The sequence below is a fragment of the Azospirillum palustre genome (genome assembly GCF_002573965.1).
GTDB classification, from domain to species: domain Bacteria; phylum Pseudomonadota; class Alphaproteobacteria; order Azospirillales; family Azospirillaceae; genus Azospirillum; species Azospirillum palustre.
On record NZ_PDKW01000043.1, the window covers coordinates 1,615,642 to 1,730,984 of the forward strand.

Sequence of the window (115,343 nt, forward strand, 5' to 3'; positions counted from 1 at the left end):
GCCGGTCCGCCGGATGGCTTCGACCGCCCACAGCCCCGACAGGGCGGAGTGGACGGTCAGGGCGCCACACCGGGCGCCATCGAACGGGCGTTTTGCACGGGCGTTTTGAACGACGGACCAACTTCGGACCGCAATCACTGCATGACTGATACCGCTTTGAAGGCCGCGCAGCCCGACACCGGCAAGCTCGCGACGCTGACCCTGGGTGCCCTGGGTGTCGTCTTTGGCGACATCGGCACCAGCCCGCTCTACACGCTGCGCGAATGCTTCGGCGGCGAGCATGGGCTGCCGCTGACCCATGACAACGTGCTGGGCATCATGTCGCTGGTGTTCTGGGCGCTGGTGATGGTCGTCACCGTCAAGTATGTCGGCTTCGTCATGCGGGCCGACAACAAGGGCGAGGGCGGCATCCTCTCCCTGCTGGCACTGGCGTCGAAGACGCGGCCGGACGCCTCGGGCCGGCTGACCGTGCTGACGGCGCTGGGGCTGTTCGGCGCCGCGCTGTTCTACGGCGACGGCATGATCACCCCGGCGATGTCCGTGCTGTCCGCGGTGGAGGGGCTGGGCGTGGCGGAGCCGGCGCTCGAATCGGCGGTGGTGCCGCTGACCGTCACCATCGTGATCGCCCTGTTCGCCATCCAGAGCCACGGCACCTCGCGCGTCGGGGCGCTGTTCGGCCCGATCATGCTGGTCTGGTTCGCCACGCTGGGCGTCCTGGGTTTGCTGGAAGTGATCCAGCAGCCGAGCGTGCTGGTCGCCTTCAACCCTCTCTACGCCATCTCCTTCTTCGCCAACCACGGCATCGCCGGTTTCCTGGTGCTGGGCGCGGTGGTGCTGGCGGTGACCGGCGGCGAGGCGCTCTATGCCGACATGGGCCATTTCGGCCGCCGCCCCATCCAGGTGGCATGGCTGGCCGTGGTGCTGCCGGCGCTGCTGCTGAACTATCTGGGCCAGTGCGCGCTGCTGCTGAACGACCCGACGGCGGTGCGCAGCCCCTTCTACCTGCTGGCGCCGGACTGGGCGCTCTATCCGCTGATCGGCCTGTCGACCGCCGCCGCCGTCATCGCCAGCCAGGCGGTCATTTCCGGCGTCTTCTCGCTGACCCGGCAGGCGGTGCAGCTCGGGCTCTGCCCACGTCTCGACATCCGCCACACCTCCAGCGAGGAGGAGGGGCAGATCTACATCCCCCGCGCCAACTGGGGCCTGCTGGCCGCGGTGCTGGGCCTCGTTCTGGTGTTCCAGTCCTCCAGCCGTCTCGCCGCCGCCTACGGCATCGCGGTGACCGGCGACATGATCATCACCACCACCCTGTTCCTGGTGGTGGCCCGCCGCCGCTGGAACTGGAGCCTGCCGCTCTGCATCGGCGTCGGCGCCGCCTTCCTGACGGTGGAGGTCTCCTTCTTCGCCGCCAATGCGGTGAAGATCCCGCATGGCGGCTGGGTGCCGCTGGTGATCGCCTGCGTCACGCTGGGCCTGATGTCCACCTGGCGCCGCGGCCGCGCGGTGCTGACCAAGCGGCTGGCCGAGGAATCGCTGCCGCTCGACGCCTTCATCCAGCGGCAGGCGAAGAAGGGCGACATCCACCGGGTGAAGGGCACGGCGGTCTTCATGACCTCCAGCTCCAACACCGTGCCGATCGCCCTGCTGCACAACCTGAAGCACAATCAGGTCCTGCACGAGCGCATCGTCTTCGTCACCGTCGTGGTGGACGACGTGCCGCGCGTCCCGGCCAAGGACCGCGTGCTGGTCGAGGGGCTGGCCGACGGCTTCTACCGCATCACGGTGCGCTACGGCTTCTCGCAGGAGCCGAACATCCCGAAGGCCCTGCGCCTGTGCAAGGCCTTCGGCCTGGAGTTCGACGTGATGGCGACCTCCTTCTTCCTGGGCCGCGAGACGCTGATCCCGCAGATGAATTCCCAGATGGCGCTGTGGCGGGAAAGGCTGTTCGTGGTGATGTCGCGCACCTCGGTCAGCGCCACCGACTTCTTCAAACTGCCGCCCAACCGCGTGGTGGAACTCGGCACGCAGGTACAGCTGTAGCCGGTTGAAGGGCGGATCGAAGCACGGACGCATACCACCAAAGAATTACGCCCTTCGCTTTCGAAGAAATCGGTGGTCCGTTTAGAAATCGCTGTGATCCGAGCGAAAGCATCCTCCGTAACGATGTTGTGTCCGCGGGAAGCGGACCTTCAACGACATGAGGGAATGCTATGAAGAAGGTTGCCACCGTGGCGATCGCCACCCTTCTTTTTGCCGGTTGTGCCAATGCGGCCATGGAGAAGATGGTCGGCGGCGCGCCGATGTACCCCAGCAAGACCATCGTGGAGAACGCATCCCAGTCGAAGGACCACACCACGCTCGTCGCCGCCGTGAAGGCCGCCGGGCTGGTCGATACGCTGAGCGGCAAGGGGCCCTTCACCGTCTTCGCCCCGACCAACCAGGCCTTCGCCGCCTTGCCCGCCGGCACCGTCGACACGCTGCTGAAGCCCGAGAACAAGGGCCAGCTGACCAAGGTGCTGACCTATCACGTCATTCCCGGCAAGCTGGACGCCAAGGACATCGTGGCGGACATCAAGAAGGGCAACGGCAAGGCGATGCTGAAGACGGTGGAAGGCATGCCGCTGACCTTCACCCAGTCCGGCGATGCCGTGATGGTCGCCGACGCGTCGGGCAACACCGCCCGTGTCACCATCGCCGACGTCGAGCAGTCCAACGGCGTCGTCCACGTCATCGACAAGGTTCTGCTGCCGAAGTAACCGCCGGACCGGCGGGCGGCACGGAGCCGGGAGTACCGTCCGGCATTCCGCGCCGATTTAAGACGTCGGCTTGTCCGCGGATTGCTTGCCGCCGCGATACTGCTTCAAAAACTTCTTGAACATATCCACTTCCGCGACGCGGGAGCGGATCGTGCCGACGTCGATCAGGCCCATCGCCTGTTCGGGGCGGGTCAGAATGCGGAAGGCATCCTCGTTCGGCCCGCCCTTCATCGACCCTTCGAAATCCTTCTTCAGCAGGTTCAGCCCGTTGCCGTCGCCGGCAAGCGCCAGCGCCACGGCACGGTTCAGCACGAGCTGCGACATGTTGGGGTCGAGCGGCTTGCCCGGCGTGGGCGGCGCCCCGATCACCTTGTTCAGCGCCAGCGCCGCCGCATCCCACTTCTGCCCCTTCCAGGCGATGTCGACGCGCAGCAGGTTGGCGTTGGTGCTGTCGTCCTGGGCCAGAATCTGCATCGCCTCGTCGCCGCGGTTCAGTTCCGCCAGCGCCTTGGCCTGCATCAGCCGCCGCTCCGCCGCCAGATCGGCCGGCAGGCCGGCGACGTTCGACAGCTCCAGCGCCTTCAGCGCGTCTTCCGGCTTGTTGTCGAGCAGCCGGACCGAGGCCAGCCGGGTGCCGACCCGCGCCTTGTCCAGCCCGGACAGGCGGTATTCGACCTGATGCTGCAGCAGGTCGGCGGCGCGGTTCAGCAGGTCGATGGAAATCAGCCGTTCCGCCAGCTGGCGGATGATCTCGTCGCCGGCCTCGCCCACCGGGGTCAGCTCGCGGAACTGGTCGTAGAGCTGCATGGCATCCAGCGTCGGCAGGCGCTGCGCCCCGTCCTTGTAGAGGTCGGCGAAGATGCGCGACATCTCCTTGGTGATCGCCTCGGCCCTCGGCGTGTCGGCGACCAGGGCCGCCGTCTCCTTCATCGTGTTGAAGCCCTTGGCATATTCGCCGCCGGCGATCAGCACCTCGCCCATGCGCGAGCGGATCTGCATCTCCAGGTCGTCGCCGCGCCAGGTGAAGGTCAGGCCGGCCAGCTGCTCCGCCGCCGCGGTCGGCGACATCTTGCCCTCCGACAGCTCCAGATTGGTCAGAGCCAGCCCGGCCTTGGCACGGTAGAAGCGGTCATAGCTGTTGAAGGCGGCGGTCAGCTGCTCGCGCGCCTGATCGATTTCGCCGGTCTGGGCATAGAGCAGGCCGCGCAGATACTGGGTCTGCGGATTCTCCTCCTGATCCGGGCCGCCATGCTCGATGACACGGTCGAACAGCCGCTTGGCGGTGGCGGTATCGCGGGTTTCCAGCGCCGCCTCCGCCGCCCGCAGCCCGAGCTTGCCGAGCATCGGATCGGGATAGCTGTTCAGGATCTGGCCCGACGCCTTGAAGCCGGCCATCGCCTTGGGCCAGTCGCGGCGGTCGGCGGCGATGGCGGCGCGCCACAGATTGGCTTCCGGATTGCCGGCGAGCGAGGGGATCGACAGGTCGGCCTCGCCGCCGTCGAGATCGCCGGTCAGCACGCGGGCGGCGCCGCGCAACGCCCGGAACTCCGGCCATCCCTCCAGGTCGGGCTGGTTCTGTTGCAGCACGTCCAGCAGGCCGAGCGTTTCCTGCCCGAACCCGTTGGCGAAATAGAAGCGGGCGAGATCGAGCTGCGCCTTCGCCCGTTCCGATTCCGGCGCGTTGACGACGGCAAGCTGGAGATCCTGCCGCGCCTCGGTGAAATGGTCGAGGTCGCCGCGCTTCCAGGCCGGCAGGTTGAACAGCCGGCGGCCCTGCATCTGGTTGGGCTGCGCCTTCGGCGGCTCCATGGCGGCGGACGACCCGCCAGCCGGCGGAACGGGCATCGGCGCGGCGGCCAGCTGCGCCGGAACCGGCTGGGGAGCGGAGGCCGCGGGCGGCGGCGGCGACGCCGCGTTGCCGGCATCTGCAGTCGGCGAGATGTGCAGCCCGCCGGCCGTGGTCAGCTCCACCCCTTCCTTGATCGCCCGCACCGTCACATTGTCGGAGATCGGCCGCACCACCACGCCCTGGTAGGAGGGCATGACCTCAAGGTCCGGGTAGCGGTGGGGTTCGGGCACCCCCTGCCCCGGGCTGGGAAGCGGAACGATCTGGATGCGGTCGCCGACATCCGGATCGGCGAACTGCACGACGTTGGCCGCATCGGGGGCCCGCACCAGCAGCCGGGCGCCGAGCAGGAAATCGGGGTCCGGCTCCACCCGCAGATCGCCGGTGCTGCCCATGTTGGCGGGACGGGCAGAGGACAGGATGCGCCATGTGGTGCCCTGCCGCTCCACCGTCGGCCACACCATCGGACCGATCTTGGTGCGGAAGACGCTGCCGCCGGTTGCCGGCACCGGCTCCACCGCGCCCATCAGCTCGGCACCGGGACCGCTGAGCTTGCCGGCGCCGATCGGCATCGGCCGGTCGAAGGCGATGTAGAGCTGTCCCGCCCGCGGATAGACCGCGATGGAGGCCGGCCCGCCGGTGTCGAAGGTCAGCACCGGCCCCTTCGGACCCGCCGCCGGCTGGGCCTTCGCATCGGCAGGGGCGGCCGGAGCCGCCTTGGCCTCGGCCGGCGGAGCGGCGGGACTTGCAGCGGGTGCCGGGTTGGCGGCGGCGGCGTTCGCGGCGACGGCCGACCGGCCGGAGGTGGCCGACGCCACCATGGGCGCGTCCTTGCCGCCTTCCTTGGCCGCGTCCTTCGCCGGTGCGGGCTGGCTGGCCCCCTGGTTGCCTTGCGCGACCGGCGCTCCCTGCGACCCCGAAGCGGACGCAGCGGCGGCCGGAGCGGCGCCGTCGCCCTTGGGTAGGCCGGCGCGCGACCCCGGATTGCCGACGGACAGCACCATCGACTTGCCCGACGCGCTGTCGCTCACCTCGGCGTCCTGCGGCACGGCGAGCGTGACCGCCAGCGAACCGTCGGGCTGGCGGTAGGATTCGACGTTGCGGATGTTGCGCAGCGGCGCCTTGGGCAGGGCCGACAGGTCGGCGGTGCCGCCCTTGTCGAAGGCGACGGTCACCGCGGCGCCGTCGCGGGTCACCTTGTAGCCGACCGGGGCCGGCCAATCGAAGGTCAGCCGGCTCTGGTCGGGCTGGTCGCCCCCCTGCACCCGCAGCCGGCCGGCGGACGGCACCGGCTTCGCGGCGTCCGCCTTGGCAGGCACTGGCGGTGCGGGTGGCGTGCTCTCGGCCTTGGCGGCGGCCTGCTGCGGCGCAGAGCCCGCCGCCGCGGGCGACAGGTCGATGGCGACGGCGTTGCCGTTGCGGAAGCTCTTCAGCGAAACCGGGCGTTTCAGGTCGAAGGAGACCGTCTTGCCATCGGCCTCCACCCGGCCGGCGGCGAGATAGTCGGGCAGCGCCCGCACCAGCCGGTCCAGCGGGGCGTCGATGGGCTCGGTGAAGGCGATGACCAGCCGGTCGCCCTCGACCGCCGCGGTGAAATCGACCTTGCCCGGCCAGTCGAAGACCAGCCGGCCGAAATCCTTGTGAGTGCCGCCGCGCACCGGCACGCTGGCGGCGCCGGCCGGCAGGGGCGAGAGCAGGACCGGCACGGCAAGCAGCGCCACCGCGGCGGCACAGCCGCGCAGCCAGCGCTTCCGTCGATTGCCCGAGCCGTCCGTCACCTCAATCCGCTCCTTCCTCGCGCACCACGATGTCGACCGGCAGGCGACCGCCGCCATTCGGTGCATCGCCGGCAATCCGCGCCCCACCCACCGGCATCATCACCGCCCGCGCCACCAGATCGCGGCGATAGCCGGTCTCGCGCAGCGCGGCGGAGACGGCGACCGCCCGCGTCAGCGCCCGTTCCCAGGCGACCCCGCCGGTCATGTCCTCACGCTCCGCATGGCCGACCAGCTCGATGCGGTTGCCGATGCGGCCGATGACGGCGCCCAGCAGGAACAGCACCCGCCGCCCCTCCTCGGTGAAGGCGGCGCCGGTGGGGTCGAACATCCGCTCTCCCGGCAGGCGGATGACCACCCGGTCATCCTCGCGCCGGACATCGACCACCGCCAGCTCCGCATTCGACCGCAGCTGGCTTCCCAGCAATGCCGCCAGATAATGCAGGTCGATGGCCGCCCTCGCCTCCACCGCCATGGCGTTGAAGGCGGCGCCGGGATCGGCCGGGCGGTCCGACGGGGCGGTGGCGGTCGAGCGCGCGGCGGGGATCGACTCCGACACGCCCTTCGCCAGACGGGTCCAGCGCTCCGCCTCCGGCTCGCTCATCGAATACATCAGCACGAAGAAGGCGAGCATCAAGGAAATCAGGTCGGTAAAGCTGATCAGCCACAGCGTCTTGCGCTGGGCGCCGCCATCGTCCGCCCCCGTCCTGCCGGCGATCCGGGGAACGCGGATCATTTCCGCACCTCGGCCTTCGCCGGTGCCGCAGCCGCCGGGGCGCTATTGGCCGGCGCGGTCTTCGCGGCCGGGCGGGCCGCCCCGTCCTCGTCCCAGCGCAGGGAGAACAGCAGCCGCACCCCGCCCGGCTCGCCGCGTTCGATCCCGACGGTGACGTTGCGGGCCGGCGCCCCATCCTCGACCAGCGCGCGGGCCAGCACGCCGGCACGGGCGACCGGCCCCGGCGGCTGGCTGGGCGTTCCCGTCGGCCCGATGCCGAGCAGCGCGTCCAGCTCCACCCGCTCGCCCTGGCGCGACTGGCGGAGCGCATCGGCGATGCGGTCGATCAGCCCCTGGCGGTCCGGCCGCAGGGTCATGGTGCCGGGAACGAACAGGTCGTCGGCGGGCAGGCGCACCTCCAGCAGCTGGCCGGGGGCGACCACCTCCACCTTGGAGACCGCAACCGCGGTGGCGAACAGGGTGCCGACATCCTCCAGCCGCTGCACGGCGAAGACGGTCCCGGCGCGCGAGGCCACCGGCTCGGACCCCTCGCGCAGGCGCGGGTCGATGACGAAGCTGGGGAAGGTCCGCTCCAGCGAGGCGGCGACCGCCTTGACCTTCTGCACCGTCTGCACCGAATGGGCGTTCAGCACGATGAAGAAGACCAGAAGCAGCAGGAATAGCGACAGCAGGAGCAGGATGCTGCCGTTGTTCGGGTTGGCATGGGCACCGGAACCGCCGGCGCGCCCGGCCCGCAGCAGCAACGGCAACCCGGCGCCTCCCGTCCCCGGGGCGATGCCCTGGGCCGTGTGCCCGCCGCCGGGCCTGCTGATGGGGGGGCCGGGCAGCATGGCGTCAGTCGAAGCTGGCCAGCAGACGGTCGATCTCGTCCTGGTCCATGGCGTTGCCCGGCAGCTGCGGCCCGTGCAGAAGCTGCTGGTCGGCCTCTTCCGCGCTCATCGGTTCGAAATGCACGGCGGCCTCCGCCTCCTCCGCCGCCAGCTTCGCCAGCCGCGGGGCGTGGTTCTGCCGCACCTCGCTGCCGAAGGCGGCGACGATCATGTCCACCTTCGATTCGATGTGCTTCAGCGTGCGCACCACCTTGCTGATGCGCTGGCCGGTAATGTCCTGGAAGTTGCAGGCCTCGTAGATCGCGGTGATCTGGTCGTTCAGCCTGGCCGAGGTGCCGGCATCCGTCTGTCCGGCGATGGCGCCGATGGCGTCGCAGGCGTCGAAGATGGCGAAGGTCGCCTTTTCCGTCGCACCGATCACCGCATCCAGCTCGTCGGTGGCGGTGCGGATGTGTTCGTCGCGGATTTCGGCCGGCTGGAGCGCTGCGATCTCCTGCTTGGCCGTCTCGATGTATTTGGCGAGGTCCACGACCTCCTTGTACAGGCGCAGGTCGGTGGCGGAGATGTCGCCGTCCATGCTGCCCAGGATGTTGCGGACGATGTCCGTCACCTCGTCGCGCGACAGCGGCTGTGCGGCTTCCGCAAAGGCGGCGTCGAGGCGCTGTCTCAGGAGCTTCTGTTCCGTCACGGCGGATTGGGCGGAGAAGGTCATCGGGCGTGTCCAGCGAGAGGGGCAAGGCCTTGGCGGAATGTGCCGGAACCTCCCCGGTTCGCGCCCTCCAGCGAGCGCACCGTCGGTGCCGTCCGCAGCGGAGGTTCGATGCTCCGACCGCTTGAGGCGCCCAACCGTCCAAGGAACTGTCCGAGCCGACAAAGCCTAGGACGCGAGGGTTAAGAGCCCGTAAAGATGCCCCCGCCAAGGGTCCTGACACTGCGCCCGAGTTGCCGGCGCGTCACACTGTGGCCGGCACAACCGCATGGGTGCCTGCCTCGCCAGCGGCGTGGCTCAGAACAGGCTGGCGGCGGCCGGCGCACCGAGAAGCGCGATCAGGACCAGCACGGTCACGGCAACCAGCCGCTCCATCGGCGACCAGCGCTTCCAGTCTTTTCTGAAGCTTTTCAGTTCGTCGGCCATGACAAACCTTCCGGGGTTCGGGAACTACATTGCAACGCAACGAAATTGTATCCGGTCCAGTTGACGCATGGTTAAAATCACCCGGCGATACGACAATGCTCGACCAGTGGCACAGAATTGCCACAGTCATGCCCAGCTGACCTCTGATCCAGGTCAAACATCGGCCAAATTTTCGACATTTCCCATCTCGCGGGCGGCGATGCCCCCGTCTCTGGCGGCGTGCCACTTCCGGCCGCTTCCGAAACCGGGCGGTAATGCCTAGATGATAAGCTCTAGATCAAGCCTCCGATGCCGGGGGCATCCAAGCCTCCGATGCCGGGGGCATCTGGCCTCCGATGCCGGGGGCATCTGGCCTCCGACGCCGGGGGCGCCGACGGGAGATGCGGATGGCGAAGGGAACCGACCTGAAGATCGGGCTTGCGCTGGGCAGCGGTGCGGCGCGCGGCTGGGCGCATATCGGCGTCCTGCGCGCGCTGGAGGAGATCGGGATCAAGCCCGACATCATCTGCGGCACCTCGATCGGCGCCGCGGTGGGGGCCGCCTATCTGACCGACCAGCTCGACGAGCTTCAGGCCTGGGCGCAGAAGATGGGCTGGCTCGGCATGCTGGGCATCATCGACCTCACCTTCCGCCGCGGCGGCCTGGTGGCGGCCGAGAAGGCGTTCGGGCGCTTCGACAACGAGCGCAGCAACATCCTGATCGAAAAGCTGCCGATGCCCTTCGCCACCGTCGCCACCGACCTGTCGACGGGGCGCGAGATGTGGCTGCGCGACGGCCCGCTGATGTCGGCGGTGATGGCCTCGGCCGCCATGCCCGGCCTGTTCCCGGCGGTGCGGCGCGACCATCACCTGCTGGTGGACGGCGCCCTGGTCAATCCGGTGCCGGTCTCGCTCTGCCGCGCGCTGGGGGCCGACATCGTGGTCGCGGTCAACCTGAACAGCGAGCTGTCGCCGCTGGGCCGGCCGACCGGCCGCGGGGCCGGCAACGGCAAGGGGCCTGGCGGCAAGGGAATTGGCGGCAACACGGTCGCGGTCAAGGCGCCGGAGCCGGTGGTGGCGGGCGGCGATGCCGGCTCCCCCGCCCTGTCCCACCTGACCAGCCAGATCTCGACATGGCTCGGCCGCAAGCCCGGCCGGCGCACCCAGTTCCTGGCCGACCAGATCGACGACGCCCATGCCCACAAGCAGATGCCCAACGCGCTGGAGGTGATGGCCGGCTCCATCGACATCATGCAGGACCGCATCACCCGGTCCCGCCTGGCCGGCGAGCCGCCCGACGTGCTGATCGCGCCGCGGCTGGCCCATATCGGCATCCTGGAGTTCGACCGCGCCGCCGAGGCGGTGGAGATCGGCCATGCCGCCGCCTCCATGCTGCGCCCTTCCATCGAACTGGCCCTGCGCCGCGCCTGACCGGTTGCGCTGGAGACCGATCCGGTTTCCCGTATCAATCGTATATCACCGTGCCCCTCCCGTTTGCCCCCATTCGCCGCGAGAGCCAGCGTCCATGAGCCAGCCTGCGCCGTCCGACACCGTCGCCACCCTGCTCGCCAGCGGGACGCCGCACTGGGGCGCCAACGGCACGGTGCTGGACGGCGGCTCCGTCGGCGCAGCCGCCACCGTCACCTATGGCTTCCTGACCAGCTCGCGGCAGGTCTCCGCCACCGACGCCACCGGCTTCGCCGCCATGAACACCGCCCAGCGCGCCGCCGTCCGGCAGGCGCTGGCGGCCTGGAGCGCGGTCGCCAACGTCACCTTCGTGGAGATTTCCGACGCCGCGAGCGCGGCGGTCGCCTTCGGGACCAACCGGCAGCGCGGCCAGTCGGCGGCCTACGCCTATTATCCCTCCACCGGCATCCAAGGCGGACAGGTGTTCCTGGCCAACGACAGCGCCGGGAACACCAACCCGACGTCGGGCAGCTACAGCTACATGACCGTCATCCACGAGATCGGCCATGCGCTGGGGCTGAAGCATCCCGGCAACTACAACGCCGGCACCGACGACGGGACGGAGGGACCCTATCTGCCGGCGGCGACGGACAATTATGCGTTCAGCATCATGTCCTACAACGAGAACGCCGCGCTGCCGTCGGGGAGCTACCTGACCGGCCCCAGCCTCTTCGACATCGCCGCGATCCAGTATCTCTACGGCGCCAACATGGCGACCGGGGCCGGCGACACCGGCTATGCGCTGAACACCGGCAGTTTCACCACCCTGTGGGACCCCACCGGCCACAACAGCCTGAATGGCGCCGCCCAGACGGCCGACCTGTCGCTGGATTTGCGCAGCGGCCAGTTCAGCAGCGCCGGCGGCACGACCTTCCTGGCGCTGGCCTATGGCACCAGGGTGCAGCTGGCGACCGGCGGCAGCGGCAACGACAGCTTCACCGTCAACGATCTGGGCAATGTGCTGGACGGCGGCGCCGGAACCGACACCGTGGTGTTCAGCGGCCGCCGGGCGCAGTACCGCGTCCAGCAGCTGGACGCCGGCCGCTACATCGTCAGCGGCGCCGACGGCAACGACCTGCTGACCAACATCGACTATCTGCGCTTCGCCGACGGCAGCACCGCCCTGGCGTCGATGGTGTCCGGCAGTTTCGACGCGCTGCGCTATGTCGCCTCCAACAGCGACCTGATCGCGGCGCTCGGCACCAACGCCGCGGCGGCGACCCAGCATCTGATCGGTGCCGGCGTCTATGAGGGGCGCAGCCTGACCGGCTTCGATCCCTACAATTATCTGGCCGGCTATGGCGATCTGCTGAACAGCTTCGGCAGCGACGTCGCCGCCGCCACCCGCCATTACATCGAGGCCGGCAACCGCGAGGGCCGCAGTTCCACCCTGTTCGACACGCTGTCCTACGAGGCCAGCAACCCCGACCTGATCGCCGCCTTCGGCGACAACCGCGAAGCGGTGGAACTGCATTACATCGTCAGCGGCCGGCTGGAGGGCCGCTCGCTGACCCGCTTCAACGCAACCGCCTATCTGGCGGCGAACCCGGACGTCCGCACCGCCGTCGGCGGCAACCTGACCGCCGCCAAGCAGCATTACGTCAGCCATGGCTATGCCGAGGGGCGGGCGCTGGCCTGAGCCGACCGGCCACCCCTACTTCGCCGGCCCCTATTTCGCCGGCCAAATCCAGGTCAGCTCGTGCTTGTTGTGGTGGAGGTGGAGCACCCGGCCGCCGGGGATCTCCGCAAAGGCGCGGGCGGTCTCATGGTCGGTTTCCGCCTGGAACTTCAGCGTGCAGACGAAACGCTTGGCAAGCCCGCTGTCCATCCACTCCTTCACCAGCCGCAGCAGGCGGGTCGGGTAGCAGATCACGTCGCAGCACAGCCAATCGACCGGGCCGACCGTCGCCGGCTTCAGGCCGAAGGCGCTCTCCTGGCGGATCTCCACCCGCGGCAGGGCGGCGATGGCGGGGTCGAGCGGCGCCTTGTCGACGCTGACCACCGACGCGCCCAGCTCGTGCAGCACCCAGGTCCAGCCGCCGGGACAGGCGCCGAGGTCGAGACAGCGGTCGCCCGGCCCCGGCTGCTCGCCGAACAGGGTCAGCGCCTCCCACAGCTTCAGATAGGCGCGGTTGGGCGGTGCCGTGCGGTTCTCGACGAAGGTCACCTCGCCGTTGCGGAACGGGCTGGAACAGTGCGCCGCGGCGATGATGGTGGACTCGTCGACCAGCGTCCAGGAGCCCAGCGGCGCCGTCGGCAGGGGCGACGGGAAGACCACCGGCTTGGCCGAGACATGCGGCAGGTTTTCCTGGATCAGGGCGGCGCGGCGGTGATGGCGCTGCGACCACAGCGCCCAATTGCGCTGGATGCCGCGCAGAGCCTTCGCCCCGCCCTTGATCGAGGGGAACTCGATGCGGACCGGGTCGTACCAGATGTTCTGCGCCCAGGCCGCCGGCCGGGCCGGGCCGTCGACGAAGACCAGCCGGCCATCGACCGATGCGACGTCCCCCAGCTCCGCCACCAGATCGTCGAGGAAGCCGTCCGCGGCCAGATAGATGGTCTGGCCAAGCGGGGTCACCACCGCGCCGGGAACGGCTTGCGGGTCGGTGCCGGGGGCATTCGGGGAGGCGGTTTTGGGGGTGCTGTCGTCCATGCCCCAGGGGCTACCGCTGCCGGCCGTCGAATGCAAGCGCAAGGATGCGGCACCCCCCTTTCGGCGTGACGCGAAGGGGGCTGTGACAAAGCGTCTCGAAACTTCTTATATGCGATTGGCTCGCAATTGCTTCATTGACAACGATTCTCACTCTCAGCTATTGCTGGGCCCGGGACACCTCATCCGAAACCGATTTTCGCCGAGGGCTTATGTACGTCTGCATCTGCCACGCGTTGAACGATAAGAAGGTCAAGGCCGCGCTCGACCAGGGCGCCACGACCCCGGCCTCGGTGTTCCGCCATCACAATTGCCAGGTCCAGTGCGGCAAATGCGTTCCGACCATGCGCAGCATGGCCAGCGAACACCGCGCCACCTTCGCACAGCAGACCGCCGCTGCCGCCGCCGTTGCGGCGATGCCGGCCGCCGCCCCCTGCTGCGGCTCCGCCCTGCCTGAGCCGGCCAATGCCGAGGCGGTTCCCGCCTATGCCATCGCGGCCGAGTGAACAGGCGCACACAGGTGTAGGACCGCCGTCCCCACAGCTCTACCACTTCCGACTTTGTGCTGAATAGCAGGTCTACAACCTCGCCTTAAGGCTGCGACAGATTGCGCGCCGACTATGATTTTTGGGCGGATTGACCCGGCGTCGGCATTCCGGCACAAAAGCGTCACCAAAACAAAAGAACGTCGTCAAAATGACGGCGTATAAAAACAGGAACGGGCCGGATGAAACCGGCCCTGGAGGAAACGCAATCCAACCGGGAAGACTTCCTTGGCCACCGGGTTTGCCTTGTCCTTGAAGGGCTAGGCAGCCCGGCGGGATTTGGATTCGGACAGGTATTCCGCAACTGCGAAATCGCACCGCGAAAACCGGGCGGCATCTCCCAAAAGGGCTGTGCCGACTGCGCTTCCGGCGTGTTTTTGCCATGTCGGCGCGGGGGTATCTTTCCATCCGGCCGAGAGGTCAAAAACGCCAGGAAGTCAAAAACGGTTGAGGATCAAAGGAGGACACTTCATGAGCCGCCGCAACCGGCAAGCTTTCGACACGTTGAGCCGTGATCTGGTGCTGCGCGCCACCGACCGCATGGAAACCCTGCGATCGATGGTGGAACGCGCGGACAGCAACCGGCGGGAGACGTGGGAACGCACGCTCGACCGTCTCCGCGGCCTGAACAATCGCGCCATCGCCCGCATCGAGGCCGCCCATATGGCCGACGACGACGCGTGGCCCTTCGCCCGCGCCCAGGCCGATCAGGCAATGATGGACCTGATGCGCGCGCTCGACGATTTCGACGGCCATCTGCGCCTGATCGCCGCCTGACATCGCCGCCTGGCCGGGCAGCGGACCGCCGCCCAAATGAAAAGGCCCTCTCCCACGGGAGAGGGCCTTTTTCATGGAGCAGGATACCCCGACGTCAGGACGCCCCGAAATCGAGGCCCCAGGCCGAGTAGCGTTCCGGATCGTCGACCCAGCCTTCGCGCACCTTCACGAACAGGATCAGGTGGACGCGGCGCTCCAGCATATGGGTCAGTTCGGAGCGCGCGGCGGACCCCAGCGCCTTGATCCGCTGGCCGCCCTTGCCCAGCACGATGGCCTTCTGGCTTTCGCGCTGCACGAAGATGACCTGCGAGATCTTGACCGAGCCGTCCTCGAACTCCTCCCACACCTCGGTCTCGACCGTGGCGGAATAGGGAAGCTCCTGGTGAAGCTGGAGGAACAGCTTCTCGCGGGTGATTTCCGCCGCCAGCAGGCGCATCGGCATGTCGGAGATCTGGTCTTCCGGGAAATGCCACGGCCCGTCCGGCAGACGGTCGGCCAGGAACTGCTTCAGATGGGCGACGCCGTCCTCGGTGAAGGCCGACACCATGAAGATGTCGGAGAAGATGCCCTCCTGCCGGAAGGCGTCGGCGATGCCGAGCAGGACGTCGCGCTTCACCAGATCGATCTTGTTCAGGATCAGGATGGCTTCGCGCCCCTGCTCCTTCAGCCGGGCGACGATGCTGCGGGTGTCCTCGTCGATGGAGCGGCGCGACACGTCGTAGAGCACGCCGATCACGTCGGCATCCTCCGCCCCCTGCCAGGCCGCCGCCACCATGGCGCGGTCCAGCCGGCGCTTCGGCTTGAAGATGCCGGGGGTGTCGACGAAGATCATCTGGGCATCGCCCTGGATGGTGATGCCGAGCACGCGGGTGCGGGTGGTCTGCACCTTCGGGCTGACGATCGACACCTTGCTGCCGATCATCGCGTTCAGCAGCGTCGACTTGCCGGCATTCGGCGCGCCGACCAGCGCGATGAAGCCGCAGCGCGGATTGTCCGGCATCGTCGGCAGAGGCGGCAGGACGGAGATGGGCTGCCCGCGCGGGGCGTCCTCATCGTCCTCGTACTCGTCGTCCTCGTATTCGCCGTCCTCTTCGTCGTCGAAGTCGCCCTCAACGTCCTCTGCGGCATCCTCGCCCTCGGGATCGGCGTCCTCGAGCGGCTCGTCGTCCGGCACGGGCTCCGGAGTCGGCTCCGCAGCTTCGGAACCGGGCTGGATCTTCGTCTTGTCGATGTCGTCGCGACCGTCAGTCATCGACTTGCACTCCCACCTGGCGCAGCAATGCGCTGGCCGCCTTCTTTTCCGCGATGCGCTTGGAGGACCCGGAGCCGGAGACCGGATCCATGCCCTCGACATGCACCGCAACCACGAACAGCGGCTCGTGCGCCGGGCCGCTGCGTTCGATCAGTTCATAGCGGGGCAGCGGCTTGCCGCGGCCCTGCGCCCATTCCTGCAACGTCGTCTTGCTGTCCAGCGGCGGCGGCGTCGCCTTGTCGATCTCGCCGGCCAGCGCCTGCCGGACGAAGCGCGTCACCGGCTCCAGCCCGCCATCGAGATACATGGCGCCCAGCACCGCCTCGCAGGCGTCGCCCAGGATGGTGCGGTTCTCCCGCCCGCCGCTCTGCGCTTCCGCCGGCGACAGGCGCAGATAGGCGCCCAGCCCGATGGCGTCGGCGACGCGGCCCAGCGATTCGCGGCGCACCAGCGCGGCATGCCGCTTGGCCAGCGCACCCTCGCGCTCGTTCGGATAGCGTTCCAGCAGCCATTGCGCGACGACCAGCCCGACGACGCGGTCGCCCAGGAACTCCAGCCGCTCATAGGCGATGCCCGGCCCCTTGTGCCCCTTGCGGCCGGTCCGCTCCAGACCCATCAGGCTGGGGTGGGTGACGGCATCGTGCAGGAGCGACGGGTCGGAAAACTGATACCCCAGCGCCTGCGCAAGGCTGGCGACGTCCGCGGACCGGGCGGCGCCATCGGGCTGGATGTCGGAGCCGGCGCCCAGATCAGCGGGCGCCTTGGTGACGGTGGACACTTACCGGACTCCGTTGAACAGACGGCTGAAGCGCAGATCGACCGGCCAGCGCCAGATTTCGTAGAAGCGCGTGCCTTCGTCGAGCGAGAAGAACAGAAATTCGGCGCGGCCGACCATGTTTTCGATGGGAACGAACCCGACCTGCGACGGCACGCGGCTGTCCAGCGAGTTGTCGCGGTTGTCGCCCATCATGAACAGATGGCCGGGCGGCACCTTGAACACCGGCGTGTTGTCGAGCGGGCCGTTGTCCGACTCCTCGATGATCCGGTGGGTGCGGCCGTTGGGCAGCGTTTCGATGAACTGCGCCGTGCGGATGCTGCGGCCCAGCGAATCCGTGGTCACGTAATCCTCGATCCGCTCCCGCTTCACCGGCTGGCCGTTGATGTGCAGGATGCCGCCGATCATCTGGACGGTGTCGCCCGGCAGGCCGATCACCCGCTTGATGTAGTCGGTCTTGTTGTCACGCGGCAGCTTGAACACCGCCACGTCGCCCCGCTCCGGCTCGGAGCCGAAGATGCGGCCCTCGAACAGCGGCAGGCCGAAGCCGACGGTGTATTTGCTGTAGCCGTAGCTGAACTTCGACACGAACAGGTAATCGCCGATCAGCAGCGTCGGGATCATCGAGCCCGACGGGATGTTGAACGGCTCGAAGGCGAAGGTCCGCACGCCGAAGGCGATCAGCACGGCGAAGATCACCGTCTTCACGGTTTCGGCGAACCCGGATTCCTTGGCTTTGGCGGTGGGCGCCGTTTCTTTCTGAAAGGTCATTCTGGGGTCGCCGTTTCGGTGGGCGTTTCGGGCATTTCGGACTGGATGGGCTCGGCGCTGATGACGACGAACGCTTCCGCCATCGGGTATTCGTCGGTCAGCGTCACATGGATTTTCGCGCGCATGCCCGGCGGCGTAATCGCCTCCAGCCGGGCCAGCGCGCCACCGGTCAACCGCATCGTCGGCTGGCCGGAGGGCAGGTTCACCACCCCCATGTCACGCCAGAACACCCCGTCGCGGAAACCGGTGCCCAGCGCTTTGGAGCAGGCTTCCTTGGCGGCGAAGCGCTTGGCGTAGGTGGAGGCCCGCGCGTTGTTCTTCGCGGCGGAGCCGGCGCGGCGTTCGGACTTGGCCTGCTCGACATCGGTGAAGATGCGGTCAATGAAACGCTGTCCGAAGCGCTCCAGCGACTTCTCGACCCGCCGGATGTCGATCAGGTCGTTGCCGATGCCGAGGATGGTGCCGGACATCGTCATGCCGGCATTCCGGCGGCGCGCGCCGTGTCCATGGCCTTGCGCATGCGCGCGATGGAGTTGGTCAGGCCGACGAAGATCGCTTCGCCGATCAGGAAATGGCCGATGTTCAGTTCGACGATGGTCTGGATCGCCGCCACTGGACCGACGGTGTCGTAGCTGAGGCCGTGGCCGGCATGGCATTCCAGCCCGATCGCCTCGGCATGGGCAGCGGCGCGGACGATGCGCGCCAGTTCCGCCTCGCGCTCCGCCGGGCTGTGGGCATCGCAATAGGCGCCGGTGTGCAGTTCCACCACCGGGGCGCCGAGGCGCTTGGCGGCGTCGAGCTGCGCCAGCTCCGGATCGATGAACAGCGAGACGCGGATGCCGGCGGCACCCAGCTCGCCGACCGGGCGGACCAGATGGTCGTACTGGCCGATCACGTCCAGCCCGCCTTCGGTCGTCACCTCGGTGCGCTTTTCCGGGACGAGGCAGGCGGCGTGCGGCTTGTGGCTGAGCGCGATGCCCAGCATCTCGTCGGTCGCCGCCATCTCGAAGTTCAGCGGACGGTCGATCTCGGCCATCAGCCGTTCGATGTCGCGATCCACGATGTGGCGGCGATCCTCGCGCAGATGGGCGGTGATCCCGTCGGCACCGGCCTCGATGGCGAGCTTCGCCGCGCGCACCGGATCGGGATGCGCCCCGCCGCGTGCGTTGCGGACGGTCGCCACATGGTCGATGTTCACGCCGAGGCGGAGAGGACGGGACATGCAAGGACTCCAAAGCGCCGCCGCCCGCCGGAACGGGCGGGGGCGATTCCGTCTATATAGCGGTGCGTCCGCCATCCGTCACGCCGAACCGACCGACGCAATCGCGGATGACAGGGAATTTACCGTCTCCGCCCCTGCCCGACCGGATGGCGGGACCGGCGATCCCGGCGAATTTTTCTTAGTTCGACCTGTGGATCACGCCGCTCAGATACTCGTTCAGATCGCGGAAATCCTTGACGGTCCAGGCGTGCGGCGGGAGCCGGTAGCCGTTATCCTTCAACGTTCTCGGGATCAGATCCCCGTTTGGCCGCAGGATGACCGACGACACGATGACGCCGGGATAGTCGGCCAGGCGCTTCCGGAAGGCCGCCGTCGTCAGATCGGGGGTCGGAGGGTTGCTTTTGCCCGCCAACGGACCTGAGCCTTTCGCGTCCGCCCCGTGGCACATGGCGCATCGCTCCATGAACAACTTTTCCCCGTTGTCCGCGTAGGCACCGTGAAGCGACGTCATGCATAAGGCCGCAACCGAAACCGGCAGGAGCAGCCTATCGAGCCGCATGTCCTGTTCTCCCATCGCACACCATCATAGCGGGAGCGTCACCGCCCCCGCGCCCGCTCCACCGAATGGATGGCCGGGGTGGCGCGCAGGGCCGCCATGATGTTGGTCAGGTGCTTGGCATCCTTCACGTCGATGTCGATCAGCAGCTCGAAATAATCGGTGCTGCGGTTCGTGATCTTCTGATGGATGACGTTGCCCTGGTTCTTGCCGATCACCGTGAACAGCGTGCCGAGCGAGCCCTGTTCGTTGGCGATGACGACGCTGATGCGGCCGACATGCTCCTCCGGCGAATCCGGGCCGGTCTCCCACGACACGTCGATCCAGCGTTCCGGCGATTCATGGAAGCTTTCCAGCGTTTCGCAGTCGATGGTGTGGATCGTCACGCCCTTGCCGGTGGTGACGATGCCGACGATGCGGTCGCCCGGCAGCGGGTGGCAGCAGCGGGCGTAATGGACCGCCATGCCCGGGATCAGCCCGCGGATCGGCAGCGCCGATTCCTTGCGGGCCTTGGCCTTGGGCTTCGGCGCGCTCTCTTCCAGCTCGCGGACGGCGGGAGCGGCCTGGGCCTTGTGGCCGGGGAAGACGGCGTGGAAGACTTCGCGGACCGAATGCAGGCCGGAGCCGACGCCGGCCATCAGATCGTCCACCGTCGGCTGCTGGAAGATCTTGGTGGCGGCCTCCAGCGCCTTTTCGGTGAATTCGTAGCCTTCCGACTTGAACTGCCGCATCAGCATGCCGCGGCCCAGTTCCATGTACTGGGCGCGCTGCTGGGTGCGCAGGAACTTGCGGATGCGGGCGCGCGCCTTGCCGGTGACGACGAAGCGTTCCCAGCCCGGAACCGGCGTCTGCGCCTTGGAGGTGACGATGTCGACCTGATCGCCGTTCTGCAGCTGGGTGCGCAGCGGCAGCATGCGGCCGTTGATCTTCGCCCCGACGCAATGGTCGCCGACCTGCGAGTGGACGGCATAGGCGAAGTCGACCGGCGTCGCCCCGCGCGGCAGCGCGATCAGGTCGCCCTTCGGCGTGAAGCAGAACACCTGGTCCTGGAACAGCTCCAGCTTGGTGTGCTCCAGGAACTCTTCCGGCTTCTGCGCATGCTCCAGGATGTCCAGCAGCTCGCGCAGCCAGCGGTATTCGCCGCCGTTCGGGCGCGGCTGGTGGTCCTGCTTGTAGGCCCAGTGGGCGGCCACGCCCAGCTCGGCGATCTCGTGCATGTCCTGGGTGCGGATCTGCACCTCGATCCGGTTGCGGCCGGGACCGATCACGCCGGTGTGCAGGCTGCGGTAGCCGTTGGGCTTGGGCGTGGAGATGTAGTCCTTGAATCGCCCCGGCACGACCGGATAATGCGCGTGAACCACGCCGAGCGCCTGATAGCATTCGCCGACCGAGCCGACCGTGATGCGGAAGGCCATGATGTCGGACAGCTGTTCGAAGCTGACATTCTTGCGCTGCAGCTTGCGCCAGATCGAATAGGCGGATTTCTCGCGCCCCGACACCGACACGTCGGGCAGCCCTTCGGAGGCCAGCAGCTCGCGCAGTTCGGTGATGATGGTCTGGACGCGGTTCTCGCCCTCGCTGCGCAGGCGGGCCAGCTGGGCCAGGATGCTGTCGCGCGCGTCGGGGTTCAGTTCCGCGAAGGCAAGATCGTCCAGCTCGTCCTTGATCTTGTGCATGCCGATGCGTTCGGCCAAGGGCGAATAGATCTCGATGGTCTCGCGGGCGATGCGGCGGCGCTTTTCCGGCTTCTTCAGGTGGTACAGCGTGCGCATGTTGTGAAGCCGGTCGGCCAGCTTCACCAGCAGGACACGGATGTCCTCCGACATGGCGATGACCAGCTTGCGGAAATTCTCCGCCTGCTTGGCCTGTTCGCTGTTCAGTTCCAGCCGCGACAGCTTGGTGACGCCGTCGACCAGACGCGCGATTTCCTTGCCGAAGATCCGCTCGATGTCTTCGAGCGTGGCGACGGTGTCCTCGACCGTGTCGTGAAGCAGCGCCGTGGCGATGGTGCCGGCGTCCAGCTTCATCTGGGTGAGGATGCCGGCGACCTCCAGCGGATGGAGGAAATAGGGATCGCCCGACGCGCGCGTCTGCGACCCGTGCGCCTTCATCGAGAAGACGTAGGCGCGGTTGAGCAGATCCTCGTCGGCGGAGGGATCATACGCCTTGACGCGCTCGACAAGCTCGTACTGCCGGATCATGCGGCCCGACCCGGCGCACGCGGCGCCTCAAAAATGTTCGTGACGTTTCCGAGGGCGGTTCCGTTCGAACCGAAGGGGAGCAGGATGCCCCCTACCCTTCTCTGCGGCGAGGGGGCGTTGCGCCCCCTCCGGGTCCTGCGGTCGTTGTCCAGGATCAGAGGTCTCCGTCGGGATCCTCGGTCATGGCGAAACCGGCGCCCGGCTCCGCATCCATGTCGGCTGCGACGTCGTCTTCCTCGGTCAACTCTTCGCCGTCGCTCTCGCTCATGCCGTCTTCGTCGCCCAGCGAGTTGTTGCCGCGGGCGGCCCAGTCATTCTCGCCGGCCATCAGCTCGACGATCTCTTCCTCGGGCTCGTCCGGTTCGACATGCTTCTGGTGGCCCTTGATCAGGGCATTCTTCAGATACTCCAGCGACACCGTCTCGTCCGCGATCTCGCGGAGCGCCACGACCGGATTCTTGTCGTTGTCGCGGTCGATCGACAGCGGGGCGCCGCTCGCGACTTCGCGGGCGCGCTGGGCAGCCATCATGACCAGCTCGAAACGGTTCGGAACCTTCAGGACGCAATCTTCAACGGTAACGCGGGCCATGCCAGACGAACTCCGGATTCATAGGAGGCTCTAGACTATATGGATGTGGCCCGATAGGTGCAAGCGCGAACGACAGCGTTGCTGCATTGCGTCGGGGGAACACCCCGCTTGCAAGCTCAATATCCATCCGGCCCGACGCCCTGGGATAGTCGGCAATCCCTGCCTCTTGTATGTTTGCCCACAATACACTAGATTTCAAAATTGGAACGCGAGCTTTTGCGCATGTTCCAATACATTTTCAACAAGCAGCGATGGAAGGATCCTGGCATTGGACCGCAATTCGACTTTGCCCCGTGATGTCAGCAAGTTGTTTTACAAGGAAGAACGTCTCGCACTTTTTATCGATGGCGCCAACCTCTATGCCGCGGCACGTTCACTTGGCTTCGATATTGATTACAAAAGGTTGCGTGACGGCTTCGCCGGGGAGGGCCGGCTCATGCGCGCCTTCTATTACACCGCCCTTGTCGAAGATCAGGAATACTCCCCGATCCGCCCGCTGGTCGATTGGCTGGACTACAACGGCTACACCATGGTGACCAAGCCGACCAAGGAGTTCACCGACGCGTCGGGCCGGCGCAAGATCAAGGGCAACATGGACATAGAGCTGGCCATCGACGTGATGGAGATGGCCGATCATGTCGACCACATCCTGCTGTTCTCCGGCGACGGCGACTTCCGCCGGCTGGTGGAGGCCGTGCAGCGCAAGGGTGTCCGCATCAGCGTCGTCAGCACCGTCCGCTCGCAGCCGCCGATGGTCGCCGACGAGTTGCGCCGGCAGGCCGACAATTTCATCGAGTTGCAGGAGCTGGCGCCCTTCATCGCCCGTACCCACCATCACCGCGATCAGATGCCCTCCCACCACGACCAGCAGGGCGGCCCGACCATGTACGATCCCGATGACCGGGGCTGACGGCACGGGTCGGAAAGCAATAGCAGACGGCATGAAAAAAGGAGCGCACCCGGCGCTCCTTTTTCGTTTGGGGGCTTCCGTATTCAGGCTTTAAGGACCGGCTGTCCGTTGCCGGTTCCGCGCCATCCGGTCGGCCGTCTTCAGCGCCGCGATCAGGCTGGTCGCGTTGGCCTTGCCGGTGCCCGCAATGTCCAGCGCCGTCCCATGGTCGGGAGAGGTGCGGACGAAGGGCAGGCCCAGCGTGATGTTCACGCCGCTGTCGAAATCCACCGTCTTCACCGGGATCAGCGCCTGGTCGTGGTACATGCACAGTGCCGCGTCATACCCGCGCCGCGCGGCGGCATGGAACATGGTGTCGGGCGGACGCGGCCCGGACACGTCGATGCCGTCGGCGCGCAGCGTCGCGATGGCGGGCTCGATGATGTCGATCTCCTCACGCCCCATCGCCCCGCCCTCCCCCGCATGCGGGTTGAGGCCGGCGACGGCCAGCCGCGGACGCTCGATGCCGAAGTCGCGCGCCAGCGATGCCGCGGTGACCCGGCCGGCATGGACGATGGCCTCGGTGGTCAGCTGGTTCACCGCATCGCGCACCGACACATGGATGGTCACCGGCACCACCCGCAGATCGGCCGCGGCCAGCATCATGATCGGCTCGTCGGCCAGCCCGGCGAGGTGGGCCAGATATTCGGTGTGGCCGGGATGGCGGAAACCGGCGGCGTAGAGCGACGATTTCTGGATCGGGTTGGTGACCACGGCCGCGGCCTGCCCACCCTGCACCAGCGCCACAGCCCGGTCGATGCTGGCGATCACCGCGGCACCGTTGGCCGGATCGGGCCGGCCGGCGACGACCGGGTTGCCGAGCGTGACCGCCAGCACCGGCAGGGCGCGGCCGAACAAGGCCGCCACCTCCTGCGGAGACGCGACGGCCCGCACCGGCACCGGCAGCCCAAGCGAGGCCGCCAGCGCGGCCAGCCTCGCGGGGTCGTCCAGAATGACGAAGGGCCGCAGGCCGGCCTCGTCGCGGGCCAGCCACGCCTTCAAGCCGATCTCCCCGCCGACGCCGGCCGGCTCCCCCATGGTCAGGGCCAGCGGCAGGTCGTTCGGCGGGGCGGCGGTCACAGGCGGGTCTCGATGAAGGCGGTGCGGCGCAGGTCGCGGAGATACCGGCGCGACAGCAGCTCCGCCCGCTCGCTGATCAGCTCGCGCTCGATCTCGTCGCGGCCGGGCAGCTTGGCCTCCTGGATGGGAGTCGGGGCCGGCGGCGGCGGCGGGGCCGGCTGGGCTTCCGGCGGCGGCTGGATCATCGGCATGTCGCGCTTGCACACGATCAGGATCACCGCGGCGGCCGGGCTCATCAGCACCGGGCTGGCCTGGCCGAGCGGGATGCCGAGCGCGAGATTCTGCAGGCCGGGGGCCATGTCCTTGACCCGCATGGTGCCCATGTCGCCCGATTCCGGCATGCCGGTCTCCCTGGCGCGGGCCTGGAAATCGGAGCAGCTCTTGATCGACTTGCGCAGCTTTTCAGCCTGTTCCTTGACCGACTTGGCCTGTTCCTTGGACTCGATCGGGAGAATGATCTGCTTCATGTTGACCGTGGCCTTGGCCACGTCCGGCCGCGGCTGCGGACGGGGTGCGGCCGGCCGGGCGACCGGCATCGGCGTCTCGCCGCCGCTGCTGCCGAACGGCCGCTGGCCGCGCACCAGCATGATGTGGTAGCCGGTCGCCGTGCGGACCGGCGACGACAGCTGGCCGCCGCGCATGCCCGACAGTGCCTTGTCCACCTCCGGCGACAGCTCGCCGCTGCGCACCCAGCCCAGGTCGCCGCCCGACGCGGCACCGGCGGACTGCGAGAACTGGCGGGCGAGCGCTGCGAAATTGCCGCCGCGCTTCACCTCCTCCACCAGACGCTCGGCGTTGCGGCGCACCTCGTCGTCCTGGTCGGGGCTGTCCACCGCCAGGAAGATCTCGGCGACCAGATATTCGGGCTTGCCGATGTTGGCCTTCAGCCGCTCCATCGCGGCATCGACCTCGTCCTCGCCGACCACGACTTCCTGGCGGATGCGGCGCTGCATCACCTTCTGCCAGGCGAGCAGGGCGCGGATCTGGTCCTTCAGGGTGGAATAGGGCACGTTCTGGCGCTTCAGCATCTCCTGGAGCTGCTGGCCGTTCATGCGGTTCTGCTCGGCGATGCGCTTGACGGCATCGTCGATCTCCGACGCCGAGACGGTGACGCCCTGGCGCTTGGCCTCCTGCATCTGCAGGCGCTCGTCGATCAGCAGGCGCATCACCTGCGGCATCAGCCGCTTGGTCGTCTCCGGATTGGCGGCGGCGCCGGCGTTCAGCAGCGCCATGCGGATGCGGGCATTGACGTCCGAAACCGAAACGACCTCGTCATTCACCACCGCAGCGATGCCTTCCGACCCCGGCGCGCGGGCCTGACGCGTGCTCTCGTCCCCCGTCCGCGGCGCGGCGGCGCCGGCGGCAGCCTTGCTGGACTGCGCCACGGCGGGCATGGCCAGAAGCGCACAGGCGGTCGCCACGGCGACGGTGGTCCGGACGGCTCGCAAACTCGACATGCTGCTCAAGCTCCAAAAACGGGTCGCCCGTTATTACGGTGGGGCCGGTGCCCCTTGCAAACGGAATCGGCCCCTGCAATCCAGTGCTAAACCAAGTGGGCGGAATTATGACCGATGGCGATAACCGCCCGCTTTGCGGCGAATGGTCCCACCCCCGTTCCTTCGCGCCGTCCCGTCCCGGCCCCCCTTCCCGGCAGCCGTTCGGTCAGCCGTCTTCCAGATGCAGAAGGGCGGCGATGCCCAGCAGCAGGCTGATGCCGGCGGGACTCCAGGCGGCCATGAGGATGGGAATGGTTTCCGACATGCCGAAGGTGCGGACCACGTCGGTCATCACGAACAGCACGAAGCCGGTCAGCACGCCGCCGGTGACCATCGCCATGGTGCCGCCGCGGCGCGGCAGCCGCAGCGAGAAGGCCGCGGCGAACAGCACCATCGCCAGGAACAGGAAGGGCTGGGCCAGCAGCGACTGGTAATGCAGCCGGTGGCGCACGGCCGGGAAACCGGTGGTCTCCAGCGTGTGGATGAAGCGTGGCAACTCCCAGAAGGAGATGGTCTCCGGCGGGGCGAAGCTCTCCTCGATGGTCGCCATGTCCAGTTCGGTGGGGATGGTGTAGCTGTCCAGCTTCTCCGGATCCTTCTTGGCCCGGTTCAGGATCGCCTCCTGCAACTCCCACTTGCGGTCCTTCAGCACGGCGCTGGGCGCATCGACGCGGCCCAGATAGGTCTGGTCGGCGTCGAACAGGAAGACGATGACGTTCGACAGCTCGAAGGTCACCGGGTTCACCAGCTCCGAATGGATGAAGAACTGCTCGTTCTCGTTGGTCTGGCGCAGCCAGAGGCCGGAGCGCGAGATGTTCAGCGTGCTGGACTGGAGCTTGAGATAGCGGTCCTGCAACTGCTCGTACTTGGCGATGAAGACGGCGCCGACCGGGTTGATCAGCGTCACCTTCACCACGCCGATGGCGGCGGCGGCGAACATCACCGGCATCAGGAACTGCCAGGCCGACACGCCGACCGCGCGGGCGACCACCAGCTCGGCGCTGCGCGTCAGCCGCCAGAAGGTGAACATGCCCGCGAACAGGACGACGAAGGGGAAGATCTGCTGCCCGATCTCCGGCAGCTTCAGCAGCGCCATCTCCACCACCAGCCCGAAGGTGACGTGGGGCTTGGTGCCGGCGCGGCGCAGAAGCTCCACCGTGTCCAGCAGCAGCACGATGGCGAGCAGGATCACCATCAGCAGGCAGAACCACACGACGAACTGCCGCCCGATGTAGCGGGAAAGCGTAGGCGAGGAATACATGCGGTGTCCGGTCTCCGGAGCCCCGCCCGCAGCGCCGCCATGGCGCCTGGGACGGGCTGGCGCGGCCCCGACCGATAAGGATCGGTGCGGGCCCCCGCCGGAACAAGTCCCGCTGTTTACCTCTGTTGCGCCGCGATGACAACCGAAGCCGAGGCCGAAGCCGCAGCAGGGGCCGAGGCCGGGCGCCCGCAAGCCTATCGACGGCATCGTGCGTCTCCCTCCTTTTCCGTCTGGACTTCCTGCACCGGCACTCCAAACTGTTGGAGAGAGGCTGTATGGGAGGGTCGGTCGATGACGGACACCACGGTCGCAATCCGCCAGGCACGCGGGTCGGACGCCGCCGGCATGGCCCGCGTCCATGTGCAAAGCTGGCGCTCCACCTATCCCGGGCTGATCCCGGCGCAGTTCCTGGTCAACCTGTCGGAGCCGGCCGCCGCCCAGCGCTGGGCAGCCATCGCCGAGACGCGCGGCCCCGGCCAGGGCGCCTTCGTCGCGGTGGATGTCACCGGCCGGATCGCCGCTCCCGGCACCATCGTCGGCATCGCCTCCTTCGGCACGCGCCGGGTCAAGGTGGAGGGGCATGCGGGCGAATTCCATGCGCTTTATTTGCTAGACGATGCAAAGGGTTACGGCATCGGGCGGCGGCTGATGGCGGCGATGGCCGACTGTTTCCTGGCCGCCGGCATCCGCTCCGCGGCGGTCTGGTGCCTGCGCGACAACCCCTCGCGCTGGTTCTACGAAAGGTTGGGCGGGATCAAGGTGGCGGAGCGGCCGATCCGCTTCGCCGGCAGCGATCTGGTGGAAATCGCCTATGGCTGGCGCGACCTGACGCCGCTTGCACGCTTGTCGGCGGGGCCGGAGGTGCGGTAGTGAGGGGACTTGAGTCCCCACGCATCAGGATTCGCCGATGTCCAGCGCCGCCTCCCTTTCCGCCGAACGCGTCCTCATTCTCGATTTCGGGTCGCAGGTGACCCAGCTCATCGCCCGCCGTGTGCGCGAGAGCGGTGTCTATTGCGAAATCCACCCCTTCGGCATGAGCGACGAGCGCATCCGCGACTACGATCCGAAGGCGATCATCCTGTCGGGCAGCCCGGCCTCCGTCACCGAGGCGAACGGCCCGCGCGCGCCGCAGGCGGTGTTCGACCTGAAGGTTCCGGTTCTCGGCATCTGCTACGGCCAGCAGACGATGTGCCACCAGCTGGGCGGCACCGTGTCCGGGTCCGACCACCGCGAGTTCGGCCGCGCCTTCATCGAGATCAAGGAGCCCTGCGCCCTGTTCGACGGGCTGTGGGACATCGGGTCGAAGGAACAGGTGTGGATGAGCCACGGCGACCGCGTCACCGCGCTGCCGCCCGGCTTCCGCGCCGTGGCGGTCAGCGACGGCGCCCCCTTCGCCGCCATCGCCGATGACCAGCGCCGCCTGTACGGCGTGCAGTTCCACCCGGAGGTGGTCCACACCCCGCACGGCGCCCAGCTGCTGGCGAACTTCGTCCACCGCGTCGCCGGCATCGAGGGCGACTGGACGATGGCCGCCTTCAAGCAACAGGCCATCGAGAAGATCCGCGCCCAGGTCGGCACCGGCAAGGTGATCTGCGGCCTGTCGGGCGGCGTGGATTCGTCGGTCGCGGCCGTGCTGATCCACGAGGCCATCGGCGACCAGCTGACCTGCATCTTCGTCGACACCGGCCTGATGCGGGCCGGCGAGTCGGAAGAGGTCGTGCGGCTGTTCCGCGACCACTACAACATCCCGCTGGTCCACCGCGAGGCGGCCGACCTGTTCCTGGGCAAGCTGGCCGGCGTCACCGACCCGGAGCAGAAGCGCAAGATCATCGGCGGCCTGTTCATCGAGGTCTTCGACGAGGAGAGCGCAAAGGTCGGCGGTGCGGAATTCCTGGCCCAGGGCACGCTCTACCCCGACGTGATCGAGAGCGTCTCCTTCACCGGCGGCCCGTCGGTCACCATCAAGTCGCACCACAATGTCGGCGGCCTGCCGGAGCGGATGAAGCTCAAGCTGGTCGAGCCGCTGCGCGAACTGTTCAAGGACGAAGTCCGCGCGCTCGGCCGCGAGCTTGGCCTGCCGCCGGCCTTCATCGGCCGCCATCCCTTCCCCGGCCCGGGCCTCGCCATCCGCATCCCCGGCGAGATCACCCCGGAGAAGCTGGAGATCCTGCGCAAGGCCGACACGGTCTATCTGGAGGAAATCCGCAACGCCGGCCTCTACGACGCGATCTGGCAGGCCTTCGCCGTGCTGCTGCCGGTCCGCACCGTCGGCGTGATGGGCGACGGCCGCACCTACGACCATGTGCTGGCACTGCGCGCGGTGACCTCCACCGACGGCATGACCGCCGACTGGTACCCCTTCCCCCACGACTTCCTGGCGCGCGTGTCCAACCGCATCGTCAACGAGGTCCGCGGCGTCAACCGCGTGGTCTACGACATCACGTCGAAGCCGCCGGGGACGATTGAGTGGGAATGAGGCGGGCGGAAACGCTTCGCCGGTGAAAGACAAAGGGGCGGGAAACCGCTCCTTTTCTTTTGCCGGCCCGGATGTCGTTCAGAACAGCGATTCGACCGTCCGCGTCCTGGGGCCGCGCCGCTTGCCGCGGACAGGCTTGGGGGCTGCCGGAAGCAGGCCCTCCCTCTGCGCGCACAGGTCGTGCCAGACACGGCCCGGACGCTCCGGCGTCCAGTACATGGGTTCGCCGAGCAGCACCTCTTCGCCGCAACAGGAGCAGGGAGGATATGGGCTGGATGTGTGTTCGAACCGGTCCATCTCACCGTTATGCCAGTGGCGAGGCGATCCGTAAGTGATGCGGATCAAATCGGACCGCAAGGGGACAAAAAATAGTTCCGTTCAAGCTGGGCAAGAAGACAGCGGCGGCCCCGTCCCCCCACGGCAGGGGAACGGGACCGCGCGGCCTTATCCCGTCAACGCGCGTCGGCCAGTGCGACGCAGGCGCGGTCGCGGCCGGCGAGGCTGCCGCAGCCGTCGGCACGCTGGGAAACGAAGCGCATCACCACGCGCTCGCCCTTGCCGACCGACTGCGGCGGCAACAGCGCCTCGGCGACCTGGGTGGTGAATTGCGGGCTGACGCGGTGCGTCGTCGCGGGGGCCGGGTCGAGGCTGGCGACCTGCACCGGCCTCGCCGGGGCCACCGCGGGCGCGGGGGCCGGGACAGGGGCGGGCGCCGGTTCGGGCAGCGACGCCACCACCACCGGAGCGGGCGCCGGAGCAGGCGCCGGTTCGACGGCCTTCCGCTCGGCCGGGCGCGGCTCCATCCGCCGCGGCTCGACGGCGCTGGATTCGGGAGCGCTGGTTTCCAGAGCGGCGGCGACGACGACCGGCGCCGGCTCCGACCGCTGCGAGGGAGCGGACTGGCCGTTGCGCGGCTTCGGCGCGTCGTCCGGGACCACCGCGACCTCGATGGCCGAGGCGCCGGCCGCCAGCGACGGTTCGCGCGGGCCGGTGCCGCGCAGCACCGGGGTCAGCGCCGCCAGATACATCTTCGTCTCGCGCGGCAGCCGCTGCTTGCCGGCCAGATGCTGCGCGTAGCAGGCCGGGCCGCAATTGTAGGCGGCCAGGAAACCGGGGGCGCCGAACAGGTCGTACATCTCGCGCAGATACGCGGTGCCGGCCATGATGTTCTCGTGCGGGTCGGATGGATCGGACCCCAGCCCATACTTCGCCCGCATCAGCTCATAGGTGCCGGGCATCACCTGCATCAGGCCGATGGCCCCGGCGGAGCTGGTCAGAACCTTGCCGCTGTTGGTCGTCGCCCGGCCATTGCTCTCGCGCATCATCACCGCGCGGATCCATTTCTCCGGCATGTCGTACCGCTGGGAGGCCTCGCGGATGTGCGGGACCCAGCGGGACAGCGGGTCGTTCGGATCCGGGACATAGGCAGCGGATTCGACCGGCGGAGCCGTCTGCACCTGCGGCGCGTCGGAGGCGCAGCCGGCCAGACCGAGGGCAAGGCACAGCAGTGCTCCGGCGGCGTGGATCGTCGCGAGGTTTCGTTTGACCACGAGGGGATTTCCGTGCTGTTGGCGCAGGCGGGACAAAAGATGGATCGCTTTTCAATGTATAGCCCACGCCTGTCAAGCGACATCACGGCCGTTTCTTGAATCCTGTCCCGAAGATGCCTCAAAAATGCCCGATTTATCCCTTGTGAAGAGGTCGGCAATTAGGATTTTCGGCAAATGTCCCTATGCCAATCTTCTCTCTCCCTCCGGACATCACCATGCAGTCACAGGGCGCGACAACGGGAACCTTGACGGAACATCCACGCCACCCCTAATGGAGGGCGCCGGCAGCCCTCTCAACCGACGCCGCTCCGACCGGACGGGCCCGGCCGAACTGGATCGACGATCATGACCGCCCCTCAACGGACCTTCCCGCCGGCTCCGCAGCCGCCGCAGCAGCAGCCGCGACCCTCGCCGCCGCAGGAAGACGCCCCGCCCCGCAAGCCCCGGCGCTTCGGCCGGCTGCTGGCGATCCTGCTGGTTCTTCTCGCGGTGGGCGGCGGCATTGCCCTGTGGCGCGCCCGCAATCCGGCATCGCTCTCCCCCACCCCCGCCGGTACGGCGGCGGGCCCGGCGGCGGAGCGCCCGGTGGAGCTGACCGCGCTGGAGGTCACGGCCGTCGCCCCGCGCGCGCTGACGGAGACGGTCCGGCTCAGCGGCTCGGTCTCGCCGATGGAGCAGTCGGCGGTGAAGGCGGAGGTCGCCGCACGGCTGGCCGAGGTGGCTGTGCGCGAAGGTCAGGCGGTCCGCCGCGGCGACATGCTGGCCCGCTTCGACACGCTGGAGCTGACCGCCCGCCTGAACGAGAAGCAGGCCAATCTGGAGGGCGCCCGTGCCCAGTTGGTGCTGGCCGAAAAGACGCTGACCAAGAACCGCACGCTGAACCGCAGCAACATCGTCTCGGACACCAGCCTGGATCAGGCCGAGAGCAGCTTCGGCTTCCAGCGCGCCCAGGTCGATGCGCTGGCGGCGCAGGTGGAGCTGGCGCGCAAGGCGCTGCGCGACGCGGTGGTGCTCAGCCCCATCGACGGCATGGTCGCCACCCGCGCCGTCAATCCGGGGGAAAATCTGGCGGTGAACGCCGCCATGTTCACCGTGGTCGACCTGTCGCGGGTCGAGGTCGAGGCGACCGTCCCGGCGGAGCAGGTTGCCCGGCTCGCCGTCGGCCAGACCGCCAGCCTGCGGGTGGAGGGCTTCGGCGAACGGGGGTTCGCCGGCAGCGTCGCCCGCATCAACCCGATGGCACGGGCGGGATCGCGCGCCATCCCGGTCTATGTGACCATCGACAACAAGGACGGCGCGTTGCGCGGCGGCATGTTCGCCAGCGGCGAGGTTCTGGTGGCGCAGGCGTCGGGCGCCATCGCCGTGCCGCCGGTCGCCGTCCGCCATGACGACCAGGGCGATTTCGTCCTCGCGATTGCCGACGGCCACACCGTGCGCCGCCCGATCACGCGGGTGGCGCTGTGGGCGCGCGGCGATCTGGTGCAGGTGGAGGGATTGGCGCCGGGCGACCGCGTCGTCACCGGCAACCTGCCCGGCCTGACCGCCGGACGCAGCGTCTCGATAGCCGGCACCTGACCCGGACGGACCAGCCGCCATGCCGATCACCCGCATCAGCGTCGACAACCCGGTCTTCGCCACCATGATGATGGTGGCGCTGATGGTCCTCGGCCTCTTCTCCTACAACCGGCTGGGCGTCGACCTGTTTCCCGACGTCGATTTCCCGGTGGTGGTGGTCAGCACAAGCTATCCCGGCGCCAGCCCGGAGACGGTGGAGACCGACATCACACGGCCCGTCGAGGATGCGATCAACACCATCGCCGGCATCAAGACGCTGACCTCGCGCTCCTACGAGGGGCAGTCGGTGGTGATCGCCGAGTTCGACCTGAAGACCTCGTCGGTCCAGGCGTTGCAGGACGTGCGCGAGAAGGTCTCCGCCATCCGCGCCACCTTCCGCGACGAGGTGAAGGACCCGCAGATCACCCGCTTCAACCCGGACGACCAGCCGATCCTGTCCATCGCCGTCACTTCCGACCTGCGGTCCTTGCGCGACCTCACCACGCTGACCGACCAGATCATCCTGAAGCGCCTGCAGAATGTCCGCGGCGTCGGCAAGGCCACCATCGCCGGCGGGGTGAAGCGGCAGATCCTGATCCGCCTGAAGCCGGAAAAACTGGAAGCCCTCAACGTCGGCGTCGACGAGGTGATCGCCACCGTCTCGAACGAGAACCAGGACGTGCCCGCCGGCACCGTCTCCGGCCAGGGGCGGGAGCGGGTGGTGCAGGTGGAGGGGCGCGTGCGCAACCCGCGCGACCTCTTGGACCTGATCGTCGCGCGGCGCGGCAACAGCCCGGTGCGCCTCGCCCAAGTCGCCGAAGTGCTCGACGGGCAGGAGGAACAGGACTCCGCCGCCTTGCTGAACGGCAACCCGGCGCTGGCGGTCGATGTGGTGAAGGTCCAGGGCGCCAACACGGTGGAGGTCGCCCGCGGCCTGCATGCGGCGATCCGGGATCTGCGGACCAACGGCTCGCTGCCGGCGGACGTGACGCTGGCGGTGGTGCGCGACAGTTCGCGCGGCATCACCAATTCGCTGAGCAACGTGCAGGAAACGCTGGTCGAGGGCGGCATCCTCACCATCCTGATCGTCATGGTGTTCCTGGGATCCTGGCGCAGCACGGTCATCACCGCGCTGACCCTGCCGGTCGCCGTGCTCGGCACCTTCGGCATGCTGGCGGCGATGGGCTTCACGCTGAACATGATGACGCTGATGGCGCTGTCGCTCGCCATCGGCATCCTGATCGACGACGCCATCGTCGTGCGCGAGAACATCATGCGCCACCTCGCCCGCGGCCAGGGCCACCGTCAGGCCGCACTGGACGGCACGGCGGAGATCGGGCTGGCGGTGCTGGCGACCACCCTGACCATCGTCGCGGTGTTCCTGCCGGTCGCCTTCATGGGCGGCATCATCGGCCGCTTCTTCCTGCAATTCGGCATCACCGTCTCGGCGGCGGTGCTGATCTCGCTGTTCGTGTCCTTCACCCTCGACCCCATGCTGTCCAGCATCTGGTACGACCCGGCCGCCCACGGCCGCCATGGCCGCTCGATCTTCGGCCGCTTCGCCGCATGGTTCGGGCGTGGCTTCGACGCGCTCTCGCACGGCTATGGCCGGCTGCTGCGCTGGGGCCTGCGCCGGCGCTGGGTGGTGGTGGTCGTGGCGCTGGCGATCTTCTTCGGCAGCTTCCTGCTGGTGCCGCGCATCGGCGTGGAGTTCGTCCCCGCCGCCGACCTCGGCGAGCAGATCGTCGAGGTGGAATCCCCGGTCGGCTCGTCGCTCGCCACCACCACCGCCAAGACCAGACAGGTGGAGGCGGCGATCCGCGAGTTCCCGGAGATCGCCTACACCTACAGCACCGTCAACACCGGCGTCTCCATCGGCCACAACCGCGGCAGCATCTATCTGCGCTACACCCCCATCGACCAGCGCAAGCGCTCGCCCAACGACTTGGCGCCGCTGCTGCGGCAACGGCTGTCGGCCATCCCCGGCGTCACCATCGGCATCGCCATCCCCGGCGTCGGCGGCGTGCAGAAGCAGATTCAGGTCTCGGTGCAGGGCCGCGACATCGCCGAGCTGGACCGGCTGTCGCAGACCGTCATCGGCGCCATGCGCGCCATCCCCGGCTTCGTCGATGTCGACAGCACGCTGAAGGCGGCCAAGCCGACGCTGGCGGTCCGGCTGGAGCGCGATCTCGCCAGCGACCTCGGCATCGGCACCGCCAAGGTGGCCGACACGCTGCGCCCGCTGTTCGCCGGCGACACGGTGTCGAGCTGGAAGGCGCCGGACGGCGAGAGCTACGACGTGCTGGTCCGCCTGCCCGAAGACGACCGCGCCGGCCGCGCCGACCTCGACCGCATCCATTTCTCCGGCGGGGTCGATGCCAACGGCACGCCGCGGATGATCCCGCTGTCCCAGGTGGCGGAGGTGGTGACGACGCTCGGCGCCTCGCAGATCAACCGGCGCGACCTGCAACGCGAGGTGAATGTCCAGGCCAACGTCCAGGGCCGCGCCGCCGGCGATGCCGGGCGCGACCTCCAGGCGGCGCTGGCGAAGATCGAGCTGCCGCCCGGCTACCGCATCGTCTTCGGCGGCTCGACCAAGGACATCGCCGAGACCAGCGGCTATGCCATGCAGGCGCTGGCACTCGCCGTCATCCTGATCTACCTGATCCTCGCCTCGCAGTTCGGCAGCTTCCTGCAACCGCTCGCCATCATGGCCTCGCTGCCGCTGTCGCTGGTCGGCGTGTTCCTGGGGCTGCTGGCGGCGGGATCGACGCTGAACATCTTCAGCGCCATCGGCTTCATCATGCTGATGGGTCTGGTGACCAAGAACGCCATCCTGCTGGTCGATTTCGCCAACCAGGCGCGCAAGCGCGGCGCCGGCCTGCACGACGCCTTGGTCGAGGCCGGCATCATCCGCCTGCGCCCCATCGTGATGACCACCGCCGCGATGATCTTCGGCATGCTGCCGCTGGCGCTCGGCATCGGCGAGGGGGCGCAGCAGCGCGCCCCGATGGCCCATGCGGTGATCGGCGGCCTCCTGTCCTCCACCATCCTGACGCTGCTGGTGGTGCCGGTGGCGCTGACCTATCTCGACGGGCTGTCGCGCCGGATGAAGCGCTGGTTCGCCCACGCAGACCCCGACGCCCAACAGCATCCGACGGGGCAGCATCCGGCGGAGTGAGCGTCAGGCCAGGGCCGGCGACCGGGCGGAGCTCTCCGTGCCGACGGCCGGCATGTTCTCCTCGACCCAGCGCCCCGCCGCCTCGCGCCCGGCGTCGCGCAGCCAGTTGAGGAAGCTCCAGTCGGTCATCAGCTTCGAATAGAGGCCCAGATCCTGCAAATGCTCGTCGGCGCCGATCAGGTGCAGGCGCGGAGCATCATTGCGGGCGGACAGGCAGCGCATCTCCTGCAACAGGGCGGCGTTGAAGGTGATCTGGTTGAGGCGGGCGGCGATGCCGGCCGGGTCCTCCGGCGTGGTCGAACAGGTGAAGGGATTGATCGTCACCACCAGCAGGTCGGCGCCGGGACAGGCCGTCGCCAGCGGCGACAGCGGCGGATTGGCGAGATAGCCGCCGTCCCAGTAATCCTGACCGTCGATCCGCACCGCGCGGAACAGGCTCGGCAGACAGGCCGAGGCCAGCAGGTGATCGACCTCCAGTTCCGTCTCGTCGAACAGCCGCAGGGCTCCGGTCCGCACATTGGTGGCGCTGACGAACAGCCGCAGCCCGCTCCGCCGGATCAGCTCCGGTTCGACCATCTCGGCCAGCAGGCCGCGCAGCGGGTGGAAGTCCGCCGATTGCGTCCGATAGGGGCTGACCCAGCGCCGTGCCCAATCGACCATATGGGTTCCCGGCGCATGGTCGACGTTCCAGCGGCCGAGCAGCCGGTCGGTCACGCTCGGCCGGATCGGCCCCAGCCGCCCGGCGGCGCTGACCCGCTCCCAGAAAGTCGCCAGCTCCGCCCGCGCGCCCGCGCACCCGCCCCGTGCCCAGCCCTGGGCCAGCATGGCGGCGTTCATCGCCCCGGCGCTGGCCCCGCTGACCCCGACCAGCCGGATGTCCTCCTCCAGCAGCCGGTCGAGCACGCCCCAGGTGAAGGCGCCATGCGCGCCGCCGCCCTGCAAGGCCAGCGCCAGCGTCGGCCTGGGTGGCGGCAGGGCCAGAAGAGGGTCCGGCCCCGACAGTTCCAGCGGTTCCGCGGGGCACGCGCGCGGCGCAGGCGTCGTCTTGCCGCACACACGGTTCCATAGCTTTCGGATCATGGTCATCGCCGGCACGTCTCCAAATGCTTATGCTGCACCGCAACATGAGAAGAGACTTCCGCATCGGCAAGGGGGTATGCCCATGGAGGCAGGCAGGGAACGGCATTGGAAACCCAGCGCCACATGCACTAAGTAGGCGGACACTCCCGACCAATTGCCCTCTCCTGCCCCGGGAGAGGGAGGGGACCCACGAAGTGGGGAGGGTGAGGGGTGGCACAAGGATCAAGAAGCGCATGGTTCCTTGGATCACCCCTCACCCTTCCCACCGCTTCGCGGCGGGCTCCTTCCCTCTCCCGGGGCGGGAGAGGGAGCCTTATGCACCCACGCTATCCCACATGCCGAGTTGCCCCTTGCCCACCCCGCCTTATCAGATCGTCCCGATCACCGATCCCGAAGACCCGCGCATCGAGCCTTACCGCGACGTGCGGGAACGCGACCTCGTCGGCCGTGACGGGCTGTTCATCGCCGAGGGGGCGGTGGTGGTGCGCAGCCTCGTGCAGTCCGCCCGCTACCGGGCCCGCTCGCTGCTGATCGCCGAGAAGCGGCTGGAGGCGCTGGAGCCGATGCTGGCCGGCCTGCCGGCGGATACCCCGGTCTACACCGCCACCCAGCCCGTGCTGGACCGCATCGCCGGCTTCCCCCTGCATCGCGGCATCCTGGCGGTGGGGGAGAAGACCGGTGTCCCCAGCGTGGCCGACCTGCTGGGTGCCTGCGGCCCGGTCGCCCGCGTGGTGATGCTGTTCGGCATCGGCAACCACGACAACATGGGCGGCATCTTCCGCAACGCCGCCGCCTTCGGCGCCGATGCGGCGATCCTCGATCCCGGCTGCTGTGACCCGCTCTACCGCAAGGCGATTCGCGTTTCGGTGGGGGCGACCCTGCTGGTGCCGACGGCGAGGCTCGCGGTGGGCGAGGACCCGCTCGCCCTGCTCGACCGGTTCGGCTTCGAGGCGGTGGCGCTCAGCCCCGCCGGGGCCGAGATGCTGGCCGCCCTGACGCCGCCGCGTCGCGCCGCCCTGCTGTTCGGATCGGAAGGGCCGGGCCTGCCGCCCGCCTTGCTGGCCCGCGCCCGCAGCGTCCGCATCCCGATGGCCGGCGATTTCGATTCCCTCAACGTGGCGACCACCAGCGGCATCGTGCTGCACCACATCGCGTCCGGACAGGTGCCATGACAGACGACGCCATCACAGACGATGCCGGCATGCCGGCCGCCGACCCGCATCTGATCCATGACCTCGCCGTCGCCCATCCGGAGGTGACGACGCTGGGGGCTGCCGGCCTGCTGCGGATGACCGACGCCGAGACGCGCGGGCTGGTGGCGCTCGGCCTGCCGCTGCCGAAGGGCAAGCGCGACCTGCTGGTCCCCGTGGAGCGGCGCGAGGCCATCCTGCTGGAGATCGCCGGCCGCATCGACCGCGCCCACCGCCGCGACGCGCTGCTGGCCCAGGGACGCCGGGCGCTGGCCGGCAGCCAGACCGCGCTTCTCTCCTGCGAGGACCGCACCCGCGTCCGCGCCGTGCGCAGCGACGAGCTGCCCTGGCCCGGCCTGTCCCCGGCGATCCGCCTGCACGTCTCCCGCAGCTTCGACGCGCTGGAGCTGTCGGACCTGTCCGATGCCGAGCTGTCGGCCCGGCTGGACCATGACCCGGCCCTGCGCGCCGCGCTGGACGACGCCCTGTCCCGCATCGCCGCCCGGCTGCGCGATCTGGCGGAGCGGGCCGGCGACGACCCGGATTGGGGCTTCGCCAGCCTCGCCGACCGGCTGGGCAAGGCCGCCCGCAACCGCAGCGACGCCGACGAACTGCTCGACCGCTGGGACCGCGAGTACGACCAGTGGCGGCGCGACCGGGCGGAGGGGCGTGGCCGGCTCTATGTCGACCGCCATTTCGACTTCTCCCGCTTCGAGCGGCTGTTCCCGGTGGCGCGCGGCATGAACCGCCGTCTGGTGCTGGTGATCGGCCCGACCAACTCTGGCAAGACCCACCGCGCCATCATGGCGCTGCGCGAGGCGCGCGACGGGGTTTATCTGGCGCCGCTGCGCCTGCTGGCGCTGGAGGTGATGGAGCGGCTGAACGGCGAGGGCACGCCAACCACGCTGATCACCGGCGAGGAGGAGATCCGCACCCCCGGCGCCCGCCACACTGCCTCCACCATCGAGGTGATGGACCCCGACCGGCCGGTCGAGGTCGCGGTGATCGACGAGATCCAGATGCTGGCCGACCCGGCGCGCGGCTGGGCCTGGACCGCCGCGCTGATGGGCGTTCCCGCCGAGACCGTCTATATCCTCGGCGCGCCGGAGGTCAGGCCGCTGGTGGAACGTGCCGCCGCCCATCTCGGCGAGCCGCTGGAGGTGGTGGAGCTTGAGCGCAAGACCCCGCTGTCGATGCTCGACCGCCGGCTGGAGTGGGCGGAGGTGGAGCGCGGCGACGCGCTGATCGCCTTCTCCCGCCGCGAGGTGCACAGCGTCCGCGACACGCTGCTGGCCCAGGGCCTGTCGGTCGCCGCCATCTATGGCGCGCTGGCCCCGGCGGTGCGGCGGCGCGAGGCGGCGCGCTTCCTGGCCGGCGAGGCCGATGTGGTGGTGGCGACCGACGCCATCGGCATGGGGCTGAACCTGCCCTGCCGCCGCGTGCTGTTCACCGCGCTGGAGAAGTTCGACGGCAGCAGCGTCCGGCCGCTGAGCGCCACCGAGGTGAAGCAGATCGCCGGCCGCGCCGGCCGTTTCGGCCAGTTCGAGGAGGGGCATTTCGGCGTCATCGCCCGCGGCACCCCCGCCGCGCTGAAGCGCCTGCTGGAAGCGCCCGACCGCCGCCTGCGCGCCGACGCCCCCCTGCCCGTCCGCCCGACCCGCGCCATGCTGGCCCGCCTTGCCAGCCACATCGACAGCGACGAGACCCGGCTGCTGGTGGAATGCTTCGGCAGCGCCGCCACCGCCGGCTCCCCCTTCCGGCTGGCCGACCTGTCGGCGCTGCGCCGGGCAGCACCCATGCTGGACGCCCGCCGGCTGACGCTCGCCGCCCGGCTCGACCTGCTGCTCGCCCCAGCCGATCTGGAGGATGCGGAGGATGCCAAGGTCTTCGCCGCTATCCTCGACGCGGTGGAGGCCGGAGAGAGGCTGCCGCTCGGCCGGCTGATCCCGGCGCGGCTCGACGGGCTGGCCGCCGATGTGCTGGAGGCAGCATCGCGCGCCTGCGACCTCTATTTCTGGGCGTCGCGCAAGTTCCCGGACGCCCTGCCCGACCGCGACCGGGTGCGCAGCGCCCGCGACGCCATCGGCCAGCGCCTGTCCGAAGCGCTGGCCTCGCGCGCCCGCCGCCGCGAGCCGCCGCCGGCAGCCGGCTTCCGTGGCGCCCCGCGCAAGCGCTTCGGTCCGCGCCGCCGCTGACGACGGAGGAATGACGACGGGGGATTGGTTCCCGGCGAAATTCGCCCGCATGGCACTGCTGCACTGCGAACGAAGTGACCGCTCTGCTGTTCTCAACTGGACCCGACTTGGCTCGGTCGCCATATCGATAGCGAGCGCCTATCGACACGTTAGAAAACGTCGATTGGACGCTATCGAAAGACCCTGCCACTGTTGCATTGGCGGCCCTGCCTCTGGCCGTCCCGTTCAGGAGCAACCGGCGTGAAGACCGCATCCCCCACCATCGCCGAGACCGTCACCACCCCCGCCCGCACGCCTGCGGTGGGGCGCCGGTTCTGGACCATGCTCGGCCCCGGCTTCGTGGTGGCGGTCGGCTACATGGATCCGGGCAACTGGGCGACGGACATCGCGGCGGGCTCCAGCTTCGGTTTCGCCCTGCTGTCGGCGGTGCTGATCGCCAGTCTGGCCGGCATCTTCCTGCAGGGGCTGATCGTCCGGCTGACGCTGGCGACCGGCACCGATCTGGCCCGGCTGATCCGCCAGCGCTTCCCGCGGCCGGTGGCGATGCTGGTATGGGCGGTGTCGGAACTGGCGATGATCGCCACCGATCTGGCCGAACTGCTGGGCAGCGCCATCGCGCTGAAGCTGCTGTTCGGCATCCCGATCATGGCCGGGGTGGTGATCTCCGCCGTGCTGACCTTCGGCATCCTGGCCCTGCCCGGCGCCCGCGGCCGTGCGCCCGAACTGGTGGTCGGCGCGCTGATGAGCGTGGTCGTCGTCTGCTTCGCCTGGGAGCTGGCAATCGCCCGCCCCGACCCCGGCGCCCTGCTGGCCGGCCTGATGCCCAGCGTCGAGCTGGCCCGCAATCCGGAGATGCTGTACCTGTCGCTGGGCATCATCGGCGCCACCGTCATGCCGCACAATCTGTTCCTGCATTCCGGTCTGGTGCAGGCGAGGCTGGCCGAGGTGAAGACGGCGGAGGAGCGGCGGCAGGCCGCCCGCTGGCTGACCGTCGACCTGTCGACCGCACTGGCGCTGGCCGGCCTGGTCAACGGCGCCATCCTGGCGGTCGCCGCCGTGGCCTTCCAGGGAGCGGCGGCCGGCGCCTCCCCCGGCATCGAGGACGCCCACGCCCTGTTGGGCAGCAGCATCGGCGGCGTCGCCGCCCTGGTCTTCGCCATCGCCCTGCTGGCCGCCGGCCAAAGCTCCACCACCACCGGCACGATGGCCGGGCAGATGGTGACGGAAGGCTTCCTGAACCTGCGGCTGCGTCCGGTCACCCGTGCGCTGATCACCCGCGGCGCCTCGCTGATCCCGGCGCTGGCGGTGCTGGGCAGCGCCGGCGATGGCGCGGTGGACGGGCTGCTGGTGCTGAGCCAGGTGGTGCTGGCCCTGACCCTGCCCTTCATCCTGATCCCGATGCTGTTGCTGCTGCGCAACGACAAGCTGATGGGCGGGCTGGCGATGGCGCCGCTGACGCTGCGGCTGGCGAGCCTGACCGTGCTGGTGCTGACCGGCCTGTCCGGCTGGCTGGCCGGCACCACCGCCATGGTGTGAGCGGAAAGGCACCTCGACCCGGAGCGGGGAATGGTCCATCTTGCGGCCCGTTCCCCGTTTTCTCATCCGGTGCCTTATGGATTCCGCCCTCGAAAAACGTCTCGCCGACCTCGAAAGCCGCCTCGCCCATCACGAGCGCATGGCGGAGGAGATGTCGGACGTCATCTTCGCCCAGGGCCAGACCATCGACCGGCTAACCGCCCAGATGAGGCGCATGCGCGACCGGATGGAGGCGGCGGAATACGCCATCGCCTCCCCGCAGGACGACCGGCCGCCGCCGCATTATTGACGGGTTGGGGGCGCTCCCTCACCCAACCCCCTCGTAGACAACCTCCGTCATCATCCCCGTCGCCATGTGCAGCAGGTTGTGGCAGTGCAGCGGCCAGCGGCCGGGGTTGTCGGCGTCGAAGGCGACGGTGACGCTGGCCATCATCGGCACCAGGACGGTGTCGCGCACCGCCCCCGCCACCGGCCGGCCGTCTATCGCCACCACCTGGAAGTGATGGCCGTGCAGATGCATGGGATGGGCCATCATCGACGCATTCTCGAAGGTCAGCTCCACCCGTTGTCCCTGGCGGACCGTCAGCGGCCGGTGCGCGCCGAAGGTCAGGCCGTCCAGGCTCCAGACATAGGGCGCCATCGAGCCGGTCAGTTGCATCCGCCGCGTCAGGTCGGCCGCACGCTGCGCCAGCGGTGAGACGGCGACCAGCTGCTTTTCCAAAGACAGGTCGAGCGGATCGGTCTGCATCTCCCCGGCCGCCGTGACCTTCTCCACCGCAGCACCGGGGGTGGCGAGGATGATGCCGGTGCGCTGCACCGCCCCCTCGCGCAGGGCCAGGATCGGGAAGGCGCCGCCCTCGGCCGGTAGGGTGAGGCGGATGTCCAGCCGCTGGCCCATGCTCATGGCGAAGCGGCTGCCGGCAACCGGCTGCACCGGGTTGCCGTCGGCGGCGATCACCTGCCCGGTCAGCCGCCCGAGGTCGAGATGGAAGGCGGTCGAGGTGGCGCCGTTGATGATGCGCAGCCGCACCCGCCCGCCCCGCTCCACCCGCACGACCTCGGGGTCGGCGAGTGTGCGGTCGTTGGCGAGGTAGGCGTCGTACTCGACGTCGTTCAGGTCCATCGCCATGCCGCCGGCCATGCCGCTCATGTCATGGCCCGCTTGCCCGTGATCCATCGAGCCGTGGTTCATCGCGCCGTGATTCATGGCGCCATTGCCCATGGAGCCGTGATCCATCTGGCCCTGACCCATCTGGCCATGCCCGCCATGCGCCATTCCGCCGGCCGGCGCGCCCAGGGAGGCCAGCAGCTCCGCCGGGTCGCGGAAGGTGAAGTCGTGCAGCAGGATTGTCACCTCCTGCTCGTCGGCGCGCAGATCCTCGGCGCTCCGGACCACCAGCGGGGCCGCCATCAGCAGCTGTTCCTGCATCCCGTGGTGGGAGTGCATCCAATGGGTGCCGGTGCGCGGCGCGAAGTCGTAACGGACCGACTCGCCGTTGCGGATCGCCGGGCGGTTTTTGTCGATGACACCGTCCTGGACATAGGGCGGCGTCTGGCCGTGCCAGTGGATGACCGCATCCTCGCCCGCCCGGTTGGCGAGATCGACGACGAAGCGCCGGCCGGGATCGAGGGTCAGCCCAGGGGTGCCGTCGGGCTGGCGGATGCCGAACACGCCGGCCGCCTTGCCGTTCACATCGAGCGTGCGGCGGTCGACGGTCAGGCGGACTGCATCTTCCAGCGGAGTGGCGGCAAAGGCGGAACGCGGGAAAGCGGGGAGCAGGGCGGCACAGCCGCCGGCAGCCGCCGCCGACAGCAGGCGGCGGCGCGAAAGCGCGAGAGTCATGACGGACTCCGAAGGAGCGGATGAACAGGGGATGGAGAAAGCGCCGCGGAAACCCGGCGGCGCGCCGGCATCATCCCAGCCGCGGCGGCGGCAGGTCGGGCCGCACCCCCAGCCCCTCGCGCAAAGGCCCGGTCGACCAACCCAAGCGCAGCGCCGACGACCCGGCCGGGGTCGTCAGACCGGCGCCCGGCAAGCCGACGACCAGGGGCGCGCAGGCCATGCCGGCGCAGCAGGGCTGCGTCGCGTGATGCGTTCGGCCCGGCACGGGGCGGCCGTGATCCATTCCGCCCGAGTCGATAGCAAGCGACACGCCATGCGCCGCCACGGCGGCCGGCACGTCATGCGGACAGGAGGCGGCGGCATCCCCCGACCACAGCAGCAGGCCGAGCATCGCGAGAACCAGCGCTCCCGTGACCCCGCTCAGCCTCCGCATCCAGTCGGCGACGCGCATCGGCACCGCACCGCTCCCGCTTGGTGTCAGCCTTTTCAAATAGGCTGTAGGTCGGAGCCGGTCAACCGCCTCCGACCGCCGGACAGGGCCTCTACCGATTCAGTCCTAGGCGTTTTCCCGAGCATGGAACTGCAACACACCGCCCCTATATTGGCCGTCACCCGAAACCAAGAAAACATTCCCGAGATGTCCGCCCCCGCCCGTCCGGCCACCCTCCCGCACACCGCAACCCGCCCGCTGCATTGCACCTGTTGCGGCCGCCCCTTCGTCCGCCCGTCCACGCGGGGGCCGGCACCACTCTATTGCTCGGTGGACTGCCAGAAGCAGATGCGCGTCCGCACGCGGGTGTGGAGCGGGCGCGACGACGCCCCCTTCGGCCTGCGCCGCGCGTCTTAGCTTTTCAGCGAATCTCGAAGGTCGCGCTGTCGCTGCGGCCGTCGGCGTCCAGCACGGTGACCCGCACCACCCCCGGCCCGTCCGGACGCCACACCACGTCGCGCGCAATCGGTGACTGGGCGATGCGGCGCCCGTCGATCAGCCAGGACAGCGGGCGCCGCCCGCCGACGGCGGTCAGGGTCATCGGCTCCCCCTTGCCATCCGGCCCGAGCGCCTCCAGCACCATGTCGCTGACCGGGAAGGTCAGGCGCAGCCGGTCGGTCTGGCGCGGCCCGGCCAGCTCGACCTCCCCCGGCCGCAGATGGCGCAGCAATTCCGGCGGCGCCTCGTTCCTGACTGGGCCGGCGGGACGGCCGCGCTCGGCCGGCAGCCGGTCGAACACCTCGAACAGCAGGGGGGCGGCGGTGTTGCGGCCGTAATGGTCAGGACTGGGCGTGCCGTCCGGCCGCCCGACCCACACGCCGACGGTGTAGCGCCCGGTGACGCCGAAGGCCCAGGCGTCGCGGAAGCCGTAGCTGGTGCCGGTCTTCAGCGCCACCGGTCCGCTGCCGCGCAGTTCCTGCGCCTGCACCACCCCCGGCGGCGGCGGCGAGCCTTCAAGGATGGCGCGGACCTGCTGCGCTGCGGTGGCCGACAGCAGCCGCTGCTCCGCCCCGCCGGGCTCGTCCGATCTGGCGCGCAGCGGCGCCACCAGCCCGTCGCGCGCCAAGCCGCTGTAGAGCGTCGTCATGTCCCACAGGCTGATCGACGCCCCGCCCAGCGCCACCGGCAGCCCCGGCAGCGTCGTGCCGCCCGGCAGCACCAGACGGGCACCGGCCTTGCGCAGGGCTTCGGCGAAGCGCAGCGGCCCGACGCGGTCGAGCACCAGCACCGCCGGCACGTTGAGCGAGCGCTGCAACGCCTCCATCACCGTCAGGTCGCCGGTGAAGCTGCGGTCGAAATTGCGCGGCGCCCAGTCACCGAAGCGGGTGGAGACGTCGGCGATCTGGGTCAGCGGGTGGATGATGCCGTCGTCGAAGCCCAGCCCATAGATGAAGGGCTTCAGCGCCGATCCGGGCGAGCGCACCGCGCGCACCATGTCGATCGGTCCCTGCCGCGTCTCGTCCAGCGCGTTGGGGCTGCCGAGATAGGCCAGCACCGAGCGGTCGCGGTTGTCCACCACCAGCACCGCCAGCCCGGCCTGCGGGTTCAGCGTCTCCGCCGTCCGCCGGCCCAGCGCCTCGACCGCCTGTTGCAGGGTGCAGTCGATGGTGGTGGCGATCTGCGCCCGTCCGGGATTGGCGTTGCGCAGCCGGTCGGCCAGATGCGGAGCCGAGGCCGGCAGGGGCAGGCGGGCCGAGGGCACCGGCAGGGTCTTGGCTTCGGCCACCGCCTTGGGCGGCAGCGTGCCGGATTCGGCCACCCGGTCCAGCACCTTGTCGCGGGCCGCCTGCGCCCGCTCCGGATAGCGGTCGGGGCGCAGGTGGGAAGGCGATTGCGGCAGCGAGACCAGCAGCGCCGCTTCCGCCGCATCCAGCTCGGCCGGCGCCTTGCCCAGCAGCATCAGCGAGGCGGCGCGGATGCCTTCGATGTTGCCGCCATAGGGGGCGAGCGTCAGATACATGCCGAGGATGTCGCGCTTGCCGTAGCGCCATTCCAGCTGGGCCGCCCGCGCCGCCTCGATCAGCTTGGCGGTGAAGGTCCGTGGCCGGGGCTCCAGCAGGCGGGCGACCTGCATGGTGATGGTGGAAGCGCCGGAGACCACCCGCCCCGCCCCCAGATTCTGCCCCGCCGCGCGCAGCACCGCCAGCGGATCGACGCCGGCATGGCTTTCGAAGCGGCGGTCCTCATAGGCCAGCAGCAGCTCGACGAACAGCGGCGAGACATCGTCCACCGTCGCCGGCAGCCGCCACGCGCCGGCCGCATTGGTGAAGACGCGCAGCGGCTGGCCCTTGCGGTCGGTGACCGTCACCGACAGGTCGGCCAGCCGGTCCAGCGGCGGCGGGAACAGCCGGTCGAGCAGCAGCGCCGTCCCGACCAGGGCGGCGACAACCGCCGCCGCAACTCCCGCCCGCCTTACCCAGACGTTACGCACCCAAGCCGGCGCCAATCGTCACTCCGCCGGACGGACGGTGATCCGCCCGGTGGTCTGGCGGGCGAAGAAGCGCGGCTTGTACATGTCCTCAACCGTCGCACCCGGCAGCTCGTAGGTGCCGGGGGTGATGGCGCGGACGACGAAGGCCAGCTTGAAGGTCTGCTGGTCCTCCGTCAGGTCCACCGCAGCGACATAGCGGTCGTCGCGCGCCTCGGTCGTGCGGGTGTAGGTCAGGTCGCCCAACCACGCCATCTCCTCCGGCGTGCCGCCGCCCAGTTTGGCGTTCTCGATCTCCCAGCCGGCGGGCAGCGCATGGGTCACCATGCCCTGGTGGAACAGCTTGGTGTTGGCCTCGCCCTCCAGCACGACGACGAACACGTCGTTCTGCTTGATGGTGTCGAGGTTCAGCACCTCGCCCTTGCGGGTGAAGAAGTTGCGCTTGATGCGCAGCCCCTCGCGCGCCGCCGGCTGCGGCGCCACCGGCACGCCGGACAGCGACACCGCCTGCCACACCGCCGCCTTGCCGGCGTTGGCGACCGGGATGCCGGCCTTCAGCTGGGCCAGCGTCGGGGTCAGATCGACCCGCGCGCCGTCCTTCTTCGCACCGCCCAGCGTCATCTCCGCCTTGGCCGGCGCGCCGCGCAGCAGCGCGTCGGCGGCCAGCACCGACCACGCCTTTTCCTGCGTGTTGGTGCGGTTGGCGGCGGTGGCGGAGGCGGGCAGACGGTCGATCAGCGCCGGGATGCGGGTGCCCGCCATGTTGACCTCGGTCATCAGCGCCACCAGTGCGGCAGAGTCGCGGACGGTGGAGCCGTAATCGACATGCCATTCCTCGCGCGCCAGATGGCCGACCGCGCTGTCGAAGGCGCTGGCCGCCCGCTCCTGGTCGCCCATGCGGGCCAGCGCCGCGCCCAGCTGCCCCTTGGCGAGCGGCGTCGGCAGCTTCTCCAGCGCGGTGTCGTGCAGGTAGCGCGCCGGGCCCGGAAGCGAGACGCCGGCCAGCGCCAGCGTGTGCAGGGCATAGGCGCGCACCGCCAGATCCCCCGGCTCCGACGCGCTGGCGATGGCGCGCTGGCGCAGCCAGTTCAGGGCGTCGGTCAAGGGCTTGTCGGGAACCGCCTCGCCCTTCTGCTTGGCACGGACGAGGAACTCGGCGGCGTAGGCGGTCAGCCAGCCGTCGGCCTCGTCATTGGCCCCCCACAGGCCGAAGGCGCCATCGAAGCGCTGCTTGTCCAGCGTGCGGGAGATCGCCTGCTGGACCCGCGCCTCCAGCCCGTCGTCGGGCTTGCGGTCCTTGCCCAGCGCCAGCTCCACGTCGCGCACCACCAGCAGCGGCAGCGCGCGGCTGACCGTCTGCTCCAGGCAGCCGAACGGGTAGCGGTCGAGCGCCCGCAGGATGCCGGCCACGTCGAAGGGCGGTGCCGTGGTGAAGCTGGCCGACCAGTTGGTGGTTCCCGGCAGATAGGTGGCAAGCTCCGCCCCGTCGAAGCGGACGCTCTCGCCGGGCGCGATCTGGCGGGTGACGAACTGGGTCTCCACCGAACGCGCCGGGCGGACGGTGATGCCATAGTCGTGGTTCAGCGCCAGATTTTCCGGCCCCTTCACCGCGACGGCGACATGGCCGATGCCAGCGGCGACGCCCTTCAGCGGCACCACCAGCGTCTTGCGCTCACCCTTCGCCAGCGGGACGGAGAGGGTGCCACCCTCCACCGCCACCGCGTCCTGGGCGGTGACGGCGACCTCGTAGGTGCCGGCCGCCGCCTCGACATTGTGGAGCGACAGGGTGACTCGGCTGTCGTCGCCGGGGGCGAGGAAGCGCGGCAGGATGGCGTCTGCCACCAGCGGATCGCGCACCGTCACCGGCCCGGCGGCGGAACCGACGCGGCCGCGGCTGTAGACCACCGCCATCAGACGAAGCTCGCCGTTGAAGTCCGGCACGTCGAAGCCGATGCGGGCGGTGCCGTCGGCGCCGACCTTCACCGGCCCATGGAACAGCGAGACCACGGTGAAGGGCACCACCGGCAGCCCGGCGCCGCTCGAATCGCCGCCCTGGCGCATGGCGCCATAGGGGCCGTCGAGCGGGTCGATCAGCCGGCCGTAATCGTCGCGGATGTCCAGCCCCAGCCGGCGCTTGCCGAAATAATGCTTCTCCGGCTGCGGGCTGGTGAAGTCGGTCAGGCGCAGGATGCCTTCGTCCACCGCGGCCAGCGTGACATAGGTGTCCTCGATCTTCCCGCCATCGGCGGCGGCAACCTTCACCCCAACCTCCAGCCGGCTGCGCGGGCGCATCACCTGCGGCGCGTCGAGCGCGACGGTCATGGTGCGCACAGACGGATCGACGCCGACCCAGGCGACGCCCATGGCGCGCACCGGCTGACGCTCGCGGCCCTTGACCGGCGGGCGGTAGGCGGTGGCGGTAACATAGGCGCCCGGACCCCAGGCGGCATCGACCGGGATCTCCACCGTCGCCCCTTCGGCCGGAACCGAAATGGTGCGCACGTCGAAGATGCGGTCGGTCGCCACCGTCACCAGCAGCTCGCCGGCGAAGGGCGGCGCCACGCGGATGCGGGCGGTCTCACCCGGCTTGTAGGACTGCTTGTCGGTGGAGACCTCCAGCTTGTCCGGGATGTCGGCGGTCTCGTCGCCGCTCGCCCAGCCGGAATAGAAGCGGTAGGAGCTGGCAACGCCCGCCGCCTTGTCCGTCACCTCCAGCCGGTAGCGGCCGAAGTCGCGCTTGCCGAGCGCCACCAGCGCCGGCTTGTCGGCGGCGACATCGACGCTGCCCGAGGCCAGCGGGATGTCGCGCACCGTCGCGTTGTAGCTGTAGCGGCCATCGCGGCGGAACCAGACGAAGGACACCCGTTCCTCGACCAGTTCCCATTTGATGCCGGGCTTGGCGACGGCGCTGCCGTCCGGCGCCACGGCGACGAGGTCGAAGGCAGCCTCGCCACCCTCGCCGACACGCCCGTCGGAGAAGCGCGGGCGCAGGCCCAGCGCATGGGTCTTGGGCCGCACCGGCACGCTGACCGACTTGTGGACCGGGCGTCCGCCCGGCTCGGACAGGGTGACGCGGATGTCGGCGCGCAGCGGCTTGCTGGTGTCCGGCACCTCCGGCAGGGTCACGGCGATGTGCGACACGCCCTGCTCGTCGGTGGTCGGGAATTCCAGCGGGTCGAGCCGCTCGGTCGGATTGTCCTGCACGCGGCCGAAGCGATAGTCCTTGAAGGCCGGATAGGGCATCGGGTCGGTCTTCAGCGCCACCTCGGCGGTGCCGTCCAGCCCGGCGGCCGGCGGGCCGTAGAGGAAGCGGCCCTGCGCCGTCACCTCGAAGGGCTGGCCCGGCACCAGGATCGGCGCGCTGGCCGTCACGTCGAGCGCCAGCTTGATCGGCACGAAATCCTCGACCTGGAAGGAGCCGCGGCCGATCGGCTCGCCCTTCGGGTCGCTGTAGACCTGCACCTCCCAGCCGCCGAGCGGCGCGGTGCGGGTCAGGGTCAGCGGCAGGAAGAAGCCGCCGGCCTCCTGGCCTTTCAGCGCGCCGCTGTAATATTCGGTGCCGCTGGGACGCAGGACCTTCACCGTCAGCGGGAAATTGTCGACCGCCTCGGTCTTGTCGTCGCGCAGCAGGATCGACAGGTTCACCGTCTCGCCCTGGCGGTAGACGCCGCGGTCGGCATAGACGAAGGCGTCCATCGGCCCCGGCGCCGGACGCCCGCCGACCCCACGGTCGCTGAGGTCGAAGGCGGCGCCGGTCAGATCCTGCATGGCGAAATCGGTGCCGAGATAGGCCATCGCCATCTCGGGCGCGTTGCCGCCGGTCTTCAACAGGCCGGGGGCGAAGCGGGCGCGGCCGAACTCGTCGGTCTTGACGCGGGCCAGTTCGGTGTTGTTGCGGGCGACCAGGGCGACATCCACCCCCGGCAGCGGCTTGGCCGTGCCGAAGGAGCGGGCGAAGACGGTCACCCCGTCGGCGCCGCGGAAGCTGGTCAGGCCGATGTCGGACAGCAGCACCCACTGGGTCGCCAGCGCATCCCAGCGGTCGGACTCCTCCACGTCGTGCGGGCGGGCGGTGACGACATAGAGGCCGGCCTTGGGATCGTCGCCGACAGCCTGGCGGAACGGGATCGCCGCGGTGGTGTCGCGGTTGCGCTCCCCCTTAACCTCCAGCGAGCCGGACCACACCAGCTCGCCGTTTTCCTGGGCCAGCCGGTCGGCGGAGTAGCTGGTCAGCTCGTTGAAGATGTTGCCTTCATACTTGTTGGACACCAGGGCGCGTTCGGCGATGCGGTAGACCGACACGTCGAGCCGGTCGGTGTTGACGCTGACCACCGGGATGCCGTCGGCGCCCTTGCGCGGCAGGATATAGGCCGAGCCGCGGAAGGCCGCCATCGACGGCCGGTCGGGCACGCGCACGCGCTGGGTCTCGTCGGCCTTCAGGTTCACGCCGTCCTCGCCGGGCAGCCCCTGGCGCAGGGTGACGGTGTAGCCGGAGCCATGGGTGACGCCGCGCAGGCACAGGCTGTTGTCCCGCGTCTCGATGGCGGTCTTGGTCGCCGGCTCCACCCGGACATAGTCGTCGAAGCGCACGCCCTGCCTGCTGCTCAGCCGGTCGCTGAACTGGAAGCAGACGCGCGGGCTGCTGCCCTCCGCATTGACGGTGACGCCGGTCATCACCAGCCCGGCCTTGCGGCGGAGTGCTGTGATGCGCTCCTCCAGCTTCGGCGCCTGGGTGTCGAGGGTCGCGGCCTCCATCTTCGGCGCGATCTCCTGGATCGACCGCAGCGCCTTGACCGCCTCGTCCGGCTTGCCGAAGGCCTCGTCCATCAGGGTGGCGATGCGCCAGAGGATGGCGACCCGCTCCTCGTCCTTCGGGTTGAACTGGCCGGCCATCACGGCGCTTTGCAGCGCGCGGTCCCGGTTGGGCGGGGTGGCTGCCTGCCAGGCGGCGCTCAGCTCCAGCCAGACCGACGGCGAGCCGCCGCCCTGGGTGATCGTCTTCTCATAGGCCTGGATGGCACCGGCGATGTCCTTGCGGTCGCGGGCGGCGCGCGCCTGCTTCAGCAGATCGGCGATCACCTGCGGCTTCGGCTGCGGCGGCGATTTCAGCAGCAGCCCGTTGGCATAGGCGGAAGCGTCGGAAAGGGCGCCGGGCGGCGTATAGTCGGCGCGGACCGGGCCGGCCGTCATCGCCATCACCACCAGAACCCAAAGCAGCGTCAACAGCCGTGCCATCATGTCGCCTTACAACCGGAAGCGGGATCGCCCGGTTATAGCGCCGATAACCTGGGCATGGCGATATGGCGAACCGCCGATGTACCGTTCGGCTGTATGGTTACCACCACGCTTGTCGAGCACGCCACTTCCACCGGCACTTGTCGGCTGGCCGAGGATCGGATAACGGTCGAAGGCTTTCGGGCTGTAGGACGAACGGAAACCGATGCTGGCTCAGTGCCGCAGGCTGCAGGAACGGTGGGGGCTGGCGCTTGCACTCGCGCTCGGCCTCAGCCTGTTCGTTCGCCTTGCCGCACCCTATGCCGGCGCCGCCGACCGCGACGGCTATGTCGCGATCTGCACCGGCAGCGAGCTGGTCTATCTGCCGGCGGACCATGACGGGCTGCCGCTGCCGGATGGCGGGCAGAGCGAGAAGCCCGACCTGCCGCCGCTCCATCTGCCCTGCAGCTGGCTCGGACAGTTCCTCGTCCTGCTGCCGGCGGTGCAGATGCTGGTCCTGCCGGCGCTGCCGCTGCTGCCGGCGGAGATGCCGGAGCCCGGTCAGCCGCACCGCCCGAAGCCGCTCAAGCCCTTCCAGTCGCAAGCCCCGCCATCCGGCCGTCATCCGACGCACTGACCCGCCCGCCTGCCGGGCGAACCCGCATCGCGACGACCGACTGGACCAATCATGACGCAAACTCTGCAAGGCGGAGCCATCGGCTCTGCCCTTTACCGTGCGCTGTGGCGCTGGCACTTCTTCGCCGGGCTGATCTGCGCCCCCATCGTCATCCTGCTCTGCGTGACCGGCGCCCTCTATCTGTTCAAGGACGAGATCAACGACGGGCTGCACCGCGACCTGCGCCGCGTGGCACCGCAGGCGACGGAGCGGCTGGCTCCCTCCGCCCTGGTCGCCAGGGCGCTGGAGGCCCATCCCGGCACGCTCAAGGGGTATGGCGCGCCCGCAGCGCCCGACCGCCCGGCCGAAGTGAAGATCCTCGGTGCCGACGGGATGAAGGACGTCGTCTATGTCGATCCCTACAGCGGCCGCGTGCTGGGCAGCCTGTGGGACGGCGGCTTTGCCGGATCGCCGACCATGTATGTCGTGCGCAAGCTGCACAGCCTGCAATATGCCGGCTGGTTCGCGGAGCGCATCGTCGAGGGGGTGGCCGGCTGGATGGTGCTGATGACCGCGTCGGGCCTCTATCTCTGGTGGCCGCGCGGTCAGCAGAAAGGCGGTGTCGTCACCGTGCGCGGAGGGCCGGGCAAGCGCGTGTTCTGGCGCGACCTGCATGCCGTCACCGGACTCTTCGTCAGTGTCTTCATCGTCTTCCTGGCGATGACCGGGCTGCCCTGGTCGGGCTATTGGGGCAAGCAGTTCTACGCCGCTGCCTATGCGGTCGGCATGGGCATGCCCGACGGTTATTGGGACAAATACCCGGTCTCGACCGTCCCGCTGAAGGACACCATCGACCGTGCCCCCTGGATCGTGGAGAACCAGCCGGTGCCGCTGTCCACGGCGGCGGCCGGGGTTCCCGCCAAGCTGGACGACGTGGTGCGGACGGTCGAGGCGTTGGGCATGGCGCCGGGCTATGCAATCGCCATCCCGGGCAAGCCGGACGGCGTCTTCACCGCCTCCGTCTATCCCGACGACGTCAGCCTGGAACGGGTAGTCCATCTCGACCAGTACAGCGGCACGGTGCTGTTCGACATGCAGCTGAAGGATCTGGGCCTGTTCGGCCGGCTGGCGGAATGGGGGGTCGGCATCCACATGGGCCAGGCCTTCGGGCTGGCGAACCAGCTGGTGCTGCTCGCGGCCCTGGTGGCGATGGTGGGGCTGACGGTGTCCGGCGTCGTGATGTGGTGGAAGCGCCGGCCGGCCGGCAGCCTGGGCGCGCCGCGCCTGCCGGCGGGCCGGACCGTGCCGAAGGGACTGATCCTGATCGCGGTTGCCGGCGGCCTGTTCTTCCCGATGGTGGGTATTTCGATGCTCGCCTTCGCCGCCATCGAATTGGCCGGTTATGGGACCCGCGCCCTGCGGACGGCCTGAGACCTGTTCGTCAGTTGGAAGCCGGCGCCTGCCCGGCTTCCAGCACGCTGCGCACGAACGCCCGTTCGGCGATGCTGCGGTAGCGGTCGCGGTGCCGCAGCAGATGGAAGGGCCGGGCCGGCAGGTCCAGCCCATCCAGCGCGACGATCCGCCCCGCCGCCAGATCCTCGGCGACGATCAGGTCGGACAGCACGCTCGCCCCGACGCCGGCAAGCAGCGCCGCCCGGATCACCCCGCCGCCGGGCAAGGTCATCGCCACATCGAGCGCGTCGGGGGCCAGCCCCACCCCGCGCATCGCCGCCTCGAACAGCGCGCGGGTGCCGGAACCGGGTTCGCGCTGGATCCAGCGCCCGGCGGCCATCTCCTCGCGCCCGACCCGCCCCAGCCCGGCCCAGGGGTGGCCGGCGCCGACCACCAGCCGCAGCCGGTCGCCCTCGATGGGTTCGCTGACCAGCGCCGACTCGGCCACCGCCCCTTCGACGATGCCGAGTTCGGCGCGGCCATCGCGCACCGCCTCGGCCACCTGTTCGGTGTTGCCGATGGACAGATCCACGCGGATGCCGGGATAGGCGGCGGCGAAGCGCAGCAGCCTTGGCGCCAACCAATGGTTGCCGACGGTCTGGCTCGCCGCCAGCCGCAACGCGCCGCGCGACAGGCCGGACAGCTCGGCCAGCATCGTGCCGGCCTCCTCGACCTTCGCCAGGATGGCGCGGGCCTGGGCGTGCAGCAGGTCGCCGGCCGCGGTCAGCTCGACCCGGCGGCCGATGCGGTCGAACAGGCGCAGGCCATGCTCCGCCTCCAGCGCGGCGATGGCGGCGCTGACCGCCGGCTGGGACAGGTGCAGAACCTCCGCCGCACGGGTGAAGTGCAGCATCTCCGCCACCGTGGCGAAGATGCGCAGCTGCTCCAGCGTCACGCGAACAGGCCGGTGAAGGGCAGGAAATCGACCAGATCGCCGGGCCGCACCGCCGTGGCCTCCGCCGGCATGTCGACCAGCCCGTCGGCCTCGACCATCGAGGTCAGCACGCCGGAGCTGTTGCTGGGGAACTTCACGGCGACCGGGCGGCCGTCGGCGCCGCGCTCCAGCCGGGCGCGCAGGAACTCGCGGCGGCCGGGCTTCTTGGTGAAGGTGAAGTCGGCGACCACCAGGCTGCGCGGCGTGGCGATGCCGCTGGCGCCCGACAGGCGCAGGACCAGCGGCCGGCCGACCAGCAGGAAGGTCACCATCGCCGACACCGGATTGCCGGGCAGCCCGAGGAAGGGCGTGTCGCCGACCCGGCCGAGCGCCAGCGGCTTGCCCGGCTTGATCGCCAGCGTCCACAGGTCGATCCCGCCCAGCGCATTGACCGCCGCCTTGACATGATCCTCCTCGCCGACCGACACGCCGCCGCTGGTGACGATCAGGTCGGCGGTGCCGGCGGCCTCGGCCAGTGCCGTGCGGGTGGCGTCCGGCCGGTCGGGCAGGATGCCGAGGTCGCGCACCTCCACCCCCAGCGCATCGAGCTGTGCCGCCAGCGTGTAGCGGTTGGCGTCATAGATGGCATGGTCGGGCTTCGGCGTCCCCGGCTCGCGCAACTCGTCGCCGGTGGAGAACAGCACGACGGTCAGCCGCTTGCGCACCGTCAGGGCGGAGCGGCCGACCGCGGCGGCGAGCCCGACCTCCTGCGCGCGCAGGCGCTGGCCGGGTTGCAGCACCACCGCACCGGCGGTCATGTCCTCGCCCGCCAGCCGGATGTTGGAGCCGCGCTTCAGCGAGGCCGGGACCAGCACGGCGTCGCCGTCGGTCCGGCAATCCTCCTGCATCGCCACGGTGTCGACCCCGGCCGGGACCGGCGCGCCGGTGAAGATGCGCACCGCCTGCCCCGCCGCGACCGTGCCGTCGAATTTCGATCCGGCCGGAACCCGCCCGACGACGTCCAGCCGCCGGAAGCCCTCCCCCGCCTCGGCGGGAAAGGCCCAGCCGTCCATGGCCGAGACGTCGGCCGGCGGCACGTTGACCGGCGCCACCACCTCTTCCGCCAGAACGCGGCCGAGCGCGCGGCGCAGCGGCACCTCCTCCGTCCCGGTCACCGCGCCATAGCCCCGTGCTACGCGGGCGACCGCCTCGTCCAGCGACAGGGGTATGGGGCCGTGTGCGGAGCAATCGTCCATGATCTCGATGTCCTTGAAGAAGAGGCCGGTGTGAATGGGCCGGGATGAGGAGCGCCGGTCGAGTGGCGGTCAGGCCGGCGCCTTTCCTATCGCCAACTGCAACCCCTGCCTTTGATCGGCGTCAAGGCTCTGTTTGGATATTCCTGTATTGCGGCGCCTCAGGCGGTCTCCGCCCGCAGCCAGTCGAGATAGGCCGGGTTGCCGCGCCCGACCGCCAGTTCGACGACGCAGGGCGTGTCATAGCCGTGCAGCTCGCGCACCCGCGCCGTCAGGCGGTCGAACAGCGAGGATCGGGTCTTGGCGATCAGCACCGCTTCGTCGGCCTGCTCCACCGCGCCGTTCCAGCGATAGACGGAGGTCATGCCGTCCAGCACGTTGGCACAGGCGGCCAGCCGCTCCTCCACCAGGCTGCGGCCGATGCGCAGGGCCTCCTCCTTCGAGCCGGCGGTGATGTAGGCGAAGACGAGGCCCTCCCCATCGGGATCGGGGCTGGTTTCCGGGCTGTTCTCCGGCATGGGGAAGGCTCCCTCCTTTTCGATGCACCTGTCCCGCGCTTTCGCGTAGGATGCCCGCACTTTGCCACAGCCCCCGCCGGGGCCGGCGACTTTCCTGTCCGTTCCCGTATCCGCAAGAGCAGCCCGTCCCATGGCAAAGCCCCGCCGTTCCCCGTCCCGCAGCACCCCGTCCGACGTTCAGGGGGCATGGCTGCGCCGCGGTCTGGACCAGCCGGGCGGCAAGCTGCCGCTGTTCGACGAGCGCGGGCAGCGCGTGAAGAAGCCGACGGTGGAGGCCTGCCTGAAGGCGGGATGGGCGGAGCGCTGGTTCGACAATCCGCTGAAGCCGGACTGGCTGGTCTGCCGCCTGACGGAGGCCGGCCGCACCGCGCTGGGCGGGCATGACCACGGCGATGCCGCCCCGGCCGACGAGGCGGAGGCCGATGTGCGGCAGGGTGCGCTGATTTAAGGCGCTGCGTGAGCGGAGCTACTGCGCGGCCTGCGCGATGCCGTTCACGCGCTTGATCCGCAGCTGGCGGTCGACCTCGGCCTGGAGCTGGCGCGGGGTCACCGGCTTGTGCAGGATCGCCACGCCATGGGCCGAGGCGTCGGCCAGCGTGTCGGCGCCGGTCTCCCCGGTCAGGATCAGGGCCGGGACCTCGGCGCCGTAGCGGGCGCGCACCCGGCGGATCACCTCGGTGCCGACCCGCCCCTCGCGCAGCCGGTAATCGGCGATGACGATGTCCGGCACCCGTCCCAGCGACTCCAGCCGGTCCATCGCCCGGTCGGCGCTGTCTGCGGCGACGACGCGGAACCCCCATTCGGTCAGCACCGTCTGCAAGCCGAGCAGCACCACCGCGTCGTCATCGACCACCACGGCAAGGCGCGGGCGGTCGATGGACGGCGGCCGCTCCGGCCCCCCTGCCCGGCCGGCGAGGAAGCGGGCCGGCGCCAGCGGCACCAGGACGCGGAAGGCGGAGCCCTGCCCATGCACCGAACGGACCTCGACCGGATGGTCGAGCAGCTGCGACAGCCGCCGCACGATGGCCAGCCCGAGCCCGAGCCCGCGCAGCCGGTCGCGCTCCGGATTGCCGACCTGATGGAATTCCTCGAAGATGCGGTCGAGATGTTCGGGCGGGATGCCGATGCCGGTGTCCTGCACCTCGATGGCCAGCCGGTCGCCGTCCGGCCCGGCGTCGATGCGGCAGCGGATGCGGATCGCCCCGGCCTCGGTGTAGCGCAGCGCATTGTCGACCAGATTGCGCAGCAGCTGCATCAACAGCCCGCGGTCGCTGCGCAGGACCGCCTCGCAGCTCTCCACCCGCCAGACCAGCCCCTTGGCGGTCGCCTGCTCGCCATAGGCGGCGTCGAGCGCGTCCGTCAGTTCGCCGATGTCGAAGGTGTCGAGAACCGGCGTCACCACCCCCGCCTCCAGGCGCGACACCTCCAGCAGCCCGTCCAGCAGGCCCTTCATGGTGTCGAGCCCCTGGTCGAGCCGGGACAGCAGGTCGCGGCCGCTGTGGTCGCCGACATGCCGGGCAAGGGCTGCGGACAGGAAAAACAAAGCCTGGAGCGGCTGGCGGAGGTCGTGGCTGGCGGCGGCCAGGAACTTCGACTTGGCGAGATTGGCGCGCTCGGCTTCCTCCCGGGCGGCATCGCGCTCCGCTTCCAGCGACTGAAGGCGATGAATGAGACTCATGCTTCGACCACGGCTCTCAACGGAGGATGATGGGGTTCCCGAAGGCGCCCCGTTTCCATTTTCGAACAGAACCGGGGGTAATGTTAAAATGCATTAACCATAATCATGCTGCAGCGCGCAACCCTTCCCAGGCATATGCGTCGCATGGGCAGGGTCCATGAAGAAAAGGTTAATGCTGGTTCATATGCGAAAGCCCCGGCATTTTCCGGGGCTTTCCGCATTCGGGACTCGATTGGCCGCCTCGCGCCAGACGCTGGGGGCAAACCTTTCGATATCCGCTCTTTCCGACAATCGAGACCGCGTCGGACGCCGCCTCAGACGCTGCGGCGGACGGCCATATGGATTTCGCCGCGGGTCAGTCCGATATCGGACAGTTCGGCGTCGGACATGTGGTTCAGCTCACTTTCAGCACGGTAAAGTTCAATCCGTTCGTGGAACCAATGAACGACACGCTGGAAGAGGGTGATTTCCTTTGTTCCGGCCGCAAACAATTCACCGGACGAAGACTGCATCGAAGAGTAGGCCATGTTGATCTCCTGCGCTTGGCGCTGATTACATGGCCCTATTTTGCCTCTCGCATCCGCGAAATCAACGGACAACCCTCTGCGGTACTGCGGCGGCAGACCTGCGCGGATTCGATGGGCTGGAAATGCCTGCGGACCGCACGCTTCGCCACGCCTCGATCAGGCGCTACCTCCGGCGAACCGCGGAACTCTTTTCTCGTAAACTTCCAGCCCGATGGAAGTTTTCAGAATTTAAGGATATTATGTGAAAGTTATTTCTACTTTAAAGGAATATCAAAATGTCGGTTATTCGCAATAAGAAACCTGTGAGTGTATTTATCGCCGGCATGCTTGCCCTTCCCCTCCTGGCAACCTCGGTTGCGGGATCGGCCTGGGCGGCCTCGCCCAAGCCGGCAACGCCCAATCCCCAACCGCCGGCCGCACCCGCCTGCACGTCGTCCGACCCGACGACGGTCTGGACCGACAGCACGAAATCGACCGCGGCCCTCTGCGGCAGCCAGGGGACGGGGGGCGTCGCCTCCTATCTCGGCATTCCCTATGTGGCGAACCAACCGGTGCCGCCGAACCGCTGGATGCCCAGCGCGCCGGCAAACTGGCCGCCCGCGCCCGCCATGCAGGCGGTGAACGTGCAGAACCAATGCATCCAGAAGCTGCCGGCCTGGAACAATCAGCCGCCGGCGACCGGTGAGGACTGCCTGTATCTGAATGTCTGGGCGCCTGCGGCCTCGCTGAACAACCCTGCGGCCAAGCTGCCGGTGATGGTCTTCATCCACGGCGGCGCCTTCGTCCTCGGTTCGGGCGGTTCGCCAATCTATAATGGCTCGGCGCTGGCACAGAACGGCGTCATCGTGGTCACCTTGAACTACCGGCTGGGCGCGCTGGGCTTCATGGCGGCGCAGGTGCCGGCGACCAGCCAGAAGAATGCGCCGACCGTCGACATCAACGGCAATTTCGGCCTCGACGACCAGCGCAACGCCCTGCGCTGGGTGCAGGCCAACATCGCCCGGTTCGGCGGCGACCCGACCCAGGTCACGCTGTTCGGTGAGAGCGCCGGCGCGATGTCCACCGGGCTGCATCTCTTCGCCTCCCCCGCCAGCGCCCCGCTGTTCCAGGCGGCGATCATGGAAAGCAACCCGATCGGGTCGCTGTATCGTCCCCTGGCGGACACCCAGCGCCAGGGCACCAACTTCATCCACTGGCTGTGCACCAAGACGCTCCATCTGCTGAGCTGTCCGGGCAACATGGAGTGGTTGCAGAGCCTGTCATCCGAAACCATCCAGAAGGCGCAGGCCGACTTCCTCAATCTGGGGATCAACAATGGCGGCGGCCCTGCTCCGGCAGGCGGCGCGCTGGCGGACTCGCTGCCCTGGGCGCCAACCATCGACGGCAGCGACGTCATCGCCCAGCCAATCGCCGGCTTCGCCGCCAACATGCCGCAAAAGCCGTTCATGTTCGGCGTCAATGCCAATGAAGGCGCCATCTTCGCCGCAATGATCGCGGCCGGCATCCCCGGCCCGTATCTGCCGGCGGAATACAACAAGATCCTGGCGAAGGCGATTCCCGACACCACCGCGCGGGCGAAGATCGCCGACTATCCGAAAGATTCCAAGCAGAAGCCCTACGTGGCACCGGCCGCCAACCCGCCGACCTATTACGGCCTGGACAAGGTCACCAACGGCACCGCGCAGACGACAAATTTGCTGATCGACGACTTCGCCTTCCACTGTGCCAACCTGTGGACGGCCGGACAGGCTTACAACCAGATCGCCAACGTCAAGGGCAGCGCGGCGATCTACGGCTACCTGTTCGGACAGCAGCCGATCTACGACCTCTACAAGTCGGCGTCGGGTGAACCGGTTCCGGCCTGCGCACCCAGCAACGGCAATGTCTGCCACGCCAACGAGCTGCCCTATGTGTTCAGCACGCTGGGCTTGCTGGTCACCACGCCGCCCCAGGCGGACGTTACCCTGGCGGGCACGATGACCTCCACCTGGGCCAGCTTCGCCAAGAACCCGGCGGCCCCGGCCGGCCTGACCGCCTACACCACAAGCGGCGTGCTCAACGTCTTCGATAGCCGGGCATCGGCAACGACCATGCCGATCTCCGACATGGACAAAGCGAGCCACTGCTCGGCTCTGTGGAACAAGCTGGGCGTTTATCCGGCGGCAGCACAGACGACCGCCAGCAGCAAGCCGTAACCATCAAGCCGTAACCATATAGAGAAGCGTCAAAGAGAAGGGCGCGCGGGAGACAATCCCGCGCGCCCCTGTCCATATCATCCGGCCCCGCGCGGGACCGGCGGCAAACCGCTTACTTCACGCTGACCTTGCGCGACAGGTTGTGGTGTGCCTCGATGTAGCGGACCGTGCCCGACTTGGAGCGCATGATGACCGAGTGGGTGTAGGCACCGCCCGGAACGCGGCGGACACCCTTCAGCATGGCGCCGTCGGTGACGCCGGTGGCGGCGAACATGACGTTGCCGCGCGCCAGCTCGTGCAGGCTGTACTTCTTGTCGAGGTCGGTGACGCCCCACTTGGCGGCGCGGGCCTTCTCGTCGTCGTTCCGGAACAGCAGACGGCCCTGGAACTGCCCACCGATGCAGCGCAGCGCCGCGGCGGCCAGCACGCCTTCCGGCGCACCGCCGGAGCCGACATACATGTCGACGCCGGTGCCGGCCTGGCTGGTGGCGATGACGCCCGACACGTCGCCGTCGTTGATCAGCATGATGCGGGCGCCGGCTTCACGGACGCGGGCGATCAGCTCGGCATGGCGCGGACGGTTCAGGATGCAGACCAGCAGTTCCTGCACCTCGGTGCCCTTGGCGGCGGCCAGCGCCTTCAGGTTGTTGGCCGGGGTCTCGTCCAGATCGACGACATTGTCCGGCAGGCCGGCGCCGACGGCGATCTTGTCCATGTAGACGTCGGGGGCGTTCAGGAAGCCGCCCTCCTCCGCCATGGCGATCACGGCCAGCGAGTTCGGGCCGCCGGTGGCGCAGATGGTGGTGCCTTCCAGCGGGTCGAGCGCGATGTCGACCTTCGGGCCGGAGCCGATGCCGGCGCCGACCTTCTCGCCGATGTAGAGCATCGGGGCCTCGTCGCGCTCACCCTCGCCGATCACGACGGTGCCGTCGATGTAGAGCGTGTTGAGCGCCTGGCGCATGGCATCGACGGCGGCCTGGTCGGCCAGCTTCTCGTCGCCGCGGCCCATCAGCAGCGAGGCCGACAGGGCGGCGGCCTCGGTCACGCGGACGGCCTCCAGCGCGAGGTTGCGGTCCATGTGGGACAGGTCGACATGCGTAGACGGCGTAGACATCGTGTGCTCCCCCCGACTCTTCGGTCGTAAAAGGCTGTGTTTGGTTATGGTGGGAAACGGTCCCGGTCAGAACTGCCGATCAGAACTACCCTGGTCAGAACTGCTCGATCCGGATCATCCGCGGCGGCTCCAGCACGCTGTCGCTGGCCGCGATGGTCGCAAGCGCGCGCTGCATGGCCGCCTCGTCGGTGTCATGGGTGGTCAGGACCACCGGAACGCCTTCGCCCGGCGAGCGGCCGCGTTGCAGGAACTGCTCCATGGAGACGTTCTGGTCGCGCATCGCCGCTGCGATATCCGCTATCACACCGGGACGGTCCACGACCATCAGGCGGACGTAGTACGACCCGCGGCGCGCTTCCATCGGCGAGGGGGTTGCCGCCCCCAGCCGGTCGGCCGGAACGCCGAAGGTGGGCGTAGACCGCCCGCGCGCGATGTCGATCAGATCGGCGACCACCGCCGACGCGGTCGGGCCGGCGCCGGCACCGCGGCCGACGAACAGCACCCGGTCGGCGAAGTCGGCCTGCGCCACCACGGCGTTGAACACACCGTCCACCGACGCGATGGGGGCGGCCACCGGCACCATGCAGGGATGGACGCGCTGCTCGACACCGGCCTCGGTGCGACGGGCGATGCCCAGCAGCTTGATGCGGAAGCCCAACTGGTCGGCATAGTCGAAATCGACCGCCGACACCTGCCGGATGCCCTCGACATAGACCGCGGAGAAATCGACCGGCGTGCCGAAGGCGACCGACGCCAGGATCGCCAGCTTGTGCGCGGCATCGATGCCGTCGATGTCGAAGCTGGGGTCGGCCTCGGCATATCCCAGAGCCTGGGCATCGGCCAGCACGTCGGCGAAGTCGCGGCCGGTGGTCCGCATCTCCGTCAGGATGTAGTTGCAGGTGCCGTTCAGGATGCCGTGGATTTCCGACACGGCATTGCCGGCCAGCCCCTCGCGCAGCCCCTTGATGATCGGGATGCCGCCGGCGACCGCCGCCTCGAAGGCGACGGTCAGGCCACGCGATTCGGCCTTCTGGGCGATCTCGGTGCCGTGGACGGCCAGCAGCGCCTTGTTGGCGGTGACCACATGCTTGCCGGTCTCCAGCGCCGTGGCGACGGTGTCGCGCGCCAGGCCTTCCGACCCGCCGATCAGCTCCACCACCAGATCGGCGCCGGCCTCGGCGGCCATCGCGACGGGATCGTCGAACCACTGGACGCGCGACAGATCGACGCCGCGGTCCTTGCCCTTCGAGCGCGCGCTGACCGCGACCACCTCGATCCGGCGGCCGCAGCGCTGTTCGATCAGCGAGCCTTGCGTTTCCAGCAGCTTCAGGACGCCGGCACCGACCGTACCAAGGCCGGCGACGGCGATTTTCAGGGGGGCTTGCTGGGCGTTCGGCATCAGGCTTTCGCTTTCTCGGATTCCAGAAGGGCGGCGCGGGCCACCGGGTCCTTGCTCGCCGCAACGCCGCCGGCGTTGGAGCGGAAGAACTCCTTGATGTTGCGGGTCGCCTGGCGGATGCGGTGAACATTCTCCACCATCGCCAGACGGACATGGCCGTCGCCGTATTCGCCGAAGCCGATGCCGGGCGCCACCGCGACCTCCGCCTGCTGGAGCAGCAGCTTGGAGAATTCCAGCGAGCCCAGATGGGCGAACTGCGGCGGGATCGGCGCCCAGGCGAACATCGACGCCTTCGGGCTGGGGACCTCCCAGCCGGCGGCGGCCAGACCCTCGATCATCACGTCGCGGCGCTGCTTGTACATGTCGCGCACCTGCTGCACGCAGTCCTGCGGACCGTTCAGCGCGGCGGCGGCGGCGACCTGGATCGGCGTGAAGGCGCCATAGTCGAGGTACGACTTGATGCGGGCCAGCGCCGTGATCAGCGTCTTGTTGCCGGTGGCGAAGCCGATGCGCCAGCCGGCCATCGAATAGGTCTTCGACATCGAGGTGAACTCGACGGCGATCTCGCGCGCTTCCGGGATCTCGAGGATCGACGGCGGCGGGTCGTTGTCGAAGAAGATCTCGGCATAGGCCAGATCGGACAGGATGTAGATGCCGTGCTTGCGGCAGAACTCGACGATCGGGCGGTAGAAGTCCAGCCCGACCACCTCGGCCGTCGGGTTCGACGGGTAGTTCAGCACCAGCGCCAGCGGCTTCGGCACGCTGTGGCGCACGGCGCGCTCCAGCATGATCATGAAGCTGTCGATGTCGGTCGACGCCCCGTTCTCCATGCCCACCGGCAGGTGGCGCACCGAGGCGCCGGCCAGGATGAAGCCGAACGGGTGGATCGGGTACGAGGGATTCGGCACCAGGATGATGTCGCCGGGGCTGGTGATCGCCTGGGCGAGGTTCGCCAGACCTTCCTTCGAGCCGATGGTGACGATGCACTCGGTCTCGGGATCGACGTCGACGTTGAAGCGGCGCTTGTAATAGGCGGCATGGGCCTTGCGCAGGCCGGGGATGCCGCGGGAATTCGAGTAGCGGTGCGTCTTCGGATCGCGCACGGCCTCGACCAGCTTGTCGACGATGTGCTGGGGGGTCGCCTGGTCGGGGTTGCCCATGCCGAGGTCGACGATGTCGGCGCCGTTGGCCCTAGCTCGCGCCTTCATCGCGTTCACTTCGGCGAAGACGTAGGGCGGCAGGCGCTTGATGCGATGGAATTCGGTGTTGGACATGGACGCTCCGGAAGACCGCTCCGGTCACGCCACGAACCCAAGAGACCTGCGGACCGGGACTGACGTTCTACCGCCCTGACGCGACGGAAGCGAGGCAAATTTCGCGCCCCCGCCGTCGGATACGGCGCTTTGGCCGCGACGGCGCCGTGAGCGCCGGTTGATGGAGTGACTTAACAATCTCCCTACCAACGTCGTGGTTAAACCTAACTGTGCTATAACCCATTAGCTTTCATACCTTAGGCTTGGAACTTTCGTCGCCATGCCGCAACGGTCAAGGATGTTGGAGTCGTAAGATGGTTTCGCTTTTGAAGATTGCGGATCGGCTGCTCGGCGACATGCGCTTCACGCGCAAGATGGCGCTGGCCCTGTCGGTCCCGATGGCGGGCGTGGTCGTGCTGTCGTCGCTGCTGGTGTGGGAACAGGTCGAAGGCACCCGCCGGGCGTCCGATCTCGCCTCGGTCACCCGGCTGTCGGTGGGCATGACCAGCCTCGTGCACGAGCTTCAGAAGGAACGCGGTTCCTCCTCCGTCTTTCTCAGCAGCAAGCGCGACGACGATCGCCGGCGCATGGATGGCGTGCGCACCGCGTCGGACACAAAACTGGCGGAACTGACCCGGCAGTTCGCCGACGTCCACTTCCGCGATCCCCAGGTGGCCCAGGCGATGACGGGCGCCCGCGACGCACTGTCGCAGCTGTCCGGTCTGCGGTCCGGCGCCGACGGCCTGTCGCAGTCGTCGCTGGAGGTGGTGAAGAGCTATACCGGCATGATCCGCAAGCTGCTGGACGCCGCCGGGCAGGCCCGCATCCTGTCCGAGGACGCCGACCAGCTGCGCGCCGCCGACGCCATGGTCGTCCTGTCGGAAGCGAAGGAGCGGTTGGGCCAGCAGCGCGCCGTCGGCGGCGCCTCCTTCCGCAAGGACCGCTTCCCCGCCGACGCGCATGAGCGCTTCATCGAGCTGTCCGGCGAGTACAAGTCGCTTATGGCGGGTGTGAAGGCGAAGCTGACCGCGGATGAGGCGGCTTTCTACGACCGGACCTTCTCCGGCCCGGCCATCGCCGAGGTGGAGCGGATGCGGCGCATCGGCATCGCCTCCGCCTATGGTGCGTCCGACAATCAGGGTATCGATGCCGGCAAATGGTTCGACACCATCACCGTCGTCATCGACATGCTGCGCAGCGTCGAGACCCATGTGGCGGACGACCTGATCGCGCTCGCCAACCACGACGCTCAGGAGTCGATGACACGGCTGACCGGAGTGGCGGCCGGCCTCGCCACCCTTCTGGTGGTGATGTCACTCATCGCCTATCTGGTCGCCCGCAACATCACCCGGCCCATCGCCCGCCTGAACGGCGACATGAGGCGCCTGGAGACCGGCGAACGTGACCTGTCCATTCATGGCGCCGAACGCGCCGACGAGCTGGGCGCCATGGCGCGCAGCCTCGACCAGTTCCGTCTCAGCCTCGCCGAGGCCGACCGGCTCGCCGCGGAGCAGCGGCAGCACCAGGAGGACCGGCTGCGCGAGGCCGAGCGGCTGGAACAGCTGGTCGATGCGTTCGACCGCCACATCGAAAAGGTCGCCGAACAGCTGGCGGGGGCGGCCACCGGCCTGCGCGGCAATGCCCAGCAGATGAGCCACATCGCCTCGGAAACCGAGGTCCATGTCCTCTCCGTCGCCCGCGCGTCCGAAGGGGCATCCGACAATGTCCAGGCCGTCGCCGCGGCGGCGGAGCAGTTGACCGCCTCCATCGCCGAGATCGGACGCCAGATGGCGGGCTCGACCGAGATGGCGGAGCGGGCGGTCGGCGACGTCCGGCGCACCGCCGACGTCATCGCCGATCTCAGCGGCGCTGCCCAGCAGGTGGGCGAGATCGTGCGGATGATCACCGACATCGCCAGCCAGACCAACCTTCTCGCCCTCAACGCCACCATCGAGGCCGCCCGCGCGGGCGAGGCCGGCAAGGGCTTCGCGGTGGTGGCGCAGGAGGTGAAGAACCTCGCCAGCCAGACGGCGAAGGCGACCGAGGACATCACCGCCAAGGTGGCCGAAATCCAGGCGGCGACCGGGCACACCGTCAGCGCTATCGACGACATCGGCGGCATCGTCACCCACATCGAGGAAAACATCTCCGCGGTCGCCGCCGCGGTGGAGGAGCAGAACGCCGCCACCGCGGAAATCGGCCGCAACGTGCGCCAGGCCGCCGACGGCACCGATCAGGTGTCGCACAACGCCTCCCTCGTCGGCACCGAGGCCAGCCGGGCCGGCGCCATGGCGAAGGAGGTGCTGTTGATGGCCGACGCGCTGAAGCGCAACGCGGACGGGCTGCGCAGCGACGTCGCCGACTTCATCGGGAAGATCCGGGCGGCGTGAGGGAGACGGGGAGGCGGTGTGGCGGTCGCCGCTTTCCACCCAAGGCTGGGGCATGTATCCTGGCAACGAATCGTTTTCTCTCCTCGAGAGCCCCGCGATGCCCGTTTCGCCCACCTCGCCGGCACGCCCCTCCAAAGTGACGGCGACAATTCCGGCGGAGGAACTGCCGCGAGCGATCACGGCCGCTCTCCCCGCCCGCCCGCCTGCCGGAACCCGCTTCCGGGTGACCATCGAACCGGTCGATGAGAGCGAAGAGGAACGCCGGCAGTCGTTGAAGGACGACGTCGCTGTCGGGCTGGAAGATGCGGATGCAGGGCGGACGACGGACGGCGAAATGCTGTTCGAGCGTCTGATCGCCAAATATGCCAAGGCGGGAGAGCCCGGACAGGGTTGATCGACAACAATGGCACGGCTGGATTTTACCGCCGCCGCGGAAGCCGATCTTGAGAGCATCGGCGACTACATTGCCCAGGACAATCCGCTGGCAGCCATCCGCATGGTCTTGGATATCCGGGATCATTGCAGAAAAATCGCGTCGCTGCCCGCAATCGGACGAAACCGTCCAGAGTTAGGCGTTGGCTTGCGCAGCCTGTCCGTTTCACCCTACCTGATCATATACAGAGCGGGGGAAGCGGACCGAATCATCGTGATCCGCATCGTCCACGGTGCGCGCGACCTGCCGCAGGTGATGAGGGAATAGCCTCCTTCACCCCACCCCGGTCGCCTTCGCGTATTTCCGCTTCGCCACCTCCAGCGATGCCAGAAGCTGCTGGCCGGTCGCCCCGCCGTCGCCGCTGACGCGGCCGGTCATCACCGCCCTGATCGCGTCGACATGGGCCTTGAACAGCAGATGCTCGTTGGCGGTCACCGTGGTCAGGCCGCTGCGGGTCGCCTCATAGAGCGACTTGGCGATGTGGGTGATCAGCGGATAGCCGAAGATGCCGCCCTGCCCGCGCATCTCGTGGGCCGAGCGGTTGACCTGGGCCAGCAGGCCGGCCACCGCGTCGGGCTCGCGCGGCAGGCGCTCGACACGCCGGCCCATCTCGTCCACCTCCGCGCCGATCCAGACGGCATAGTCGCCGGCACGGTTCAGAATCTCTTCCTCCGCGGCGGCCAGGATCTCGGGCGGCAGGGTTGGCACCGGATCGCGCGGGGCGAGGCCGGCCTTGGCGCCCAGCCGGTTGGGCAGGTCGAAATAGATGACGGGGAAGCGGTCGATGCCGCGCGCCTTCGACGCGCTGTGCACCATCAGGATCTCCGACGGCGCGGTCATCCGGCAATCCATCGCCACCGGCTTGTCGGCGCGGCGGCGGTCGGGGCCGAAATAGCCCTTGGCCAGCACGAAGCGGCGCGGCCGGGCGATGGCGAACAGCAGCCGGCTGGCGATGGTCTGGGCGGAAAAGGGCTTGGCGATGAAGTCGGTCGCGCCGAGATCGCGCGCCTGCTCCACATAATGCCGGTCGGCAGCCCCCGACAGCATCAGCACCGGCAGGAACTTGTCCGGGCTCTTCGGGCTGTAGCGGATCCAGCGCAGCAGCATCAGCCCGTTCACCTCGGGCATCACCAGATCGGACAGGATCAGGTCGACCGGGGCGGTGCCCGGCGGCAGGGCCGCGCGGCGCTCCTCCAGCCAGCGGATGGCGTCGGCGCCGCTCGCCACCCCCTCCACCCGGCCGATGCCGATGGTCCGCAGAGTCGCCGTCAGGACCGTGCGGATGAAGCTGCTGTCCTCCACCACCAGGACCGAAAGAAGATCGAGCTTCGGCTGGGTCATCGCCTTCTGCTTCGCCAACCGGGACATATGCCCGCATTCAGTTTCCACTTCTGGCACAACCGGACCCGATTGGCGAGCGGCAAGCGGAACGGAAGACAAACCGCGCGGTGGCGGTTACCCTCCCCCGGCCGAAAAGGCCCAGCAATCAAAGGAGAGGACTCGCCCGATGCCGCAACCCGATCACGTCATGGCCCTGCCCCTGCCGGAAAAGCCGGACCTCGACCCCGACATGCAGGCCCTGTTCGACAAGTGCGTGGAAAAGCTGGGCTTCGTGCCGAACGTGCTCCAGGCCTACAGCCTGCGGCCGAAGAAGCTGCGCAACTTCGCGATGATCTACAACGAGCTGATGCTGGGCGAGAGCGGCCTCAGCAAGCTCGAGCGCGAGATGATCGCGGTGGTCGTCTCCTCCGCCAACCATTGCTATTACTGCCTGGTCGCCCACGGGCAGGCGGTGCGCAAGCTGTCCGGCGATCCGGAACTGGGCGAGATGCTGGTCGCCAACTACCGCGTCGCCCCGCTGGAGCCGCGCCAGCGCGCCATGCTCGACTTCGCCTGGAAGCTGACCAAGGAACCGATGTCGGTGGGCGAGCCCGACCGCGAGGCGCTGCGCGCCGCCGGATTCAGCGCCGAGGACATCTTCGACATTGCCGACACGGTCGGCTTCTACAACATGTCCAACCGCTTGGCGACCGCGGTGGACATGATCCCGAACCGCGAGTACCACAGCCAGGATCGCTGAGGGCCGGATAAGTCCCGGTCTTTCACCGGCATCGCAACCGGCAGCCTTATCGGCAGTCTCCAAGGCCACACAGGGTAGGTATCATGGCGATCGTCCGTTTCTTCGTCCGTCTGTTCGCGCTCATCGGCCTGCTGCTGGTGGTCGGCGCGGTGGCGGTGGTGGTGCTGGCGGTCCGTCACGAACCCACCCTGCCCGCCGCCGTGGTGCTGGAACTCGACCTGACCAAGCCGCTGGCCGAGAGCGACGACGGCAAGTTCGGCAGCCTGTTCGAACACCAGACCACGCTGCGCGAGGTGCTGGACGCGCTCGACGGCGGCCGGCGCGACCCGAAGGTGAAGGGTGTCCTCGCCCGCTTCGGCGACGACAGCATCGGCTTCGCCCAGACCCAGGAGCTGCGGACCGCCATCGAGCGGTTCCGCGCCTCGGGCCGCTTCGCCGTCGCCTTCGCCGAGGAGTATGGCGGGGCCGGGGCCGGCAACCGCTCCTACCTGCTGGCCAGCGCCTTCGACGAGGTGTGGCTGCAACCGCTGGGCACGCTGGGCATCACCGGCCTGTCGGCGGAGCTGCCCTTCGCCCGCGACGCCTTCGACCAGCTGGGCGTGCAGCCGAGCTTCGCCCAGCGCGAGGAATACAAGAGCTTCGCCGAGACCTTCACCAAGTCCGGCATGACCCCGGCCAACCGCGAGATGATGGAGGCGCTGGTCGGCGACCTCGGCAACCAGCTGGTCGACGGCATCGCCAAGAGCCGGCGCCTCGCCCCCGCCGCGGTGCGCGCCGCCATGGACAAGGCGCCACTGCTGAGCAAGGAGGCGCTCGACCAGAAATTCGTCGACCGGCTCGGCTATGCCGACGAGGCGCGGGACGAGGCGCTGAAGCGGGCCGGCGCCGGGGCGGAGACTCTGGATCCGGCCGATTACCTGTCGGTCGCCGGCAGCCCCAACGGCGAGGGGCCGACCATTGCCCTGATCCACGCCGTCGGCACCATCACCGGCGGCGAGAGCGGCAAGCCGACGGTTGGCGGGATGTCCGCCGGGTCGGACACCATCGTCAAGGCCATCGAGGAAGCGGCCGACGATCCGGATGTGCGCGCCATCCTGTTCCGCATCGACAGCGGCGGCGGTGCGGTTTCCGCGTCGGAGGCGATCCGGCGGGCCCTGGTCAAGGCGCGGCAGAGCGGCAAGCCGGTGATCGCCAGCATGGGCGACACCGCCGCGTCGGGCGGCTACTGGATCGCGCTGGCCGCCGACCGCATCGTCGCCTCCCCCGCCACCGTCACCGGCTCCATCGGCGTCGTCGCCGGCAAATTCGCCATCGGCGGCCTGTCCGACAAGCTCGGCATCCATTGGGACCGGGTGCAGGGCGCCAAGAATGCCGGCATGTGGTCGCCGCTGCATCCCTTCGAAGGCGGCGAATCCGAGCGGCTGAACGCCATCATCGAGGACACCTACGCCAACTTCCTGCAACGGGTGGCGGAGGCCCGGCGGATGACGCCGGAACAGGCGCGCGGCATCGCCAAGGGCCGCGTCTGGACCGGCGCCCAGGCCCGCGACCTCGGCCTCGTCGACGATCTCGGCGGCCAGGAACAGGCGCTGACGCTGGCCCGCACCGCCGCCGGCCTGTCCCCCGATGCCCCGGTGAGCCTGATCCCCTACCCGCCGCCGAAGTCGGTGACCGACCAGATCCTCGATCTGGTGTCCCGCAAGGGCGAGCTGGTCGGCGCGCTCGCCGCCGTGGCCGAACTGCGGCCGCTGCTGGCGCAGCTCCGCCCGCTGCTGGCCGCCACCCAGGGCGACGGCGTGCAGGCCCGCATGCCGCCGATGTCGCTCGGGCGGTGAGTCCGACCATTCAGAAAAATCCCCTCTCCCCCCCGGGGAGAGGGTTAGGGTGAGGGGGGTGCGCGGCGGCCCTTACCCGAGAATCCTCCCCGTGCATCCCCCTCACCCCGACCCTCTCCCCGGGGGGGAGAGGGGGACCTCACTGTTCGAAGATCTTCACGTCCGAGACGCCTGACCATGACCGAGACCGCCACCCGCGCCGCAGAGCCCGATCCGGCCCATCCCGTCTTCACCCACCAGGAAATCCTGCGGGTGTTCAGCGGGGTGGCGCTGGCGATGCTGATGGCGGCGATGGACCAGACCATCGTCGCCACCGCGCTGCCGACGATGGCGAGCCAGTTCGGCGGGCTGGAGATGCTGCCCTGGGTGGTCACCGCCTATCTGCTGACCTCCACCACGACGACGCCGATCTACGGCAAGCTGTCCGACCTCTATGGCCGCAAGCGCGTGCTGCAAACGGCGATCCTGCTGTTCCTGGTCGGCTCCGTCCTGTGCGCCGCGGCGCAGAGCATGACCCAGCTGATCCTGTTCCGGGGGTTGCAGGGGCTGGGCGGCGGCGGGCTGATGTCGCTGGCCTTTACCATCATCGGCGATGTCGTCGCCCCGCGCGAACGCGGGCGGTACCAGGGCATGATCGGCGGCGTCTTCGCGCTGGCCAGCGTCGCCGGGCCGCTGCTGGGCGGCATCTTCACCGAGACCATCGGCTGGCACTGGATCTTCCTGATCAACCTGCCGCTGGGCGCCGCGGCACTCGCCATGACCCGCAGTACCCTGTCGCGCCTGCCCGCCGGCCGGGCGAAGCCGCGCATCGATCTGGCCGGGGCGGCGCTGCTGACCGGGTCCGTGACCAGCCTGCTGGTCGTTGCCACCCGCGGCGACGCCATGGGCTGGGGCAGCCCGGCGGCGCTGGCCCTGCTGGCGGCCGGCCTCGTCATGCTGGCGATCTTCCTGTGGCACGAGCGCCGGATCGAGGAGCCGATCCTGCCGCTGCACCTGTTCCGCCGCCCGGTGGTGGCGGTGGCGACGCCGGTGGTGGCCGTGTCGGCGATGGTGCTGTTCGCCGGCATCGTCTATCTGCCGCTGCATCTCCAGCTGGTGCAGGGGACCAGCGCCACGGTGTCGGGCCTGCTGCTCCTGCCGCTGGTGCTGGGCATGACCGTCGGGTCGGTCGGCGGCGGACGGCTGATCGCCAAAACTGGGCGCTACAAGGCCTTCCCGCTCGCCGGGCTGGCCCTGTCCGGCGTCATGTACGCCCTGCTGGGCAGCCTGCCGGCGCTGGCGGCCGACGGGCTGTGGTCGACGCTGATCCTGGTGCCGCTGGGCATGGGGCTGGGTCTGGTGATGCCGGTGATGACGGTCGCCGTGCAGAATGCGGTGGAGCATCGCGACCTGGGGGCCGCCACCGCCGCGGTCGGCTTCTTCCGCTCGCTCGGCGGGTCGGTCGGCGTCGCGGTGTTCGGCGCCGTCTTCAACGCCGTGGTATCCGAACGGCTTGAGGGGGCCGGCCTGTCCGGCCGCGCGGTTCTGGAGCATGGCGCCGCCGCCCTCGCCGGCCTGCCCGCCGCCGCCCGCAGCGGGGTGGTGGCGACGCTGGAGCATGGCTTCGCCACCCTGTTCCTGCTGGCCGCGGCGCTGGCCGTTGTCTCCTTCGCCATGACGCTGTTCCTGAAGGAGCTGCCGCTGCGCTCCGCCAACCCCGGCCGGGCGGAAACCGCACCGGCGGCGGAAGGCTGAGCGCCAGCCGTCAAGAATGATCGCTGGGGAAATGCCTGGGCTGCCCCAGCTTGTCCTCGATGTAGAGCAGGTTGACCAGCACCAGCACGACGACGGCGAGCGGCGTCGCCAGGAACATGCCCATGATGCCGAACAGCACGCCGCCGGCGGCAATCGCGCCGATGGTGACCACCGGCGGCAGATCCACCACCCGCTTCTGCAACAGCGGCGTGATCACGTTTCCTTCGATCTGCTGGATGACCAGATAGAGCCCGGCGACCCACAGCGCGTCCTGCGGCGACTGGGCGAAGCCGATCAGCAGGGCCGGCACCGCCGCCAGGAAGGGGCCGACCAGCGGGATGAACTCCATCAGCCCCGCGACCATGCCCAGCGCCAGCGCCGACGGGATCCCGAGCAGCCAGAGCCCGACCGCGATCATCGTGCCGACCGCCGCCATCGCCACCAGCTGCCCGATCAGCCATTTCCACAGGCTGTCGCCAGCCACGTCCATCACCTCGCAGGCCCGCTTCTGCCCGCGCGGCGGCACCAGCAGAACGACGCCGCGCTGATAGAGCCCCGGCGACGCTGCCAGATAGAGCGCCGCGAACATCACCACCACCGCGTCGCCGACGACATAGACGAGGCCGGAGGCGAAGCTGCTCAGCTGGTTCATCCAGGGCCATTCCTTGCCCTGCTCCATGATGCGGTCGCGCCAGCCGTCGGGCAGCATGCCCATCGCCTTGGTCACCTGCTCCTGCAACTGGCCGAGCTGGGCCGCCATCGAGGTGCCCATCAGCCAGCCGCCGCCGCCGACCAGCAGGACCAGCGTCAGCAGCACGATGGCCAGCGACCAGCCATGGCCGAGCCCGGTCGCCCGCTGTACATAGCCGGTCAGCCGCTGCAACAGGATGGCGAACAGGACGCCGGTGAAGATCAGCAGAAGCGTGCCGGAGATCCGCCACAGGAAGATGCTCAGCGCCGCCACCCCGGCGACGATCAGCACCTTCCAGGTGAAGACGGCCAGTTCGCCGCGCCCGGCCCGTGCCGGCGGCTCGGTCTGAGTCGGCGGCTCGGTCTGGGCCGCCCCGCCGCTGGGGGGTGTCGCTTGATAGGCGGTGGGCCGGCTGGGTGTCGCCATCTCTTCAAACTCCCGCACTCGCGGCCGTCGGAGAGACAGCCTCGCGGGAAGAACGCGCGAGGTCCGCAGACGTTGCGCACCGTCGGCAGGCTAGGCCGTCGGCGGTAGTCCGAAGATCGATATGGAAGCTGCTTCGAACCGCCCCATATCAGCAGTGACGCCAAGGAGTCATTCTCGCTGATGTCACTTGAAGAGCCCGCCTCACGGCGGGCTTTTTTTTGGCCTGCTATCGGCCTCCCTTACCGGCGCGCCTCCGGCGGGAACACCAGGCTGACCTTCAGCCCGGGCTCGCTGTCGCTCAGCTCCAGCTTCGCGCCATGCAGCGTCGCCACCGCATCGACGAGGCTCAGCCCCAGCCCGTTGCCGGGCGAGGCGCGGGCGGTGTCGAGCCGGACAAAGCGTTGCAGAACCTTGTCGCGCATGTCCGGCGGAATGCCGGGACCGCTGTCGGCGACCTCGATGCAGGCGGCGCGGCCGGGAGCCGGACCGTCGAGGACCAGCGTGATGCTGCCGCCGTCCGGCGTGTATTTGATGGCGTTGTCCAGCAGGTTCGACACCACCTGCGCCAGAAGCTGCCCATTGCCGTTGACGACCGGCTTGCCGCGGATGTCGACGGACAGGCGCTGCCCGCGCTCGTCCGCCACCGGTTCGTAGAGGTCGGCGGCGAGTTCCACCACCTCCGCCAGATCGACCGGCACGAAGTCCTGCCGCTTGGCGCCCGATTCCGCCTCCGCAATCGACAGCAGGGCGGTGAAGGTGGCGAGCAGCCGGTCGGCCTCGACGATGGTGTCCTGCAACACGGAACGATAGACCTCCGGGTCCTCCGTCTCGTGCAGAAGGGCCAGTTCGATGCGGGAGCGCAGGCGGGTCAGCGGCGTGCGCAGGTCATGGGCGACGCTGTCGGTCACCTGCTTCATGCCGGTCATCAGCCGTTCGATGCGGTCCAGCATGGCGTTGAGGTTGCCGGCAAGCCGGTCCATCTCGTCGCCGCCGCCGAACCGCGGTACCCGGTCGCTCAGGTCGCCGCTCATGATCTGGCGGGTGGTGCGGTTGATCGCCTCGATCCGCCGCATGGCGCCGCGGCTCATCAGCAGCCCGCCGCCCAGCCCGAGCAGGGCGGTCGCCCCCAGGATCCAGCCGAGCGAGCGGAACATCCGGGTGCGCAGCTGGTCGATCTCGCTCATGTCGCGGCCGACCAGCAGGCGGAACTGCCCCGGCAGGGTGAAGGTCACCGCCTGGGCGGTGGAAGGCCGGTCGGTCACCCCGCCATAGTCGGCGACCTTGAAATGGGTCCAGCCGCTGGCATTGGGCACCGCCGCCGGCCAGCCCGACAGGTTGCCGGCCAGGATCACCCCCGCCGCCGTGGTCAGCAGATAGATGGAGTTGTTGTTGGCGACCGCGCTGCGCGTCCGCACCACATCGACGAGGCCGGGCAGCCCGTAGTTGCGGTAATGGTCCTGAAGCCCGGCGACCTCCAGCGCGATGGTCTCGCCGATCTCCTGCTCCAGGAATCCCGCGGTGGTGCGGTAGACGACGCCCAGGATCAGCCCGACCGAAAGGACGAACATCGCCAGATAGAGCAGCGCCAGCCGGAACGCCGTGGTCCGCACCAGACGCAGCACGGCGGCGACAAAGCCGTGCAGGCCGGCGGCGGCCGCGCCCTCATGCTTCATGCGTCACGCACTTCCATCGAAACCCTTACGCCTCCGCCGCGCGCAGGCTGTAGCCGGCGCCGCGCACGGTGTGGATCAGGGGGGTTGGGAAATCCTTGTCGATCTTCTGGCGCAGACGGGCGATGTGCACGTCGATCACGTTGGTCTGCGGATCGAAATGATAGTCCCACACATTCTCCAGCATCATGGTGCGGGTCACCACGCTGCCGGCATTGCGCATCAGATATTCCAGCAGAGAGAACTCGCGCGGCAGCAGGTCGATGGCCTTGCCGGCGCGCCTGACGCTGCGCGACAGCAGGTCGAGTTCCAGGTCGCCGACCGACAGGCGGGTCTGCGGCTGGGCGGCACCGCGCCGGCGCACCAGCACCTCGATCCGCGCCAGCAGCTCGGAAAAGGCGAAGGGCTTGGTCAGGTAATCGTCGCCGCCGGCCTTCAGCCCCTTCACCCGGTCATCGACGCTGCCCAGCGCCGACAGGAACAGGACGGGCGTGTCGTTGCCCGCCGCCCGCAGCACCTGCACCAGCGACAGGCCGTCGCGGCCGGGCAGCATGCGGTCGACGACCATCACGTCGTAATGCTCGGCCCCGGCCAGGAACAGGCCTTCCTTCCCGTCGTTGGCGACGTCCACCACATGGCCGGCCTCCTTCAGCCCCTTGGCAAGGTAGCTGGCGGCCTGGCGATCATCTTCTATGACGAGAATTTTCATGAGCACGAGTGTAGCCTCCCAAAACAGCCCGGCCAAGCACGAGGGTGTCGTGCCCGGCCGGACTTTCCGTCACTCAAAGAGCGCGTTGCCTCACGCCTTCAGCTTCAGCGCGACGAAGGACTCGTTGCCCTGCCGGTTGATCAGCATCAGCAGCGCCTTCTGCCCCGCCTTCTCGGCCTCGCTCACCTGATGGCGGACGTCGGCCGGGCTCTTCACCAGGGTGTCGCCGACCCGCTCGATCACGTCGCCGGGACGGACCGGCACGTCGACGCTGGAGGACAGGCCGGTCACCACCACGCCCTGGACATCCTCGCCGATGCCCAGCCGCTTGCGCGCCGCCCGGTCCAGCGGGGCGAGCTTCAGCCCCTTCACCGGCGCGACATCCTCATGCTCGGCGGAGCCCTTGCCGGAGTCGGTCTCGGCGGCGGCCATCTGCTGCTGTTCGGACAGGCGGTCGATGCGCACCGGCACCGTCTTCTCGCGGCCCTCGCGCAGGATCTTCAGGTCCACCGTGTCGCCGGCCTTGGTATCCGCGACATGGCGGGTCAGGTCGCGCAGGTTGTTGACCGGCTTGCCGGCATAGGACAGCACCACGTCGCCCTGATGCAGGCCGGCGCGCTGGGCCGGGCTGTCGGCGGTCACCTCGGCCACCAGTGCCCCCTTGGCGCTGGGCAGCCCGACGCTGTCGGCGATGTCCGGCGTCACCTCCTGGATCTTCACGCCGAGCCAGCCGCGCTCGACCTTGCCGCTGTCCTTCAGCTGGGCCACCACCTCCTTGGCCAGGTTGGAGGGGATGGCGAAGCCGATGCCGACCGACCCGCCGTTGGGCGAGTAGATGGCGGTGTTGATGCCGATCACATGCCCGCTGAGGTCGAAGGTCGGGCCGCCCGAGTTGCCGCGGTTGATGGCGGCGTCGAGCTGGAAGTAATCGTCGTAGGGGCCGCTGTGGATGTCGCGGCCGCGGGCCGACACGATGCCCTTGGTGACGGTGCCGCCCAGCCCGAACGGGTTGCCGACCGCCATCACCCAGTCGCCGACGCGGGTCTTGTCGCTGTCCGCCCAGTCGACCGACGGCAGCGGCTTGTCCGACTTGACCTTCAGGAGCGCGAGGTCGGTCTTGGCGTCGCGGCCGATCAGCTTGGCCGGCATGGCGGTGCCGTCCTGCAGGGTGACGGTGATCTCGCTGGCGCCGTCGATGACGTGGTTGTTGGTCACGACATAGCCGGCGGGATCGATGATGAAGCCGGACCCCAGCGCCCCGGTCTTGCCGCGCGGACCCTGGTCCTGATCCTGGTCGCCGTCAGGACCGCCATTCGGGCCGCCATTCCGGTTCATCTGGTCCTGGAACTGGCGGAAGAACTCCTCGAATGGGGTGCCGGGGGGCACGCCGGGGATCGCCGGGCCGCGCTGGGTCCGTGCTTCGGCCTTGGCCTCCTGGGTGGCGGCGATGTTGACCACGGCCGGGCTGACCTTGGCGGCGAGGTCGGCGAAGCTGGCCGGCGTGTCCTGCACCATGGCGACGGCCGGCGGCGCGGCGTTCTGCTGGGCCTGCGAAACCGCCCAGCCGGTCAGCGCCGGAGCCGTCAGCACCGTGGAGCCCAGCAGCAGGGCGGCGACGGTCCGGCGCAGGCGGCCCGCACGCCCGATCTCGCGCTGGGGCTTCGACTGGGAATTGGCAGGAGGAAAGGTGGTCATGACGGCGACACTCCGATCAGGCGGTTCCGACTGTGGGGAAGTGCGTTGGCGGTCCGGCCGCCGCGGCACCTCACCGCTGTTGTCCCCAACATAGGAACCCGCCCTTCACCGCCGCCTTGCGACCGGATGAAAGAAATTTCAGGCTGGCGGGCCGGACCGGCCGGATCGGCCGCGCCGCCTTACTCGCCGATCAGATGCAGCGCGATCTCCCGCCGGTGCGGGCGGGCGCGGTGTTCGAACAGGTAGACGCCCTGCCAGGTGCCGAGCGCCGGCTCCCCCGCCATCACCGGGATCGACAGGCTGACGCCGGTCAGGGCGGAGCGGATGTGGGCGGGCATGTCGTCCGGCCCCTCGGTGGTGTGGGCGTAGAGCGACGGGTCCTCCGCCACCAGACGGCGGAAGAAGCGCAGAAGGTCGGCCTGCACGTCGGGATCGGCATTCTCCTGGATGGTCAGGGAAGCCGAGGTGTGACGGCAGAGCACCGTCAGCAGCCCGGTCTCCATCCCCTGCTCCGCCACCCAGCGCCGGATCTGGGCGGTCACCTCGACCAGCCCGGCGCCGCGGGTGGGAACGGTCAGGGTCGTGACGGCTTGTCGCATGGCGTGCGGTCTCCTTCATGGTTCGCCGGCTTGGTTCCGGGGGCAGGCAATACCAGATGTCTCTACCCCAACGGTGTCGCCCGAATAAGATCGTTGGCGCACTGTTTTTGTCGGAAAGCCAAGGAGGAAGACGGCGCATGGACATCACCGGCACCCACAGCGTTCCCGGACCGCGCGACCGCGTGTTCGCGGCACTCTGCGACCCGGCGGTGCTGATGCGCTGCATCCCCGTGCTGGAAGAGATGGAGCGGCTGTCGGCCACCGACTATGCGGCGCGGGTCCGCACCACGCTTGGGCCGATGAAGGCGCGCTTCTCCGGCCGGCTGCGGTTGGAGCCGGAAGACGGCGCCCACCGCTACCGGCTGGTCGCCCAGGGCAATGGCGGGCTGGCCGGCGCGGTGAAGGGCGAGGCCTTCGTAATGCTGGAGGAGGAGGACGGCCGGACCCGGCTGACCTACAGCCTGTCGGTGGCGCTCGGCGGAGCGGTCGGCCGGCTGGCGGTGAAGCTGGTGCAGGCCAAGACCGACCGCGTGCTCGCCGGCTTCTTCGAGCGCTTCGCGGAGGAGGTCGACGGCCGCCCGGAGTGAGAGGGCTGGTGAGGAGACGGGCGATGCGGCGCAATGCCGCAGGGCCGGAGAGCGCCTTTCGCAGATGCAGCATCATGGGTCAGGATGACAGGCGTCGCGGGTGCTCTTTGCCGGTGGAGATGCCGAGTGGTCCTGTCCCAGCCCACTGCCCACAGCCTTGACCGAATTCCCGCTGCGGACGCCGCCGCGACCGACCGCATGATCTTCGGCCGCATCCTGGCGCTTGCCGCCGCCGATCCGGCGCGGACGATGACAGGATCGCTGGCGCTGACCAAGGCCGAGCTGACGGAGCTTGCCGCAAGACACGCGCCGCAGTTCGCCGGCGCCGTCGCCGCGCTCCCCGATAAGGGCGAGGCCGGCGGGGACGACTCCGGCGAGGATGCCATCGAAGAGGCCGACCTGCGGGCCTTCCTGGCCGAGCATGGCGCGACGGGGGCCGACGAGGAGCGCTGGCTGGCCGCCATCCTGGCCCGCCGGTCGCTGGAGCCCAACCATCTGTGGCAGGATATGGGGTTCCACGACCGCGGCGAACTCAACGCCATGTTCCGGCGGCATTTCCCGGCGCTGGTGGCGCTGAATTCCGGCGACATGAAATGGAAGAAGTTCTTCTACCGCCAGCTTTGCGAGCGCGAGGGGCTGATGCTGTGCAAGTCCCCCAACTGCGAGGTGTGCGACGACGTCGAGGTCTGCTTCGGCGAGGAGTCCGGGGATCCGCTGTCCACCCTCTCCCGCCTCGCGCGCAACGGGTAAGGAGGCTCAGCGCGGCTGGGCGCCCAGATCCTCGAAGGCCATGCCCTTGTCGGTGCGGCGGAAGCGGCCCTTGCCGTTGACGGTCAGCGGCGGCTGGCCCGGCTGCGGCACGAAGGTGGCGGCGTAATAGCAGTCATACTGGCCGCTGCCGTCAGGGCTGCCGCCGGTTGGGCCGCCCTTCGGCTTCGCCTCGACGCAGCCCTGCTTGCGGAAATTGTCGAAGGCGCGGAAGGCGGCATTGCCCTGGCGCTCCAGCGTGCGGCGCGTGTGCGCCTCAACCAGCTTGCGCATGTCGCCCTCCGACGGCTCGCCCGAACAGGCGGCGAGCAGAAGCGTGGCGATCAGGATGAGGCAGCGCCTCACCGCCCGCCCAGCAGCCGGTCGACCCGCTCCTTCAGGGCGGCGAAGGAGGGCGGCTTGACCACGAAGCCGTTGACCCCCAGCGCCATCGCCTGCTTCACGATCTCGGATTCGGTGTGGTTGGTCAGGAACACCACCGGGGCGCGGGGGTTGGCGGCTTCGGTGCTGGCGCGCAGGCGGGCCAGGAATTGCAGGCCGGAGACCGGCTTCATGTCGATGTCGCAGACGATCAGGTCGGGATTGACGCGGATGCACTCGTACATCGCCGACTCGCCGTTGTCGGCCTCCGTCACGTCGCGGAAGCCGATCTGGCTCAGGATCTGGACGATGGTGCGGCGGACGAAGGGCTGATCCTCGACGACCAGGATCCGAAACTGGGAATAGTCGATCGCCTGCATATCCACTCCCATTCCTCCAGCCAATACACCGCATCCCACTGATACCGCCCGAACCGATGGCGGGCAATCGAAGGTCGGTTACCGGCGGATGGAATATGATTTTGGTTCTGTAAATTTTCCGACAATTTGTAGTGCCGGAGCCGTCATCCGCCGGCCTGGACCCGGCCGGGGAACAGGCGCTCCAGCACCGTGCGCAGACGGTCCATGGTCAGCGGCTTGTGCAGGCAATCGTCCATCCCGGCGGCGCGGCAGCGCGCGTCGTCCTCGGCATCCGTGCCGGCGGTCAGCGCCACGATGGGCACGCGGCCAACCTCCCCCGGCAAGGCGCGGATGGCGCGGGCGGCCTCGTGGCCATCCATCACCGGCATCTGCACGTCCATCACGATCAGGTCGAACCGCCTGTCCGTCGCGGCGGCCAGCCCCTGCGCCCCGTCCTCCGCCGTCGTCACCGTGTGGCCCAGCGCCTTGAAGAAGCCGGCGGCCACCAGACGGCCGATGGGGTTGTCCTCCACCAGCAGGACCGACAGGGCGGCAGGACGCAGCACGGCCCGCACCGGGATGCGGACGGTCAGCCACTCTGCGGCCTCGCCATCCGGCCCGTCGGCCGGCAGATGCCCGCCCAGCCGCCGCACAAGGGGTTGGACCGCGGCCAGCAACAAGGGGTGCAGCCGGGCCGCTCCGCGACGGCGCAGCGTCAACTCGGCGGCATCGCCGGCCGGCCGCAGCGACAGGGACAGCGACGCTCCCCCCTCCGCGGCCAGCAGCGACAGCAGCCCCCGCAGCCCGGCAGCATCGCCGGTGAACTCCTCCTCCGCCCCGCTTTCAATCGACAGTGCCTTCGCATCGGCGGCCAGCGCCGCCAGCGTCAGGCTCTCCTCCACCGTGGCGCCCGGTCCAATCGGGCGCAGGGCCGCCATGGTGGTGCGCAGGGCGGCGCCCGCCGCCTGGACGGCGAGCAGCCGGTCCTGCTGGCGCGGCAGCAGCGGCGATTCGAGCGCGGCGGCCGTCAACGCCAGCATCGGATCGAGCGCCGCCACAACCGCAGCCCCCGCCGCATCGAGCAGCGATGCAGCCTCGGCCCGGCCCCGCTGCGCCTCGGCCAGCGCCATCCGCAGCCGGTTCTCCCGCATCTGGCGCCGGCGGGCGGCCGACACCGCGCTGCGCAGGGCGTCTCCATCGTCCTCACCATCGCCGGCCGGCCGTGCATCCTGCGCTCCTGCCGCGATGAAGCCCGCACTGTCGTGCCCCTGCCCCTCCGGCAGCAGGACCACCACCGCCGGGGCCGGTTCCAGCCGGGCCAGAGCCTCGACCGCCGCCACCGTGGGAGCATCGAGCAGCACCACAGTTTCCCCGGAGTCCGCACGGCCGCGCAGCCGGTCCAAGGCGGCGGCCACCGTGTCCACACGCACCAGCTCCGGGAAAAGCAGGGCGGGCGCCCCGGCGGGCGTCGCCGCCTGCGACACCAGAAGCACCGGCTCCGTCGCCGCCGACCTGGGTCGGATCATGGGCTGGGCCTTGAATCCTTCTGCCATTTTTCCTCGAACGAACCGTCAGCTGGCGATGGAGGTGGGAGCGGAGGCCGCGGCGAAGACCGGGCCGGGATAGCCGTCGCCGATCACCACCCGGTTGCGCCCCGCCGCCTTCGCCTCATACAGCGCGCGGTCGGCGCGGCCAAGCGCCCGTTCGATGCAGGCATCGTCCTCGCCGGACATCGCGACGCCGATGCTGACGGTCATGCGGATGCATCCCTGCCCATGGTCGGCGGGGTCCAGCGGCACGTCGGCCAGCGCCAGCCGGTGGCGGAGCCGTTCCGCCACCTCGCCCGCCGCGGCCAGCGGGGTTTCCGGCAGGATGATCGCGAACTCCTCGCCGCCCAGACGGCCGATGTGATCGGTGTCGCGCAGCTCGCCGCGGCAGATCTCCGCCAGCCTGACCAGCGCCCGGTCGCCAATCGCATGGCCGTGGCTGTCGTTGATCGCCTTGAAGCGGTCGATGTCGAGCATCAGGACGGAAACCGGCCGGCCATAGCGGCGCAGCCGGGCCATCTCGACCTCCGCCAGCTCCAGGAAGCGGCGGCGGTTGTTGAGGCCGGTCAGCGGGTCGGTGGTCGCCATGCGGCGCAGCTCGCTCTCCACCCGCTTGCGTTCCGACACGTCGCGGATCACCGCGGTGAACAGCAGGCCATGGGCATGGTGCAGCTTGGCGATCGACACCTCCGCCGGAAACTCCCGCCCGTCGGCGGTCAGCCCCTGGACCTCGCGGCGGTTGGTCATCACCTGGGCCTGCACCTGCGACGCGCTGAAATTGGCGATGTGGACATCGTGATCCGCCCGGAAGCGTTCGGGGATCAGCAGCGACAGCGGACGGCCCAGGATGTCGTCGGCATCGTAGCCGAACAGGCTTTCCGCCGCCCGGTTGAACAGGGTGATGTTCAGATCGGCGTCGGTGGTCAGGATGGCGTCCTGCGCCAGCCCGATGATGCCCTGCAGCCGCTCCTCCGACAGGCGCAGCTCCTCCTCCAGCCTTTTCCGGGCCCTGGCGTGCTGGACGGCGCGCCACATCAGCGGCCCGTCGGTCTGCCCCTTGACAAGATAGTCCTGGGCGCCGTGGGCCAGGATCTCCAGCGCGAAATCCTCGTCGTCATAGCCGGTCAGCACCACCAGCGGCAGCGACGGCGCATCGGCATGCAGGCGGGTCACCGTCTCCAGCCCGAAGCTGTCGGGCAGCGACAGGTCGAGCAGCACGACGTCGCAGGCGTTGCGGTGCAGCCAGGCCCGCGCCTCCTTCAGCGACGTGGCGCGGGCCACGCTGGAGCGGCGGGCATAGGGCGCCAGCGACCGGATGACCAGCCGCGCGTCGGCGTCCTCGTCCTCGACCAGCAGGATCGCCGTGCGGCCCTCATGCGGTTCCTGGAGCCGGGACAGGATCGGCTTGCTCGATGATAAGGCGATGGACATGGCGGACCTCCCTCACCGTGGCAGCCGGACGACGCGGAACCAGTATTCCTCGATGCTTTTCACCGCATCGAAGAAGGCGTCCATGTCCATCGGCTTGGTGATGAAGCTGTTGGCGCCCAGCAGATAGCTGGCGTTGACGTCGCGGTCGACGTCGGAGGTGGTGAGGATCACCACCGGAATTGTCTTCAAATCCTCGTCCGCCTTCAACTCCTGCAACACCTCGCGGCCGTCCATCCGCGGCATGTTGAGGTCCAGCAGGATCAGGTCCGGCCGGGCGGTGCCGGCGAAGGGCCCCTGGCGGCGCAGATAGGCCATCGCCTCCACCCCGTCGCGGACATGGCCGACGTTGCACAGGATGCGCCCGTCGCGCAGCGCGCGCTTGGCAAGCCCGGCATCGGCGGGATCGTCCTCGACCAGCAGGATCTCGAAGGGAGTCGTCAGGTCCTGCATCAGGGAAAACCTCGGAAGGAGGGATGGGGCAGATGGATGGAGAAGGTGCTGCCGACGCCGGGGCTGGACAGGACGGTGAGGCGGCCGCCCAGCCGTTCCACCATCTTGCGGGCGATGGCCAGCCCCATGCCGGTGCCGGGATGCTCGTCGCGCGGATGCAGGCGCCGGAACACCTCGAAAATCTGGTCGCGATAGCGCGGCTCGATGCCGATGCCGTTGTCGCGCACGTCGATCACGTCATAGCCGTCGACCCGCCGGTGGAAAATCTGCACCTCCGCCGCGCGGTAGGGATGGCGGTATTCGATGGCGTTGGCGATCAGCACGATGAAGATCTCGCGCAGCCGCCGCTCGTCGGCCTGCACCGACGGCAGGTCCGCCACGGTCACGGCGGCGCCGGCATCGGCGATGCGCCGAGCCAGCGCCGCCAGCGCCGCCTTCAATGGATCGCCGGCCGGGATGACGCCGCAGCCGAGCGGCACCCGGTCCTCCGCCAGGAAAAGCTGCACGTCGCGCAGCAGCATCTTCAGCCGCCCGGCGCCGTCGACGATCTCGCGGATGAAGCCCTCGCTCTCCTCGTCCAGCCTGCCCCTCTGCTGGCGCTCCAGCAGCTGGGCATAGCTGGCGATGGCGCGCAGCGGCTCCTGCAGATCGTGGGCGGTGGCATAGGCGAACTGTTCCAGCTCGTTCTTGGCGCGCCCAAGCTCGGCGGTGCGCAGGTCGACCTGCCGTTCCAGCGTGTGGCGACGGCCGATCGCCATGAAGGTCACCGTTTCGATCAGCAGCGACAGCAGGAAGAAGGCCAGCTGGAAGCCGCGGAAGGTCGGGTCGCCATGGGCAAGCCCCTCCCAACTGGTGCGCGGGGCCAGCGCCAGGTGCCAGTAGCCGTCGGGCAGGTTGATCCGCTCGACCAGCGGGTCGCCCTTCAGCGCCAGGGCGTCGCCGGCCACCTGCTGGCCGCCGTCGGTCACCACGGCGAAACCCAGATGCGCCGGAACCCGGTCGAACCGCACCTCGTTCAGGATGGCGCCGACGTCGAACACCAGCCCGACCGCACCCCAGGGCTTGCCCGGTCCATAGACGATCTGGCGGGCGATCAGCCCCTGCCCGCCCTGCAACAGGTTGACCGGGCCATGGACGGTCACGTCGCGGCTGACGATGGCGCGCTGCACCGTATCGGCGAAGCCCGGCCGGGCGTCCCGCAGCAGGTCGTTGCCCAGCACCTTCTCGTTGCCCTCCATCGGATAGACGATGCGGACGACGAAATCGGGAGCGGCGGAGATGTTGCGCACCCCCACCACCGACCGCCGCAGCCCCTCCGCATAGCGGGGGAACTGGTCGGCGAGGCTGCCGGTGCCGGACGCGACCTCGACGAAGGCGGTCAGGCCGCGGACCAGGGCGAGGCGCTCGTTCAGCGCGCTCGACAGGGTGCTGGCGAGCGACGAGGCGGTCAGCGCCGCGGTGGCGCGGTGTTCGGCCACCAGGACGCGGACATAGACGTCGGCCATCCAGACATAGCCGACCAGCAGCACCAGCGTCACCGCCGCCTGGACGGCGGCGGGCTTCCAGATGCGCAGTCCGCCGGCCAGCAGGCGGCGCAGGACGGCCGGCCGGCGCGGCGCGGTCAATGGCTGCGCCGTCATGATCGGATCCGGGCCTCCCCGGTGTGGGCAAACCCCGCCTGCCGGGTCGCGTCGTCCAGAGCCGGCAGGACCAGGCGGAACAGGCTGCCGCACGGGCGTCCATCCTCGCCGCGGAGGTCGTCGTCCGGAGGGTCGTCCACCCACAGACGGCCGCCATGATGCTCGACGATCTTCTTGCAGACGGCCAGCCCTACCCCGGTTCCCTCATACTCGTCGCGGCGGTGCAGCCGCTGGAAGATGCCGAAGACCCGCTCGCGGTCCCCGGCGGCGATGCCGATGCCGTTGTCGCGGATGTCGATGCGCCAGACCGCAGCCTTGCCCGGCTGGTCCAAACCCTGGCGGTCGGGGGCCACGGAGATGCGCACCACCGGCGGCCGGCCGGGCTGGCGGTACTTCACCGCATTGCCGATCAGGTTCTGGAACAGCCGCATCAGCTCGCCGTCGTCTCCGGCAACCGTTGGGCCGGCAACCATCGGGAGCATGCCTTCGTCCGGCCATTCCACGCTCACCGCGGCACCGGCATCCTGCACCGCCACCTCCAGGTTCAGCAGGGCGAGCTGCAGCGGCTCGTCCAGCGGCACCGGCCGGAAGGGCTTGGCCTTGCGCCCGACCCGCGAATAGTCCAGCAGGTCGACGATCAGCCGGTCCATGCGCTGGGCGCCGTCGCGGGCGAAGTCGATGCATTCCCGCGCCTCCTCGTCCAGCGAGCCGCCCGGCGAGCCGCCCAGGTTCCGCTCCAGCAGGGTCAGGTAGCTGGTGATGACGCGCAGCGGCTGGCGCAGGTCGTGGGAGGCGACATAGGCGAAGGCCTCCAGCTCGGCGTTCGACCGTTCGAGTTCCCGCGTCTTGCGGCCCAGCGCCTCGGCCGCCCGGCAGCGTTCGGTGATGTCGTGGATCAGCGACATCAGCATGGTGCGGCCATGCACCACGATGTTGCTGATATAGACCTCGACATCGCGGATCTCGCCCGAGGCCAGACGGTGGCGGAACTGGAACAGCCGGCGTTCGGCGCGTCCGGCCTGATGCAGCTCCTGCCGCACCATGGTGGTCGGGGCGGCGTTGATGTCCTCGATGCGCATGCTGCGCAGCCGGTCGAGCGGATAGCCGTAGAAGCTCGCCGCCGCCGGGTTGGCATCGACGATCCGCCCGTCGACCGGGTCGATCAGCAGCTTCACCGCACAGCTGGAGACGAAGATCTGCTCGAACAGCTGCTGGCGCTCACGCAGGGCCTGCTCGGCCCGCTTGCGCTCGCTGATGTCCATCACCGCGCCGACGATGCCGGCCGGCTTTCCGCCGGTGCGGCAATAGACCGCCTTGGAGAACACCACGTCGCGCAGCGTCCCGTCGGCACAACGCAGCTGGGTTTCGTAGCTCTGCGGCTTCTGGTCGGCCAGCAGGGCCTTGTCCACCGCCTCATCCGCCCCGGCGATGTCCGGCGGGGCGAGGTCGAAGACGGTGCGGCCGAACAGGGCCTGGCGGTCGATGCCCATCCAGCGCTCGAAGGCGCTGTTGGCATCGACGTAATGGCCCATCACATCCTGGACGAAGATCGGCACCGGCACCGTGTCCAGCAGCACGCGCTGGAAGCCGGCGCGGTCGTTCAGCGCCTGTTCGGCGCGCCAGCGGACGGTGACGTCCTGCACCACCCAGACATAGCCGCGTTCCGGATCGCCGGGCTTCACCGACCGGCCGATCAGCCGGCAGCGGATGTCGGCGCCATCGGCCCGGCGCATCGCCACCTCCTCGTCGAACTGGCCGCCGGCCTGCATCCTGGGATAGGCGCGCTCCCCGATCTCCTCGAACACACGGTCGTCGCCATAAATGAGGCGGGCGCTGGATCCGACGATGTCCTCCAGCCGGTGCTGGAAGGTGGCGGCGACCGACTTGTTGACGCGGCGGATCACCCGGTCGCGGTCGACCAGCAGAACGCCCACCGGCGCGTTGTCGAGGATGGCATCCAGTTGCAGCCGGCTTTCCGCCAGCTCCTCCTCCATCCGCTTGCGGGCGGTGACGTCGAGCTGGCGGCCCATCATGCGCGCCGGACGGCGCTCCGCATCCCAGGCCACCACCCGGCCGCGGTCGCGGATCCACAGCCAGCCGCCCGATGCGGTGCGGACACGATACTCGCACTCGTAACGGGGATGGCCGCCCGACAGATGGGCGGCCAGCGCCGCCTCGACCGCCGGACGGTCTTCGGGATGGATGCGGGAGCGCCAGAAATCGACCGTCGCCGGGACCTCCCCCGGCGTGAAGCCCAGCATCGTCTGCAAGCCGGGGCTGTGCCACAGCGCACCGCCGGCGATGTCCCGCTCCCACAGCCCGTTGCCGGCGGCATCGGTCGCCAGTTGCAGGCGCGGCATCGCCGAGGCCGTCCGGCCGCGCCGCCAGCGCAGACGGGTGCGGGGACTGCGCCTGATTTCCGCCGCGACGGTCGCCGCCCCAACCCCAGGATGGGTATTTTCCGCTTGGAAACATCCCGACGAGCAAGACAAGGTTGTGGTATCGACCATCACTGCGTCCCGGCCTCTTTTCCGTCGAAGGGTTACGTACAGCGGACGGGATGCCTCAAGCTGCATGCACCGCCGGCAATGAACGCAATCATATCCCTTCATCCAGCACGGACTCCCCCTGTGAAATTGTCACAGGGGACAAGTCCTCAACCTGGAGGATGAAGAAGATGCCTAGAGACTGTCTGATGCTCCCTGAAGCACCAGACAGACTCTAAGATTTTGATTTTCCGTGCGATTCACGCTTCAGACGATTCCGTCCGAACCGATCGCACTCTAACGTTCAGTGCGACGGATCGATGACGGAGCGGTAGGCCTGTCCGCTCTGCGGTCAGGCTGCCACGTCGACCGGCGAACGGTCCTTGGTGGCGATTTCCACGGCCCGCGCGAAATCGCCCGCCATCTTCTCCGCGTCGAAGGCCAGATGGATGCGGTTGTGCTCCACCGCCTTCACCACCACCGCCACCTCCGCTGCGTAGCGGTCGAGCCGCAGATGGCCGATGGCCCCCGCCAGCGAGCGGCCGTCGGTCGTCGTCACCGGATCGATCATCGCGCCGCCGATGGACAGGTTGCGCACGGTCACCGCCAGCCGGTCGCCGCCGATCAGCAGGGTTCCCGTCTCATCCACCTGGAAGCGCGGCTTGCGCCGGCGGTCGGCATCGCCGGTGGAAGTGCGGACGATGCGGACCAGAACCTGCCGCAGGCTCTCGATGGAACGGGCGACGTCGCCGGACCCGTTCTTGACATGGGTCGCCTGTTCGCCGGTGCGGTCGGCCTCTTCCGACACCGCGGCGATGCGGTACGACACTTCCTGCGCCGCCGTGGAAGTCTCCACCACGTTGCGGCTGATCTCCTGGGTGGCGGCCGCCTGCTGCTCCATCGCCGCGGCGATGGAACCGGCGATGTGGTCGATCTCGGCGATGGTCCGGCCGATTTCCTCCACCGCCTGCACCGCCTCGTCGGTCACCGACTGGATCGCGGTGATCTGGCGGGTGATCTCCTCGGTCGAGGACGCGGTCTGGTTGGCGAGGTTCTTGACCTCCTGCGCCACCACGGCGAAGCCCTTGCCGGCCTCGCCCGCCCGCGCCGCCTCGATGGTCGCGTTCAGCGCCAGCAGATTGGTCTGGCCGGCGATGGACTGGATCAGGTTGACCACCTCGCCCACCTTCGCCACCGTCTCCGACAGCGAACGGATGGTGGCCTGGGTGTGATGGCCGCTCTCCACCGCGCGGCGGGTCACCGCGCTGGAATGGGCGACCTGCGAGGAGATCTCGCGGATCGACGCGGCCAGTTCCTCGCTGGCGGCGGCGACGGTCTGGGCGTTCGCCAGCGCCTGCCCGGCGGCGGACGCCACGGTCTGGGCGTTGATGCTGACCCGCTCGGCCGAGCCGGACATGCCCTCGGCATCGTCGGCCATGGCGCCGGTGCGCTGGGCGACCTCCTCCACCGCGCGGCCAGCCTCCCGCTCCACCGTCGACGCCATGTTTTCCAGGGCGCGGCGGCGTTCCTCGTCGGCATGGCGGGCGCGCTCGACACGCTCCTGCACGGCATAGCACAGGCGCGCCTTCAAGCCGCGCAGCTGGCCGGCGATGAGGTGGAATTCGGCCGCGGCCGGCAGGTCGATGATGTGGGTCTGGTCGTTGCGGGCGATGGCGTCGAAATCGACCGAGAAGGCGGCCAGCGGGCGGCGGACGGTGCGCAGCAGCAGGAGCCCGCAGAACACCGCCCCCAGCAGGACGGCCAGCCCGGCGGCCACGGCGAACACCAGATGCCAGCGGAAATCCTCCAGTGCCCCCTCATACTCGCCCTTGGCAACCGTCAGCTGCAATTGCAGCAGATCCTTGTTGGTCTGGAACGCCGCCTGGAACAGCGGGTCGATGCGGTCGCGGACGAGGACCTCCAGCCGCAGCGAATCGCCCTGGCGCGCCAGCTCCACCGCCGGCTTCAGCCCGTCGTTCAGGAAGGCGGCGCGCTGCCTGGCGAAGCGGTCCGCCAGAATCGTCTCCTCCGGCGTCATGTAGCTGGTGACATAGTCCGCCCACAGCCGGTCGATGGTGGCGGCGTTCCCGGCGATGCGCTCATCGCGCTGTGCCATCGCCTTGGGATCGGTGCCGTCGCGGGTGTCGATGATCAGCCGCTGCAACGTCTGCACGTTGTCGCGCATATGGTCCAGGATCTGGCCGATCTGGACCGCCGGCACCGTGCGGTGCTCGTACACCGACTTCAGCGACGCGTTGCTGTCGGACATGCCGCGCAGCGTGACGCCGCCGACCGCCAGCATCGACAGGATCATGACGGCGAAGATCAGGGTCAGCCGCCCGGTCACCGTCGCCATCCAGCGGCGGAACCCCGCCCCGGCGCCTCGCCCGACCGCCTGCCCGTCGCGCACAGTCAGATGGCGCGCCCTGCCCTCGCGGATGTCGGAATAGAGCCGCTCCGCCGCCGCCACCTGATCGCGCGACGGCTTGGTGCGGATCGAGATGAAGCCGGTCACCGTCCCGTCCTCGATCACCGGCGTGACGTTGGCGCGGACCCAATAGAAGTCGCCGTCCCTGGTCCGGTTCTTCACCAGCCCTTCCCATGGCCGGCCGTCCTTGATGGTCGCCCACAGGTCGGCGAAGGCCTCCTTCGGCATGTGCGGATGCCGGATCAGATTGTGCGGAGCCCCGATCAGTTCGGATTCGGCATAGCCGCTGATGTCGGCGAATGCCTTGTTGACGAAGGTGATGCGCCCGCCCGTGTCGGTACGCGACACCAGCAGGACACCGTCTTCCATCACGATTTCACGGTCGGTGATCGGTTCGTTGAGACGCATGGGACGGGGCCTCGTCAGACAATGGGCGCATTCGGGCAGGCAAGCCGGCGCGACGGGCCGCGACCGGGGGACAGACCAGGGACCGGCGCACCGCCTGGAAAAAGCGATGGTTCGGCACAGCTAACGGAATGGCGTTTCATCTACTGTGAGTAGCCCATGCCCGCACTGACACAGATCAAGTCAGCAAGCGGCGTGCCATGCACACTGAATTCTTCGCAAACCGCCGTTCCGGTTAAACCCTGACGACCGGGCAAGCACGTCTACGGGGATTCGCCGCACCCGGCGTCGCAATTTGCGAATGAAAACGCGATTCAGCCGGAAAATTATCAAATTGCGAAAGAACAAATTCCCCACGAGGAAGGCCAAGCGCCGTATCAGAGAATATTAATAAAGAAAAAACCCCTCTCTCCACTTGGAGAGAGGGGTTTCATGACTGCGACATTCCGCCGCAGCATTTCCGTATCTGTGAAAATGCCGCGAGCGGTCAGGACTTCGCCATCAGCTGTTCCAGCCAATGGATGTCGTAATTGCCGTCGATGAAGGCCTGCTGTGCGATGATGCGGTCATGCAGCGGCAGCGTGGTCTGGATGCCGCCGATCACATACTCTTCGATGGAGCGGCGCAGGCGCATCAGGCACTCGTTCCGGGTGGTGCCGTGGACGACCAGCTTGGCGATCAGGCTGTCGTAATGCGACGGCACGCGGTAGCCGTCATAGAGCGCGGAATCGACGCGAACGCCCAGTCCGCCCGGCGCGTGATAGCCGTCGATCTTCCCCGGCGACGGGATGAAGGTCTCCGGGTTCTCGGCATTCACGCGGCATTCGATGGCATGGCCTTCGAAGCGGATGTCCGACTGGCCATAGCCCAGCGGCGCACCGGCGGCGACGCGGATCTGTTCGCGGACCAGATCGATGCCGGTGATCATCTCGGTGATGGTGTGCTCGACCTGAAGGCGGGTGTTCATTTCGATGAAATAGAACTGCCCGTCCTCGTAGAGGAACTCCATCGTGCCGACGCCGCGGTAACCGATGGCCGCCGCCGTCTTCGCCGCCAGATCGCCGATGAAGGCGCGCTGTTCGGCGTTCAGCGCCGGGCTCGGCGCCTCTTCGATGACCTTCTGGTGCCGGCGCTGGACCGAGCAGTCGCGCTCGCCGAAATGCACGCAGGTGCCGTGGGTGTCGCCCAGGAGCTGGATCTCGATGTGCCGCGGATGGCCGAGATACTTCTCCAGATAGACCTCGTCGTTGCCGAAGGCGGCGCGCGCCTCGCCACGGGCCAGCTGGTAGGCCTCCTTCAGCTGGTCGGGGTTGCGGGCGACCTTCATGCCCTTGCCGCCGCCGCCCGCCGCCGCCTTGATCAGCACCGGATAGCCGGTCTCGTGGGCGACCTTCTCCGCATCCTCCAGCGACGTCACCGGACCGTCGGAGCCGGGCACCACCGGCAGCCCCTGCTCCATCACCGTCTTCTTGGCGGTGACCTTGTCGCCCATGACCCGGATATGCTCCGGCGTCGGGCCGATGAAGGTGAAGCCGTGCTCCTCCACCATCTCGGCGAACTGGGCGTTTTCGGACAGGAAGCCGATGCCGGGATGGATGGCGTCGACATTGGTGATCGACGCCGCCGACAGGATGGCCGGAATGTTGAGGTAGCTGTCGCGCGCGGACGCCGGACCGATGCACACGCTTTCGTCGGCGAGGCGGACGTGCATGGCGTCGGCGTCGGCGGTGGAATGCACCGCCACGGTCTGGATCCCCATCTCGCGGCAGGCGCGGTGGATGCGGAGCGCAATCTCACCACGGTTCGCGATCAGGATCTTTTCGAACATCGCCAAGGGAATGCCCCGCTTACTCGATGATGAGGAGAACTTCGCCGAATTCGACCGGCTGGGCGTCGGACACCAGCACCTCGGCGACGGTGCCGCCGCGCGGGGCCTTGATCGGGTTCATGACCTTCATCGCCTCGATGATCATGATGGTCTGGCCGGCCTTGACCACGTCGCCCGGACGGACGAAGGGCGTGCCGCCCGGCTCGGCCGCCAGATAGGCGGTGCCGACCATCGGCGAGGTCACGGCGCCCGGATGGCTGGCCGGCTTTGCAGCGGCCGGCGCCGCCACGGCGACCGGAGCGGCCGCCAGGACCGGGGCTGCCTGGACGGCGACCGTCTGGGCGGCGGTCGGGCGGGTGACGCGGATACGCTTTTCGCCCTCGGCGAACTCGATCTCGCTCAAGCCCGTCTCACGCAGGAGGTCCGCCAGCTTGCGGACCAGATCGCCGTCGATGTCGAAGCTCGCCATGATGTCAGTCGTTCCCGTTTCCTTAATCGCGGTCGATGATGTTCGCGATGGCGTCCAGCGCCAGAAGATACCCGTGCGGCCCGAACCCGCAGATCATCCCCCTCGCCACCGGCGAGATGTAGGAGTGATGGCGGACCGGCTCGCGCTTGAAGATGTTCGACAGATGGACCTCGATCACCGGCAGATCCGACAGAATCAGGCTGTCCATGATCGCGACCGAGGTGTGGGTATAGGCGCCGGCGTTGATGACGATGCCGTCATTCTCCGTGCGGGCCTGCTGAATCCACGAAACCAGTTCGCCTTCGTGATTCGACTGCCGGAAATCCACGGTCAGACCCAGCGTGTCGGCACGCTCGTGGCAGGCGGCCTCCAGCTCGTCCAGGGTCATCGACCCGTAGATTTGCGGCTCCCGCACACCCAGCATGTTGAGGTTCGGCCCGTTGAGGACCAGAATCGACGCGTCGATGGCCACAGCCCGCGCCCCTTTTCCATGATCGAAACCGCGCGTTTATATCACGAAGCACCGTCCTGTCCATGGCGACGGGGGCCTTCTGCGCGGAAAAGCGCGCCCAAACCCGGAAAATCGCCGCGGCAGGGCCGGAAGACCGCGCGAACCCTCAGGGAAAACCCCAGCAATATCAGGGAGCAGGCTGGAGCGCGTGGCTGGCGAGCAGCTGGTGGTAGACGCCCTGCCGTTTCAGGGCCTTCAGCCCGTCGTTGAAGGCGGCGACCGCCGTCTCCGCTCCCGGGGTGCCGCGTCCGACCACCAGATGCAGCGTCACCACGGCGAAGGGCCGCTCCGCCACCCGGATGTCGTCGGCCAGGCCGGAGCGCTGAATCGCCGCAGCGCCGCTGAACTCGTCGATCACCAGAGCGTCGGCCCGCCCGGTCGCCACCATGCGCACGCAGGCCCCCAGGTCGGAGGGGGTCTGCCGGGTCAGGCGGCCCTGCCCGACCATCGCCTCCAGCCCGGCCGGCAGGGCGTAGCCCACCGGCTGGCAGACCGTCCGCCCCTGGAAATCCTCCAGGCCGCCGGAGTCGCCGCCTCCGGCCCGGCCGTGGAACTCCATCCCGGACCGGTTCGACAGATAGACGAACTGCCGCACCTCCATCACCGGGTCGGAGAACAGCACCTCCCGCTCGCGCTCCGGCGTGCGGATATAGGGAAAGGTGGCGAGGAAACGGCCGGCCACCACGCCGTCATAGCCGCGCTTCCACGGCATGAAGCGCACATCGTAGCGACGCCCGCCGACCGCGAAGGCGCGGCGGACCAGGTCGGTCACCAGCCCGCCGCCCGGCAGGTCGTCGCCGGTGTAGGGGGCATAGTCGCTGCCGGTCACCAGATCCAGACCGGTGTAGGGGGCCGGGGCCGGATCCTTGCCGCCGGCCTCCGGGCCGGGGACCTGCGCTTGTGCCTGAGCCGGGGCGATGCACAGCAGCAGCCCGGCCAGGACAATGCCCGCGGCCGACGTCCTCACCGTGCCTATCGCTCCGTCTGCCGAATCCCGCAAGTCCGTTGGCCGCCTGCTAATGGGTCCGGCGCCGAGGTCGCGCGGCGCCGGCCAAGATCTAACGGCCGAGATCTAACGGCTTGCACGCCGCACTGTAAAGAGCCGCCGACACCGGCCGCCGGCTTGCGGTCACTCAGCCGCGGCGGCCGGGTTGACGGCGGCTTCCCGCGCACGGCGGCCGGCCGGATCGGTGTACAGGTCGTTGATGCGCTGGACATGCACCGCCGTCGCCTCGCGGATGGCGAAGATCGCCTTGCGCGCCCGGCCGCCCCAGCCGGCCGGCTGGCTGGCGAAGATCGAGCGGAAGAAGCGGGTGTTCCGCAGGAAGGCCTGCCGCAGGTTCAGGTCGACGTCGCCGAAACGGTCGCTCAAGGTGGCGGCGACGCGGCGGGCGAAGATCTGGCGCAGCTTGAAATGCCCGGCCAGGAACAGCCCGCCCAGCAGCAGCGCGGTGCCGATCAGATGCAGCGGAAGCCCGCTGTCGCCGGACTCGGACAGCCAGCCGAGGAAGGCGCCGAATCCGCCGCCCAGCGTCTGCACGACGGCGCCCAGCAGCGCCAGCAGCAGCACGCCCCACACCGCGTCGCCGATCAGCACGCGGCGGCGCCACATCGCCATCGCCTCGCGCAGCTTGGGCACCACCTCCCCCTCCACTTCCTTGGTCAGGCTGTCGATGGAGCCGATGATGCGATAGGCGCGGGCGACCTCGACCTCGTTGATGCGGGTCTGGAGTTCGGCCAGATCGTGGTCGCGGCGCGCCTGATAGCGGGCGCGGCGGCCGTCATCCTCGATGTCGACGGCGGAGCGCTGGTCGTAGATGGCATAGAATCGGCCCGAGACCAGCCCGGCCTGGGCGATGGCGCGCTGCCAGGCGCCGAACACCGCCTCGAGATTGTCCTCCTTGGCGGTGGTGTCGACCTGATTGAGGATGTAGCAGACCTTGCGGGCGTCGGCGCGGTTGACCGTCTTGGCGACCAGATGGCGCAGCGTGTCCTGCATGGCGCCCGGTTCCGGATGGCGGGCGTCGAAGAAGACGAGCACGAGGTCCGACAGCTCGACGATGTGGTCGACCAGCCGCAGGACCGAACGGCGCTGGTCGTCGGCGTCGAAGCCGGGCGAATCGATGAAGATCTTGCCCTTGGTCCGCGTCCCGGCCAGCGTCTTCAGCTGAAGGTAGTTGTCGATCCGCTTGCCCTCGCCGGCGGCGACCTTCTCGATCTCGTCGGCGATGCGATAGAAGGGGAAACGCGGATCGGCGTTCAGCGCGGTGCCGGGCAGCGCCTCCTTGCGGGTTTCCGGACCGTGGCAGATGACGGTGAACTTGTCGTCCACCGCCTGGTTGCCGGTGTTCTGCAACACCTCGCCGAGATAGCCGTTGAGGAAGGTCGACTTGCCGGCGGAGAAGGTGCCGAGCACCGCGACCATCGGCCACCAGGGAATGCGGGTGGTCAGCGATTCATGGCGGTCGATCAGCCCCAGCCCGGCCAGGATGCGGTCGAAGGCGCGGAAGGTCGGGAGGACCGGCAGCAGGTTGGGGTTTTCCGCCCGCAGATGGGCATCCAAAGCCGCAAGGCGCTGCTGAAGGGCTTGCCGGGGGGTCATGGCGGGCGAATTCCACTGTTGCACGGGCCGAAAAGAACGGCCTCTCTCTAGCACGGGCGGGCCCGGCACCGGACATGAAATCTCCCTCATCTTCCGTCCCGGGAGGCGGGCAGGAAGGCGGGGCGGGGAATTCAGACGGTGCTGGGCGAAGTGCCGCGGGAACAGGACCGGGCGGACGCGCGTTACCCGGCGATGGACGACAGCGACCATCAGGACGGCAGCCCCCTGCCGTCGGGCGCCGATCAGGCGCATCGGCTGACCGCGGACGAATTGGCCTTCCTGCTGCGCGACCCGATGCTGCGGGCGCGGGAGGCGGAGCGTGCCGCGAAGTCCAACCGCAGCCGCACCGAACGGCGGGCGGCGGACCCGGCCTACGCCGAGCGGCTGCGGGCCGGCGACCGCGAGCGCCAGCGCCGGCGGCGCCTGCGCGAGTCCATCGGCCGGCCCGAACCGCCGGAGCCGGTGGCCGCCGACCTGCCGGACCTGACCGTGGCGCAGGCGGAGGCGCGGCTCATCGACCATCTGGACGGCAGCCCGTCCGCCCAGGCGGCGCAGCTGCGCCGACGGCCCGACCGCATCCGGCTCTATGCCCAGGCCTTCGTCGCCTACCGCATCCTGTCGGCCGGCGGCGTCCGGCCGACCCGCGGGGCGCTGGCCGCCCTGCTGAAATCCCGCTTCGGCCGCACCGTCACGCCGTCCCAGGTCCAGAAGCTGCGCGACCATGTGGAAGGCTTCGCCGTGGCCGGCGGCCCCTGGGCGATGGAGTCCCCCCACCCGTCCGGTACTGCCCGAACGAGGAGCGCGCGCAAGGCCGATACGGATAGTCACGCACCACGGCCCCCGCGGCCCTGAATCCCCGGCTCCGGACGCCGGTTAACGGCGGCTTAATAAGGTTAATTATGTATTAACGCTTGTCTGGCCAACCATGCGGCCCGAACGGACCGGCCCGGATGCAGCGTGACGGACCGTATCGGCCTTGAGAGAAGAAAGTTTCTCTCCGCTCTCCGGTTTATTTGTTACAACCAGAAGGTTCTTCATCACCATTTGTGGCGGTGTAAATTCCATCCGTTTCCGATCGCGGAATTTCTATAAACGAAAAGCTATCGCCCGAACGAATGGATGAACCGAAAGACTCGGTGATTTCCGCAAAGGGATGAATGCAGGGATCCGGCAGAGCCTTGGCGCAATTGATTCTCAGCATCGGTGAAATAATACAAAGCTGTAATATGACAACCCCTGCGAATGCTGCACCACCACCAATGCCTATCGGAATATGGCAAGCACACACCAATATTCAGAAGTTTTCTCTTGAATCGCTTCAACGAATGTGTGAACAATCTTTTCATTATCGCAAAGACAGTCCGCGGAAGACTGGGCAGCGGAGATCAATGGACATGAGTGAACCGACGGCGCGCAAAAGAGGACGACGCGGATCGCCGGAGTCCTGGTCTGTGGACGCCCATGTCGGGCAACGGGTGCGGATGCGCCGGACCCTGCTGGGAATGAGCCAGGAAAAACTGGGCGAAGCGATCGGCCTGACCTTCCAGCAGGTCCAGAAATACGAGCGCGGTTCCAACCGTATTTCGGCGGGCACCCTGTACCGGCTGAGCCAGGTCCTCGACGTTCCCGTCAGTTTCTTTTTCGATACCTACAACGACGCCGACAGCCCACGCCGCTCACGCGGCGGTTTCGAGGAGTCGCACGACAGCGACAGCCAGATCAGCCGGCGCGAGGCGCGGTTGCTGCGCCTGTGGCGCGCCGCCCCCTCCCATGTGTCGGACGAGATGCTGTCCCTGCTCTCTGCCCTCTCCCCCGAAATCAAGGAACCGCCGGAAGGCCCCGGCGAGGGTGAGGACGGCGAGCCGGATGCATCCCCTCAATCGGGCAGCCCACAGCCGTCGGTCATCGGTGGAAACCGACTTGCCGGCACCGAGATCGTCGCCGCCGGGCCGGATGGCGAAAGCGTCCGCAAGGCCGGTCGCCCGGTGCGCAGCGATGCCCCGCGGGTCAAGCCGGTGAAGTCGGCCGACACCGCCGGACAGGGCAAGTCGCGCCGGCGTCACGGCGCGGTGTGGGACCCGACCGACATCCAGCGCGCGTCCAAGCCATCGCCGAGAAACTGATCCATCGCCGGGAAACCGATCCAGCTCCGGCATTTGAAAAGTTGCGCTCGGCCGGCAGCAAAAGAAGAAAGGCTCCGCATCAGCCGATGCGGAGCCTTTCTCACAAGAGGACGGGCACAATTGCCGGCGGCCTTACCAGCTGCGGACGGGACCGACGTCGAGATGGACGAAGCCGCTGCGCGGGTAGAAGCCGACGCCGCCGGACTGCATCCCCTTCGCCGTCTCGGAAATGGCGCGCAGCTGGGTGTCGGGAAGGCGGATGTCGATGGCCATGCCGCGGGTGTGATAGCTCTCCTTCGCGACGCCACGCGACCGGCGCCGGGCCATCGCATTGGTGCGGCGGGAGCGGTAGCCGCAGATCACCTCGAACGGATCGTCGGATCCGACGCTCTGGTGAACGCGGGCGAGCAGGTCGAACAGGCGCGGGTCGTAATGGCAGACCTGCTTGGCGCGATGGTCGCGCAGAAGCACGTCCAGCTTGCGCAGCGCGTCCGGCTTGTAATTGCCGTCGGCCCAATAGACGCCGTCGAACCGTTCCTGCGTGTTGATGTTGTGCAGGGTGAGGCGCCGGACGCTGCCGGCCAGGGGGGCAGCTTCCGCAGAGCCCGATCCCAGGAGGACCGGCGCCGTCGCCACACCCGTCACCACGCCGGTGGCGACCCCCGTCATCATCCCCGATGCGGCTGGAAGAGCCGCAGATACCGCCGCCGCGGCAAAACCAAGGAACCCGCGCCGCCCGATTGCCGGTGCGGCACGCTCATCATCCCCCAAATGCATCCCCGAACCTCGTCGTCTTACGTTTTTGCCGTTCTACGCTGTGGCCGTTCGGCGTTTGGCGGGTCGCGCGGCGCCCGCGGTGATAGTATCAGCCTTATGACCAACGCTGATCCGAAGCGTCCCGTCTGGTGTGAATCGTCTCCGGACGGATATTCGTATAGGGAAGGTCATCGGCTGAGGCAATTAAAAAATTTCGCAGTGTGACCTTCTTGCATAGACAGGTCATAGGACGGCGGCAGGAAGATCACACCGGAAGAATGATCGACCGGATTTCTCGCCGCGCGCCTCGCCTTCCATTATTGCGTTGCATAAATTGATCGGGAGGGCAGCGGCGCATCCATTCCGATGCTTCGCTGGACCATCGTGACAGAAGGTGCCGCCATGATCGCTTCCGCCGACCTCCGCATGTCCCGCAAGCTGGCCCTGCTGGCGCTGACCGCCGCATCGGCGATGGCGCTGCTCGGGGCCGGGCCGGCGGACGCCCTGCCCTACCGCGACACGTTGACCCAGTGGGCCGACCGGCTGGATGCCGCCGCGGTGGAGCTGGACCAGGCCCCTGTGCAGGCCTCCACCCGGATCGGGGAAGGCGGGCTGATGAAGCTGGGCAGCAGCGGCGAGCGTGTCGGCCGGCTGGCCCAGCGGCTGGCCGAACTCGGCCTGCTGCCGGCCGACAGGGTGTCGGAGGTGTTCACCGTCGACGTCGACCGCGCGGTGAAGGCCTTCCAGCTCGCCCAGCGGATGAAGCCCGACGGGCTGATCGGCGCCGGCACGAGGGCGGCGCTCGACCGCACGCCGGCCGAGGCCGCGGCCCTGATGCGGCAGAGCGCCGTCGCGATGCGCAGCTTCCGCGACACCGCCCCGGACAATATCCTGGTGGTGAACCTGACCAACCAGACCACAACCCTGGTCCGCGGCGGGGAGGAGGAGCTGACGATGCGCGCCATCGTCGGCCGGCCGTCGCGCGAGACGCCGCTGCTGACCGACCGCATCACCCACGTCATCGTCAACCCGACCTGGACGGTGCCGCCCACCGTTCTGAAGGAAGACAAGCTGCCGAACCTGCGCGCCAAGGGCACGCCCGGCATCCAGAACGCCATCGTCTATCTCGACGGGCAGGAGGTGGCGCCGGAAACGGTCGATTGGCACGACGTCACGCCGGGCCGTGTCCGCATCGTCCAGCAGCCGGGCGACCACAATGCGCTTGGCCGCTTCCGCTTCAACCTGACCAACCCCTACGACATCTATCTGCACGGCACCAACGAGCCGCGGCTGTTCGCCCGCGAACTGCGCTCGATCAGCTCCGGCTGCGTCCGCCTGGAGGATCCGCGCAAGCTGGCCGAGCTGCTGTTGCAGGGCACCAGCGTGACGCCGGAGCGGATCGACCGCATGCTGAGCAAGCAACAGCCGCAATGGGTCAAGCTGGCGGCACCGATGCCGGTGCAGTTCGTCTACTGGATCGCGACCGTTGAGGCCGATGGGGCGGTCCGCCTGCATCCGGACATCTATGACCGCCTGGACGATGCGCCGGCTGCGGCATCCGTTCCGGCGCCGCTGCCCGGCGCGCTGTCCGGCACCACGCCCGCCGCGGCCCCCGCGCCGTCCCCGGCGCCGTCTGCCATGCCGCCCGCCGGCCGTCAGCCCGACGCGGGCCGCGCCGCCATGCCGCTGGACAAGAGCGGCACGGCGGAAAAGTCGGCTGACAAGTCCAGCGTCTGAAGACGGCCGGACCGCGCGGCGCCCGCCTACATTTTTAGAGTCTGTCTGGTGCTTCAATAAGCACCAGACAGACTCTAATCTTTTTGTTTTCCGTGCGATTCACGCTTCAAGCGATTCCGCTTGAACCGATCGCACTCTAGGCCCGGCGCCGCGTCTTCTTGCTGCGGTTGGGCGGCACGGCGGTCGATGCCGCCTCTTCCGGCGTCGGCCAGACATCGCGGTCGCCGCGCATCGGGATGCCCATCTCTTCGCCCTGGTCGGCGAGGCCGGGCTGTTCTCCCTGATTGGCGATGCTCAGCACCGGCTCGACCGGCTCGGTGCGCATCGCCGTCGCTTCCGGGCCGCCGGCAGGGTTGGGCTTCAGCGTGTCACGATAATTGTCCTGGATGGCGATCTCTTCTCTGGCCAGCTCCCAATGGGCCTCGGAACGACCCTCCGGCCGGCCTTCATTTTCCCAGATCTCGTGCGCGCGCCGACGGATGCGGCTTTCCAAATCCTCGGCCATACGGGTCGTCTCCTTCACCGGTGGGTCTTGCATGGGGAGGCGGGAACGGCGCGCGGCGGCGACCGCCGCCCCGGTCCGCCCCGCCGGTCCTGTAATGAACCCCGCCGCTCCCCCGCCGGTTCCGGCGCGCGTCCGCCCAATGCTTTCGGACTCCCCGCACCCGCCACCGTTTCCGAACGGCAACGCCCCTGTGAAAAGCGGCGAAGCCGCCACAATTCCGCCGCTTGTCGTTTGAATTAACCCCATCGTGATGATATTGCACCGCCATCAACCGGCGGTCCGCAGACAGTGGCTGGGCCAAGCGACGGGACCGATATGTTGCGCATTTTCTGGCCGAATCCCGCCTCAACCAGCACCCGACTCCGGGCGGCCGACGCCGTCCGAAGCCATGGCCGCGCCCTGGCCCCGCTGGGCCGCGCCGGCCTGCTCAAGGTCGCTTTGCTGGCTTGCGTGCTCGGCCTGCCTGCCCTGCCCTCCGCCGCTGCCGAATCCACCGCGAAGCGCCCATCCGCCATAAAGGTGGAGGCGAAGCCTGCCGTTCCGGTGCAGGCCGCCACCCCCGCGGCCGCCCCGGCGCCCGCCGGTCCGGTTTTGCAGCTGGGCATCTATTCCCGCGACGGCGATGCATGGCTGAGCTGGAAGAATTTGCAGCAGCGCGAGCGGGACCTGACGGCGGGCCTGACCGCATCGGTCATGCCGCTGGACGGGAAGAGCGGTGCCGGCGTGGCGCTCTACGCCCAGGTCGGCAAGGGCACGGACGCGCGGGCGCTGTGCCGGCGGATCGTCGGTGCCGGCTTCGGCTGTCTCGTCGTCGACCGCCCGGCCGTGGCCGAAAAGCCGGCGGAGAAGGCGGCAACCGCCAGTGCCGCTGCCACTGTCACCGCTCCGTCCGCGCCGGCAGCGGGCGGCGCCTCGGCAATCCCGGCATTGGCCCCTGTCATGCCCGCTGCGTCGGCCCCTGCAACGGCAAAGCCGCCGGCCGTGACCGCGGCGGTTGCCCCGGCGCCCATGCCGGCCCCCATGCCGGCCGCCGCACCGGCCGAGGCCAAGCCGCCGCAGCCGGCCGGCAACCGCGAGACGGTGACGACCACCACCTCGTCCGTCCTGGCGCCGATCGGATCGGCGGTCGCCGCTCCGCTGGCGCCCCCGCCGCCGTCGGTGGCCAACGCGACGCCGCCGGTCGACGGGCTGATCATCTACAACGAGGAAGACGCCCGCACCATGGCGGACATCGAGCAGCACAGCCGCCGCAAGGGCCGGCTGCGCTCGGTGATGCCGGATTCGCGCTATGACGTGATGCCGGCGACGCTGAAGCGGGAGAACTGGAACCTCTGCGCCCTGACCTTCGACGACGGGCCGCACCGAACGGTCACCCGCCAGATCCTGGACATCCTGAACCAGGAAGGCGTGCGCGCCACCTATTTCCCGGTGGGCCGCATCGCCGAGCGGCAGGGCGACCTGATTCATGATTTCGTCGCCGCCGGGCACGAAATCGGCAACCACAGCCTGACCCATTCCGACCTGCGCAAGATGGACGCCGCCGGCGCCCGCTACGAGATCGCGGAGACCAACCGCATCCTGCGCAGCTTCGGCGCCAACCCGGTGCTGTTCCGCCCGCCCTATGGCCGCTATTCGGACGAGCTGCTGACCATCGCGCGGGACGAGCGCATGGGCTCCGTCCTGTGGTCGGTGGACACGCGCGACTGGCAGGTGCGCAACGCCGACAAGATCGTCAGCCAGATCAAGCTGGGCGGACTGCCGGGCAACGTCTTCCTGATGCACTCCACCTATCCCAGCACGGCGCAGGCCCTGCCCCGCGTCATCGCCGAACTGAAAGCCAAGGGCTGCGAGTTCGTCACCCTGTCGGAATGGCTGGAACGGGCGCGCGTCCTGGCGCTGCCGAAGATCGTCAATGCCGGCATGCCGTCACCGGGCGGGGACGGGGCGAGCGACCGCCAGTAAGCCCCGACCGCCGCCTGCCCGCCGCCGCCCGATGGGACTCAGCGGGCGCCCTTGCCGTCCTGCTTCCTGCGGTTCTGGGCGTATTGGCGGATCACCGCATCGACTTCCGTCGGCAGGATGCTCCAGGTCGCACCGACGCTGTCGCCCTTGATCTCCACCACCGAAACGGTCGCGTTGAAGGTGAATTTGCCGGCGGGATCGTCGACTCGCACCGACACCTTGGCGTTCTGCCCGACCACCAGCGACCCGTCGAACCCGCGGGCGACGAAGCCCTTCGGCGTCAGCGACACGATGGGATAGCTTTTTCCGTCGCACTGGATGACGCTGACCGGCATGCGGGCTGCCGGCTTGGCCGCCTTCTTGTCGGCCACCGAGACCTTCAGAAAATCGAAAAGCCCCATACCGCGCCCCCGGAAAGCCGCCCCCGCTTGCGACGGACGGAAGGGCGAGTGCCGCCCCTGCCCGCGATTAAACGCGGGCACGCTTCGCGTAGCAACGAAATCCTGTCGGGTTGCCGTCAGGGAAGAACCTGATGCCTCAGGGACGGCCGGCGCCCTGCCCGGTCTCCTGCCCGAAGCCCTGAATCGCTGCCCATGCCCGCTGCGCCCGCCTGAAGGACAGCACGGCGAAGGGCAGCAGGGTGACGAGGACCACCGCCATGCCGGCCATCACCGACAAGGCCCCCAGGGCATCGGCGGCCGGAAGCTGCGCAACCAGGCCGGCCATGAGGTGCAGGATCAGCGCCCCCAGCACCGATGCGCCCAGCAGCGGACCGAGCACGGCGGGCAGCCCGCCCAGGAGGCCCCGTGCCGGCGCTTCGGACGGCTTGGCGACGGCATCGCCGTCCGTCCATCCGGACCGGACCGGCCCAAACCGGACTGGCGCAGACCGGACCGCCGGGTATGGCAAGCCGGCGACGCCCCGCACAACGCTCCGCATTGGCACCTCCGCTCTGGCTGTTCTCGCCGCACCCCGTACGGTCTGATTCGCTTGGCCCAGTCGGGTTACCGAAGGAACCGATGCTGGAACTATAGGATGCTTTCTCCGGTCTGGCTAAAATCCAATGCGGCTACCCCCTTGCGCTGAGCGCCAACCCCATCCCTGCCCAAAGTAAAGGCATCTTATGGACAGGTTCATTGGATAGGCACGACGAAGGGCTTGGCCGCCGGCATCGCCCGCGGTCTCCACAGAGGCTGTGGATAACTGTGTGGGCAAGCCGTGGGCAGTCCCGATTCGCACAAGGCAATTCAAGGGGCCCACTGTGTTTGCCCAAAAATCAGGCAATCTGCGCAACCACCTGATTTATAAGAATAATCACGTTTTTCCGGCTGTCGGCGCCTCAGCGGCGTGTCAACTGAAATCTGTCACATTCCGCCGGACCCTGCGATTTCACACCCTGTTGTGCCCTGTTGACAACTGCTCCCAAGGGCATTGCACCATCGTTGCGGGTAAGGCGGCCACCATCGGCCGCCCTATGACCTTCGGGTAGGAGGAGTCCGCAACCCCCGGCGCCGCCTGGAGTGCGATCGGTTCAAGCGGAATCGCTTGAAGCGTGAATCGCACGGAAAACCAAAAGGCTAGAGTCTGTCTGGTGCTTCGATAAGCATCAGACAGACTCTAGCTTTCCGTCTTCACCCAGCAGCGCAGCACCTCGGCCACGCTCCAGGCCTGCGAGATGCAGCCGCGCGGGGTGAAAGGCGCCTCCGCATCGAAGATTTCGCTGATGGTGCCGATGCCGGCCTCGTCCAGATGCGGCAGGAAACCCTCCAGCAGCCGGCGCCCGCCCGCCTTGTCCTCCGGATGCAGCTTCAGCCAGGCATCGACATAGGGGCCGATCAGCCAGCCCCAGACGGTGCCCTGGTGGTAGGCGGCGTCGCGCGCCCGCAGGTCGCCGAAATATTTCGCCTTGTAGTCACGACAGCCCGGTGCCAGCGACCGCAGCCCGACCGGGGTCAGCAGGTGCTTGCGCACCGTCTCCACCACCGGCTCCCAGCGCTCGCGCTCCAGAACCGGATGGTCGAGCGAGACGGCGAAGATCTGGTTGGGCCGGCAGGCGATGTCGTCGCCATGCTCGCCATCCACCACATCGAACAGATGCCCGGCGGACGGGCACCAGAAGCGCGCGTTGAACGAGGCGCGCGCCTGATCGGCCAGCTCCTCCAGCGGGCGGGCGGCGGCCTCGCCGTCCTCCTCGCGCAGCCAGCCGGCCATCAGCCGCAGGGCGTTGTGCCACAGCGCGTTGATCTCCACCGCCTTGCCCCGGCGCGGCGTGACCACCCAGTCATCGACCTTGGCGTCCATCCAGGTCAGCTGGTAGCCCTCCTGCCCCTGGCGCAGCAGCCCGTCCCGGGGATCGACGCCGATGCCGAAGCGGGTGCCGCGGCGGTGGAAGTCGATCACCTCGCGCAGCTTGGGCAGCAGCAGGCGCAGCGTGTCGCGGTCGCCGGTGACGCCGAGATAGCGGTGCAGCGCATGGAAGAACCACAGGGTGGCGTCGGCGGTGTGGTACAGCCCGCGGTCCTTGCCGTCGGGGAACATGTTGGGGATCAGGCCGTCGCGGATGTAATGGCCGAAGGTGTGCAGGATCCACCCCGCCTCCAGATGGCGCCCGGTGGCGAGCGTAAGCCCCTCCAGCGCGATCATGGTGTCGCGGCCCCAGTCGGTGAACCAGTGGTAGCCGGCGATCACCGTCCGCACCTCGTCGCCCTCCGCCCGCGCCCGCATCTGGTCGGCGACGCGGCCGGCCGGCACGAACAGGAAGCTGTCGGCCGACAGCACCAGCTCCGCCATCGCACCACCGCGCAAGGTGGGATGGGCGTTCTGGATGATGCGGCGGCGGCGTTCCGCCTCGAACCCCAGCACATCGGCCGGCGGCAGGGCCTCCAGCCGCCACCAGTCCTCGGTCGCGGCGGCGAAGGTGATGCTCTGGCCCGCCCCGACCTCGCCGCTGAAATAGCCCGGCGTCCACAGCGACCCGCGCGACTGGTAGCCGCGTTCGTCCTCCACCCGGTAATAGACGTCGCGGCGGATGCCGCCGTCGAGCGTCATCGGGAAATCGCCGCCTTCGATCGCCATATTCAGCACCGGCAGGTCGGGTCCGGCCGACACCTCGTAGCGCTGTCCCGTCGCGGTGATGCGATAGGCGCCGGCCAGCGGCCGGTCCACCGCCGATTCCAGCGTGCGGAAGGCCAGCACCGGCCGCAGCCGCAGCTGTACCGGCGCCTTCGCCTCCATCACCCGGTATGTGACGTGGACGATGTTCTGGCCGTGCGGCAGGACGACCTGCTTCTCGATCACCGCCCCGCCGGCACGGAAGCGCCAGACCGGCAGCCCGGCCTCCATGCGGAACTCCTGCAGGGCGGCGGTCTGCCCCTCCTCCGCCTCGCCGCCGGCCGGATCGCCACCGCCTGGATCACCACCAGTGTCGCGGGAACTCAGCCGGTAGCGATGACCATCGGAGTCGATGACCACGTCGCTCAACTGGCTCAGCATCAGCACGCGGCCGAGCGGGGCCGGCAATGCGGCGATCAGCAGCCCGTGATAGCGCCGCGTCACCGCTCCCGACACCGACCCGGAGGCATAGCCGCCAAGTCCGTTGGCGACCAGCCATTCACGGGTTTCGGCACCTTTCGGACCGGTGTTCAAGACCTCGCGTGACAGGGTGCGGACGAAATCAGCCATGGTGGACCTATGCTCAGCTATCGGTTTCCTATCCTTGGGAAACCACGATGACCGGGGTTGTGTTGCCTCCCTCATCGTCGCTTTCCGTCGAAAAGCCATGTGCCGGTCCCAAAACCAGCGCCGCATGGCCGGGCAGCCGCCACGCTCCGTCCGGCTGCTCCACCGCCGCCGTGCCGCAACCGCCATAGGCGGGCTCCTCGCTGGACCACAGCACCGTCCAGGCGCCGTCGAGGGGTGGCGCCAGCAGCGGTTCGGCCATCACAGTCAGGGTAAGGTCGCGGCCAAGGTTGAGCAGGAGCAGCCGGTCGTCGCCCCCTTCCCCGAAGAAGCGCAGGACGAAAGCCTCCTCCCCCAGCACGGCGCCGTCCAGCCCTCCGATGCACTGGGCGGCGAAGACCGGGTCCTCGCGGCGCAGGCGCAGCAGGTCGCGGTGCAGCGCCCAGACCGCGGCGTTGCTTTCCCGCTCGCGATGGTCGAGCTTGCAGCGGGTGAAGCTGTCCTCGGCATGCGGCTTCGGCAGGGCCGCCTGCATCGCCGGCCCCGCGATGCTGGGGAACTGGGCCAGGAACTCCGCCCTGCCCTTCTCGACCAGTCCGGCCAGATCCGGCTTGTGGTCGGCAAAATAGAGGAAGGGGGCGCTGGCGGCGAATTCCTGGCCCTGGAACAGCATCGGTGTGCCGGGGCCCAGCAGGAACAATGCCGTCATCGCCCGCAGCCGGCCCGGCGCGGTCAGCGCATGCAACCGCAGTCCGCGCGCGGAGTTGGCGATCTGGTCGTGATTCTGCAGGAAGCTGACGAAGGCTGGGCGTGGCACGCCAAAGGCCGGCATGCCGCGCCGCTTGCGCTGCCAGCGATACCACTGTCCCTGGTAGAGGAAGCCGTGCTTCATCGCCGACACGAATTCCTGCGGTGTGCCGCGATAGTCGGTGTAGTAGGCCTCCATCCGGCCGGTCAGCGCCACCATCGCCGAATGGTGCAGGTCGTCGTTCCAGATGGCGCACAGCCCGCAGCCGCCCTCTTCGGCCGGTTTCACCATGCTGGCATGCTGCGGCTCGTTCTCCCCCACGACAATGGTGGCGCGCCCGCCGGCGGCCTGGCGCACGGCACGCGAGATTTCAGTCAGAATGTGTGGCTTGCCCTGGGCTTCGCTGCCGTCATTGATCGACTGGGTGGCGTCCAGCCGCAACCCGTCCAGGTGGTATTCCTCGATCCAGAAGGCGGCGTTGGTCAGAAAAAACTCCCGCACCGGCTCCGAATTGGGGCCGTCGAAGTTGATCGCCTCGCCCCAGTCGTTCCTGTAGCGGTCGGTGAAGTAGTCGTCGGCGAAGCATTTCAGGTAATTGCCGTCCGGGCCGAAGTGGTTGTAGACCACGTCGAGGATGACGGCGAGGCCCAGCCGATGCGCTTCGTTCACGAAGCGCCTCATGGCGTCCGCATCGCCATAGAGCCGCGTCGGCGCGAACAGGTTCACCCCGTCATAGCCCCAGCCGAAGCGGCCGGGAAACTCCGACACCGGCATCAGCTCCAGCACCGTCACGCCCAGATCGGCCAGCGCCGGCAGCTCCGCCAGCGCAGCGTCCCAGGTTCCTTCCGCCGTGAAGGTGCCGATGTGCATCTCGTAGATCACCTGCCCCTTGATGGCGCGGCCCTGCCAGCCCTGGTCGGTCCAGGCGAAGCGGTGCGGATCGACCAGTTGCGAAGGCCCGTGCGGCCCCTCCGGCTGGAAGCGCGACATCGGATCGGGATAGAGCATCTCCTTCCCGTCCAGCCGGAAGCGGTAGAGGCCGCCAGCCTCCAACTCCGGAACCGCCCCAGAGAAATAGCCGTTTCCCTCGTCGCCCAGCACCGTTGCCCGCCCGTCCGGTTCGGCGACCAGTTCCACCCGCTCGGCGTCCGGCGCCCAGATCCTGGCATGGGCGCCTCCGGGCAGCACCTCCACCCCGATGGGCCAGCGGCGTTCGACAGTGGCCTGCACCTGCTCGACAAGCGGAATTGCGGCGGAAATCGTCACGGCAACGGCCCCCCGGTGAGTGATGCGGATTTCCGCTGTGCCTACGCTAAACAGGAGCGAGGCGGTGTGATCACGCCGGAGGTGGAAAATTGTTTCGAAAACTATGGACTTAGCGGCGGGTTCGGCGACCGGATGAGCGGCCGGGCGATGCCGCGGGAGGCCGGTCGATGCCGCGGCTCCTCACCTCTTGCCACCTCACCTCTTGCCGTTGGGAACGAAGCCGCCGCCGGTGATCTCCATCCCCGCCATGTCGAGCCCCATGCCCCGCGCGCCCTTGGCGACGGCGGCGCGGACCTGCCGCATCCGCGCGGGATTGCCCCTGGCCTGCTCCACCGCGGCATCGATCAGCGCGGTCTGGACCAGCAGAGCCTCGGCAAGCTCCTGCTTCCCGGCATCGGACGCCCTGGCGGGGCCGCCGGCACCGTTCAGCGCCTTTGCCGACTGGGCGCGGACGGCGGCGTACATGTCGCGGCCCAGCGTGTCGTTGTCGCCGCGCGTCGCCTGCCAGGCGGTGATCCACCACAGCGCATAGACATCCGCGAGATTGTCGGTCCGCAGGCCGACGGGGGCGATTGCCGCCGCGATCCGCTCGATGATGTCGCCCTCGGCGAACAGCCGTTGGAGATCGGCGGCGCCGTTCGGATCGACCGCCCGCGTCTTGTCGACGAAAGCGGCCAGATTGGCGCTGCGCCGCGCCTTCGACGGCGTGAAGCCCAGCCGCGAGACATCCGGCGGCGGCGTGGTGCGCCGTTCCTGCTCGTTTCTCAGTTCGCGCAGATGGGTGCCGAGGATGTCCGTCTGGGCAATCGACGGCACCAGGGTGCTCCACGACCAGCCGTCGATGATCGACTGCTGGGCGGCCGCGTCGCTCCCGCCCAGCGCGACGGCCAGGACCACGACACTCAGACTCCTCCTCATCCCACCGTCCTTTCTCCCAGCTCCGAAGAGGGAGAGCGGACGACAGGCCGGCCGGCCTGGAAAGAGGCCCGATGGAGGTATCGCTTCCGGGGCAAGGCTCCCTCACACCCGCTCGCCGAAGCTCCGTGCGGCGGCATCGATCACCAGCGGGTGGGCGCGGAGCGCGGTCAGCGCCGCCTCGACCTTGTCGTCGCTGACCTCCAGCGTCACCACCACGTCGGAGCGGTCGCCGCGCTCGGCATCCCGCTCCTCCCGCCCCTGCTGCACGACGGTGCCGAAGCGGTCGCGCAGGCTGCCGACGATCTCGGCCTCGACGCCCCGGCCGCGCTCCGCCGGATAGGCATAGACCAGTTCCATCTGTCCCTCCCTTCGCTTCAACCCTGCGGCGCGAAGACGACGCGCAGGCAGTCGTCGGCCTTCTCCTTGAACATGCGGTAGGCCTGCGGGCCGTCGTCCAGCGGCAGCCGGTGCGTCATCAGGTAGGAGGGGTCCAGCTCGCCGTTGCGGATATGCTCGAACAGCCGCTCGGCATAGCGCTGGCCGTTCTGCTGGCCCATGCGGAAGGTCAGGCCCTTGTTCATCGCCGCCCCCATCGGGAACTTGTCGATCAGCCCGCCATAGACGCCGACGATGGACAGGGTGCCGCCCTTGCGGCAGCTCTCGATCATCTGGCGCAGCACCGCCGGCCGGTCGGTCTGCAATCCCACCGCCTGCTTGGCCCGGTCATAGAGATCCTCCACCGCGTTCGACCCGCTGTCGGCCTCCATGCCGACGGCGTCGATGCAGACGTCGGGACCGCGCCCGCCGGTCATCGCCTGAAGCGCGTCGAAGATGTCGACCCGGCTGTAGTCCAGCGTCTCCGCCCCCGCCTTCATCTGGGCGGCGCGCAGCCGGTCGGGGAAGCGGTCGATGCCGATCACCCGCTCCGCCCCCAGCAGAGTGGCGCTGCGCATCGCCATCTGGCCGACGCCGCCGCAGCCCCACACCGCCACCACGTCGCCCGGCCTGATGCCCGCCATGTCGGCGGCCATGTAGCCGGTCGGCACGGCATCGGACACGAACACCGCCTTCTCGTCGCTCACCCCGTCGGGCACGCGGAAGGCGTTGAAGTCGGCATAAGGCACGCGGATGTATTCGGCATGGCTGCCGGCATAGCCGCCGAAGGCGTGGCTGTAGCCGAAGATGCCGGCACCGCAATGGCCGTAGGCGGTGCGGGCATAGTCCGGATTCGGGTTGGAGTTGTCGCACAGCGAGCTTTCGCCGTGCTGGCAGTGCCCGCAATGGCCGCAGCCGATGATCGACACCGTGATGACCCGGTCGCCGCGGTTGAGGTAGCGGACCTCCGGCCCCTTTTCGACGATCTCGCCCAGGAACTCGTGGCCGATGATGTCGCCGGGCCGCATGGTCGGCACATAGCCGTCGATCAGATGCAGGTCCGACCCGCAGACCGACGACAGCGCCACCTTGACGATCACGTCATGCGGATTGACCAGCACCGGGTCGGGCACCCGCTCCACCCGCAGATCGTTGGTTCCGTTCCAGCAGAGCGCCTTCATTCCGTCGCCTCCCGGAAGGGGCCGGAGGTTCCGCCGCGCGGCTGCCGTTCGATGGTGGACAACTCGCCCGTCTCGACCCGCTGCTTCAGCCGGCGCAGCGCCTCCTCCGCCTGTCCCGCCGGCGAGGTGCCCAGCAGCGCCGCCACCTCGGTCGCCGGCACGCGGTAGACCAGCGTCAGCCGCACCTCCGTCCCGCGGTCGCCCGGTGCCGGGCTCAGCATCAGCGAGGCGCGGTGCGGCAGGGCCGTCTCGCCCACCGTATGCCAGGTCAGCAGCCGGTCCTCGTCGACCCGGTCCAGCACGCAGCGCCAGTTCGGCGCCTCAGTCGCCGACGGTGTCGCGGATTTGCCGATCCAGCGGCTTTCGGTCGCCGACAGCACATCGACCCGCTCCAGCTGCGGCATCAGCTTCGGCAGGTTGGCGAAGTTGCGCCAGAAACGGAAGATCGTCCCGGCATCCGACGCGATGGTGACCACCGCCTGCGTGCGTTCCGGCGTCAGCGACCGGCGGCGGGTGGCCGGACCCTGGTGGCGCCACGCGCCGGGGATCTGTGCCGTGCCGAGCGACCGCTCGCCGAAGGGCCGCAGCCCGAGGGCACCGGCGGCGAACAGGCCGGCGCCGCCCAGCGCCATCATCGCCCCGCCCCAGCCCGGCCGCTGCAATCCCAGAACGCCGAGTGCCGTACCGCCGACCATGGCGAGCCAGCGGCCGCCGGTGGCGGCATCGCCCGATCCCGCGCCCGCAAGGCCGGAACCCAGGCCCGAGAGGAGAGAGTCCGGCTGCGGCCAGCGGCCGCCCCGCCCGGTCAAACTGTTCGACGCCATCGCCGCTCCTTTCCCGTCTGTGCAAAGAACCATGGACAGAGAACAGCCGGGTTGCGGCTTCGTTGCCTCGCCCGCCGCCTCACCTGCGGTGGTAAGCGGCAACCGCGGGGCGTCTGCGCTGTTATACCAGGGTCAGAAAGTTTTGACTTTTGACCCTGGTATCGGCCGCGACGGCGGCCGCGCGGGCACATGCCCGCGAAGCCAAGGCCCGCGGACGCGGGCCGCCCGGCGTCTGAGGGGCTGGAAAGTGCCGACCGCAGGTCGGAACTTTCCAGCACTGGTATAAGTCTCCACAGCAAGGATCGGATGGGAGGATCGCCGTGCCTCTTCTGGACGCCACCATGGGCATCGTCGACGCCGAGGGCTTTCGGCCGGCGACACTGGAAACCGACCGCGGCCCTGTCCAGGCCCGCTTCTACCCGGTGCCGGACGGCGAACTGGCGGTGCTGTGGGTCGGTGGGGTCGGCGGCGGGTTCGACAGCCCGGCGCGCGGGCTCTATCCGCGCCTGTCCGCGGATTTCACCGCCGACGGGATCAGCTCTCTGCGCCTGCGCTTCCGCGATTCACGCGACCTGGGGGAGGCGGTGTACGACGTGCTGTGCGGGCTCAGCTTCCTCAGCCGGCAAGGCATCCACCATGTGGCGCTGGTCGGCCATTCCTTCGGCGGCGCGGTGGCGATCCAGGCGGCGGCGTCGAACCGGGGCGCGGTCTGCACCGTGGTGACGCTGGCGACCCAGTGCTACGGCACCGATCCGGTCGGCGACCTGTCCTGCCCCATCCTGCTGATCCACGGCGAGGCGGACGAGATTCTGCCGGCCAGCTGCTCCATCCACGTCCACCGCAAGGCGGGCGAACCGAAGAAGCTGGTTCTGGTCCCCGGCACCGGCCATGCGCTGGAGGAGGCGTCGGAGGCGGTCTGCCGCGAGGTGCGCGACTGGCTGAAGACCTACCTGCTGGAGCGATAGGCCCTGCTGGAGCGAAAGGCTCTGTCGAAACGACAAGGGGCGCCACCGGCGCCCCTCTCGAATTCCCTCAGCTCTCCTTGGCCTTGTGCGTGTCGCTGATCGGCTGCACGCCCGCCGGCTGTTCCTGCTGCTGTTGGGGTTGCTGCTGTTGGGGCTGCTCCGGCGGGGCCTCGCGCCGCGGCGGGCCGGCCTTCACGTCCTGATAGACCGCCTTGGCGATCTCCAGCAGCTCCTCCTTCGACAGGCGGCCGGCCAGGGCGTAGGCCAGCGGCCCTTCGACCCAGTAGAAGGTCGCCACGTCGCCGTTCTGGGTGAAGCTGAAGTTGGACTGGTTGCCGCTCTGCGGAGCGCCGACGAACAGGGTGATCCGCTTGTTGCCGTCGTTGGCGTACATGTACTGGGCGCCGGCACCGAGGTCGGTCGGCAGCGACCGGCCGCCGATCAGGCGATAGCCGACGCGGCCGAGGTCCGGCCCGAACACGTCGCGGCCCATCCGCTTCGACAGCCAGCCGTTCAGCTCGTCCTGATTGTCGGCGCCAAGCTCCACCTGGAAGCGTTCGTCCGAGGTGTAGAAGCGGTGCGCCTGGGTGGCTTCCTGGGCGAAGGTGGCGAGCGTCTGGCGCTGCTGGGCGACGGGGGCAGCGGCCTGCTGGTCGGCCCCGCGGCCCATCCAGCCGCCGGCGGCACCGGCGACCACCAGCATGACCGCCGCGGCGAAGCGCACCAGCGGACGGGCATGCCAGGCCGGACGGTTGTCGTTGAAGGCGACGCGCCCCTTCAGCCGGTCGGACAGCTCCTGGACCCGGTCGCTCGGCGGCTCGCGCAGGACGGTGTCGAACATCTCGTGCAGCAGCATCGCCTGGGCGCGGTAATCCTCCGCCCGGCGTGCCGCCTCCGGATCCTCGGCCAGCCATCGCTCCACCGCCAGACGGCGGTTGCCGTCCAGCTGTCCATCGACATAGGCGTGGAGCTCGTCCTCCGTGACCCGTCCCAGTCCCTGATGCGCGTTCATCACTTCACCCGCCGGAGGGTAACGCCACCCTCGTTCGCCAGTTTCGCCCGCACCGCCTCGCGCGCCCTCGACAGGCGCGACATGACGGTCCCGATCGGCACGCCGAGCATGTCGGCGACCTCGTCGTATTTCAGGCCCTCCAGCGCCACCAGAAGCAGCACCTTGCGCTGTTCCTCCGGCAACTCGTCGACCGCGCGCATCATCTCGCGCAGCTCGACACGCTCCTCCTGCCGGGGCGGGCTGACCAGCTTGGATTCGACGTCGTCGACGTCGACCTCCTGCGGCCGGGCAGCCTTGGAACGGACCTGATTGACGTGAACGTTGTGCAGGATGGTGAAAAGCCATGCCCGCAGGTTCGTCCCCGCCTGGAAGCTGTCGGCACGCGCCACCGCGCGCGTCAGCGCCTCCTGCACCAGATCCTCCGCATCCGCGCTGTTGCGCATCAGCGCACGCGCGTAGCGCCGCAAGGACGCGATGTGGACTTCCAGATCGACCCCGAATTTGCTCAACCGCGCACCCGATCCTTAACCGATCACGCCACGGCTCACGCCATGGCCTCCCCCTTCTGCCGACAAGGCGGACGGGGCGACGAGGGCGCCGCAACTCCAGAGGCCGGGCCGGCTCTTTCGACCCTGCGGCCGAAAGGGGGGACCCGATGCATATGGGTGCGAACGCGCGCCGCGCATCCTTTATTCCAGACTTTATGAGGCTTGCAGCAAAATTTGTGCGGTACCGCCACGCTTGTGCCGAAAAGGCTTCAGAGCGGCCCCGTCAGTTGCCGGCCAGGGCAATCCGCCGCTCCGCCAATGCCGCCAGATCGGCCCGCAGCCGCTCCACCGGCCCCGACCAGTCGCCGGGAACCGTCTGGCGGTAGAGCCGCGCCGTCGGATACCAGGG

The 115,343-nt window shown here is 68.9% G+C and carries 95 protein-coding genes and 1 pseudogene (1 of these 96 running past the window's edge); 33 read left to right on the forward strand and 63 right to left on the reverse strand.

Features of this window, described 5'->3' with window-relative positions; translation table 11 throughout:
- The first annotated feature begins 141 nt into the window (after positions 1 to 141).
- Positions 142 to 2,040, forward strand: a complete 1,899-nt coding sequence (locus CRT60_RS29965; protein ID WP_098740097.1) for a potassium transporter Kup — start codon at positions 142 to 144, stop codon at positions 2,038 to 2,040.
- A 170-nt stretch (positions 2,041 to 2,210) separates the two neighbouring features.
- On the forward strand, positions 2,211 to 2,756 hold the full coding sequence (locus CRT60_RS29970) for a fasciclin domain-containing protein (RefSeq protein WP_098740098.1): 546 nt from the start codon (positions 2,211 to 2,213) through the stop codon (positions 2,754 to 2,756).
- A gap of 57 nt (positions 2,757 to 2,813) precedes the next feature.
- On the opposite strand, the gene CRT60_RS29975 is transcribed toward CRT60_RS29970, so the two are convergent.
- The 5 genes from CRT60_RS29975 to CRT60_RS37625 all read right to left on the reverse strand — a co-directional run bounded on the left by CRT60_RS29975 (position 2,814) and on the right by CRT60_RS37625 (position 9,078).
- Positions 2,814 to 6,380, reverse strand: coding sequence for a tetratricopeptide repeat protein (locus CRT60_RS29975; RefSeq protein WP_098740099.1), 3,567 nt, complete (start codon positions 6,378 to 6,380; stop codon positions 2,814 to 2,816).
- A gap of 1 nt (position 6,381) precedes the next feature.
- Positions 6,382 to 7,113 (reverse strand): OmpA/MotB family protein, encoded by a 732-nt coding sequence (locus CRT60_RS29980; protein WP_098740100.1) that lies wholly within the window; start codon positions 7,111 to 7,113, stop codon positions 6,382 to 6,384.
- Positions 7,110 to 7,862, reverse strand: coding sequence for a hypothetical protein (locus tag CRT60_RS29985; protein WP_244592840.1), 753 nt, complete (start codon positions 7,860 to 7,862; stop codon positions 7,110 to 7,112). The genes CRT60_RS29980 and CRT60_RS29985 overlap by 4 nt, the downstream gene beginning before the upstream one ends.
- Positions 7,863 to 7,947: 85 nt before the next feature.
- Positions 7,948 to 8,655 carry a protein phosphatase CheZ gene (locus tag CRT60_RS29990; RefSeq protein ID WP_098740102.1) on the reverse strand — a complete coding sequence of 236 codons (708 nt, stop codon included), beginning with the start codon at positions 8,653 to 8,655 and terminating at the stop codon, positions 7,948 to 7,950.
- A gap of 294 nt (positions 8,656 to 8,949) precedes the next feature.
- On the reverse strand, positions 8,950 to 9,078 hold the full coding sequence (locus CRT60_RS37625) for a hypothetical protein (RefSeq protein WP_280177257.1): 129 nt from the start codon (positions 9,076 to 9,078) through the stop codon (positions 8,950 to 8,952).
- 386 nt (positions 9,079 to 9,464) lie between these two features.
- On the opposite strand from CRT60_RS37625, the gene CRT60_RS37630 reads away from it, so the two are divergent.
- The gene (locus CRT60_RS37630) at positions 9,465 to 10,487 is read left to right on the forward strand and encodes a patatin-like phospholipase family protein (RefSeq protein WP_098740103.1); all 1,023 of its coding nucleotides are present in this window, start codon (positions 9,465 to 9,467) and stop codon (positions 10,485 to 10,487) included.
- A gap of 94 nt (positions 10,488 to 10,581) precedes the next feature.
- Entirely contained in the window at positions 10,582 to 12,162 is a 1,581-nt protein-coding gene (locus CRT60_RS30000) for a matrixin family metalloprotease (protein WP_098740104.1), read from the forward strand.
- A 30-nt stretch (positions 12,163 to 12,192) separates the two neighbouring features.
- Here the strand turns inward: CRT60_RS30000 and CRT60_RS30005 are convergent, their stop codons facing one another.
- Complete coding sequence (locus CRT60_RS30005) at positions 12,193 to 13,176, reverse strand: SAM-dependent methyltransferase (RefSeq protein ID WP_244592841.1); 984 nt, start codon at positions 13,174 to 13,176, stop codon at positions 12,193 to 12,195.
- Positions 13,177 to 13,385: 209 nt separating this feature from the next.
- Between CRT60_RS30005 and CRT60_RS30010 the strand changes: the two genes are divergently transcribed.
- Both CRT60_RS30010 and CRT60_RS30015 read left to right on the forward strand, forming a co-directional pair.
- Entirely contained in the window at positions 13,386 to 13,679 is a 294-nt protein-coding gene (locus CRT60_RS30010; protein WP_098740105.1) for a (2Fe-2S)-binding protein, read from the forward strand.
- Between the two features lie 510 nt (positions 13,680 to 14,189).
- Positions 14,190 to 14,495, forward strand: coding sequence for a hypothetical protein (locus tag CRT60_RS30015; protein ID WP_098740106.1), 306 nt, complete (start codon positions 14,190 to 14,192; stop codon positions 14,493 to 14,495).
- A gap of 94 nt (positions 14,496 to 14,589) precedes the next feature.
- On the opposite strand, the gene era is transcribed toward CRT60_RS30015, so the two are convergent.
- From era to rpoZ, 8 genes are all read right to left on the reverse strand, one after another.
- Entirely contained in the window at positions 14,590 to 15,495 is a 906-nt protein-coding gene (gene era, locus CRT60_RS30020) for a GTPase Era (protein ID WP_098741097.1), read from the reverse strand.
- 244 nt (positions 15,496 to 15,739) lie between these two features.
- Positions 15,740 to 16,525, reverse strand: a complete 786-nt coding sequence (rnc, locus tag CRT60_RS30025; RefSeq protein WP_098740107.1) for a ribonuclease III — start codon at positions 16,523 to 16,525, stop codon at positions 15,740 to 15,742.
- On the reverse strand, positions 16,526 to 17,293 hold the full coding sequence (lepB, locus tag CRT60_RS30030; protein WP_098740108.1) for a signal peptidase I: 768 nt from the start codon (positions 17,291 to 17,293) through the stop codon (positions 16,526 to 16,528).
- Positions 17,290 to 17,769 carry a holo-ACP synthase gene (acpS, locus tag CRT60_RS30035; protein ID WP_098740109.1) on the reverse strand — a complete coding sequence of 160 codons (480 nt, stop codon included), beginning with the start codon at positions 17,767 to 17,769 and terminating at the stop codon, positions 17,290 to 17,292. Before acpS ends, lepB begins: the two co-directional genes overlap by 4 nt.
- The gene (locus tag CRT60_RS30040) at positions 17,766 to 18,515 is read right to left on the reverse strand and encodes a pyridoxine 5'-phosphate synthase (RefSeq protein WP_098740110.1); all 750 of its coding nucleotides are present in this window, start codon (positions 18,513 to 18,515) and stop codon (positions 17,766 to 17,768) included. The genes acpS and CRT60_RS30040 overlap by 4 nt, the downstream gene beginning before the upstream one ends.
- A gap of 178 nt (positions 18,516 to 18,693) precedes the next feature.
- Entirely contained in the window at positions 18,694 to 19,074 is a 381-nt protein-coding gene (locus CRT60_RS30045; protein WP_098740111.1) for a c-type cytochrome, read from the reverse strand.
- Between the two features lie 38 nt (positions 19,075 to 19,112).
- The gene (locus CRT60_RS30050) at positions 19,113 to 21,272 is read right to left on the reverse strand and encodes a RelA/SpoT family protein (RefSeq protein WP_098740112.1); all 2,160 of its coding nucleotides are present in this window, start codon (positions 21,270 to 21,272) and stop codon (positions 19,113 to 19,115) included.
- A gap of 154 nt (positions 21,273 to 21,426) precedes the next feature.
- A complete protein-coding gene (gene rpoZ, locus CRT60_RS30055; protein ID WP_098740113.1) occupies positions 21,427 to 21,861 on the reverse strand; it encodes a DNA-directed RNA polymerase subunit omega in 435 nt (144 codons plus the stop codon).
- A gap of 307 nt (positions 21,862 to 22,168) precedes the next feature.
- On the opposite strand from rpoZ, the gene CRT60_RS30060 reads away from it, so the two are divergent.
- Complete coding sequence (locus CRT60_RS30060) at positions 22,169 to 22,771, forward strand: LabA-like NYN domain-containing protein (protein WP_098741098.1); 603 nt, start codon at positions 22,169 to 22,171, stop codon at positions 22,769 to 22,771.
- Positions 22,772 to 22,861: 90 nt separating this feature from the next.
- Here CRT60_RS30060 and pdxA read toward each other — a convergent pair whose 3' ends face one another.
- From pdxA to lptG, 3 genes are all read right to left on the reverse strand, one after another.
- A complete protein-coding gene (gene pdxA, locus CRT60_RS30065; protein WP_098740114.1) occupies positions 22,862 to 23,890 on the reverse strand; it encodes a 4-hydroxythreonine-4-phosphate dehydrogenase PdxA in 1,029 nt (342 codons plus the stop codon).
- Positions 23,887 to 25,347: a peptidylprolyl isomerase gene (locus CRT60_RS30070; RefSeq protein WP_098740115.1), complete on the reverse strand. Its 1,461-nt coding sequence runs from the start codon at positions 25,345 to 25,347 to the stop codon at positions 23,887 to 23,889. The genes pdxA and CRT60_RS30070 overlap by 4 nt, the downstream gene beginning before the upstream one ends.
- A 205-nt stretch (positions 25,348 to 25,552) precedes the next feature.
- Entirely contained in the window at positions 25,553 to 26,647 is a 1,095-nt protein-coding gene (lptG, locus tag CRT60_RS30075) for an LPS export ABC transporter permease LptG (protein ID WP_098740116.1), read from the reverse strand.
- A gap of 291 nt (positions 26,648 to 26,938) precedes the next feature.
- Here lptG and CRT60_RS30080 point away from each other — a divergent pair, with 291 nt between their 5' ends.
- Together CRT60_RS30080 and guaA are read left to right on the forward strand one after the other, a co-directional pair.
- Positions 26,939 to 27,517, forward strand: coding sequence for a GNAT family N-acetyltransferase (locus CRT60_RS30080; RefSeq protein WP_098740117.1), 579 nt, complete (start codon positions 26,939 to 26,941; stop codon positions 27,515 to 27,517).
- Positions 27,518 to 27,554: 37 nt separating this feature from the next.
- Positions 27,555 to 29,123, forward strand: a complete 1,569-nt coding sequence (gene guaA / locus CRT60_RS30085) for a glutamine-hydrolyzing GMP synthase (RefSeq protein ID WP_098740118.1) — start codon at positions 27,555 to 27,557, stop codon at positions 29,121 to 29,123.
- A 452-nt stretch (positions 29,124 to 29,575) separates the two neighbouring features.
- On the opposite strand, the gene CRT60_RS30090 is transcribed toward guaA, so the two are convergent.
- Positions 29,576 to 30,673 (reverse strand): lytic transglycosylase domain-containing protein, encoded by a 1,098-nt coding sequence (locus CRT60_RS30090; RefSeq protein WP_244592843.1) that lies wholly within the window; start codon positions 30,671 to 30,673, stop codon positions 29,576 to 29,578.
- 345 nt (positions 30,674 to 31,018) lie between these two features.
- On the opposite strand from CRT60_RS30090, the gene CRT60_RS30095 reads away from it, so the two are divergent.
- Positions 31,019 to 32,248, forward strand: a complete 1,230-nt coding sequence (locus CRT60_RS30095; RefSeq protein ID WP_098740119.1) for an efflux RND transporter periplasmic adaptor subunit — start codon at positions 31,019 to 31,021, stop codon at positions 32,246 to 32,248.
- A 19-nt stretch (positions 32,249 to 32,267) separates the two neighbouring features.
- Positions 32,268 to 35,408, forward strand: coding sequence for an efflux RND transporter permease subunit (locus CRT60_RS30100; protein WP_098740120.1), 3,141 nt, complete (start codon positions 32,268 to 32,270; stop codon positions 35,406 to 35,408).
- A gap of 3 nt (positions 35,409 to 35,411) precedes the next feature.
- Here the strand turns inward: CRT60_RS30100 and CRT60_RS30105 are convergent, their stop codons facing one another.
- Positions 35,412 to 36,494 (reverse strand): patatin-like phospholipase family protein, encoded by a 1,083-nt coding sequence (locus CRT60_RS30105; protein WP_098740121.1) that lies wholly within the window; start codon positions 36,492 to 36,494, stop codon positions 35,412 to 35,414.
- A gap of 344 nt (positions 36,495 to 36,838) precedes the next feature.
- On the opposite strand from CRT60_RS30105, the gene CRT60_RS30110 reads away from it, so the two are divergent.
- The 4 genes from CRT60_RS30110 to CRT60_RS30125 all read left to right on the forward strand — a co-directional run bounded on the left by CRT60_RS30110 (position 36,839) and on the right by CRT60_RS30125 (position 41,698).
- On the forward strand, positions 36,839 to 37,660 hold the full coding sequence (locus CRT60_RS30110; RefSeq protein WP_244592844.1) for a TrmH family RNA methyltransferase: 822 nt from the start codon (positions 36,839 to 36,841) through the stop codon (positions 37,658 to 37,660).
- Positions 37,657 to 39,873: a helicase-related protein gene (locus tag CRT60_RS30115; protein WP_244592845.1), complete on the forward strand. Its 2,217-nt coding sequence runs from the start codon at positions 37,657 to 37,659 to the stop codon at positions 39,871 to 39,873. The genes CRT60_RS30110 and CRT60_RS30115 overlap by 4 nt, the downstream gene beginning before the upstream one ends.
- Positions 39,874 to 40,113: 240 nt before the next feature.
- The gene (locus tag CRT60_RS30120; protein ID WP_098740123.1) at positions 40,114 to 41,409 is read left to right on the forward strand and encodes an Nramp family divalent metal transporter; all 1,296 of its coding nucleotides are present in this window, start codon (positions 40,114 to 40,116) and stop codon (positions 41,407 to 41,409) included.
- 76 nt (positions 41,410 to 41,485) lie between these two features.
- Positions 41,486 to 41,698: a SlyX family protein gene (locus tag CRT60_RS30125; RefSeq protein WP_098740124.1), complete on the forward strand. Its 213-nt coding sequence runs from the start codon at positions 41,486 to 41,488 to the stop codon at positions 41,696 to 41,698.
- Between the two features lie 18 nt (positions 41,699 to 41,716).
- Here CRT60_RS30125 and CRT60_RS30130 read toward each other — a convergent pair whose 3' ends face one another.
- Both CRT60_RS30130 and CRT60_RS30135 read right to left on the reverse strand, forming a co-directional pair.
- A complete protein-coding gene (locus tag CRT60_RS30130) occupies positions 41,717 to 43,252 on the reverse strand; it encodes a multicopper oxidase family protein (protein ID WP_098740125.1) in 1,536 nt (511 codons plus the stop codon).
- Positions 43,253 to 43,322: 70 nt separating this feature from the next.
- Positions 43,323 to 43,703, reverse strand: coding sequence for a hypothetical protein (locus CRT60_RS30135; protein WP_098740126.1), 381 nt, complete (start codon positions 43,701 to 43,703; stop codon positions 43,323 to 43,325).
- 186 nt (positions 43,704 to 43,889) lie between these two features.
- On the opposite strand from CRT60_RS30135, the gene CRT60_RS30140 reads away from it, so the two are divergent.
- Complete coding sequence (locus CRT60_RS30140; protein ID WP_098740127.1) at positions 43,890 to 44,099, forward strand: hypothetical protein; 210 nt, start codon at positions 43,890 to 43,892, stop codon at positions 44,097 to 44,099.
- A gap of 4 nt (positions 44,100 to 44,103) precedes the next feature.
- On the opposite strand, the gene pbpC is transcribed toward CRT60_RS30140, so the two are convergent.
- Positions 44,104 to 46,173, reverse strand: a complete 2,070-nt coding sequence (pbpC, locus tag CRT60_RS30145) for a penicillin-binding protein 1C (protein ID WP_098741101.1) — start codon at positions 46,171 to 46,173, stop codon at positions 44,104 to 44,106.
- Between the two features lie 18 nt (positions 46,174 to 46,191).
- Positions 46,192 to 51,408: an alpha-2-macroglobulin family protein gene (locus CRT60_RS30150; RefSeq protein ID WP_098740128.1), complete on the reverse strand. Its 5,217-nt coding sequence runs from the start codon at positions 51,406 to 51,408 to the stop codon at positions 46,192 to 46,194.
- A 202-nt stretch (positions 51,409 to 51,610) separates the two neighbouring features.
- On the opposite strand from CRT60_RS30150, the gene CRT60_RS30155 reads away from it, so the two are divergent.
- Both CRT60_RS30155 and CRT60_RS30160 read left to right on the forward strand, forming a co-directional pair.
- Positions 51,611 to 52,021 carry a hypothetical protein gene (locus CRT60_RS30155; protein ID WP_098740129.1) on the forward strand — a complete coding sequence of 137 codons (411 nt, stop codon included), beginning with the start codon at positions 51,611 to 51,613 and terminating at the stop codon, positions 52,019 to 52,021.
- A 51-nt stretch (positions 52,022 to 52,072) separates the two neighbouring features.
- The gene (locus tag CRT60_RS30160) at positions 52,073 to 53,431 is read left to right on the forward strand and encodes a PepSY-associated TM helix domain-containing protein (protein WP_098740130.1); all 1,359 of its coding nucleotides are present in this window, start codon (positions 52,073 to 52,075) and stop codon (positions 53,429 to 53,431) included.
- A gap of 10 nt (positions 53,432 to 53,441) precedes the next feature.
- On the opposite strand, the gene CRT60_RS30165 is transcribed toward CRT60_RS30160, so the two are convergent.
- The 3 genes from CRT60_RS30165 to cutA form a co-directional block, all read right to left on the reverse strand.
- On the reverse strand, positions 53,442 to 54,347 hold the full coding sequence (locus CRT60_RS30165) for a LysR family transcriptional regulator (RefSeq protein WP_098740131.1): 906 nt from the start codon (positions 54,345 to 54,347) through the stop codon (positions 53,442 to 53,444).
- Complete coding sequence (locus tag CRT60_RS30170; protein WP_098740132.1) at positions 54,344 to 55,582, reverse strand: molybdopterin molybdotransferase MoeA; 1,239 nt, start codon at positions 55,580 to 55,582, stop codon at positions 54,344 to 54,346. Before CRT60_RS30170 ends, CRT60_RS30165 begins: the two co-directional genes overlap by 4 nt.
- Positions 55,583 to 55,740: 158 nt before the next feature.
- Positions 55,741 to 56,097 carry a divalent-cation tolerance protein CutA gene (cutA, locus tag CRT60_RS30175; RefSeq protein ID WP_098740133.1) on the reverse strand — a complete coding sequence of 119 codons (357 nt, stop codon included), beginning with the start codon at positions 56,095 to 56,097 and terminating at the stop codon, positions 55,741 to 55,743.
- Positions 56,098 to 56,227: 130 nt separating this feature from the next.
- Here cutA and CRT60_RS30180 point away from each other — a divergent pair, with 130 nt between their 5' ends.
- Positions 56,228 to 56,545, forward strand: coding sequence for a hypothetical protein (locus tag CRT60_RS30180; RefSeq protein ID WP_098740134.1), 318 nt, complete (start codon positions 56,228 to 56,230; stop codon positions 56,543 to 56,545).
- A gap of 18 nt (positions 56,546 to 56,563) precedes the next feature.
- Here the strand turns inward: CRT60_RS30180 and CRT60_RS30185 are convergent, their stop codons facing one another.
- Positions 56,564 to 57,775: an ATP-binding response regulator gene (locus tag CRT60_RS30185; RefSeq protein WP_098740135.1), complete on the reverse strand. Its 1,212-nt coding sequence runs from the start codon at positions 57,773 to 57,775 to the stop codon at positions 56,564 to 56,566.
- 314 nt (positions 57,776 to 58,089) lie between these two features.
- Positions 58,090 to 58,302 (reverse strand): DUF1127 domain-containing protein, encoded by a 213-nt coding sequence (locus CRT60_RS30190; protein WP_098740136.1) that lies wholly within the window; start codon positions 58,300 to 58,302, stop codon positions 58,090 to 58,092.
- Between the two features lie 275 nt (positions 58,303 to 58,577).
- On the opposite strand from CRT60_RS30190, the gene CRT60_RS30195 reads away from it, so the two are divergent.
- Complete coding sequence (locus CRT60_RS30195; protein ID WP_143273420.1) at positions 58,578 to 60,497, forward strand: carboxylesterase family protein; 1,920 nt, start codon at positions 58,578 to 58,580, stop codon at positions 60,495 to 60,497.
- A gap of 112 nt (positions 60,498 to 60,609) precedes the next feature.
- On the opposite strand, the gene glpX is transcribed toward CRT60_RS30195, so the two are convergent.
- From glpX to CRT60_RS30210, 3 genes are all read right to left on the reverse strand, one after another.
- Positions 60,610 to 61,611 carry a class II fructose-bisphosphatase gene (gene glpX / locus CRT60_RS30200; protein WP_174471837.1) on the reverse strand — a complete coding sequence of 334 codons (1,002 nt, stop codon included), beginning with the start codon at positions 61,609 to 61,611 and terminating at the stop codon, positions 60,610 to 60,612.
- A 94-nt stretch (positions 61,612 to 61,705) separates the two neighbouring features.
- The gene (locus CRT60_RS30205; RefSeq protein ID WP_098740139.1) at positions 61,706 to 63,010 is read right to left on the reverse strand and encodes a homoserine dehydrogenase; all 1,305 of its coding nucleotides are present in this window, start codon (positions 63,008 to 63,010) and stop codon (positions 61,706 to 61,708) included.
- Entirely contained in the window at positions 63,010 to 64,284 is a 1,275-nt protein-coding gene (locus CRT60_RS30210; RefSeq protein WP_098740140.1) for an LL-diaminopimelate aminotransferase, read from the reverse strand. The genes CRT60_RS30205 and CRT60_RS30210 overlap by 1 nt, the downstream gene beginning before the upstream one ends.
- Positions 64,285 to 64,577: 293 nt before the next feature.
- Here CRT60_RS30210 and CRT60_RS30215 point away from each other — a divergent pair, with 293 nt between their 5' ends.
- From CRT60_RS30215 to CRT60_RS30225, 3 genes are all read left to right on the forward strand, one after another.
- Positions 64,578 to 66,653, forward strand: coding sequence for a methyl-accepting chemotaxis protein (locus CRT60_RS30215; protein ID WP_098740141.1), 2,076 nt, complete (start codon positions 64,578 to 64,580; stop codon positions 66,651 to 66,653).
- 97 nt (positions 66,654 to 66,750) lie between these two features.
- Positions 66,751 to 67,047: a hypothetical protein gene (locus tag CRT60_RS30220; RefSeq protein WP_098740142.1), complete on the forward strand. Its 297-nt coding sequence runs from the start codon at positions 66,751 to 66,753 to the stop codon at positions 67,045 to 67,047.
- Between the two features lie 9 nt (positions 67,048 to 67,056).
- Positions 67,057 to 67,353 carry a type II toxin-antitoxin system RelE/ParE family toxin gene (locus CRT60_RS30225; RefSeq protein ID WP_098740143.1) on the forward strand — a complete coding sequence of 99 codons (297 nt, stop codon included), beginning with the start codon at positions 67,057 to 67,059 and terminating at the stop codon, positions 67,351 to 67,353.
- A 6-nt stretch (positions 67,354 to 67,359) separates the two neighbouring features.
- Here the strand turns inward: CRT60_RS30225 and CRT60_RS30230 are convergent, their stop codons facing one another.
- Positions 67,360 to 68,427 (reverse strand): response regulator, encoded by a 1,068-nt coding sequence (locus CRT60_RS30230; protein ID WP_098741102.1) that lies wholly within the window; start codon positions 68,425 to 68,427, stop codon positions 67,360 to 67,362.
- A gap of 166 nt (positions 68,428 to 68,593) precedes the next feature.
- On the opposite strand from CRT60_RS30230, the gene CRT60_RS30235 reads away from it, so the two are divergent.
- The 3 genes from CRT60_RS30235 (at position 68,594) to CRT60_RS30245 (ending at position 72,735) form a co-directional block, all read left to right on the forward strand.
- Positions 68,594 to 69,166 (forward strand): peroxidase-related enzyme, encoded by a 573-nt coding sequence (locus CRT60_RS30235; protein ID WP_098740144.1) that lies wholly within the window; start codon positions 68,594 to 68,596, stop codon positions 69,164 to 69,166.
- 83 nt (positions 69,167 to 69,249) lie between these two features.
- Positions 69,250 to 71,001: a signal peptide peptidase SppA gene (gene sppA, locus CRT60_RS30240; RefSeq protein ID WP_098740145.1), complete on the forward strand. Its 1,752-nt coding sequence runs from the start codon at positions 69,250 to 69,252 to the stop codon at positions 70,999 to 71,001.
- Between the two features lie 177 nt (positions 71,002 to 71,178).
- Positions 71,179 to 72,735 (forward strand): MDR family MFS transporter, encoded by a 1,557-nt coding sequence (locus CRT60_RS30245; protein WP_098740146.1) that lies wholly within the window; start codon positions 71,179 to 71,181, stop codon positions 72,733 to 72,735.
- 10 nt (positions 72,736 to 72,745) lie between these two features.
- On the opposite strand, the gene CRT60_RS30250 is transcribed toward CRT60_RS30245, so the two are convergent.
- The 5 genes from CRT60_RS30250 to CRT60_RS30270 form a co-directional block, all read right to left on the reverse strand.
- Complete coding sequence (locus CRT60_RS30250; protein WP_098740147.1) at positions 72,746 to 73,852, reverse strand: AI-2E family transporter; 1,107 nt, start codon at positions 73,850 to 73,852, stop codon at positions 72,746 to 72,748.
- A gap of 239 nt (positions 73,853 to 74,091) precedes the next feature.
- Positions 74,092 to 75,525: a sensor histidine kinase gene (locus tag CRT60_RS30255; RefSeq protein ID WP_098740148.1), complete on the reverse strand. Its 1,434-nt coding sequence runs from the start codon at positions 75,523 to 75,525 to the stop codon at positions 74,092 to 74,094.
- A 25-nt stretch (positions 75,526 to 75,550) separates the two neighbouring features.
- Complete coding sequence (locus CRT60_RS30260) at positions 75,551 to 76,231, reverse strand: winged helix-turn-helix domain-containing protein (protein ID WP_098740149.1); 681 nt, start codon at positions 76,229 to 76,231, stop codon at positions 75,551 to 75,553.
- A 90-nt stretch (positions 76,232 to 76,321) separates the two neighbouring features.
- Entirely contained in the window at positions 76,322 to 77,926 is a 1,605-nt protein-coding gene (locus tag CRT60_RS30265; RefSeq protein ID WP_098740150.1) for a DegQ family serine endoprotease, read from the reverse strand.
- A 179-nt stretch (positions 77,927 to 78,105) separates the two neighbouring features.
- Positions 78,106 to 78,525 (reverse strand): secondary thiamine-phosphate synthase enzyme YjbQ, encoded by a 420-nt coding sequence (locus CRT60_RS30270; RefSeq protein WP_098740151.1) that lies wholly within the window; start codon positions 78,523 to 78,525, stop codon positions 78,106 to 78,108.
- Between the two features lie 137 nt (positions 78,526 to 78,662).
- Between CRT60_RS30270 and CRT60_RS30275 the strand changes: the two genes are divergently transcribed.
- Together CRT60_RS30275 and CRT60_RS30280 are read left to right on the forward strand one after the other, a co-directional pair.
- Complete coding sequence (locus tag CRT60_RS30275) at positions 78,663 to 79,112, forward strand: SRPBCC family protein (protein WP_098740152.1); 450 nt, start codon at positions 78,663 to 78,665, stop codon at positions 79,110 to 79,112.
- A gap of 126 nt (positions 79,113 to 79,238) precedes the next feature.
- On the forward strand, positions 79,239 to 79,862 hold the full coding sequence (locus CRT60_RS30280; protein WP_342210689.1) for a nitrogen fixation protein NifQ: 624 nt from the start codon (positions 79,239 to 79,241) through the stop codon (positions 79,860 to 79,862).
- A 6-nt stretch (positions 79,863 to 79,868) separates the two neighbouring features.
- On the opposite strand, the gene CRT60_RS30285 is transcribed toward CRT60_RS30280, so the two are convergent.
- The 13 genes from CRT60_RS30285 to CRT60_RS30345 all read right to left on the reverse strand — a co-directional run bounded on the left by CRT60_RS30285 (position 79,869) and on the right by CRT60_RS30345 (position 96,396).
- Positions 79,869 to 80,225: a hypothetical protein gene (locus CRT60_RS30285; protein ID WP_098740154.1), complete on the reverse strand. Its 357-nt coding sequence runs from the start codon at positions 80,223 to 80,225 to the stop codon at positions 79,869 to 79,871.
- The gene (locus CRT60_RS30290; protein ID WP_244592846.1) at positions 80,222 to 80,620 is read right to left on the reverse strand and encodes a response regulator; all 399 of its coding nucleotides are present in this window, start codon (positions 80,618 to 80,620) and stop codon (positions 80,222 to 80,224) included. Before CRT60_RS30290 ends, CRT60_RS30285 begins: the two co-directional genes overlap by 4 nt.
- Positions 80,621 to 80,763: 143 nt before the next feature.
- The gene (locus tag CRT60_RS37635) at positions 80,764 to 82,125 is read right to left on the reverse strand and encodes a response regulator (protein WP_143273421.1); all 1,362 of its coding nucleotides are present in this window, start codon (positions 82,123 to 82,125) and stop codon (positions 80,764 to 80,766) included.
- 45 nt (positions 82,126 to 82,170) lie between these two features.
- Complete coding sequence (locus tag CRT60_RS30300; protein ID WP_098740157.1) at positions 82,171 to 83,577, reverse strand: GGDEF domain-containing response regulator; 1,407 nt, start codon at positions 83,575 to 83,577, stop codon at positions 82,171 to 82,173.
- A 12-nt stretch (positions 83,578 to 83,589) separates the two neighbouring features.
- Entirely contained in the window at positions 83,590 to 84,027 is a 438-nt protein-coding gene (locus tag CRT60_RS30305; RefSeq protein WP_098740158.1) for a response regulator, read from the reverse strand.
- Positions 84,027 to 85,667 (reverse strand): sensor histidine kinase, encoded by a 1,641-nt coding sequence (locus tag CRT60_RS30310; protein WP_098740159.1) that lies wholly within the window; start codon positions 85,665 to 85,667, stop codon positions 84,027 to 84,029. The genes CRT60_RS30305 and CRT60_RS30310 overlap by 1 nt, the downstream gene beginning before the upstream one ends.
- Positions 85,664 to 88,027: a PAS domain-containing sensor histidine kinase gene (locus CRT60_RS30315; protein ID WP_161958133.1), complete on the reverse strand. Its 2,364-nt coding sequence runs from the start codon at positions 88,025 to 88,027 to the stop codon at positions 85,664 to 85,666. Before CRT60_RS30315 ends, CRT60_RS30310 begins: the two co-directional genes overlap by 4 nt.
- Before the next feature lie 478 nt (positions 88,028 to 88,505).
- On the reverse strand, positions 88,506 to 90,989 hold the full coding sequence (locus CRT60_RS37640; protein ID WP_098740161.1) for a methyl-accepting chemotaxis protein: 2,484 nt from the start codon (positions 90,987 to 90,989) through the stop codon (positions 88,506 to 88,508).
- Positions 90,990 to 91,473: 484 nt separating this feature from the next.
- Complete coding sequence (gene accC / locus CRT60_RS30325) at positions 91,474 to 92,814, reverse strand: acetyl-CoA carboxylase biotin carboxylase subunit (RefSeq protein ID WP_098740162.1); 1,341 nt, start codon at positions 92,812 to 92,814, stop codon at positions 91,474 to 91,476.
- Positions 92,815 to 92,833: 19 nt separating this feature from the next.
- Positions 92,834 to 93,283, reverse strand: a complete 450-nt coding sequence (accB, locus tag CRT60_RS30330) for an acetyl-CoA carboxylase biotin carboxyl carrier protein (RefSeq protein WP_098740163.1) — start codon at positions 93,281 to 93,283, stop codon at positions 92,834 to 92,836.
- Between the two features lie 22 nt (positions 93,284 to 93,305).
- Positions 93,306 to 93,755 (reverse strand): type II 3-dehydroquinate dehydratase, encoded by a 450-nt coding sequence (gene aroQ / locus CRT60_RS30335; RefSeq protein WP_098740164.1) that lies wholly within the window; start codon positions 93,753 to 93,755, stop codon positions 93,306 to 93,308.
- Between the two features lie 166 nt (positions 93,756 to 93,921).
- Positions 93,922 to 94,761, reverse strand: coding sequence for a substrate-binding periplasmic protein (locus CRT60_RS30340; protein WP_244592847.1), 840 nt, complete (start codon positions 94,759 to 94,761; stop codon positions 93,922 to 93,924).
- A 162-nt stretch (positions 94,762 to 94,923) separates the two neighbouring features.
- Positions 94,924 to 96,396 carry a dynamin family protein gene (locus CRT60_RS30345; RefSeq protein WP_098740166.1) on the reverse strand — a complete coding sequence of 491 codons (1,473 nt, stop codon included), beginning with the start codon at positions 96,394 to 96,396 and terminating at the stop codon, positions 94,924 to 94,926.
- Positions 96,397 to 96,534: 138 nt separating this feature from the next.
- Between CRT60_RS30345 and CRT60_RS30350 the strand changes: the two genes are divergently transcribed.
- Together CRT60_RS30350 and CRT60_RS30355 are read left to right on the forward strand one after the other, a co-directional pair.
- Positions 96,535 to 97,248, forward strand: a complete 714-nt coding sequence (locus CRT60_RS30350) for a hypothetical protein (protein WP_244592848.1) — start codon at positions 96,535 to 96,537, stop codon at positions 97,246 to 97,248.
- Between the two features lie 542 nt (positions 97,249 to 97,790).
- Positions 97,791 to 98,043: pseudogene (locus tag CRT60_RS30355) on the forward strand (helix-turn-helix domain-containing protein); the annotation flags it as partial.
- 608 nt (positions 98,044 to 98,651) lie between these two features.
- On the opposite strand, the gene mepK reads toward CRT60_RS30355, so the two are convergent.
- A complete protein-coding gene (gene mepK / locus CRT60_RS30360; RefSeq protein ID WP_244592849.1) occupies positions 98,652 to 99,191 on the reverse strand; it encodes a peptidoglycan L,D-endopeptidase MepK in 540 nt (179 codons plus the stop codon).
- A gap of 486 nt (positions 99,192 to 99,677) precedes the next feature.
- Here mepK and CRT60_RS30365 point away from each other — a divergent pair, with 486 nt between their 5' ends.
- Positions 99,678 to 101,012 (forward strand): L,D-transpeptidase family protein, encoded by a 1,335-nt coding sequence (locus tag CRT60_RS30365; protein ID WP_098741104.1) that lies wholly within the window; start codon positions 99,678 to 99,680, stop codon positions 101,010 to 101,012.
- A gap of 136 nt (positions 101,013 to 101,148) precedes the next feature.
- Here CRT60_RS30365 and CRT60_RS30370 read toward each other — a convergent pair whose 3' ends face one another.
- Positions 101,149 to 101,517, reverse strand: a complete 369-nt coding sequence (locus CRT60_RS30370; protein ID WP_098740168.1) for a DUF2934 domain-containing protein — start codon at positions 101,515 to 101,517, stop codon at positions 101,149 to 101,151.
- Positions 101,518 to 101,832: 315 nt separating this feature from the next.
- On the opposite strand from CRT60_RS30370, the gene CRT60_RS30375 reads away from it, so the two are divergent.
- Complete coding sequence (locus CRT60_RS30375) at positions 101,833 to 103,479, forward strand: polysaccharide deacetylase family protein (protein WP_098740169.1); 1,647 nt, start codon at positions 101,833 to 101,835, stop codon at positions 103,477 to 103,479.
- A gap of 38 nt (positions 103,480 to 103,517) precedes the next feature.
- Here the strand turns inward: CRT60_RS30375 and CRT60_RS30380 are convergent, their stop codons facing one another.
- The 8 genes from CRT60_RS30380 to CRT60_RS30415 form a co-directional block, all read right to left on the reverse strand.
- Positions 103,518 to 103,880: a hypothetical protein gene (locus CRT60_RS30380; RefSeq protein ID WP_244592850.1), complete on the reverse strand. Its 363-nt coding sequence runs from the start codon at positions 103,878 to 103,880 to the stop codon at positions 103,518 to 103,520.
- Positions 103,881 to 104,016: 136 nt separating this feature from the next.
- Complete coding sequence (locus CRT60_RS30385; RefSeq protein ID WP_098740171.1) at positions 104,017 to 104,418, reverse strand: hypothetical protein; 402 nt, start codon at positions 104,416 to 104,418, stop codon at positions 104,017 to 104,019.
- 678 nt (positions 104,419 to 105,096) lie between these two features.
- Positions 105,097 to 107,160 (reverse strand): amylo-alpha-1,6-glucosidase, encoded by a 2,064-nt coding sequence (locus CRT60_RS30390; RefSeq protein ID WP_098740172.1) that lies wholly within the window; start codon positions 107,158 to 107,160, stop codon positions 105,097 to 105,099.
- A gap of 28 nt (positions 107,161 to 107,188) precedes the next feature.
- On the reverse strand, positions 107,189 to 109,171 hold the full coding sequence (treZ, locus tag CRT60_RS30395; protein ID WP_244592851.1) for a malto-oligosyltrehalose trehalohydrolase: 1,983 nt from the start codon (positions 109,169 to 109,171) through the stop codon (positions 107,189 to 107,191).
- A gap of 195 nt (positions 109,172 to 109,366) precedes the next feature.
- Positions 109,367 to 110,089 carry a DUF6683 family protein gene (locus CRT60_RS30400; RefSeq protein ID WP_161958134.1) on the reverse strand — a complete coding sequence of 241 codons (723 nt, stop codon included), beginning with the start codon at positions 110,087 to 110,089 and terminating at the stop codon, positions 109,367 to 109,369.
- A gap of 102 nt (positions 110,090 to 110,191) precedes the next feature.
- On the reverse strand, positions 110,192 to 110,446 hold the full coding sequence (locus CRT60_RS30405) for a hypothetical protein (RefSeq protein WP_098740174.1): 255 nt from the start codon (positions 110,444 to 110,446) through the stop codon (positions 110,192 to 110,194).
- Positions 110,447 to 110,463: 17 nt separating this feature from the next.
- Positions 110,464 to 111,645, reverse strand: a complete 1,182-nt coding sequence (locus tag CRT60_RS30410; protein WP_098740175.1) for a zinc-dependent alcohol dehydrogenase — start codon at positions 111,643 to 111,645, stop codon at positions 110,464 to 110,466.
- Entirely contained in the window at positions 111,642 to 112,469 is an 828-nt protein-coding gene (locus CRT60_RS30415) for an SRPBCC family protein (protein WP_098740176.1), read from the reverse strand. The genes CRT60_RS30410 and CRT60_RS30415 overlap by 4 nt, the downstream gene beginning before the upstream one ends.
- Positions 112,470 to 112,789: 320 nt before the next feature.
- Between CRT60_RS30415 and CRT60_RS30420 the strand changes: the two genes are divergently transcribed.
- Entirely contained in the window at positions 112,790 to 113,434 is a 645-nt protein-coding gene (locus CRT60_RS30420) for an alpha/beta hydrolase (RefSeq protein ID WP_098740177.1), read from the forward strand.
- A gap of 67 nt (positions 113,435 to 113,501) precedes the next feature.
- Here the strand turns inward: CRT60_RS30420 and CRT60_RS30425 are convergent, their stop codons facing one another.
- From CRT60_RS30425 to CRT60_RS30435, 3 genes are all read right to left on the reverse strand, one after another.
- Positions 113,502 to 114,446, reverse strand: a complete 945-nt coding sequence (locus CRT60_RS30425) for an anti-sigma factor family protein (protein WP_098740178.1) — start codon at positions 114,444 to 114,446, stop codon at positions 113,502 to 113,504.
- On the reverse strand, positions 114,446 to 114,955 hold the full coding sequence (locus CRT60_RS30430; protein ID WP_042703142.1) for a sigma-70 family RNA polymerase sigma factor: 510 nt from the start codon (positions 114,953 to 114,955) through the stop codon (positions 114,446 to 114,448). Before CRT60_RS30430 ends, CRT60_RS30425 begins: the two co-directional genes overlap by 1 nt.
- Positions 114,956 to 115,217: 262 nt before the next feature.
- Positions 115,218 to 115,343 carry the final stretch of a tetratricopeptide repeat protein gene (locus CRT60_RS30435; protein ID WP_098740179.1) on the reverse strand. The gene runs 1,548 nt beyond the window's last position, so the window shows 126 of its 1,674 coding nt (coding positions 1,549–1,674); its start codon lies off the right edge, out of view — the gene reads right to left on this strand; it ends in the stop codon at positions 115,218 to 115,220.

Coding starts and splice junctions, on each gene's coding strand:
- CRT60_RS29965 (WP_098740097.1), top strand. CDS start 142: ATGACTGATACCGCTTTGAAGGCCGCGCAGCCCGACACCGGCAAGCTC.
- CRT60_RS29970 (WP_098740098.1), top strand. CDS start 2,211: ATGAAGAAGGTTGCCACCGTGGCGATCGCCACCCTTCTTTTTGCCGGT.
- CRT60_RS29980 (WP_098740100.1), bottom strand. CDS start 7,113: ATGATCCGCGTTCCCCGGATCGCCGGCAGGACGGGGGCGGACGATGGC.
- CRT60_RS29990 (WP_098740102.1), bottom strand. CDS start 8,655: ATGACCTTCTCCGCCCAATCCGCCGTGACGGAACAGAAGCTCCTGAGA.
- CRT60_RS37625 (WP_280177257.1), bottom strand. CDS start 9,078: ATGGCCGACGAACTGAAAAGCTTCAGAAAAGACTGGAAGCGCTGGTCG.
- CRT60_RS37630 (WP_098740103.1), top strand. CDS start 9,465: ATGGCGAAGGGAACCGACCTGAAGATCGGGCTTGCGCTGGGCAGCGGT.
- CRT60_RS30000 (WP_098740104.1), top strand. CDS start 10,582: ATGAGCCAGCCTGCGCCGTCCGACACCGTCGCCACCCTGCTCGCCAGC.
- CRT60_RS30005 (WP_244592841.1), bottom strand. CDS start 13,176: ATGGACGACAGCACCCCCAAAACCGCCTCCCCGAATGCCCCCGGCACC.
- CRT60_RS30010 (WP_098740105.1), top strand. CDS start 13,386: ATGTACGTCTGCATCTGCCACGCGTTGAACGATAAGAAGGTCAAGGCC.
- CRT60_RS30015 (WP_098740106.1), top strand. CDS start 14,190: ATGAGCCGCCGCAACCGGCAAGCTTTCGACACGTTGAGCCGTGATCTG.
- era (WP_098741097.1), bottom strand. CDS start 15,495: ATGCCGGACAATCCGCGCTGCGGCTTCATCGCGCTGGTCGGCGCGCCG.
- lepB (WP_098740108.1), bottom strand. CDS start 17,293: ATGACCTTTCAGAAAGAAACGGCGCCCACCGCCAAAGCCAAGGAATCC.
- acpS (WP_098740109.1), bottom strand. CDS start 17,769: ATGACGATGTCCGGCACCATCCTCGGCATCGGCAACGACCTGATCGAC.
- CRT60_RS30040 (WP_098740110.1), bottom strand. CDS start 18,515: ATGTCCCGTCCTCTCCGCCTCGGCGTGAACATCGACCATGTGGCGACC.
- CRT60_RS30045 (WP_098740111.1), bottom strand. CDS start 19,074: ATGCGGCTCGATAGGCTGCTCCTGCCGGTTTCGGTTGCGGCCTTATGC.
- CRT60_RS30050 (WP_098740112.1), bottom strand. CDS start 21,272: ATGATCCGGCAGTACGAGCTTGTCGAGCGCGTCAAGGCGTATGATCCC.
- rpoZ (WP_098740113.1), bottom strand. CDS start 21,861: ATGGCCCGCGTTACCGTTGAAGATTGCGTCCTGAAGGTTCCGAACCGT.
- CRT60_RS30070 (WP_098740115.1), bottom strand. CDS start 25,347: ATGTCGAGTTTGCGAGCCGTCCGGACCACCGTCGCCGTGGCGACCGCC.
- lptG (WP_098740116.1), bottom strand. CDS start 26,647: ATGTATTCCTCGCCTACGCTTTCCCGCTACATCGGGCGGCAGTTCGTC.
- CRT60_RS30080 (WP_098740117.1), top strand. CDS start 26,939: ATGACGGACACCACGGTCGCAATCCGCCAGGCACGCGGGTCGGACGCC.
- guaA (WP_098740118.1), top strand. CDS start 27,555: ATGTCCAGCGCCGCCTCCCTTTCCGCCGAACGCGTCCTCATTCTCGAT.
- CRT60_RS30095 (WP_098740119.1), top strand. CDS start 31,019: ATGACCGCCCCTCAACGGACCTTCCCGCCGGCTCCGCAGCCGCCGCAG.
- CRT60_RS30100 (WP_098740120.1), top strand. CDS start 32,268: ATGCCGATCACCCGCATCAGCGTCGACAACCCGGTCTTCGCCACCATG.
- CRT60_RS30105 (WP_098740121.1), bottom strand. CDS start 36,494: ATGACCATGATCCGAAAGCTATGGAACCGTGTGTGCGGCAAGACGACG.
- CRT60_RS30115 (WP_244592845.1), top strand. CDS start 37,657: ATGACAGACGACGCCATCACAGACGATGCCGGCATGCCGGCCGCCGAC.
- CRT60_RS30125 (WP_098740124.1), top strand. CDS start 41,486: ATGGATTCCGCCCTCGAAAAACGTCTCGCCGACCTCGAAAGCCGCCTC.
- CRT60_RS30130 (WP_098740125.1), bottom strand. CDS start 43,252: ATGACTCTCGCGCTTTCGCGCCGCCGCCTGCTGTCGGCGGCGGCTGCC.
- CRT60_RS30135 (WP_098740126.1), bottom strand. CDS start 43,703: ATGCGCGTCGCCGACTGGATGCGGAGGCTGAGCGGGGTCACGGGAGCG.
- CRT60_RS30140 (WP_098740127.1), top strand. CDS start 43,890: ATGTCCGCCCCCGCCCGTCCGGCCACCCTCCCGCACACCGCAACCCGC.
- CRT60_RS30150 (WP_098740128.1), bottom strand. CDS start 51,408: ATGATGGCACGGCTGTTGACGCTGCTTTGGGTTCTGGTGGTGATGGCG.
- CRT60_RS30155 (WP_098740129.1), top strand. CDS start 51,611: ATGCTGGCTCAGTGCCGCAGGCTGCAGGAACGGTGGGGGCTGGCGCTT.
- CRT60_RS30160 (WP_098740130.1), top strand. CDS start 52,073: ATGACGCAAACTCTGCAAGGCGGAGCCATCGGCTCTGCCCTTTACCGT.
- CRT60_RS30170 (WP_098740132.1), bottom strand. CDS start 55,582: ATGGACGATTGCTCCGCACACGGCCCCATACCCCTGTCGCTGGACGAG.
- cutA (WP_098740133.1), bottom strand. CDS start 56,097: ATGCCGGAGAACAGCCCGGAAACCAGCCCCGATCCCGATGGGGAGGGC.
- CRT60_RS30180 (WP_098740134.1), top strand. CDS start 56,228: ATGGCAAAGCCCCGCCGTTCCCCGTCCCGCAGCACCCCGTCCGACGTT.
- CRT60_RS30185 (WP_098740135.1), bottom strand. CDS start 57,775: ATGAGTCTCATTCATCGCCTTCAGTCGCTGGAAGCGGAGCGCGATGCC.
- CRT60_RS30190 (WP_098740136.1), bottom strand. CDS start 58,302: ATGGCCTACTCTTCGATGCAGTCTTCGTCCGGTGAATTGTTTGCGGCC.
- CRT60_RS30195 (WP_143273420.1), top strand. CDS start 58,578: ATGTCGGTTATTCGCAATAAGAAACCTGTGAGTGTATTTATCGCCGGC.
- glpX (WP_174471837.1), bottom strand. CDS start 61,611: ATGTCTACGCCGTCTACGCATGTCGACCTGTCCCACATGGACCGCAAC.
- CRT60_RS30205 (WP_098740139.1), bottom strand. CDS start 63,010: ATGCCGAACGCCCAGCAAGCCCCCCTGAAAATCGCCGTCGCCGGCCTT.
- CRT60_RS30210 (WP_098740140.1), bottom strand. CDS start 64,284: ATGTCCAACACCGAATTCCATCGCATCAAGCGCCTGCCGCCCTACGTC.
- CRT60_RS30215 (WP_098740141.1), top strand. CDS start 64,578: ATGGTTTCGCTTTTGAAGATTGCGGATCGGCTGCTCGGCGACATGCGC.
- CRT60_RS30220 (WP_098740142.1), top strand. CDS start 66,751: ATGCCCGTTTCGCCCACCTCGCCGGCACGCCCCTCCAAAGTGACGGCG.
- CRT60_RS30225 (WP_098740143.1), top strand. CDS start 67,057: ATGGCACGGCTGGATTTTACCGCCGCCGCGGAAGCCGATCTTGAGAGC.
- CRT60_RS30230 (WP_098741102.1), bottom strand. CDS start 68,427: ATGACCCAGCCGAAGCTCGATCTTCTTTCGGTCCTGGTGGTGGAGGAC.
- CRT60_RS30235 (WP_098740144.1), top strand. CDS start 68,594: ATGCCGCAACCCGATCACGTCATGGCCCTGCCCCTGCCGGAAAAGCCG.
- sppA (WP_098740145.1), top strand. CDS start 69,250: ATGGCGATCGTCCGTTTCTTCGTCCGTCTGTTCGCGCTCATCGGCCTG.
- CRT60_RS30245 (WP_098740146.1), top strand. CDS start 71,179: ATGACCGAGACCGCCACCCGCGCCGCAGAGCCCGATCCGGCCCATCCC.
- CRT60_RS30250 (WP_098740147.1), bottom strand. CDS start 73,852: ATGGCGACACCCAGCCGGCCCACCGCCTATCAAGCGACACCCCCCAGC.
- CRT60_RS30255 (WP_098740148.1), bottom strand. CDS start 75,525: ATGAAGCATGAGGGCGCGGCCGCCGCCGGCCTGCACGGCTTTGTCGCC.
- CRT60_RS30260 (WP_098740149.1), bottom strand. CDS start 76,231: ATGAAAATTCTCGTCATAGAAGATGATCGCCAGGCCGCCAGCTACCTT.
- CRT60_RS30265 (WP_098740150.1), bottom strand. CDS start 77,926: ATGACCACCTTTCCTCCTGCCAATTCCCAGTCGAAGCCCCAGCGCGAG.
- CRT60_RS30270 (WP_098740151.1), bottom strand. CDS start 78,525: ATGCGACAAGCCGTCACGACCCTGACCGTTCCCACCCGCGGCGCCGGG.
- CRT60_RS30275 (WP_098740152.1), top strand. CDS start 78,663: ATGGACATCACCGGCACCCACAGCGTTCCCGGACCGCGCGACCGCGTG.
- CRT60_RS30290 (WP_244592846.1), bottom strand. CDS start 80,620: ATGCAGGCGATCGACTATTCCCAGTTTCGGATCCTGGTCGTCGAGGAT.
- CRT60_RS37635 (WP_143273421.1), bottom strand. CDS start 82,125: ATGATCCGACCCAGGTCGGCGGCGACGGAGCCGGTGCTTCTGGTGTCG.
- CRT60_RS30300 (WP_098740157.1), bottom strand. CDS start 83,577: ATGTCCATCGCCTTATCATCGAGCAAGCCGATCCTGTCCCGGCTCCAG.
- CRT60_RS30305 (WP_098740158.1), bottom strand. CDS start 84,027: ATGCAGGACCTGACGACTCCCTTCGAGATCCTGCTGGTCGAGGACGAT.
- CRT60_RS30310 (WP_098740159.1), bottom strand. CDS start 85,667: ATGACGGCGCAGCCATTGACCGCGCCGCGCCGGCCGGCCGTCCTGCGC.
- CRT60_RS30315 (WP_161958133.1), bottom strand. CDS start 88,027: ATGCCGCGCCTGCAACTGGCGACCGATGCCGCCGGCAACGGGCTGTGG.
- CRT60_RS37640 (WP_098740161.1), bottom strand. CDS start 90,989: ATGCGTCTCAACGAACCGATCACCGACCGTGAAATCGTGATGGAAGAC.
- accC (WP_098740162.1), bottom strand. CDS start 92,814: ATGTTCGAAAAGATCCTGATCGCGAACCGTGGTGAGATTGCGCTCCGC.
- accB (WP_098740163.1), bottom strand. CDS start 93,283: ATGGCGAGCTTCGACATCGACGGCGATCTGGTCCGCAAGCTGGCGGAC.
- CRT60_RS30345 (WP_098740166.1), bottom strand. CDS start 96,396: ATGACCCCCCGGCAAGCCCTTCAGCAGCGCCTTGCGGCTTTGGATGCC.
- mepK (WP_244592849.1), bottom strand. CDS start 99,191: ATGATGACGGGGGTCGCCACCGGCGTGGTGACGGGTGTGGCGACGGCG.
- CRT60_RS30365 (WP_098741104.1), top strand. CDS start 99,678: ATGATCGCTTCCGCCGACCTCCGCATGTCCCGCAAGCTGGCCCTGCTG.
- CRT60_RS30370 (WP_098740168.1), bottom strand. CDS start 101,517: ATGGCCGAGGATTTGGAAAGCCGCATCCGTCGGCGCGCGCACGAGATC.
- CRT60_RS30375 (WP_098740169.1), top strand. CDS start 101,833: ATGTTGCGCATTTTCTGGCCGAATCCCGCCTCAACCAGCACCCGACTC.
- CRT60_RS30380 (WP_244592850.1), bottom strand. CDS start 103,880: ATGGGGCTTTTCGATTTTCTGAAGGTCTCGGTGGCCGACAAGAAGGCG.
- CRT60_RS30385 (WP_098740171.1), bottom strand. CDS start 104,418: ATGCGGAGCGTTGTGCGGGGCGTCGCCGGCTTGCCATACCCGGCGGTC.
- CRT60_RS30390 (WP_098740172.1), bottom strand. CDS start 107,160: ATGGCTGATTTCGTCCGCACCCTGTCACGCGAGGTCTTGAACACCGGT.
- CRT60_RS30400 (WP_161958134.1), bottom strand. CDS start 110,089: ATGAGGAGGAGTCTGAGTGTCGTGGTCCTGGCCGTCGCGCTGGGCGGG.
- CRT60_RS30405 (WP_098740174.1), bottom strand. CDS start 110,446: ATGGAACTGGTCTATGCCTATCCGGCGGAGCGCGGCCGGGGCGTCGAG.
- CRT60_RS30410 (WP_098740175.1), bottom strand. CDS start 111,645: ATGAAGGCGCTCTGCTGGAACGGAACCAACGATCTGCGGGTGGAGCGG.
- CRT60_RS30415 (WP_098740176.1), bottom strand. CDS start 112,469: ATGGCGTCGAACAGTTTGACCGGGCGGGGCGGCCGCTGGCCGCAGCCG.
- CRT60_RS30425 (WP_098740178.1), bottom strand. CDS start 114,446: ATGAACGCGCATCAGGGACTGGGACGGGTCACGGAGGACGAGCTCCAC.